The 96,841-nt window shown below is 72.2% G+C and carries 83 protein-coding genes and 1 pseudogene; 49 read left to right on the plus strand and 35 right to left on the minus strand.

Annotated features, from left to right (window positions below; all coding sequences use genetic code 11):
- Window positions 1-2,224, minus strand: a 2,224-nt coding sequence (locus tag ACFWPI_RS18720; RefSeq protein ID WP_380424921.1) for a SpaA isopeptide-forming pilin-related protein, incomplete at its 3' end; no start/stop codon positions are given.
- Between the two features lie 174 nt (window positions 2,225-2,398).
- Window positions 2,399-2,881: a MarR family winged helix-turn-helix transcriptional regulator gene (locus ACFWPI_RS18725; protein ID WP_063348015.1), complete on the minus strand. Its 483-nt coding sequence runs from the start codon at window positions 2,879-2,881 to the stop codon at window positions 2,399-2,401.
- Window positions 2,882-3,003: 122 nt separating this feature from the next.
- Between ACFWPI_RS18725 and ilvA the strand changes: the two genes are divergently transcribed.
- The 3 genes from ilvA (at window position 3,004) to ACFWPI_RS18740 (ending at window position 6,459) form a co-directional block, all read left to right on the plus strand.
- Complete coding sequence (ilvA, locus tag ACFWPI_RS18730; protein WP_063348014.1) at window positions 3,004-4,215, plus strand: threonine ammonia-lyase; 1,212 nt, start codon at window positions 3,004-3,006, stop codon at window positions 4,213-4,215.
- A gap of 278 nt (window positions 4,216-4,493) precedes the next feature.
- A complete protein-coding gene (locus ACFWPI_RS18735) occupies window positions 4,494-5,600 on the plus strand; it encodes an ATP-binding cassette domain-containing protein (protein ID WP_380377407.1) in 1,107 nt (368 codons plus the stop codon).
- Window position 5,601: 1 nt separating this feature from the next.
- Window positions 5,602-6,459: an ABC transporter permease gene (locus tag ACFWPI_RS18740; protein WP_063348013.1), complete on the plus strand. Its 858-nt coding sequence runs from the start codon at window positions 5,602-5,604 to the stop codon at window positions 6,457-6,459.
- A 108-nt stretch (window positions 6,460-6,567) separates the two neighbouring features.
- On the opposite strand, the gene greA is transcribed toward ACFWPI_RS18740, so the two are convergent.
- Both greA and ACFWPI_RS18750 read right to left on the minus strand, forming a co-directional pair.
- Window positions 6,568-7,068: a transcription elongation factor GreA gene (gene greA, locus ACFWPI_RS18745; protein ID WP_063348012.1), complete on the minus strand. Its 501-nt coding sequence runs from the start codon at window positions 7,066-7,068 to the stop codon at window positions 6,568-6,570.
- A gap of 463 nt (window positions 7,069-7,531) precedes the next feature.
- Window positions 7,532-7,948, minus strand: a complete 417-nt coding sequence (locus tag ACFWPI_RS18750; protein ID WP_063348011.1) for a DUF4307 domain-containing protein — start codon at window positions 7,946-7,948, stop codon at window positions 7,532-7,534.
- 240 nt (window positions 7,949-8,188) lie between these two features.
- On the opposite strand from ACFWPI_RS18750, the gene mca reads away from it, so the two are divergent.
- From mca to ACFWPI_RS18770, 4 genes are all read left to right on the plus strand, one after another.
- Window positions 8,189-9,094 carry a mycothiol conjugate amidase Mca gene (gene mca / locus ACFWPI_RS18755; protein WP_063351176.1) on the plus strand — a complete coding sequence of 302 codons (906 nt, stop codon included), beginning with the start codon at window positions 8,189-8,191 and terminating at the stop codon, window positions 9,092-9,094.
- Between the two features lie 49 nt (window positions 9,095-9,143).
- A complete protein-coding gene (locus ACFWPI_RS18760; protein ID WP_063348010.1) occupies window positions 9,144-9,335 on the plus strand; it encodes a hypothetical protein in 192 nt (63 codons plus the stop codon).
- Window positions 9,336-9,412: 77 nt separating this feature from the next.
- Window positions 9,413-11,533, plus strand: coding sequence for a thioredoxin domain-containing protein (locus tag ACFWPI_RS18765; RefSeq protein WP_380377409.1), 2,121 nt, complete (start codon window positions 9,413-9,415; stop codon window positions 11,531-11,533).
- 39 nt (window positions 11,534-11,572) lie between these two features.
- On the plus strand, window positions 11,573-12,448 hold the full coding sequence (locus ACFWPI_RS18770) for a GNAT family N-acetyltransferase (protein ID WP_380377411.1): 876 nt from the start codon (window positions 11,573-11,575) through the stop codon (window positions 12,446-12,448).
- On the opposite strand, the gene ACFWPI_RS18775 is transcribed toward ACFWPI_RS18770, so the two are convergent.
- Window positions 12,439-12,795 (minus strand): hypothetical protein, encoded by a 357-nt coding sequence (locus ACFWPI_RS18775; RefSeq protein ID WP_380377413.1) that lies wholly within the window; start codon window positions 12,793-12,795, stop codon window positions 12,439-12,441. The genes ACFWPI_RS18770 and ACFWPI_RS18775 overlap by 10 nt on opposite strands.
- Window positions 12,796-12,862: 67 nt before the next feature.
- Here ACFWPI_RS18775 and ACFWPI_RS18780 point away from each other — a divergent pair, with 67 nt between their 5' ends.
- Entirely contained in the window at window positions 12,863-14,614 is a 1,752-nt protein-coding gene (locus tag ACFWPI_RS18780; RefSeq protein ID WP_380377415.1) for an alpha/beta hydrolase, read from the plus strand.
- Window positions 14,611-15,231 (plus strand): hypothetical protein, encoded by a 621-nt coding sequence (locus ACFWPI_RS18785; protein WP_380377417.1) that lies wholly within the window; start codon window positions 14,611-14,613, stop codon window positions 15,229-15,231. Before ACFWPI_RS18780 ends, ACFWPI_RS18785 begins: the two co-directional genes overlap by 4 nt.
- A gap of 11 nt (window positions 15,232-15,242) precedes the next feature.
- Here ACFWPI_RS18785 and ACFWPI_RS18790 read toward each other — a convergent pair whose 3' ends face one another.
- Window positions 15,243-16,175, minus strand: a complete 933-nt coding sequence (locus ACFWPI_RS18790) for a hypothetical protein (RefSeq protein ID WP_380377427.1) — start codon at window positions 16,173-16,175, stop codon at window positions 15,243-15,245.
- A gap of 265 nt (window positions 16,176-16,440) precedes the next feature.
- Between ACFWPI_RS18790 and ACFWPI_RS18795 the strand changes: the two genes are divergently transcribed.
- From ACFWPI_RS18795 to ACFWPI_RS18805, 3 genes are all read left to right on the plus strand, one after another.
- Window positions 16,441-17,115, plus strand: coding sequence for a papain-like cysteine protease family protein (locus tag ACFWPI_RS18795; RefSeq protein ID WP_380377419.1), 675 nt, complete (start codon window positions 16,441-16,443; stop codon window positions 17,113-17,115).
- Between the two features lie 8 nt (window positions 17,116-17,123).
- Complete coding sequence (locus ACFWPI_RS18800) at window positions 17,124-17,972, plus strand: hypothetical protein (RefSeq protein ID WP_363372441.1); 849 nt, start codon at window positions 17,124-17,126, stop codon at window positions 17,970-17,972.
- A 362-nt stretch (window positions 17,973-18,334) separates the two neighbouring features.
- The gene (locus ACFWPI_RS18805) at window positions 18,335-18,817 is read left to right on the plus strand and encodes a hypothetical protein (protein WP_380377420.1); all 483 of its coding nucleotides are present in this window, start codon (window positions 18,335-18,337) and stop codon (window positions 18,815-18,817) included.
- Here the strand turns inward: ACFWPI_RS18805 and ACFWPI_RS18810 are convergent.
- Window positions 18,788-19,492, minus strand: a complete 705-nt coding sequence (locus tag ACFWPI_RS18810; protein ID WP_380345602.1) for a hemolysin III family protein — start codon at window positions 19,490-19,492, stop codon at window positions 18,788-18,790. The genes ACFWPI_RS18805 and ACFWPI_RS18810 overlap by 30 nt on opposite strands.
- Window positions 19,493-19,768: 276 nt before the next feature.
- Here ACFWPI_RS18810 and ACFWPI_RS18815 point away from each other — a divergent pair, with 276 nt between their 5' ends.
- On the plus strand, window positions 19,769-21,595 hold the full coding sequence (locus ACFWPI_RS18815; RefSeq protein WP_380377422.1) for a phosphoenolpyruvate carboxykinase (GTP): 1,827 nt from the start codon (window positions 19,769-19,771) through the stop codon (window positions 21,593-21,595).
- A gap of 224 nt (window positions 21,596-21,819) precedes the next feature.
- Here the strand turns inward: ACFWPI_RS18815 and ACFWPI_RS18820 are convergent, their stop codons facing one another.
- Window positions 21,820-23,034, minus strand: a complete 1,215-nt coding sequence (locus ACFWPI_RS18820; protein WP_363372446.1) for a pyridoxal phosphate-dependent aminotransferase — start codon at window positions 23,032-23,034, stop codon at window positions 21,820-21,822.
- 100 nt (window positions 23,035-23,134) lie between these two features.
- Complete coding sequence (locus ACFWPI_RS18825) at window positions 23,135-23,860, minus strand: hypothetical protein (protein WP_380377424.1); 726 nt, start codon at window positions 23,858-23,860, stop codon at window positions 23,135-23,137.
- 99 nt (window positions 23,861-23,959) lie between these two features.
- Between ACFWPI_RS18825 and ACFWPI_RS18830 the strand changes: the two genes are divergently transcribed.
- Entirely contained in the window at window positions 23,960-24,670 is a 711-nt protein-coding gene (locus ACFWPI_RS18830; protein ID WP_380377429.1) for a prepilin peptidase, read from the plus strand.
- Window positions 24,671-24,810: 140 nt separating this feature from the next.
- On the opposite strand, the gene ACFWPI_RS18835 is transcribed toward ACFWPI_RS18830, so the two are convergent.
- Window positions 24,811-26,406, minus strand: a complete 1,596-nt coding sequence (locus ACFWPI_RS18835; protein WP_380377425.1) for a chitinase — start codon at window positions 26,404-26,406, stop codon at window positions 24,811-24,813.
- A gap of 443 nt (window positions 26,407-26,849) precedes the next feature.
- Here ACFWPI_RS18835 and ACFWPI_RS18840 point away from each other — a divergent pair, with 443 nt between their 5' ends.
- The 4 genes from ACFWPI_RS18840 (at window position 26,850) to ACFWPI_RS18855 (ending at window position 32,241) form a co-directional block, all read left to right on the plus strand.
- Window positions 26,850-27,644 (plus strand): isoprenyl transferase, encoded by a 795-nt coding sequence (locus tag ACFWPI_RS18840; RefSeq protein WP_208869076.1) that lies wholly within the window; start codon window positions 26,850-26,852, stop codon window positions 27,642-27,644.
- A gap of 206 nt (window positions 27,645-27,850) precedes the next feature.
- Window positions 27,851-29,185 carry a PhoH family protein gene (locus ACFWPI_RS18845; RefSeq protein WP_063347994.1) on the plus strand — a complete coding sequence of 445 codons (1,335 nt, stop codon included), beginning with the start codon at window positions 27,851-27,853 and terminating at the stop codon, window positions 29,183-29,185.
- 433 nt (window positions 29,186-29,618) lie between these two features.
- Window positions 29,619-30,377, plus strand: a complete 759-nt coding sequence (locus tag ACFWPI_RS18850; protein WP_208869075.1) for a transglycosylase SLT domain-containing protein — start codon at window positions 29,619-29,621, stop codon at window positions 30,375-30,377.
- 472 nt (window positions 30,378-30,849) lie between these two features.
- On the plus strand, window positions 30,850-32,241 hold the full coding sequence (locus tag ACFWPI_RS18855; RefSeq protein ID WP_363372455.1) for an AI-2E family transporter: 1,392 nt from the start codon (window positions 30,850-30,852) through the stop codon (window positions 32,239-32,241).
- Between the two features lie 74 nt (window positions 32,242-32,315).
- Here the strand turns inward: ACFWPI_RS18855 and ACFWPI_RS18860 are convergent, their stop codons facing one another.
- Together ACFWPI_RS18860 and ACFWPI_RS18865 are read right to left on the minus strand one after the other, a co-directional pair.
- Complete coding sequence (locus tag ACFWPI_RS18860) at window positions 32,316-32,858, minus strand: alkyl hydroperoxide reductase (protein ID WP_063347992.1); 543 nt, start codon at window positions 32,856-32,858, stop codon at window positions 32,316-32,318.
- Between the two features lie 3 nt (window positions 32,859-32,861).
- Window positions 32,862-33,413, minus strand: a complete 552-nt coding sequence (locus ACFWPI_RS18865) for a peroxiredoxin (RefSeq protein WP_063347991.1) — start codon at window positions 33,411-33,413, stop codon at window positions 32,862-32,864.
- A gap of 192 nt (window positions 33,414-33,605) precedes the next feature.
- Between ACFWPI_RS18865 and ACFWPI_RS18870 the strand changes: the two genes are divergently transcribed.
- On the plus strand, window positions 33,606-34,556 hold the full coding sequence (locus ACFWPI_RS18870) for a LysR substrate-binding domain-containing protein (RefSeq protein ID WP_063347990.1): 951 nt from the start codon (window positions 33,606-33,608) through the stop codon (window positions 34,554-34,556).
- A 20-nt stretch (window positions 34,557-34,576) separates the two neighbouring features.
- On the opposite strand, the gene ACFWPI_RS18875 is transcribed toward ACFWPI_RS18870, so the two are convergent.
- Complete coding sequence (locus tag ACFWPI_RS18875) at window positions 34,577-35,200, minus strand: TetR family transcriptional regulator (protein ID WP_363372459.1); 624 nt, start codon at window positions 35,198-35,200, stop codon at window positions 34,577-34,579.
- Between the two features lie 155 nt (window positions 35,201-35,355).
- Here ACFWPI_RS18875 and ACFWPI_RS18880 point away from each other — a divergent pair, with 155 nt between their 5' ends.
- Window positions 35,356-37,542, plus strand: coding sequence for an MMPL family transporter (locus ACFWPI_RS18880; protein WP_380374731.1), 2,187 nt, complete (start codon window positions 35,356-35,358; stop codon window positions 37,540-37,542).
- An 84-nt stretch (window positions 37,543-37,626) separates the two neighbouring features.
- On the opposite strand, the gene ACFWPI_RS18885 is transcribed toward ACFWPI_RS18880, so the two are convergent.
- The 3 genes from ACFWPI_RS18885 to ACFWPI_RS18895 form a co-directional block, all read right to left on the minus strand.
- Window positions 37,627-39,504, minus strand: coding sequence for a SpoIIE family protein phosphatase (locus ACFWPI_RS18885; protein ID WP_380374730.1), 1,878 nt, complete (start codon window positions 39,502-39,504; stop codon window positions 37,627-37,629).
- Between the two features lie 80 nt (window positions 39,505-39,584).
- Window positions 39,585-40,349, minus strand: a complete 765-nt coding sequence (locus ACFWPI_RS18890; RefSeq protein ID WP_079135650.1) for a class I SAM-dependent methyltransferase — start codon at window positions 40,347-40,349, stop codon at window positions 39,585-39,587.
- 471 nt (window positions 40,350-40,820) lie between these two features.
- Entirely contained in the window at window positions 40,821-43,796 is a 2,976-nt protein-coding gene (locus tag ACFWPI_RS18895; RefSeq protein ID WP_079135649.1) for a BTAD domain-containing putative transcriptional regulator, read from the minus strand.
- A 215-nt stretch (window positions 43,797-44,011) separates the two neighbouring features.
- Here ACFWPI_RS18895 and ACFWPI_RS18900 point away from each other — a divergent pair, with 215 nt between their 5' ends.
- Window positions 44,012-44,296 carry a hypothetical protein gene (locus ACFWPI_RS18900; protein WP_380342079.1) on the plus strand — a complete coding sequence of 95 codons (285 nt, stop codon included), beginning with the start codon at window positions 44,012-44,014 and terminating at the stop codon, window positions 44,294-44,296.
- A 246-nt stretch (window positions 44,297-44,542) separates the two neighbouring features.
- Here the strand turns inward: ACFWPI_RS18900 and ACFWPI_RS18905 are convergent, their stop codons facing one another.
- Window positions 44,543-44,761, minus strand: a complete 219-nt coding sequence (locus ACFWPI_RS18905) for a hypothetical protein (RefSeq protein WP_063347984.1) — start codon at window positions 44,759-44,761, stop codon at window positions 44,543-44,545.
- A 197-nt stretch (window positions 44,762-44,958) separates the two neighbouring features.
- Here ACFWPI_RS18905 and ACFWPI_RS18910 point away from each other — a divergent pair, with 197 nt between their 5' ends.
- Entirely contained in the window at window positions 44,959-45,717 is a 759-nt protein-coding gene (locus tag ACFWPI_RS18910) for a GntR family transcriptional regulator (RefSeq protein ID WP_063347983.1), read from the plus strand.
- A gap of 57 nt (window positions 45,718-45,774) precedes the next feature.
- On the opposite strand, the gene ACFWPI_RS18915 is transcribed toward ACFWPI_RS18910, so the two are convergent.
- The 3 genes from ACFWPI_RS18915 to ACFWPI_RS18925 all read right to left on the minus strand — a co-directional run bounded on the left by ACFWPI_RS18915 (window position 45,775) and on the right by ACFWPI_RS18925 (window position 48,131).
- Complete coding sequence (locus ACFWPI_RS18915; RefSeq protein WP_380374727.1) at window positions 45,775-46,035, minus strand: Txe/YoeB family addiction module toxin; 261 nt, start codon at window positions 46,033-46,035, stop codon at window positions 45,775-45,777.
- The gene (locus tag ACFWPI_RS18920) at window positions 46,032-46,304 is read right to left on the minus strand and encodes a type II toxin-antitoxin system Phd/YefM family antitoxin (protein ID WP_063351171.1); all 273 of its coding nucleotides are present in this window, start codon (window positions 46,302-46,304) and stop codon (window positions 46,032-46,034) included. The genes ACFWPI_RS18915 and ACFWPI_RS18920 overlap by 4 nt, the downstream gene beginning before the upstream one ends.
- Window positions 46,305-46,463: 159 nt before the next feature.
- The gene (locus ACFWPI_RS18925; RefSeq protein ID WP_380374725.1) at window positions 46,464-48,131 is read right to left on the minus strand and encodes a fumarate hydratase; all 1,668 of its coding nucleotides are present in this window, start codon (window positions 48,129-48,131) and stop codon (window positions 46,464-46,466) included.
- Window positions 48,132-48,276: 145 nt separating this feature from the next.
- On the opposite strand from ACFWPI_RS18925, the gene ACFWPI_RS18930 reads away from it, so the two are divergent.
- Both ACFWPI_RS18930 and ACFWPI_RS18935 read left to right on the plus strand, forming a co-directional pair.
- Window positions 48,277-49,062 carry a DUF1707 domain-containing protein gene (locus tag ACFWPI_RS18930; RefSeq protein ID WP_244293381.1) on the plus strand — a complete coding sequence of 262 codons (786 nt, stop codon included), beginning with the start codon at window positions 48,277-48,279 and terminating at the stop codon, window positions 49,060-49,062.
- A 313-nt stretch (window positions 49,063-49,375) separates the two neighbouring features.
- Window positions 49,376-49,759, plus strand: coding sequence for a WhiB family transcriptional regulator (locus tag ACFWPI_RS18935; protein WP_380342135.1), 384 nt, complete (start codon window positions 49,376-49,378; stop codon window positions 49,757-49,759).
- 87 nt (window positions 49,760-49,846) lie between these two features.
- On the opposite strand, the gene glpX is transcribed toward ACFWPI_RS18935, so the two are convergent.
- Complete coding sequence (gene glpX, locus ACFWPI_RS18940) at window positions 49,847-50,887, minus strand: class II fructose-bisphosphatase (RefSeq protein WP_063347979.1); 1,041 nt, start codon at window positions 50,885-50,887, stop codon at window positions 49,847-49,849.
- Window positions 50,888-51,123: 236 nt separating this feature from the next.
- Here glpX and ACFWPI_RS18945 point away from each other — a divergent pair, with 236 nt between their 5' ends.
- Window positions 51,124-51,639 (plus strand): DUF4245 domain-containing protein, encoded by a 516-nt coding sequence (locus ACFWPI_RS18945; protein ID WP_063347978.1) that lies wholly within the window; start codon window positions 51,124-51,126, stop codon window positions 51,637-51,639.
- A gap of 151 nt (window positions 51,640-51,790) precedes the next feature.
- Here the strand turns inward: ACFWPI_RS18945 and ACFWPI_RS18950 are convergent, their stop codons facing one another.
- Window positions 51,791-52,393 carry a malonic semialdehyde reductase gene (locus ACFWPI_RS18950; protein WP_063347977.1) on the minus strand — a complete coding sequence of 201 codons (603 nt, stop codon included), beginning with the start codon at window positions 52,391-52,393 and terminating at the stop codon, window positions 51,791-51,793.
- Between the two features lie 114 nt (window positions 52,394-52,507).
- Window positions 52,508-52,765, minus strand: a complete 258-nt coding sequence (locus tag ACFWPI_RS18955; protein ID WP_063347976.1) for an exodeoxyribonuclease VII small subunit — start codon at window positions 52,763-52,765, stop codon at window positions 52,508-52,510.
- Between the two features lie 178 nt (window positions 52,766-52,943).
- Here ACFWPI_RS18955 and ACFWPI_RS18960 point away from each other — a divergent pair, with 178 nt between their 5' ends.
- A complete protein-coding gene (locus ACFWPI_RS18960) occupies window positions 52,944-53,438 on the plus strand; it encodes a GNAT family N-acetyltransferase (RefSeq protein ID WP_380374722.1) in 495 nt (164 codons plus the stop codon).
- A gap of 69 nt (window positions 53,439-53,507) precedes the next feature.
- On the opposite strand, the gene xseA is transcribed toward ACFWPI_RS18960, so the two are convergent.
- Both xseA and ACFWPI_RS18970 read right to left on the minus strand, forming a co-directional pair.
- Window positions 53,508-54,728: an exodeoxyribonuclease VII large subunit gene (gene xseA, locus ACFWPI_RS18965; protein ID WP_380374721.1), complete on the minus strand. Its 1,221-nt coding sequence runs from the start codon at window positions 54,726-54,728 to the stop codon at window positions 53,508-53,510.
- A gap of 35 nt (window positions 54,729-54,763) precedes the next feature.
- Window positions 54,764-56,128 (minus strand): APC family permease, encoded by a 1,365-nt coding sequence (locus ACFWPI_RS18970; RefSeq protein WP_380374720.1) that lies wholly within the window; start codon window positions 56,126-56,128, stop codon window positions 54,764-54,766.
- Between the two features lie 87 nt (window positions 56,129-56,215).
- On the opposite strand from ACFWPI_RS18970, the gene ACFWPI_RS18975 reads away from it, so the two are divergent.
- Together ACFWPI_RS18975 and ppgK are read left to right on the plus strand one after the other, a co-directional pair.
- Complete coding sequence (locus tag ACFWPI_RS18975; protein WP_380374718.1) at window positions 56,216-57,190, plus strand: 4-hydroxy-3-methylbut-2-enyl diphosphate reductase; 975 nt, start codon at window positions 56,216-56,218, stop codon at window positions 57,188-57,190.
- Window positions 57,191-57,357: 167 nt separating this feature from the next.
- A complete protein-coding gene (gene ppgK / locus ACFWPI_RS18980) occupies window positions 57,358-58,104 on the plus strand; it encodes a polyphosphate--glucose phosphotransferase (RefSeq protein ID WP_380374716.1) in 747 nt (248 codons plus the stop codon).
- Between the two features lie 22 nt (window positions 58,105-58,126).
- Here the strand turns inward: ppgK and ACFWPI_RS18985 are convergent, their stop codons facing one another.
- Window positions 58,127-58,765: a DUF6542 domain-containing protein gene (locus ACFWPI_RS18985; protein ID WP_380424926.1), complete on the minus strand. Its 639-nt coding sequence runs from the start codon at window positions 58,763-58,765 to the stop codon at window positions 58,127-58,129.
- Window positions 58,766-59,019: 254 nt separating this feature from the next.
- Here ACFWPI_RS18985 and ychF point away from each other — a divergent pair, with 254 nt between their 5' ends.
- Window positions 59,020-60,093 carry a redox-regulated ATPase YchF gene (gene ychF / locus ACFWPI_RS18990; RefSeq protein ID WP_063347971.1) on the plus strand — a complete coding sequence of 358 codons (1,074 nt, stop codon included), beginning with the start codon at window positions 59,020-59,022 and terminating at the stop codon, window positions 60,091-60,093.
- 133 nt (window positions 60,094-60,226) lie between these two features.
- Here the strand turns inward: ychF and ACFWPI_RS18995 are convergent, their stop codons facing one another.
- From ACFWPI_RS18995 to ACFWPI_RS19010, 4 genes and pseudogenes are all read right to left on the minus strand, one after another.
- Entirely contained in the window at window positions 60,227-60,490 is a 264-nt protein-coding gene (locus ACFWPI_RS18995; RefSeq protein WP_371517250.1) for a type II toxin-antitoxin system RelE/ParE family toxin, read from the minus strand.
- On the minus strand, window positions 60,483-60,752 hold the full coding sequence (locus tag ACFWPI_RS19000) for a type II toxin-antitoxin system Phd/YefM family antitoxin (protein ID WP_380374713.1): 270 nt from the start codon (window positions 60,750-60,752) through the stop codon (window positions 60,483-60,485). Before ACFWPI_RS19000 ends, ACFWPI_RS18995 begins: the two co-directional genes overlap by 8 nt.
- 74 nt (window positions 60,753-60,826) lie before the next feature.
- On the minus strand, window positions 60,827-61,492 hold the full coding sequence (locus tag ACFWPI_RS19005; RefSeq protein WP_380374712.1) for an HAD-IA family hydrolase: 666 nt from the start codon (window positions 61,490-61,492) through the stop codon (window positions 60,827-60,829).
- A gap of 55 nt (window positions 61,493-61,547) precedes the next feature.
- Window positions 61,548-62,695 (minus strand): annotated as a pseudogene (locus ACFWPI_RS19010) (dihydrofolate reductase family protein).
- 160 nt (window positions 62,696-62,855) lie between these two features.
- On the opposite strand from ACFWPI_RS19010, the gene ACFWPI_RS19015 reads away from it, so the two are divergent.
- From ACFWPI_RS19015 to ACFWPI_RS19105, 19 genes are all read left to right on the plus strand, one after another.
- Window positions 62,856-63,674 (plus strand): methyltransferase domain-containing protein, encoded by an 819-nt coding sequence (locus ACFWPI_RS19015; protein ID WP_380374710.1) that lies wholly within the window; start codon window positions 62,856-62,858, stop codon window positions 63,672-63,674.
- 213 nt (window positions 63,675-63,887) lie between these two features.
- A complete protein-coding gene (locus tag ACFWPI_RS19020; RefSeq protein ID WP_380374708.1) occupies window positions 63,888-65,252 on the plus strand; it encodes a DUF4190 domain-containing protein in 1,365 nt (454 codons plus the stop codon).
- 162 nt (window positions 65,253-65,414) lie between these two features.
- Window positions 65,415-65,597 carry an SPOR domain-containing protein gene (locus ACFWPI_RS19025; protein WP_380374706.1) on the plus strand — a complete coding sequence of 61 codons (183 nt, stop codon included), beginning with the start codon at window positions 65,415-65,417 and terminating at the stop codon, window positions 65,595-65,597.
- 10 nt (window positions 65,598-65,607) lie between these two features.
- A complete protein-coding gene (locus ACFWPI_RS19030; protein WP_063347964.1) occupies window positions 65,608-66,024 on the plus strand; it encodes an NUDIX domain-containing protein in 417 nt (138 codons plus the stop codon).
- Window positions 66,025-66,203: 179 nt separating this feature from the next.
- Window positions 66,204-68,972 (plus strand): SpoIIE family protein phosphatase, encoded by a 2,769-nt coding sequence (locus ACFWPI_RS19035; RefSeq protein ID WP_380374704.1) that lies wholly within the window; start codon window positions 66,204-66,206, stop codon window positions 68,970-68,972.
- Window positions 68,973-69,226: 254 nt separating this feature from the next.
- Window positions 69,227-71,836 (plus strand): SpoIIE family protein phosphatase, encoded by a 2,610-nt coding sequence (locus tag ACFWPI_RS19040; RefSeq protein ID WP_380374702.1) that lies wholly within the window; start codon window positions 69,227-69,229, stop codon window positions 71,834-71,836.
- A gap of 103 nt (window positions 71,837-71,939) precedes the next feature.
- Window positions 71,940-73,805 carry an ABC transporter family substrate-binding protein gene (locus tag ACFWPI_RS19045; RefSeq protein WP_380374700.1) on the plus strand — a complete coding sequence of 622 codons (1,866 nt, stop codon included), beginning with the start codon at window positions 71,940-71,942 and terminating at the stop codon, window positions 73,803-73,805.
- A 272-nt stretch (window positions 73,806-74,077) separates the two neighbouring features.
- A complete protein-coding gene (typA, locus tag ACFWPI_RS19050) occupies window positions 74,078-75,982 on the plus strand; it encodes a translational GTPase TypA (protein WP_063347962.1) in 1,905 nt (634 codons plus the stop codon).
- Window positions 75,983-76,411: 429 nt separating this feature from the next.
- The gene (locus ACFWPI_RS19055; protein WP_380374698.1) at window positions 76,412-78,049 is read left to right on the plus strand and encodes an ABC transporter substrate-binding protein; all 1,638 of its coding nucleotides are present in this window, start codon (window positions 76,412-76,414) and stop codon (window positions 78,047-78,049) included.
- Window positions 78,050-78,190: 141 nt separating this feature from the next.
- Complete coding sequence (locus ACFWPI_RS19060) at window positions 78,191-79,117, plus strand: ABC transporter permease (protein WP_363372519.1); 927 nt, start codon at window positions 78,191-78,193, stop codon at window positions 79,115-79,117.
- A complete protein-coding gene (locus ACFWPI_RS19065; RefSeq protein ID WP_363621417.1) occupies window positions 79,110-80,054 on the plus strand; it encodes an ABC transporter permease in 945 nt (314 codons plus the stop codon). The genes ACFWPI_RS19060 and ACFWPI_RS19065 overlap by 8 nt, the downstream gene beginning before the upstream one ends.
- Window positions 80,055-80,073: 19 nt before the next feature.
- The gene (locus tag ACFWPI_RS19070) at window positions 80,074-81,126 is read left to right on the plus strand and encodes an ABC transporter ATP-binding protein (protein ID WP_363585425.1); all 1,053 of its coding nucleotides are present in this window, start codon (window positions 80,074-80,076) and stop codon (window positions 81,124-81,126) included.
- Window positions 81,119-82,135, plus strand: a complete 1,017-nt coding sequence (locus ACFWPI_RS19075) for a dipeptide ABC transporter ATP-binding protein (RefSeq protein WP_350879925.1) — start codon at window positions 81,119-81,121, stop codon at window positions 82,133-82,135. Before ACFWPI_RS19070 ends, ACFWPI_RS19075 begins: the two co-directional genes overlap by 8 nt.
- A gap of 172 nt (window positions 82,136-82,307) precedes the next feature.
- Window positions 82,308-83,933, plus strand: a complete 1,626-nt coding sequence (locus ACFWPI_RS19080; protein WP_380374694.1) for an ABC transporter substrate-binding protein — start codon at window positions 82,308-82,310, stop codon at window positions 83,931-83,933.
- Window positions 83,934-84,050: 117 nt separating this feature from the next.
- Window positions 84,051-84,977 carry an ABC transporter permease gene (locus ACFWPI_RS19085; protein ID WP_063347955.1) on the plus strand — a complete coding sequence of 309 codons (927 nt, stop codon included), beginning with the start codon at window positions 84,051-84,053 and terminating at the stop codon, window positions 84,975-84,977.
- A gap of 76 nt (window positions 84,978-85,053) precedes the next feature.
- Complete coding sequence (locus ACFWPI_RS19090; protein WP_380374733.1) at window positions 85,054-85,968, plus strand: ABC transporter permease; 915 nt, start codon at window positions 85,054-85,056, stop codon at window positions 85,966-85,968.
- Window positions 85,969-85,984: 16 nt separating this feature from the next.
- On the plus strand, window positions 85,985-87,037 hold the full coding sequence (locus ACFWPI_RS19095) for an ABC transporter ATP-binding protein (protein WP_063347954.1): 1,053 nt from the start codon (window positions 85,985-85,987) through the stop codon (window positions 87,035-87,037).
- A complete protein-coding gene (locus ACFWPI_RS19100) occupies window positions 87,027-88,184 on the plus strand; it encodes an ABC transporter ATP-binding protein (protein WP_380374692.1) in 1,158 nt (385 codons plus the stop codon). Before ACFWPI_RS19095 ends, ACFWPI_RS19100 begins: the two co-directional genes overlap by 11 nt.
- A gap of 158 nt (window positions 88,185-88,342) precedes the next feature.
- Complete coding sequence (locus ACFWPI_RS19105; protein WP_363372537.1) at window positions 88,343-89,392, plus strand: ABC transporter ATP-binding protein; 1,050 nt, start codon at window positions 88,343-88,345, stop codon at window positions 89,390-89,392.
- Between the two features lie 23 nt (window positions 89,393-89,415).
- Here ACFWPI_RS19105 and ACFWPI_RS19110 read toward each other — a convergent pair whose 3' ends face one another.
- From ACFWPI_RS19110 to ACFWPI_RS19130, 5 genes are all read right to left on the minus strand, one after another.
- The gene (locus tag ACFWPI_RS19110; protein WP_380374691.1) at window positions 89,416-91,128 is read right to left on the minus strand and encodes an ABC transporter family substrate-binding protein; all 1,713 of its coding nucleotides are present in this window, start codon (window positions 91,126-91,128) and stop codon (window positions 89,416-89,418) included.
- Window positions 91,129-91,261: 133 nt separating this feature from the next.
- The gene (locus ACFWPI_RS19115; RefSeq protein WP_380374690.1) at window positions 91,262-93,583 is read right to left on the minus strand and encodes a peptidoglycan binding domain-containing protein; all 2,322 of its coding nucleotides are present in this window, start codon (window positions 93,581-93,583) and stop codon (window positions 91,262-91,264) included.
- Between the two features lie 238 nt (window positions 93,584-93,821).
- Window positions 93,822-94,283 (minus strand): DUF6113 family protein, encoded by a 462-nt coding sequence (locus ACFWPI_RS19120; RefSeq protein ID WP_380374689.1) that lies wholly within the window; start codon window positions 94,281-94,283, stop codon window positions 93,822-93,824.
- Window positions 94,280-95,221, minus strand: coding sequence for an N-acetyl-1-D-myo-inositol-2-amino-2-deoxy-alpha-D-glucopyranoside deacetylase (gene mshB / locus ACFWPI_RS19125; protein ID WP_380374688.1), 942 nt, complete (start codon window positions 95,219-95,221; stop codon window positions 94,280-94,282). Before mshB ends, ACFWPI_RS19120 begins: the two co-directional genes overlap by 4 nt.
- A 31-nt stretch (window positions 95,222-95,252) precedes the next feature.
- The gene (locus ACFWPI_RS19130; protein ID WP_063347949.1) at window positions 95,253-95,447 is read right to left on the minus strand and encodes a DUF2304 family protein; all 195 of its coding nucleotides are present in this window, start codon (window positions 95,445-95,447) and stop codon (window positions 95,253-95,255) included.
- A gap of 312 nt (window positions 95,448-95,759) precedes the next feature.
- Here ACFWPI_RS19130 and ACFWPI_RS19135 point away from each other — a divergent pair.
- A partial coding sequence (locus ACFWPI_RS19135) for a DPP IV N-terminal domain-containing protein (protein WP_380424930.1) occupies window positions 95,760-96,841 on the plus strand: 1,082 nt, incomplete at its 3' end.

Consider the following 96,841-nt stretch of genomic DNA (forward strand, 5'->3'; position numbering starts at 1 on the left):
AGGGGGATCCGACGGGGGTGTCGGGGTTGGTTCCGGTGGTTTGGAGGCCGGGGGTGCCGTTGGTCTCGTGCCAGAGCTGGAAGGTGGCGCCGGCCAGTGGTTGTCCGGTGGCGGAGTCGGCCTTGGTGACCGTGGTGGAGCCGGTCGGGGCGATGGTCTTGGTGTCCTGGACGGTGATCGGGACGTTCTGTCCGTTGGTGTCGAGGACGACGGTGGTGACGTTGAGTTCCGGCAGGTCGTAGCCGTTGGGTGCCGATACTTCTTGCCAGTAGTAGGTGCCCAGCGGGAGGCCGGTTGCGGAGCAGGTGCCGTTCGCTCCGGTGGTGCAGGGGGATCCGACGGGGGTGTCGGGGTTGGTTCCGGTGGTTTGGAGGCCGGGGGTGCCGTTGGTCTCGTGCCAGAGCTGGAAGGTGGCGCCGGCCAGGGGTTGTCCGGTGGCGGAGTCGACCTTGGTCACGCTGGTGGACGCGGTCGGGGCGGTGGCTTTGGTGTCCTGGACGGTGATCGGGACGTTCTGTCCGTTGGTGTTGAGGACGACGGTGGTGACGTTGAGTTCCGGCAGTTCGTAGCCGGGGGGTGCGGCGGTTTCCTGCCAGTAGTAGGTGCCGAGGGGGAGGCCGGCCGTGGAGCAGGTGCCGTTCGCTCCGGTGGTGCAGGGGGAGCCGACGGGGGTGTCGGGGTTGGTTCCGGTGGTTTGGAGGCCGGGGACGCCGTTGGTCTCGTGCCACAGCTGGAAGGTCGCGCCGGCCAGCGGTTGCCCGGTGGCGGAGTCGACCTTGGTCACGCTGGTGGACCCGGTCTCGACGATCGGGGATTTGGTGTCCTGGACGGTGACCGGGACGTTCTGCCCGTTCGTGTCGAGGACCACGGTCGTCACCGCGGGCGGCGGCAGGTCGTAACCGGGGGGTGCGGCGGTCTCCTGCCAGTAGTAGGTGCCGAGCGGGAGGCCGGCCGTGGAGCAGACGCCGTTCGCCCCGGTGGTGCAGGGGGCGCCCACCTCGGTGTCCGGGGTGGCCCCCGAGGTCTGGAGGCCGGGGACGCCGTTGGTCTCACGCCACAGCTGGAAGGTGGCTCCCGCCAGGGGCTGCCCCGTGACGGAGTCGACCTTCGTCACGCTGGTCGAGGCGGTGGGAGTGGGACTTCCGCACGCCGGAAGATCGCCGTTGAAGGGGTAGGCGTGGAACTCGGTCCCGGTCATCCCCGAGCCGGAGTTCTGCAGCAGCGAACCGGTGGTGAAGAACCGTCCGTTCAGACCGGGCAGGCTCATGGTGGCGGTGCTGGCCGGGTTGCCGACCAGCACACTGCCCTGGAACTGCCCCGATCCCTTGAGCGTGACGGACGTCGCGGCGGGGAAGTTCCACAGGAGGCGCTCGCGCAGCCGGTTCCAGGGATCGGTGTCCTGGAGGCTCCCGCTGTAGGTGTTGATGGTGCGGGCGCCGCCCACGAGGTTGACGAGTACCGTCGCGTTCGCGGGGATGCCGGCGAACGCGATGCCCTGGGTGGAGCCTCCGTTCCCGGCGATGTCGAAGTCGACGTTGAAGACCTGGAGTGCGGAGGTGCCGTCACCGGTGAACAGGGTCTGGAACCCCTGGTTGACCGCGGTTCCGGTGGCGGGGCGGGGTGTGCCGACCCCGGCGTAGCACTCGCTCGCCGTCTGCAGCTGGCCGCGCAGTGGCGTGTAGGCGGCTACGGCCTGCGCTTCCTGGACCTTCGTACCGACGATGGTGCCCGTGGCCGTGCCCGCGTAGCGGACGACGCCGCCCTCCGCCAGGAGCCTCTGCCCCGGGGCCACCGTGACGTTGCCTCCGGCGGTGAGGAAGTCGGCGCCGTCCGGCGGGGGGACCCGTGAGCCGACGCCGACGATGCCGATGTTGTAGACGGAGCTGGCTCCCGGGGCTTTGTTCAGGTCGAAGTTGCCGAGGGTCACCACGTGCCCCTCGGCCTCCGCGGCGGAACCGCCGACGTTGAAGTCGCCGCCGACGAAGATGTTGATTCCGGCGTCGCGGCCTGCGAAGGGACCGTTGTTGACCGGGGGGAACGTCGCGGGACAGTCCGCACCCAGGCACGGCCCGAGGCCGCCCGGGAGACCGGCCGCGTACGCGGCCGGTGGTGCGACGAGTGACATGCCGAAGGGCACGAGCGTCAGGGCCAGGACGGAACCCACCGTCCTGCCGAGTCGGCGTCTCCAGGTGACGGTGGTCACCGGGTTCTGACTGGGCTTCACCTCAGTCCTCTCACCATGTGGACCCAATGGGGCCCTCGGAGTGTTCCGGGCTGGAGGGCCGAGCATCGCGACTCACTGGTGTTGTCATCTGAAAATCGTGTTAATGCACCCGTTCGGCTGTGTGTCGACGGCCGATCGGTCCGGGCGCGAGGGACGGCCTCCGGCCGTCGGCGGTCACTGGCCCTGCTGGTCCGCCGTGTACGACTCCATCGCGTGGTTGAAGCGGGCCAGCAGGGCGCAGAACGCCTGCTGCTCCTCGGGCGGCCAGTCGGCCGTCAGGCGGCGGGTCAACTCGGCCCGCCCGTCGCGGACTTCGGCCAGTCGGCCGGAGCCGACCGGGGTCAGCGCGAGGCGTACGGCGCGGCGGTCGGCCGGGTCCTGGACCCGGCCGACCAGCCCGCCCGCGACCAGCGGGGCGACCTGCCGGGTCACCGTGGAGGAGTCGACGCCGAGCGACTCGGCCAGCGCCTTGACGTTGGCGGGCCCGTGCCGCTCCAGGCGGTCGAGCAGCAGGTAGGCGGCCCGGTCCAGCGCGCCGAGACCGCCGCCGGTGGTCCGGACCTGGTCCATCCGGCGGGCGAACACCGCCAGCTGGTACTGGAGTCGGGCGTGCACGGGGTCGGTGCGGTCGGTGGCCTGGGGCGAGGTCGTCGTCATCGCGGCTCACGATCGTCGTGCGGTGAGGGAGGCTCAGAAGCAGCAGCGTACGCGGGCGGAGCGGGCCCGGGAACAGCCCCGACGTCCCGGATTGCCGGTGTCGACCACCGTAGGCTGGCGTTATGCACAACTGGCCGGTCACCCTCGACGACGTCCGCGGCGCCCAGAAGATGCTCGCCGGAATCGCCCGGGTGACGCCGATGGAGGGCAGCCGGTACCTGTCCGGGCTGATCGGCGCGCCGGTCCACCTGAAGTGCGAGAACCTCCAGCGCACCGGTTCGTTCAAGCTGCGCGGCGCGTACGTGCGGATCGCCGGGCTCTCGCCGGTGCAGCGGGCCGGCGGGGTGGTGGCGGCGAGCGCGGGCAACCATGCGCAGGGGGTGGCGCTGGCGGCCGCGCTGCTGGGGGTGCACTCGACCGTGTTCATGCCGGTCGCGGCGCCGCTGCCCAAGGTCGCGGCGACCCGGGAGTACGGCGCGCAGGTGCGGCTGCACGGCGCCACGGTGGACGAGGCGTTGCAGGCCGCGCAGCGGTACTCGGAGGCGACCGGCGCGGTGTTCATCCACCCCTTCGACCACTGGGACGTGGTCACCGGCCAGGCCACCGTCGGACTGGAGATCCTGGAGCAGTGCCCCGAGGTGCGGACCATCCTGGTCGGGGTGGGCGGCGGCGGCCTGCTGGCCGGGATCGCGGCGGCGGTCAAGCCGCTGCGGCCGGACGTCCGGGTGGTGGGGGTGCAGGCGGCGGGCGCGGCCGCGTACCCGCCCTCGCTGGCGGCCGGGCGGCCGGTGTCACTGGAGCACTACGCCACGATGGCCGACGGGATCATGGTCGGCCGGCCCGGGGACATCCCGTTCGAGGTGATCAACTCGCTGGCGGACGGCGTCCGGACGGTCTCCGAGGACGCGCTGTCGCGGGCCCTGCTGCTCGGCCTGGAGCGGCTGAAACTGGTGGTCGAACCGGCCGGGGCGGCCCCGATCGCGGCGCTGCTGGAGCAGCCGGACTCCTTCGAGGGGCCGGTGGTGGCCGTGCTGTCCGGCGGCAACATCGACCCGCAGCTGATGCAGCGGGTGCTGCGGCACGGGCTGGCGGCGGCCGGCCGGTACCTGTCGCTGCGGGTGCGGCTGGCGGACAAGCCGGGCTCGCTGGCCGACCTGCTGGGGGTGCTGACCAGGCTGGACGCCAACGTGCTGGACGTCGCGCACGTGCGGATCGACCCGCGGCTGGGGCTGACCGAGGTCGAGGTGGACCTGCACCTGGAGACCAAGGGGCCGGAGCACTGCGCGGCCGTGGTCGGCGAGCTGCGGGACGCGGGGTACGTCGTTTCCAGCTGAGTTCGGAGGGCGCCTCAGGCGCTTGGGGGGGCCGGGTGTCTCGGGCGCCGGACGGTGCGGGGCGGGCCTCGGTGGATCTCGGCGGATCTCGGTGGATGTCAGTGGTCCCTGTCACGATGGCGGAGCCCTATGCCTTGACGCGATATATCGCGTGCTGCCAGACTCGCGATACATCGCGTTCTGTGCCGTGGTAGGCGAAAACCGAGTCGCCCGCATGCCCGAAAAAGGGGCAGAGTGTGACAGATCGCCCATATTCGTCCGAGGAGATGAGGCAGGCCATGGCGCCAGCCATCCAAGCCGAGAACCTGGTCAAGACCTTCGGCGACGTACGAGCCCTGGACGGCGTCAGCCTCGACGTCCCCGAGGGCACGGTGCTCGGGCTGCTCGGCCCGAACGGCGCCGGCAAGACCACCACCGTGCGGGTCCTCACCACCCTGCTGCGCCCCGACTCGGGCCGCGCGGTGGTCGCCGGCGTCGACGTGCTCAAGCACCCCAACAAGGTCCGCAGCTTGATCGGCCTGTCCGGCCAGTACGCGGCGGTCGACGAGTACCTCACCGGCTTCGAGAACCTCCAGATGGTCGGCGAGCTCTACCAGATGAGCGCCCGTCAGGCGAAGGTGAGGGCGCTGGAGCTGCTGGAGTGGTTCAACCTCACCGAGGCCAAGGACCGCACCGCCAAGACCTACTCCGGCGGCATGCGCCGCCGTCTCGACCTCGCCGCCGCGCTGGTCGTCCGGCCGCCGGTGATGTTCCTCGACGAGCCGACCACCGGCCTCGACCCGCGCAACCGGCTCGCGCTCTGGGAGGTCATCGAGACCCTGGTCGAGCAGGGCACCACGCTGCTGCTCACCACCCAGTACCTGGAGGAGGCCGACCGGCTGGCGCACGACATCGCCGTCGTCGACCACGGCCGGGTGATCGCCCGCGGCACCGCCGACCAGCTCAAGGCCCAGATCGGCGGCGAGCGGATAGAGGTCGTGGTGCACGAGCCGGGCCTGGTCGCCGACGCGGTCGCGGCGCTGTCCGGGTACGCGCTGGGCGAGCCGGCGGTGGAGAAGAACACCCGCCGGATCACCGTGCCGGTCAGCGGCGGCGCCCGGGTGCTCGCCGACGTCATCCGCGAACTCGACGCCCGCGGCATCGAGATCGACGACATCGGCCTGCGCCGCCCGACCCTGGACGACGTGTTCCTCACCCTCACCGGCCACGTCGCCGAGACGGTGGAGGAGGAGAACGGCTCCGGCGGCCGCGGCCGGGGCGGCCGGGGCAAGGGCGGGCCGTCCGCCGAGGGGCCGCCCGCCGAGGGGCCGTCCGCCGAGGGGTCGGACGGCTCCGACGGCCAGGGACCGGACAAGCAGGCCGTCGCGGCCGGAACGGAGCGCTGAGATGAGCACCGCCACCGAGCACGCCATCGGCGAGGCGATGCCCAGGCAGCGCCGCGGCATCGCCGCCACCCTGCACGACTCCTGGGTGGTCGCCAAGCGCAACCTGCGCCGGATGACCAGGATCCCCGAGATCGTGGTCTTCGGGCTGATGCAGCCGGTCATGTTCGTGCTGCTGTTCTCGTACGTGATGGGCGGGGCGATCAAGATCCCCGGGGCGAGCTCCAGCTCCGACTCGTACATCCAGTTCCTGATGGCCGGCATCTTCGCCCAGACCGTCACCTTCGCCGTCGCCGGCGCCTCCGCCGGGATCGCGGAGGACATGACCAAGGGCCTGGTGGACCGCTTCCGCTCGCTGCCGATGGCCCGCTCGGCGGTGCTGGTCGGCCGCACCCTCGCCGACCTGTGCCAGACCGCGTTCACCGTGATCGTGCTGGCCCTGGTCGCGCTGCTGGTCGGCTGGCGGATCCACGACGGCGTGCTCAACGCGCTCGGCGCCTTCGGCCTGCTGCTCCTGCTCGGCTACGCGTTCTCCTGGATCGGCGCGCTGATCGGCCTCTCGGTGCGCAGCCCCGAGGCGGCCACCTCGGCCGGCCTGATCTGGCTGTTCCCGCTGACCTTCGTCTCCAACGCCTTCGTGCCGGTCAGCTCGATGCCGGGCTGGCTGCAGACGGTCGCGTACTGGAACCCGTTCAGCGCCACCGTGCAGGCCTGCCGGGACCTGTTCGGCAACCAGGTCGGCCCGGTGGACGCCACCTGGCCGATGCAGCACGCCGCGCTGGTGTCGGTGCTGTGGTCGGTGCTGATCACCGCGGTGTTCTCCTGGCTGTCGGTGCGCAAGTACCGCTCGGCCGTGGGCTGAACCGCGCCAAGTACGCCGCGAGGGCGGCCGCAGAGTCCGTGGACTCCGCGGCCGCCCTCGTCGGTCGGTCAGGTCTGGTCAGGCCGGATCAGACCGGATCAGGCTTGGTCAGCCGGCGTGCGGCACGACCTTGACGATCTTCACCATGGCGGGCTTGCCGTTCGGCAGCTCGTAGGTCGCCTCGTCGCCGATCTGCTTGCCGTCGATCGCGCGGCCCAGCGGCGACTGCGGCGAGTAGACGTCCATGGTGTCGGAGCCGGCGACCTCGCGCGAGGCGAGCAGGAACTCCATGGTGTCGTCCTCGTCGCCGTCGAAGGCGACCGTGACGACCATGCCCGGGGCCACCACACCCGAGTCGGCCGGCGCCTCGCCGACCTTGGCGCGCTCCAGCAGCTGGGTCAGCTGGCGGATGCGCAGCTCGTACTTGCCCTGCTCCTCCTTGGCCGCGTGATAGCCGGCGTTCTCCTTGAGGTCCCCCTCCTCGCGCGCCGCCTCGATCTTCTGGGCGATCTCGATGCGCCAGGGCCCGGTCAGGTGATCCAGCTCGGCCTTCAGCTGGTCGTAGCCGGCCTGAGTGAGCCAGGTCACGTTCTCACTGGTCTGGGTCACGGGTGCTCCTCGTAGGTGCTGGGGCTGTGCTGCGGGTGTGAGTCGTCAGCAGGGTTGGTGGTGATATCGGTCGTAACTACAAAGCAACGCCCGCTCCCGTACCATCCGGTGCGGAAGGGGCGAAACCACGAGCCTAACAAGTCCTGCCGACAAGCAGAAGGGTCGTTGGCGCGCCATTGACGTCGGCGTTGCGCCACGGTGTACAGCGAATGCGCCACGGTGTACGGCGGTGGTGCGTGCCGGGCCGGGTGCGGGACTTCCTACGGATGCCCGTTCTCCCGATCGGTTATGCGCCGGTGTCCGGCAGAGTACCGGTGGTGCCCGGCAGAGTACCGGTGAGCGGGGCGCGGTGCCGGTGCGACTCGGCGGGCGGGCCTCCTGCGCAGGCGGCCGGACGGACTCCCTGCGGAGGCGGCCGGGCCTACTTCTTCGCGCTTCTTCGCGGGCCTACCTCTTCGCGGGCTTACTTCTTCGCCGGCGTGCAGCCCAGCAGTTCGGCGGTGGTGCCGCGGGCGGTGGTCCGCAGCGTGACCACGGCGTCGTAGCTGGAGCCGCCGGCCGGCACCGGGAAGTCGGCCACCCCGACCACCGAGCCGTCCGACCCCTGCGAGCGGACCGTGCAGCTGCCGGCCGTCCCGCCGCTCTTGCGCACCGCCAGGTGCAGCTCGACCTCGGAGTCCGAGACCGCCTGGAAGGTCGGCACCGAGCCGTTGATCGTGGTCTCGCGCAGCAGGTAGGAGCCGCCCAGCCAGGCCACCAGGCCCAGGCCCAGCACGCCGCAGACCGCGCCGGCCACCTTCAGGCGGCGGTCCGAATCGCGGTCGCCGCGCCGGCCGTAGCGCCCCTCGGGCAGCTGCGGGGTGGTGGTGCTCGCGTTCATTGGACCCAGTCCTCTCCTGACGGGAGGGGCCGCGCGGGTGGTGCGGGGGAATGCGACGCTCCTCCAGTCCGTCACTATAGGAGGGGCACGCCCGCGGCCGGTCCGGCGGGGGCGGGGCTCGACCGGGCCGGGGTACGTCCGCGGCCGGTCCCGCGGCGACGCGGCCCCGACGTGAGCGGCTCGTACGGTGGGCGGACCGGACTTCGCGGAACGCCCGATATGTGGAAGGAACGCAAGGCGTTGACTGAGCAGTTGCGACTGATGGCGGTGCACGCCCACCCGGACGACGAGTCCAGCAAGGGCGCGGCCACCATGGCCATGTACGTCGAGCAGGGAGTGGACGTGCTCGTGGCCACCTGCACCGGGGGCGAACGCGGGTCGGTTCTCAACCCCAAGCTCCAGGGGGACCCGTACATCGAGGAGAACATCCACGAGGTGCGCCGCAAGGAGATGGACGAGGCCCGGGCGATCCTGGGCGTCAAGCAGGCCTGGCTCGGCTTCGTCGACTCCGGCCTGCCCGAGGGCGACCCGCTGCCCCCGCTGCCCGAGGGCTGCTTCGCCCTGGAGGACGTGAAGGAGGCGGCCGAACCGCTGGTCCGGCTGATCCGGGAGTTCAAGCCGCAGGTCATCACGACCTACGACGAGAACGGCGGCTACCCGCACCCCGACCACATCATGACCCACAAGATCACCATGCTGGCCTTCGACGCCGCCGGCGACCCGGACGCCTACCCGGAGGCCGGCGAGCCCTGGCAGCCGCTGAAGGTCTACTACAACCACGGCTTCCCGATGGGCCGCATCCGCGCCCTGCACCAGTACCTCACCGAGCACGGCCACGACTCGCCGTACGGCGAGTGGATCGCGGGCTGGGAGAAGAGCGGCCGCCAGGAGCGCGAGATCACCACCCGGGTGAGCTGCGGCGACTGGTTCGAGACCCGCGACCGCGCCCTGATCGCCCACGCCACCCAGATCGACCCCGACGGGCCGTGGTTCCGCGTCCCGCTGGACGTCCAGCGCGAGGTCTGGCCCACCGAGGACTACGAACTCGCCCGTACCCTGATCGACGTGGACCTGCCGGAGGACGACCTGTTCGCCGGCCTGCGCACCCCCACCCTGGCCGTCGAGGCCGCCGACACGCGCGACTGAACCACCCCCCGATGGCCCGGCTCCCCGTGAGCCGGGCCACCATAGAGATATGAGCGCCCCCGTGAACCTCGTCAACCTCGCCGCCGACCTCGCCGTCGACGACGCCAAGGTCACCCCCGGACTCCTCGGCTTCGTCGTCTTCGCCGCCCTCGGCGTGGCCACCTGGTTCCTGGCCAAGTCCATGAACCGGCAGTTCAAGAAGGTCGACTTCGCGGAGGAGCCGGAAGCCCCCAAGGAGTAGCGCGCGGGCGCGCGCGGGGCCCGGCTCGCCGCAGCCGGCGTCCCGGCGCCCGGCCCCCGATGCGCGAGGATGGGGGCATGCCGAACCGTCTCGCGGACGCGACCTCGCCGTACCTGCTGCAGCATGCCGAGAACCCGGTCGACTGGTGGCCCTGGGGGCCGGAGGCGTTCGCCGAGGCTGAGCGGCGGGGGGTGCCGGTGCTGCTGAGTGTGGGGTACGCGGCGTGCCACTGGTGTCACGTGATGGCCCACGAGAGCTTCGAGGATGCCGGGGTCGCCGGGTACCTGAACGAGCGGTTCGTCGCCGTCAAGGTGGACCGGGAGGAGCGGCCCGACGTCGACGCCGTCTACATGGAGGCCGTGCAGGCCGCCACCGGGCAGGGCGGCTGGCCGATGACGGTGTTCCTCACGCCCGACAAGGAGCCGTTCTACTTCGGCACCTACTTCCCGCCCGAGCCCCGGCACGGGATGCCGTCCTTCCGGCAGGTGCTGGAAGGCGTCGACGCCGCCTGGCGGGGCCGGCGGCAGGAGGTCGCGGAGGTCGCCGGGCGGATCCGGGCCGACCTCGCCGAGCGTGCCGCCGTCTACTCGGCCGGTGCCCACCACCCGCCCGCCGGTGCCGATCTGCACCAGGCGCTGGTCGCCCTCAGTCGGGAGTTCGACGACCGGCACGGCGGCTTCGGGGGCGCGCCCAAGTTCCCGCCGGCCATGGTCGTCGAGTTCCTGCTGCGCCACCACGCCCGCACCGGCTCCGAGGCGGCCCTGGAGATGGCCGTCCGCACCGGCGAGGCGATGGCCCGCGGCGGCATCCACGACCAACTCGGCGGCGGCTTCGCCCGGTACGCGGTCGACGCCGGCTGGGTCGTGCCGCACTTCGAGAAGATGCTGTACGACAACGCCCTGCTGCTGCGCGCCTACCTGCACCTGTGGCGGTCCACCGGCTCCCCGCTGGCCCGCCGGACCGCGCTGACCACCGCCGACTTCCTGCTGCGCGAACTGCGCACCCCCGAAGGCGCGTTCGCATCCGCGCTGGACGCCGACAGCCTCGACGAGGAGACCGGGAAGTCCACCGAAGGCGCCTACTACGTGTGGGAGCCAGGCCAGTTGGTCGACCTGCTCGGCCCCGCCGACGCGGCCACCGCCGCCCGGCTGTTCACCGTCACCGCCGGCGGCACCTTCGAACACGGCGCTTCCGTCCTCCAACTCCTCGCCGATCCCGAGGACTTCGCCGAGTACGAGACCATCCGCGCCCGGCTCTTCGAAGCCCGCACCCGGCGGCCCGCCCCCGCCCGCGACGACAAGGTCGTCGCCGCCTGGAACGGCCTCGCCATCGCCGCCCTCGCCGAGACGGGCGCCCTCCTGGAGCGCCCCGACCTCGTCGAGGCCGCCGAACGTGCCGCCGACCTGCTGCTCGCCGTCCACCTCACCCCCGACGGTCGACTGCTGCGCACCTCCCGCGACGGCCGGGCCGGCACCAACGCGGGCGTCCTGGAGGACTACGCCGACACCGCCGAGGGCTTCCTGGCCCTGTACGCCGTCACCGGCGACGCCGCCTGGCTGCAACTGGCCGGCGGACTCCTCGACACCGTGCTCAAGCACTTCACCGACGAGGCCTCCGGCGCGCTCTACGACACCGCCGACGACGCCGAGGAACTCATCCGGCGCCCCCAGGACCCCACCGACAACGCCACCCCGTCCGGCTGGACCGCCGCCGCCGGCGCCCTGCTCACCTACGCCGCCTACACCGGCTCCGACCGGCACCGGACGGCCGCCGAACGGGCCCTCGGCATCGTCGGCTCGCTCGCGTCCCGGGCCCCCCGGTTCATCGGCTGGGGCCTCGCCGTCGCCGAGGCGCTGCTCGACGGGCCGCGTGAAGTCGCCGTCGTCGGCCCGGCCGACGACCCGGCCACCGCCGCACTGCGCCGGGCCGCGCTGCTCGGCACCGCGCCCGGGGCGGTCGTCGCGGTGGGCTCGCCGGCGGGTCTGGCGGACGGTTCGGCGGCGCGCCCGGCGGCTCGCCCGGCGGATGGTTCGGCGGACGGTTCAGTGGAGGACGGCGGTGCGGAGGTGCCGCTGCTGGCGGACCGGCCGCTGGTCGGCGGAGCGCCCGCCGCCTACGTCTGCCGGCACTTCGCCTGCGAAGCGCCGACCACCGACCCGGCAGTCCTCGGCGAGCGGCTGGGCGTCGTCGTCGAATAATCCGCTGGTGGGAGGGGCGCGGCCGGGCCAGAATGGGCCATGACCTGGACCTTGAGCAGCTCGTTCGACGACTTCCGGCGCCACGCGGAAGAATTCCTCGCCGCCCGCCCGGCCGAGAGCACCGTCCTGCTCACGGTCGTCCACCGGCTGGCCGAACGCGGCCTGGACGTGTTCGGGCAGCGGCCACCGGTCTTCGGCTGGTGGCGCCCGGTGGACGGCGGCCCGGTCGAAGGAGCCTTCCTCCAGACGCCGCCGTTCAGCCCCCGGCTCTCCTGCACACCGGCGGCGGCAGCCGAGCTGGCGGTCGAACTGGCCGCCGCCGGGAGCGAGTTCACCGAGGTGTCCGGCGTCGGCGGAGGTGCGGACGCGGTCCGGGCCTTCGCCGCGGCCTGGACCGCCGCCACCGGCGCCGACCAGTCCGTCCGCTTCAACGAACGGCTCTACCGGCTCGGCGAGTTGACCGACCCGCCCCGTCCGCCCGCCGGCCACCACCGACCGGCCACACCGGCCGACCGCGAACTGGCGATCCGCTGGTACGAGGAGTTCCTCGCCGAAGCCGGGGTCGACCTGCCCAACATCCCCCAGTCCGTCGACGACCGGATCGCCACCGGCGGCCTCCACCTGTGGGAGGACGGCCGCCGCCCCGTCGCCCTGGCCGGCAGCAGCCCGGTGATCGCCGGCATGTCCCGCATCGGCCCCGTCTACACCCCGACCGACCAGCGCGGACGCGGCTACGCCAGCGCCGTCACCGCCGCCGCCTCCGCACACGCCCTCGCCCAAGGGGCGGCCGAGGTCCTGCTCTACACCGACCTCGCCAACCCGACCAGCAACTCCATCTACCAGCAGATCGGCTACCGGCCGGTCGAGGACTGCCTGACCCTGGACTTCACGACGCAGGACGGAAGTCACGCGTAGTCGACCGGACGGCCGCCGACCACCTTCGTGTTGAAGGGGTCGGCGGCCGAAGTCGCGACGGGTGCCGGCAGATGGTCCGCGTTCACATACGTCTGCGCGCAGGTCAGCAGATTGCCGCCGGCCGACTTCATGTCACCGGCCAGGCCGTCCAACAGCGCCTTCCAGGCCGCACCGCACCCCCGCAACGCCGCCCCGCTCTGCCAACCCGCCAGACTCCCGGCCGCCTTGGCGCTCGGCTCGGCCAACTTCGCGGTCTCGTCGGGCACTTTCCCGGCGACGGCCAGCGCGCTGTTCCCGGCCGCGGTCAACTCGCCCGGTTTGACGGTGAATCCTGGGTCGCTCGGCACGATGTCCCCCCGGACGTCCGATGTCGGTCGTGGGCTATGGTAGCGGCGAGTACTGGGGGGTGCACTCATGGTTGACACGGATCGGCAAGCGGGAGAGAACCGCCTCGATCTCGCGAGCCTGAAGAACGCCAAGCCGGAGGACCTGCACACGGCGGCGGACGCCTACGACGCGCTGCACAAGGCGTACACGCAGCACACCGCCGACTGGAAGAGCGGTACCGCCGACCGGGTCCACGGATCCGGCTGGACCGGCCCGGCGGCCGACGCCGCCTTCCGCTCACTGGACGGCACCACCAGCCAACTGCACGCCGCCGAAACCGAACTGGCCGCCATCGGCCAGACCCTACGGGACCACGCGGACCTCTTCGGGCTCGCCCAGTCGAAACTCCGGCAGGCCCTCGTCGACGCCACCGCCAAGGGACTGGCGGTCAGCGACACCGGGACGGTGAGCTGGCCCCCGGCGACCGGCCCCGTGGACGCCACCTGGGAGACGAAACAGAAGACGGCGGCCGAGGACGTCGCCAAGCGGATCAATGCCGCCATCACGGAGGCGAGTGCGGCCGACCAGACCCTGGCGGGGCTGCTCAAGGGCTTCACCCAGCACGCCACCAGCAAGTCGGGGCTGACCCTCGCCGTCGCCGAGGCCGACCAGAAGGCCGCGAACAGCCCGGGCTCCCCCTACCTCAGGGACATGCCCGCCGTGGGGGCGCCCCCGACGGAGGTCAACAACTGGTGGAACGGCCTCGACCCGGCGGGCCGGCAGTGGTACATCGACCACCACCCGGAGAACATCGGAAACCTGGACGGGGTCCCGGTGGAGGTGCGAGATCGGGTCAACCAGACGTACCTGGACAAGCGGATGAGGGAACTCGAAGGCAGGAACCGGACGAAGGAAGAAGAGGCGGAATACCAGAAGCTCAAGCCCATCCAAGAGCGCCTCGCCCAGGATTCCCAGGCGAAGGACGGTCGGCCACCCACCTACCTGATCGGCGTCGGAGCGGAAGGCCAAGGCCGCGCGATCCTGTCCTTCGGAAACCCCGACACCGCCACCGACATCTCCTCCTACGTGCCCGGGATCACGACCACCCCCGATTCGCTCGGCGCGGCGAAGCCAGGCACGACGCCCGGCACCAACGAGTCGGAAAACGCGTTGAACGTCTGGCGAGAGGCCAACAAGAAGATCAAGCCCGGTGGATCGGCGGCCTCCATCATCTGGCTCGGCTACGACCCGCCGGACATCGACATCAAAGCGGCCACGCCCGAGCGGGCGGTCAAGGGTGCACCCGATTACGCGAGGTTCGTCACCGGGCTCCGGGCGACCAATACGAGCGGCCAGGGCCCGCACATCACCTCGATGGGGCACAGTTACGGCTCGCTCCTCGTCGGGCAGGCCACGAAGATGGCCGCCCACCAGGGGAACTACACGCTGCCGGACGACGTGGTGATCATCGGCAGTCCCGGTGTCGGCGTGACACACGCCTCGGACCTGGGGATGCCCGCCGGACATGTGTGGGCGGGAGCGGCCGGCAACGACCCGGTCACCCAAATCCCCTCGGCGAACGCCGCGACGGTGCCCTGGCCCTTCGGCGGCTTGGTCGGTGCCGACCCGCACGACCTCTGGTACGGGAGAGACCCCGCGAGCGAGTCCTTCGGGGCCAAGCGCTTCACCGTCGACGGTTGGAGCAAGTCGTGGAGCTGGGAGGACTTCGGGATGCACACCAAGTACCTGGCCCCGGAGACCGGCGGCCCCTCGCTGGGCAACATCGCCTCGATCGTGACGGGCAAGGCCGACGACGTTCACCTGACGGAGGGCCGATGACGACCCGCTGGAAGGTGATCGGCTCGATCGTGCTGTCGTTCGTCGTCACGGTGGCCCTCGGTGCGGTGCTGTTCGCCAACGGGTACGGGCCATTGGCGTTGGCCGATCGATCGGGCCGGGTGGGGACAGGCGAGGGGAAGGGCCGGATCGACCATGCCCTGCGCGCCACCATGGATGGAGTTTCGCCTTCATTCACCTATGCGGGGGCAGAGTTCGAGGTGCGGAGGGAGGACGATCTCTGGGACGGCGAGCGGAGTATGGGTTCGGCCGTCACCGAGATCGTCACCGTGCGGACCGCGGTCTCGCGGGCAAAACTGCCGACCTTGATGGATCAGGTGACCCAAGCCTGGAAGGCACTTGGGAGCCGGGTGGTCGATCGGTCGGACCCCGCCGATGAGACTCAGGCCCTGCGGGGTATGGGAGACGTGGGTGGGGAGACGTTCCTGACGTTCTACGCGAGGGCCCAGCAAGACTCGAGCTACCTGGTGACGTTCAGGGCAGAGGCCATCGGGGTGCTGTACCAGACCGCCCATGAGTACAAGCCCGTGCCCCCGCTCGTCCGAACATCGCTCGACGCCAAGGTCGATGTGGTCGACGACCCGTACTGGTCGCACTGACGTCGCCCCCGTCACTCCCAGTCCCACCTGATTCCCAGCAGGCACGGTCGCAGTGCCGTTGCGACCAGGTGGACGCAGTGGTGGCCGTCCAGGGTCAGTTCCTCTGTCTCGTAGGGGGCTTCGCCCGGGGAGTGGAGGGCGAAGCGGTGGCAGCGGACGGGGAGGGCGGCGGGGTGGAAGGTGATCTGGAGGACGTACTGGCCGGCGCCGGAGTTGAAGCCGCGGACGTATTCGCAGCTGGGGTCGGGGGAGGGGGTGTCGTCGAAGCCGTAGCCGAGGAGGTGGGTGTCGCCGGCGCGTAGGCGGCGGTCGAGGAGGAGTTCGGCGACGAGCAGGTGGTGGGTCTGGTCGCGGCGGATGCGGCCGGGGCGGCAGTTCTCTTCGGCGCGGACGCCGACGCGGGTGATGTCGCTGCCGGGGTCGCCCTGGTAGAGGGCGAGGTAGCGGTCGATGCCGTCGCGGTGGGCGCGGAGGGCGTGTTGGGAGTCGCGGCGGGCGAGTTGGCGGTCGGGGCCGAGGCGGATGCGTTCGATGTGGGTGATGGTGTGCAGGCCGGTGTCGCGGGGGCCGGCGATGGTGGCGAGCAGGTCGTCGACGGCGGTGGCGGGGGAGATGAGGTCGCGGTAGGGGCGTACGGGTGGGCCAGCGGGGGTGGTGTCGGCGGCGCGGCGGGGGCCGAGCAGGCGGGTGAGGGAGTGTTCGGGGAGGTCGAGGACGTCTTCGAGGGCGGCGACGGCGCGGAGGGATTCGGGGCGTTCGGGGCGGCGGCGGCCTTGTTGCCAGTAGCTGAGGCTGGTGAGGCCGACGTGGACGCCGCGCAGGGCGAGGTGGCGTCGGATGCGGTGGAGGGCGAGGCCGCGGGTGGCGATGGCGGTGCGCAGGGCGAGGTGGAAGGGGCCGGTTCGGAGGGCGGCGGTGAGGTCGGCCTGGTCGGTGCGGTGGATGACGGCCTCCTGGGGGACGGGTGCGGGCAGACCGTGTTTGACCGTGAATATTCACATCAGGGCGGCGGTTTGTCACCGGCCCTGGTGTGCCACGCGGGGGTTTTCGGGGTGGCGTTCACACCTGTGACCGGTCGTTCACACCTGAACTGTGGTGGTCCTTAGGGTCGTTGACCGGCCTCCGAGGGTGGCGGGATGCTCATGGCGCGATCCGGACCGCGCCCCCACACAGCACCTCGCTCCGCTTGTGCAAGGAGGCATTTCCCCCATGCCAGTTCCACGGATACGGCTGCGCCGCGCGGTCTCGCTGCTCGCCCTCGGCGTGCTGGGCCCGGCGCTGACCGCGGTGGCGGCCGCTCCGGCGCTCGCCGCCCCCGCCCAAGGCCTCGCTCCCGTCCAGGACCGCGCCCCGGCGCAGGTTCGCCAGGCTGCCGCGCCCGGCAGCACGGCCGATCTGGCCGGCACGTTCAAGAAACTCAACATCACCATGCAGCAGCAACAGCAGACCAACTGGTGCTGGGCGGCGAGCGGGAACACCATCGCCACCTGGTTCGGCTACAACTACAGCCAGAACCAGTTCTGCAACGCCGCGTTCGGCCGTTCGGCCAACTCCAGCTGCCCCAACAGCCAGGCCTCGCTGGCCGATGTGCAGAACGGGCTGGACTGGGCCGGCATCAACCCGGGTTCGTACGTCACCGGCTACCTGCGCTACAGCACCGTGCAGTCCGAGGTGGACGCGAACCGGCCGATCGAGACCCGGATCCAGTGGAGTTCCGGCGGCGGGCACATGCACGTCGTCTACGGCTACGACACCAGCAGCAACTGGGTGTACTGGGGCGACCCGTGGCCGTCCAACTACCGCTACAACTGGGCGGACTACAACTACTACGTGAACAACAACACGTTCTCGTGGACCCACTCCCTGTACCGGATCGGCGCGTGAGGGTGACCATGACTGACCTCGGAAAGGCCCGTCGGGCCGCCGTCACCGCCCTGCTCGCCGCCGGCCTCGGGCTGGCGCTGGCCCCGGCCGCGCACGCGGACGGGCCGGCCGGCGCCCCGGTGCCGGTGCCCGCCGCGGACCTGGCGAACGCTCGTGGCGTGGTCCAGGACCAGGCCGTCCTCGACAAGGTGGGCCACTTCTTCGCCCGCAAGGGCGTCCCGCCGACCCAGCAGCTGACCATCGGTGCGGCGCAGGAGGCGCAGGCGGCGAGCGCGGCCGCGCCGCGGCTGGCCGGCGACACCGTGCCGGTGTACACCCTGGACGCGGGTTTCGTGGCCGGCGCCCCGGGTGCGCCGGTGGCGAAGGCCGAGTTCACCGCGAGCAAGGTGGTCGCGGCGGACGGGCAGACGGCCTCGGTGTGGACGATCCGGCAGGGCGACTCCTGGCGGGTGGTCAACATCGCCTCTGGTGGTGACGAGAGCGACTACGCGGCGAAGGCGGCCGGCGGCGGTGGCGGTACGGCGTTCCGCGAGCCGCAGGTGAACGCCTGGTACGTGCTGCGCGACGGCCGGGTGCTGCCGCTGGACGACGAGGCCCGGCGCTCGGTGGGCGCGGGCGGGGTGTCGCTGGCCGCGTACCAGAAGCTGGTGCACGAGCGGTACGGGGACAAGCTGCCCGGCTCGGCGTACGACCGGGAGGGCAAGGGCGGCGGCTACCAGCTGGCGGCCGACCAGGAGCGGGCGGCGGGCGGCGGTTCGGCGCTGCCGGCCGTGACGGCGGCCGCGGCCCTGGGCGTCACCGCGCTCGTGGGCGCGGGTGCGGCCGTGCGGCGCAGGGCGGGTGTCCGACGGGGGTAGGGCCTCTCGGGTACGACATGCACGACGTGTGCGACGTGTGCGACGTGCACGACACGTACGCCATGCGAGACATGCGGCGGGGTCCGGCTGATACAGCCGGGCCCCGCCGTGCTGCGTGCGGCCCCGGCGCGTCAACCTGTAGCCGAGCGGGCGCGCTGCGTGGTGTGTCCTGGAAGTAATGCTTCCGCACAAGGAATTGACGCAACGTTGATCTGTCGTTCGCCGCCCGGGGGCAGCTCCGGGTGACGGACGGTAGATACCATGTGGCAATCGGTCAGTGCTGACTGACGCGTGCCGAGAGCGGAGAAGGGGTGGGGCGGCCGGAGCCGACCACGAGCCCGGCGCCGGGAAAGGGGAGTCGAATGGCCGGCAGGGAGTCGAGCGCCCAGGTGTGGGGTGCGGCGGTGGTGGTGGCGTCCGCGCTCGCCGTGGTCGCGGCCTATCTGATCAACGGGGCGATGCTGGTCCTGGTCGTCGCCGGGGTCGAGGTGCTGCTGCTCATGGTCTACGTGGGTCGCCGTTGGCGGGCGCTCCACCGGCCGGCCGCCCCGCGGGGGCACCGGCCGTCGGCCGTCACCCCGGACGCCGCGCACTGCGAGCGCTGCCGCCGGGCCCGCGAGGCGTTGGACGCCCGGCAGGCGCGCGGCCGCACCGCCGGGCCGGCGGTGGAGCCGTGGCCGGAGGCCGGCGCGGCGGACCACCCGCCGTACTCGCGCCGCCCGCAGGGCCGGACGCCGTACGAGCGCCCCTGGACAGCGGAACGGGCGGTCGCCCGGTCCGTGGACCGCGCGGCCGCCCGCCGTGGCGCGCCGGGTTCAGCCGGCCGCGCTGTACGCCACCAGTGAGACCCCGACGTACTGCACGATGAACGCGCCCAGGGTGAAGGCGTGGAACACCTCGTGGAAGCCGAACCAGCGCGGTGACGGATTGGGCCGCTTGAGCCCGTACACCACGCCGCCGATGCTGTAGAGCACTCCGCCGACGATCATCAGCACCAGGACGGCGACACCGCCGGCGTGCAGGAAGTCCGGCAGGAAGAAAGCGGCGGCCCAGCCGAGCGCGATGTACACCGGCGTGTACAGCCAGCGCGGCGCGCCGACCCAGAACACCCGGAACGCTATTCCGGCCAGCGCGCCGCCCCAGGCCACCCAGAGCAGCACCTGCTGGTCGGCGCCCTTGAGCAGCAGGATCGTGAACGGCGTGTAGGTGCCCGCGATGATCAGGAAGATGTTCGCGTGGTCCAGCCGCCGCAGCACGGCGTCCCCGCGCGGGCCCCAGTCGAAGCGGTGGTAGACCGCGCTGACCCCGAACAGCAGCCAGGCGCTGATCGAGTAGATCGCGCAGGCGATCTTGGCGGGGGTGGAGTCGGCCAGGCAGATCAGCACGATCCCGGCGGCGACGGTGGCGGGGAACATCCCGGCGTGCAGCCAGCCGCGCCACTTCGGCTTGCGTCCCGAGGCCTCGTTCTCCGCGCCCTCGTTCTCCGTGCTCTCGACGAGCTCAGCAGTCATGCGCAGCATGCTACCCGCTACCTACGGGGCCGTAGGTTACTGACGCGTAGGAAAGTGGCGATCATCACTCTTGGACGTTTTGGAGTGTTCGAGGTGTCCGCGAGGGTGTCCGGGCCGGGATGTGGGCGACCTATTACTGGCCGGTAATCGTACTTACTGTAGTAAAAGATGAGTCAATTTCGACGCTGTGCCTCAGTTTGGCGTCGAAGCCGGAGCTACGCTGCAAGCACCCTCAGACCCCCGCTACGCCACCTCCTCGCCGAGATGGTGTGAAACGGAGCGATCGTGTCGTACGAGATCTCTGCTCTCAGCGCCTCCGCGCCCACCCGCCACCAGCGCCTGCTCGCGTGGGTGAACGAGATCGCCGAGCTCACCCAGCCGGACCGCGTCGAGTGGTGCGACGGCTCCGACGAGGAGTACCAGCGCCTCGCGGACCTGCTGGTGGCTCAGGGCACCTTCAAGAAGCTCAACGAGGAAAAGCGCCCCAACTCCTACTACGCCGCCTCGGACCCGACGGACGTGGCGCGCGTGGAGGACCGCACCTACATCTGCTCCGAGCAGGAGAAGGACGCCGGTCCGACCAACAACTGGAAGGCCCCGGCCGAGATGCGGGAGGTCTTCCAGGGCGAGAAGGGACTGTTCCGCGGCGCGATGAAGGGCCGCACGATGTACGTCGTGCCCTTCTCGATGGGCCCGGTCGGTTCCCCGCTGGCCGCGTACGGCGTCGAGATCACCGACTCCGCCTACGTCGCCGTGTCGATGCGCGTGATGACCCGCATGGGCAAGGCGGTGCTGGACCAGCTCGGCGAGGACGGCGACTTCGTCAAGGCCGTGCACACCGTCGGCGCCCCGCTGGCCGAGGGCCAGTCGGACGTGCCGTGGCCGTGCAACAGCACCAAGTACATCTCGCACTTCCCGGAGACCCGGGAGATCTGGTCCTTCGGCTCCGGCTACGGCGGCAACGCGCTGCTCGGCAAGAAGTGCTATGCGCTGCGCATCGCCTCGACCATGGCCCGTGACGAGGGCTGGCTGGCCGAGCACATGCTGATCCTGAAGCTCACCCCGCCGTCCGGCGAGGTCAAGTACGTCGCCGCCGCCTTCCCGTCGGCCTGTGGCAAGACCAACCTGGCCATGCTCCAGCCGACCGTCCCGGGCTGGAAGGTCGAGACGATCGGCGACGACATCGCCTGGATGCGCTTCGGCGCCGACGGCCAGCTCTACGCGATCAACCCCGAGGCCGGTTTCTTCGGCGTCGCCCCCGGCACCGGCGTGGACACCAACGCCAACGCCATCGACACCCTGTGGGGCAACACGGTCTTCACCAACGTCGCGCTGACCGACGACGGCGACGTGTGGTGGGAGGGCCTGACCGAGGAGCCCCCGGCGCACCTCACCGACTGGCGCGGCAACGACTGGACCCCCGAGTCCGGCACCCCGGCCGCCCACCCGAACGCCCGCTTCGCCGTCCCGGCCGCGCAGTGCCCGACCATCGCCCCCGAGTGGGAGGACCAGTCGGGCGTGCCGATCTCGGCGATCCTGTTCGGCGGCCGCCGCGCCACCGCCGTCCCGCTGGTGACCGAGTCCTTCACCTGGCAACACGGCGTCTTCCTCGGCGCCAACATCGCGTCCGAGAAGACCGCCGCCGCCGAGGGCACCGTCGGCGAGCTGCGCCGCGACCCGTTCGCGATGCTGCCGTTCTGCGGCTACAACATGGGCGACTACTTCGCCCACTGGCTGAAGGTCGGCGCCCAGGCGGACGCCGCGAAGCTGCCGAAGATCTACTACGTCAACTGGTTCCGCAAGAACGCCGAGGGCGCGTTCGTCTGGCCGGGCTACGGCGAGAACAGCCGCGTCCTCAAGTGGATCGTCGAGCGCCTGGAGGGCACCGGCGAGGGCGTCGAGACCCCGATCGGCGTGCTGCCGACCGTCGACGGCTTCGACCTCGGCGACCTGAAGCTGTCCAAGGAGGACCTCGACCTGCTCTTCACCGTGGACGCCGACATCTGGCGCCAGGAGGCCGCGCTGGTGCCGGCCCACCTGGAGCTGTTCGGCGACCACACCCCGAAGGAGCTGTGGGACGAGTACCGGAGCCTCGTCGCGCGTCTCGGCTGAGCCTGAGCCTCAGCAGAGCGAGAGGCGGTCGCGCGGCACGAACCGCGCGCCCGCCGAGTGACAGGACGGCCGGAGTTCCCCCGGACGGTCTTTCCCCGACCAAGGAGACCGCCCGGGCCGGGACTCCGGCCGTAGTGCTTTCCCCGCGCCCCGTGCCCCGCGCGCCGGGGTCGCGGCGGGGTGCAGCTGTTCCGGCGCTACGGCTGCGTGCAGCTGTTCCGGCGTCACGGCTGGGTGTAGCCGCTCAGGAAGTCGCCGATCCGGGTCACCGCGTCGGTGATCTCCTCGGCCCGGGGCAGCGTGACCAGCCGGAAGTGGTCCGGCTCGGGCCAGTTGAAGCCGGTGCCCTGGACCAGCAGGATGCGCTGGGAGCGCAGCAGGTCCAGCACCATCTGGGCGTCGTCCTTGATCTTGTAGACCTTCGGGTCCAGCCGCGGGAACGCGTACAGCGCGCCCTTGGGCTTGACGCAGCTGACCCCCGGGATCTCGTTGAGCAGCCGGTACGCCGCGTCGCGCGAGGCGAGCAGCCGCCCGCCGGGCAGCACCAGGTCGCGGATCGACTGCCGGCCGCCGAGCGCGGCGGCCACCGCGTGCTGGGCGGGCATGTTGGCGCACAGCCGCATCGAGGCCAGCACGGCCAGGCCCTCGATGTAGCTGTGGGCCCGCTGCCGGTCGCCGGAGAGCACCATCCAGCCGGAGCGGAAGCCCGCGACCCGGTACGCCTTGGACAGGCCGTTGAAGGTGACGCAGAAGAGGTCGGGCGCCAGGGTGGCCAGCGGGATGTGCTCGGCGTCGTCGTAGAGGATCTTGTCGTAGATCTCGTCCGCGTAGACCACCAGCCGGTGCCGGCGGGCGATCTCGACGATGCCCTCCAGCACCTCGCGCGGGTAGACCGCGCCGGTCGGGTTGTTCGGGTTGATCACCACGATGGCCCGGGTCCGGTCGGTGACCTTGGCCTCGATGTCGGCGAGGTCCGGGTACCACTCGGCCTGCTCGTCGCAGCGGTAGTGCACCGCGGTGCCGCCGGCCAGCGAGACCGAGGCCGTCCACAGCGGGTAGTCGGGCGCCGGGACGAGCACCTCGTCGCCGTCGTCCAGCAGGGCGGTCATGGCCAGCTGGATCAGCTCGGAGACGCCGTTGCCGAGGAAGACGTCCTCGACGCTCAGCCCGTGCAGGCCGCGGTCCTCGTAGTGCATGACCACGGCGCGGCGGGCGGCGAGCAGGCCCTTGGAGTCGCCGTACCCGTGCGCGGTCGAGAGGTTGCGCAGGATGTCCTGGAGGATCTCCGGCGGTGCCTCGAAGCCGAAGACGGCGGGGTTGCCGGTGTTGAGCTTGAGGATGCGGTGGCCCTGTTCCTCCAGCCGCATCGCCTCGTCGAGTACCGGGCCGCGGATGTCGTAGCAGACATTGGCGAGCTTGCTGGACTGGATGACCTGCATGCCTGCCTACTTTAGGGGCACCTCCGGGCACTCCGGTGCGCGTCTCGGGACGCGCACCGGACCGCCCGGAGCGGCCTCCTTGGATCGGCAGGCGGGGGTGTCAGCCGACCTTCCAAACCAGGGGCGCGGTGTCCAGGATGTTCCCGTACGTGAGGAAGCTGGGCGGGGCCTCGTTCGGGACGAGATAGACGGCACACAGCTTGACGGACTGCCCGTCCGCGAGCGTGACCAGCGACCGGGTGTCGCACTGCGGGATCGCCTTCTGCAGGGTCGCGGCCGGCAGCGCGCCCGCCGAGTGGTCCTTGGGCTTCACCCAGACCCGCATCATGTAGGCGTCCTCGGCCAGCGGGGCGCCGGTGCGGTTGGTGAAGGAGACGGTGACGTAGTACGGCGTCTTGCCGCTGGTGGTCGTCGACGGGAGGTTGAACGGGGCGATCTCCGCGGCGGTGCCCTTGACGATCGAGACCGCGGCGGCGTCCACCACCGAGCTCTTGCCGACGTAGCGGCCGGCGCTGCCGAGCGGCAGCGGGCGGTCGTAGCTGACCTGGGTGACGTTGTTGCCGCCGGCGGTGACGGACGGCTGCGGTCCGGCCGGGGTGGTCGGGGCCGCCGGGGCGCCCGGGGTGGTGGGGGCCGCGGAGCCGGTCGGGGCGCCGGGAGCCGTGGCGGCGCCGGAGGCGCTGGCGGCGCCGGTGGGCGGCGCGGTCGGGGCGCTCGGGGCGGCTGCCGGGTCGGCGTTGTCCGGCCCGCAGGCCGACAGCGCCAGGACGAGTGCCGCCGCCGGCAGGCCGGCCGCGATTCTCCGGATGGACTGGGTCTTCGTCATGGTCGTTCCCCCGTTGGATGATGTGGTCGGTGCGCCCCGCCCGGTCCCCGGGTGCCGCACGGACGTGCGGGCGTTGATCGAAAAGGGGGTGCGCCGGTGATGGTAGCCGCAGTCGGTGCGGTGCTGGCCGGATTTCTGGTGGCTCCGCTGCTGCGCGGGCTGGTCGCCCGGTTCGCCGTGCCGGAGGGCGAACCCTGGTGCGGTGCCTGCCCGTTGTGCGGGCGCGAGGTGCGGCTGCTGCCGCCCACCGGGCGCTGTCCGGGCTGCCGGGAGCGGTTGGGCGCGGGGGCCTGGTCGGTGGAGCTGGTGGCGGCCGTGGTCGCCGCCGGGCTGGCGTACGCGGCGGACGGGCCGTCGGCCGCGGCGCTGGGCTGGGCGGCCGGGCTCGGCGTGGTGCTCGGCTTCGTCGACGCCAGGGTGCGCCGGCTGCCGTACCGGCTGACCCTGCCGCTGGCCGGCGGGGTGGCCGCCCTGCTGTCGGTGGCGGCGCTGGTGGCGGGGCGCCCGGGGGTGCTGCTGCGCTGCCTGCTGGTGGCCCTCGCGGTCGGGGCGCTGCTCGAACTGGCGGTCTGGATCGGCGCGTTGGGCCCGGGTGACTCCCCGCTGGGGTTCGCGCTGGGCGGGCTGCTCGGCTGGTACGGCTGGCCGGTGGCGGTCGGCGGGCTGTTCGCCGCGGTGGTGCTCGCCGGGCTCTGGGCGATCCTGCGGGCCGCCGTCGCGCTGGCCCGTCGGCGCCCGGTGCGCGGGCTCGACCTCCCGGTCGGACCGTTCCTGCTGCTCGGCGCGCTGCTGGCGGTGCTGGCCCGGTAGCGTCCGGGCCCGGTGGCGCCCGGACCGGCCCGGACGCGGGAGGGCCCGCCGTACCGGGTCGGGTACGGCGGGCCCCGCCGCCGGCGCGCAGGCCCCACCCTCAAGGAGCGGCGCGCCGGTGGGGGATTGGCGGTGGGGGGTTACGGCATCTTGTGGACGAACGGGCCGACCGCGTTGGAGAACGCGTTGCCGTTGTTGGCGTCCCAGTTGGTGGACCAGGTCATCGCGCCGCGGATGGTCGGCCACTTGGCCGGCGGGACGAAGCTGCCGCAGTTGTTGCCGGTGGCCAGGCAGTCCAGCGCGTTGTTCACCACGGTCGGCGAGACGTAGCCGCCGCCGGCCGCCTTGGCGGAGGCGGGGACGCCGATGCCGACCTGGTCGGGCCGCAGGCCGCCCTGGATGTGGGTGCAGACCTGCGAGGTGATGAAGTCGATGGTGCCCTGGTTGTAGACCTTGCCGTCGCAGCCGTTCATGCCGCCCGAGTTGTAGAACTGGGTGTTGACGACGGTGAGGATGTCCTTGGTGTTCAGCGCCAGCTGGAAGTAGGCGCCGGCGGTGCTGTACATTCCGATCGTCTCGGGCGCCATGGTCAGGATGAAGCCGGGGCCGACCTTGGCCTGGAGGGTGTGCAGCGCGTTGCCGAGCGGGCCGGCCTGGACGCCGTTCTCCAGGTCGACGTCGATGCCGTCGAAGCCGTAGTCCTTGATGATCGCGTAGGCGCTGTTGGCGAAGTTGTTGCCGGCGGTGGCGTCGCCGACGGTGATCGCGCCGTTCTGGCCGCCGATGGAGAGGACGACCTTCTTGCCGGCCGCCTGCTTGGCCTTGATGTCGGCGCGGAACTGCGCGTCGCTGTAGCCGCCGAGGGCCTTGGACAGGCCGGGGTCGAGGGTGAAGCTGATCGCGCCGGTCTGGGTGGGCACGGAGTCGGCGAAGGACACCGCGATGATGTCGTAGGCGCTCTGCACGTCGCCGAGGCGCTGCGGGGTCGAGCCGTTGTCGAAGTTCTGCCAGTAGCCGGTGACGGCGTGCGCGGGCAGGCCGGTGGCGGGCGGGGTGGTGGAGGTCGCGGTGGCCGTGGGGGTCGGCGTCGCGGTCTGGGTGGGCGTCGCGGTCTGGGTGGCGGTGGCCGTCGGCGTGCCGGTCGCGGTGGGCGTGGCGGTCGGCGACGGGGTGGCGGTGGCGGTCGGGCTCGGGGTGGACGGGCCGCCGGGGCCGATCAGGCTCACGTCGTCGGCGAGGTAGGCGCTCTGGCCGTACCAGCCGTGCAGGTAGACCGTGACGCTGGTGGCGTTCGCGCCGGTGGTGAAGGTGGAGGACAGCTGGTTCCAGCTGTTCTGGTTCGACCAGCTGGACGGGTCGGTGCCGCCGGTGCCGCGCGCGCCGAGGTAGACGTACGGGCCCTGGACCCAGGCGCTCAGCGTGTAGCTGGTGTTGGGCAGCACGCTGATGGTCTGGGTGCACTCGGCGGTGTCGCCGGCGCCCGGGGTGGCCTGCAGCGCGCCGGTGCCGGAGTGGACCGGGGAGGAGACGGTGGTCGCCGCGCCGGCGCAGTTCCAGCCGCCCAGCCCGCTGTCGAAGCCGCCGTTGGTGACCAGGTTGCCGACGGCCGCGCTGGCGCCGCCGGCGAAGAGGGCCAGGCCGCCGCCGGCCAGGGCGAGGGCGGTGGCGCCGGCCGCGACGGCCGGGAGGGGGCTGCGCCGGCGCTTGTGCGCGGGCTGGTTCAGCGTACGGGCCATGGGGTGACGCTCCTGGGGAGGGAGCGGCCGCCGCGGTGGGGGGCGCGGCGGCCGCGTGTGGGGGAGGGGAGGTCCGTCGTGGTGCGTGGGGTCGTCGTACGTGGGGGTGGGCGACCGCGGTGGTGCATGGTGGTGCACGGTGGTGCGTGGGGGTGGGGCGGGACCGTGGGGTTCGTTCCGCCTTGGATCAAAAGCTGGACTAGACCATTGCCGGTCGTCAAGCATTGGACAGTCGGCTTACGGATTCTTTAAGGATTCGGAGACCGTTCCGTGTCCGCCGTCGGAACCGCCGGGGAAGGCCCGCGACACGCCTGCCGGGACGGACTCCGTACAGGACCGTGACCAGACCGCTACCTGCGGCTTTACCGTGTGCCTGCCCGCCGGAGTAGGCTGCGCCGGGGCGTTGACGCACCAGCTGAACGAGCACGGAGGGGCCGGGAATCATGGGTCTGCGCGATGTCGCCGAACGGACGCCGGGTCTGCGTACCCTGCTGGGCGGGATGTACGGGCTCTACGGCCGTCGGGTCGAGGTCCACCTCGCCCGCACCCCGCACCACATCGGCGTGATCCTGGACGGCAACCGCCGCTGGGCGAAGGCCGCCGGGGGCACCACCGTGTACGGCCACCAGCGCGGCGCCGACAAGATCAGCGAGTTCCTCGGCTGGTGCGACGAGACCCACGTCAAGGTCGTCACCCTCTGGATGCTCTCCACCGACAACCTCGACCGCCCCGCCGACGAGCTCGTCCCGCTGCTGGGCATCATCGAGGACGCCGTCACCGGGCTGGCCGCCGCCCGCCGCTGGAAGGTCCACCCGGTCGGCGCGCTGGACCTGCTCCCGCAGCACACCGCCGACGTGCTCAAGCGGGCCGCCGAGGAGACCGCCGACATCGACGGCATCACGGTCAACGTCGCGGTCGGCTACGGGGGCCGGCACGAGATCGCCGACGCCGTCCGCTCGCTGCTCCAGGAGCACGCCGGGCGCGGCACCTCGATCGAGGAACTGGCCGAGATCCTCGACGTCGAGCACATCGCCGAGCACCTCTACACCCGCAACCAGCCCGACCCGGACCTGATCATCCGCACCTCGGGCGAGCAGCGCCTGTCCGGTTTCCTGCTCTGGCAGAGCGCGCACAGCGAGTTCTACTTCTGCGAGGCGTACTGGCCGGCCTTCCGCAAGGTCGACTTCCTGCGGGCGCTGCGGGCGTTCGAGCAGCGCAACCGGCGACTGGGCCTCTGAACGGGTGAAGTGACCGCCGTAGGGCTGGCCTACCCGGAGCCCTGGTGAGGCCAAACGTTCACCGGCAATGATCCGTCAGTTCGCCGGGGGCGCGAATGCACCGCCCCTCGCCTGGGAATACTCCAGGCAGTCCGGTCCCGAGGCCACCGGGGCAGCGGGGGCCGGCTTGCCGCGGATGACGCAGGGTCATCCGCTCTGGAGGCCTAGTGGTCAGTTCCAAGAGCCGCCGGACGCCAGACCGGCGCACGTACGTTCTCGACACCAGCGTGCTCCTGGCGGACCCGCTCGCCATGACCCGCTTCGAGGAGCACGAGGTCGTCCTGCCGGTGGTGGTCGTCACCGAGCTGGAGGCCAAGCGGCACCACCCGGAGCTGGGCTACTTCGCCCGCCAGGCGCTGCGACTGCTCGACGACTACCGCATCCGCCACGGCCGGCTCGACGAGCCGATCCCGGTCGGCGAGCTCGGCGGCACCATCAGGGTCGAGCTCAACCACTCCGACCTGTCGATACTGCCGGCCGGCTACCGGGTCGGCGGCGGCGAGGCGGACTCGCGGATCCTCGCGGTCGCCCGCAACCTCCAGGCCGAGGGGTACGACGTCACGGTCGTCTCCAAGGACCTGCCGCTGCGGATCAAGGCCAGCTCGGTGGGCCTGCTCGCCGAGGAGTACCGGGCCGAGCTCGCCATCACCTCCGGCTGGACGGGGATGTCCGAGCTGCACGTCCCGGCGGAGCAGGTGGACGCGCTGTTCGCGGCCGGCCACGACGCCGCGGTGGACGTCGAGGGGGCGGACGAGCTGCCGGTGCACACCGGTCTGGTGCTCACCTCGGAGCGCGGCCGGGCGCTCGGCCGGGTGACCGGCGACGGCCGGGTCCGGCTGGTGCGCGGCGAGCGCGAGGCGTTCGGGCTGCGCGGGCGCAGCGCCGAGCAGCGGGTGGCGCTGGACCTGCTGCTCGATCCGGACGTCGGCATCGTCTCGATGGGCGGCCGGGCGGGCACCGGCAAGTCCGCGCTGGCGCTGTGCGCGGGGCTGGAGGCGGTGCTGGAGCGGGGGCAGCACCGCAAGGTGATGGTCTTCCGGCCGCTGTACGCGGTCGGCGGGCAGGAGCTCGGCTACCTGCCGGGCTCAGAGACGGAGAAGATGAGCCCCTGGGCGCAGGCGGTCTTCGACACCCTCTCCGCCGTCACCACTCCGGACGTGATCGAGGAGGTGATCTCCCGCGGGATGCTGGAGGTGCTGCCGCTGACCCACATCCGGGGTCGTTCGCTGCACGACGCCTTCGTGATCGTGGACGAGGCCCAGTCGCTGGAGCGGAACGTCCTGCTGACGGTGCTGTCCCGGATCGGCCAGGGTTCGCGGGTGGTGCTCACCCACGACGTGGCGCAGCGCGACAACCTCCGGGTCGGCCGGTACGACGGCGTGGTGGCGGTGGTGGAGAAGCTGAAGGGGCATCCGCTCTTCGCGCACATCACGCTCACCCGCTCGGAGCGTTCGCCGATCGCGGCGCTGGTCACGGAGATGCTGGAGGACATCCACCCGTGATCCGTCCCTGACCAGGACATAGTCGGACAATACGGTCAACTCTTGATGTGGGGCCCGCTCCTGACGGGGCGGGCCCTCATCCCTTTCATCACATCGAGTGCTTTCCGTCCGAAGAACTCCCGTGCGGTGAATGTGACGTGCGCCACGCGAACGGGAATTGCGTCGACAGCGTCCGGTGCGGCATGGTGAGGGTTCTGTCAGGCCCCGCGTACGGCGTGGCAGGGCTTCCGGACTCCATGAGCCCGGCCCCGGATGGTCCACCAACTCCGGTCGGTGGACGCACAATTGAAGACCGATGAGCCGTACGCCGCCCGATTCCAACGCCCGGTCGCCTCACCTCGGCCGGACGCCGGGCCAGCACCTCCCGTGACCAGAGCACCTGCGGAGGTCAGTGCCAAGGGGCATGTTGCGCCCGCACGGTCACGCGTGGGCGATGCTGGAAGGAATCCATGTGACTCGGATCTCGGTCCGGGGAGTCGCTGTGGCCTCCGCCACCGCCGTCACCGCTGTCGGTGCCGTCGTGGGTGTGGCCTCGGGCAGCGAGGGCAAGACGACGCAGACGGTCGACGTCGCGGGCGCGACCCTGCTTGCCGAAGTCCCCTCTGGCGCCCAGGCGCAGACCATCAGTGACAACATCGGCCAGCAGGCATCCGCCCAGCAGGCCTCCGCCGACGCCGCGGCCAAGGCCGCCGCCGAGCAGAAGGCCGCCGAGGAGGCCGCGCGCCAGAAGGCCGCCGCGGACGCCCAGGCGAAGGCCGACGCCCAGGCCAAGGCCGACGCGGACAAGGCCGCCAAGGCCGCCGAGGACAAGCGCAAGGCCGACGAGGCCGCTGCCAACCGTTCCAAGGCGCGTTCGGCGATGGCCGCCACCGACAACAGCGCCCCGCCGGTCTCGACCAGCCCCGGATCCGTCCAGGACATCGCCCGGCAGGTCGTCGGTGACGACACCCAGTTCCAGTGCTTCAGCCAGATCGTGAAGCGCGAGAGCGGCTGGGACTACACCGCGACCAACCGGAGCTCCGGCGCGTACGGCCTGGTCCAGGCGCTGCCCGGCACCAAGATGGCCTCGGCCGGTGCCGACTGGCGCACCAACCCGGCCACCCAGATCAAGTGGGGCCTGGGCTACATGAACAGCCGCTACGGCAGCCCCTGTGGCGCCTGGTCGTTCTGGCAGTCCCACAACTGGTACTAGGAGCAGCCACCGCCCGGCGGTGGACTCCCGTACGGCCCCCGGCCGCTCGTCTCGCCCGACGAGCGACCGGGGGCCTTCGCGTTCCCGCCCACCGGGAGCCGGGTCGGGCCGCGCCGCCCGGGCTGCGCTGACCAGTGCGCCTGCGGGCGGTGCGGGCCCGGTGCGGACGCGGGGCGCGGGAAGGGGTCCTGGTTGCTTCCCGCGCCGGCCGGTCCGCCGACAGTTGGTCCGTGGCCCGAGGCCTCGCTCTCCCCTGGGGGCCTCGTCCCGACTCCTCCCCAGCGATCTCGGTCCGAAACCATCTGAAACCTGGCGTTTTGCCCCGGTTTGATGGCGAGGTTGTTCGAGCCGAACCCGGCGGGGGCCGGACTGGCCGGGCCGCCGCCGGGTAGCGTCATCCCTGACGGCCGTGGCGGGACCCACGGCGTACCGCCGGGCACGGCGGCTCAGCAGGGGAGCGGTGGTAGCGAGGATGGCGCGGGGCGGAAAGGCCTTCAAGGCCGTGGCCAAGGGCATGGCCGTGGTGGCGAGCGCGGCCGCCGTGATCGAACGGCGCCGGCGCGCCGCGATGGCGGCCGATCCGCACGAGCTCGCCGTCCCCGCACTGGCCGAGGCGCCCGATCCGGTGCCGGCCCCGCGGGTCGAACCCGCCGCGGTGCCGGCCGCCGCCCCGGCGGCCCCCTCGCCGGTGGCACCGCCCGGCCTGGCGCGGGAGTACCACCCCGGCCGGCCCGCCACCCCGGCCGAGGCCGTGCCCTGGGGGCTGCGGGTGGCCGCCGAGTCGACCTGGCGGCTGCTGCTGCTCGGCGGCGCGCTCTACGTCGTCTTCTACATCGTCGACATGCTGCGGCTGGTCGCCTTCGCGGTGCTGGCCTCGCTGCTGATCTCTGCGCTGCTGGAGCCGACGGTCTCCTGGCTGCGCCGGCACGGGGTGCCGCGCTCGCTGGCGGCGGGCGGGGTGTTCCTGAGCGGTCTGGCCGGAATCGGGCTGGTCGGCTGGTTCGTGGTCTGGCAGGTGTCCACCAACCTGTCGACGGTCACCAGCAAGGTGAAGGACGGCGTGGACCAGCTGCGGGACTGGCTGAGCACCGGGCCGCTGCACCTGACCCAGCAGCAGATCAACGACTACGCCGACCAGATCGGCAAGGCGATCACCACCAACACCGACCAGATCACCTCGGCCAGCCTGACCGGCGCGCAGATCGCCGTCGAGGTGCTGACCGCCGTGGCGCTGGCCTTCTTCACCACCTTCTTCTTCCTCTACGACGGCGCGCGGATCTGGAACTGGGCGCTGCGCGGACTGCCCCGGCACTCCCGCTTCGCCATGGCCGGCGCCGGCCCGAAGGCCTGGGCGACGCTCACCGCGTACGTGCGCGGCACCGTCTGCGTGGCCTTCATCGACGCGGTCTGCATCGGCATCGGCATCGACCTGCTGGGCGTGCCGATGGCGATGCCGCTGGCCGTGATCATCTTCCTGGGCGCCTTCGTCCCGCTGGTCGGCGCACTCGTCACCGGCACGGTCGCGATGCTGATCGCCCTGGTCACCGAGGGGCCGTGGACGGCGCTGATGGTGCTGATCGTGCTGGTCGCGGTGATGCAGATAGAGAGCCACATCCTGCAGCCGCTGATCCTCGGCCGGGCCGTCCGGGTGCACCCGCTGGGCGTCGTCCTCGGCGTCGCGGCCGGCGGCATCATCGGCGGCATCGGCGGTGCGGTGGTGGCCGTCCCGCTGATCGCCGTCACCAACACCGTGATCACCCACCTGCGCCGCCGCAACGAGGCCGGCCAGGCCGTCTTCACCGCCATGGAGGCCGCCCGCGAGGCCGCGGGCCGCACCTCCGCCGCCCCGGCGGCGGACGGCTGAGGCCGAAGCGCAACGCCGACGGGCCCTCCCGGACGTGGTGTCCGGGAGGGCCCGTCGGCGTTGTGCGGGGTCCGTCAGGCGCCGGCGGCGGCGAGGGCGGCCTCGGAGTCGAGGACGCCCGCCACGGCCTGGAGGACGGCGGCGATCTTCATCGAGGCCTGGACGACCTCGCGCTCGACACCGGCCTTGCGCAGCACGGCCTCGTGCGAGTCGAGGCACTGGCCGCAGCCGTTGATGGCCGAGACGGCGAAGCACCAGAGCTCGAAGTCGACCTTCTCGACGCCCGGGGTGCCGATGATGTTCATCCGCAGACCGGCCCGCATCGTGCTGTACTCCTTGTCGGAGAGCAGGTGCAGCGTCCGGTAGTAGACGTTGTTCATCCCCATGATCGCGGCCGCGCCCTTGGCGGCGGTGTACGCCTCCGGGGAGAGGTTGGCCTTGGCCTCGGGCTCCAGCTCACGCAGCACGGCGGCGCTGCGGGTGGCCATCGCGCAGGACAGCACGGTGCCCCAGAGCTGCTGGGCGGGGAGGTCGGAGTTGCCGATGACCGAGCCCAGGTTGAGCTTGAGGTCCTTGGCGTAGTCCGGGAGGGCGGCCTTCAGGTCGTCGAGGGCCATGGGTCAGCCCGCCAGCAGGGCCTGGGCGTCGAGGGTGTCCTCGCCCTTGGTCCAGTTGCACGGGCACAGCTCGTCGGTCTGCAGGGCGTCCAGCACCCGCAGGACCTCCTTGGGGTTACGGCCGACGGAGCCGGCGGTCACCATGACGAACTGGATCTCGTTGTTCGGGTCGACGATGAACACCGCGCGCTGGGCGGTGCCGTCGGCGCCCTCGACGCCGCAGGCGCGCATCAGGTCGTGCTTGACGTCGGCCAGCATCGGGAAGGGCAGGTCGCGCAGGTCCTTGTGGTCCTTGCGCCAGGCGTGGTGCACGAACTCGGAGTCGCCGGAGACGCCGAGGATCTGGGCGTCGCGGTCCGCGAACTCGTCGTTCAGCTTGCCGAACGCGGCGATCTCGGTCGGGCAGACGAAGGTGAAGTCCATCGGCCAGAAGAAGACGATCTTCCACTTGCCCTCGTAGGACTTGTGGTTGATCTCGGCGAAGGCGTTCGCGGCGTCCAGGTCGACGCAGGCGTTGAGTTCGAACTCGGGGAACTTGTCACCGATCGTGAGCACGTTCGCTTCTCCTGAAGTGAGACTGAGGGGAGTTTTGTCCGGATTCCGGACACGTCCTACGGTTCCACATCGTGGACTGATCAGGGAAATAGCTACACTTGATGTGTCTGATCGGAGATGGCTATCAGTACCGAACCGCCCACGTCGCGGCCCCGCCCCCGCAGGGGTGTCGCCGCCAAACCCGAGGCCGCTGTGGCGAGCGCCACAGTCCGCAGCCCCCGGGCGCCGACCGTCGCCCAGCTCAAGGCCTTCCTCGCGGTCGCCGAGCACCGGCACTTCCGGGAGGCCGCCGCCGCCACCGGGACCAGCCAGCCGGCGCTGTCCGGGGCGGTCGCGGCACTGGAGGAGTCGCTGGGCGCGCAGCTGGTCGAGCGTACGACGCGCAGGGTGATTATCACCCCCCTGGGTGAGCGCGTGCGCGAGCACGCACGCCGGGTGCTCGCCTCGCTGCAAGCCCTCACCGAGGAGGTCGAGGCCGCCCGCCGCCCGTTCACCGGGCCGCTGCACCTCGGCGTCATCCCGACCGTCGCGCCCTACCTGCTGCCCACCGTGCTGCGGCTGGTCCGCGACCGCTTCCCGGAGCTGGAACTGCACGTCCACGAGGAGCGCACCCCCGCGCTGCTGGAGGGGCTGGCCGCCGGTCGGCTGGACGTCCTGCTGCTCGCGCTCCCGGCCGGCGGCACCTCGCCGACCCGCGACATCCCGCTGTTCGACGAGGACTTCGTCCTGGTCACCCCGCCCGACCACCCGCTCGCCGGGCGGATCGACGTCCCGCGCGACGTGCTGCTCGACCTGGACGTGCTGCTGCTGGAGGAGGGCCACTGCCTGCGCGACCAGGCCCTCGACATCTGCCGTGAGGTCGGCGCCGATCCCGGGGGCTCCACCACCCGCGCGGCCGGCCTGTCCACCCTGGTCCAGCTGGTCGCCGGCGGCCTCGGGGTGACGCTGCTGCCCGCCACCGCGCTGGACGTCGAGGCCGGCCGCACCGACCGGCTGGCCGCCGTCCGCTTCGCCGCCCCGACCCCCGGCCGCCGGATCGGGCTGGCCACCCGCCCGGGCTCGGCCCGCAGCGCCGAGTACGAGCGCTTCGCGGCCGCGCTGCGCGAGGTGCTGGCCGAACTCCCGGTCCGGATCGCCTCCTAGCGGCCTGCGGCCTTACGCGGTTACGGCTTCGCCGGGGCGCCGAGGCAGAGTCCGACCGTGGTGGCCACCAGCAGGTCCAGGGCCCGCAGGGTGCCGTGGTCGGGCTGCTCGCCGGGCGCGCGCAGGGCCAGGTAGCGGTCGGTGAGGCCGTCGAAGCCGGTGAGGAAGTGGACGGCGATCTCCTCGGCGGGCGCGGCCAGTTCGAGGCCGTGCGCCTCGGCGAGGGTGGTGAGCATCTCCGCCGCGGTGCGCTCGATCCCGTGCTGGAGCGCCCGCATGATCTCCTGGAGGTCCGGGTCGCGCATCGCCAGCGCCGCGAACTCGCTCAGCAGCAGGCAGCGCCCGTCCGTGCCGGTCGAGCTCTCCCAGAGCGCGTGGACCAGTGTGGCGACCTGCTCGCCGAAGGAGCCGTCGCCCGGGTAGGCGGCGCGGACGTGGCCGATGAACTCGGCGGTCAGCTGCTCGACGACGGCCCGGTAGAGGTCCTTCTTGGTGCCGAAGGTGTAGTGCACCGTCGCCTGCGCCACGCCCAGCTCGGCCGCGATCGCCCGGGTGCTGCCGGCGGCGACCCCCTCCCGGGTCATCAGGTCGAGGGCGGCCTGGACCAGTTGCGGTCGGCGTTCGGAGGCGGGGACATGAGCCATCCAGCCAGGGTATCGCCATGGTCGGACAACTGCGTCGAGAGATTCTGTCGCTCGATACTGTCGACCAACTTTGTCGCCTGACAAGGTTACGCGTACGGTGGACCGCGACCTGTTCAGGCACCTGCCTGTCCGACGATCTGACCGAGGGGTCACCCATGGCCACGTACCTCTACCGACTGGGCCGCTACTGCTTCCGGAGACGGCGGGCGGTGCTGGCGGTCTGGATCGCCGTGCTGATCGCGGTCGGCGGGGCCGCGGGTGCCTTCGCCGGCAAGACCAGCGACGAGTTCAAGGTGCCGGGCACCGAGGCGCAGACCACCCTGGACCGGATCAAGGACACCTTCCCGGAGCAGGGCCACGGCTCCGCCCAGGTCGTCTTCGCGGCCCCCGCGCCCGGCGGCGCCACCACGCCCGAGGCGGGCAGGGCGGTCAGCGAGACGGTCGCCCGGATCGCCGCCGTCCCCGGCGTGGCTGCCGTGCCCGACCCGTACGCCACCCACGCCGTCTCACCGGACGGCCGGGTCGCGATCGCCCTGGTCTCCTTCGACCACAAGCTCGCCGACGTCACCGACCAGCAGCGCGAGGCCGTCAAGGCCGCCGCCGAACCGGCCCGCGCGGCCGGGTTGGACGTCGCCTTCGGCGGCGACGCGTACAACCGGATGGCGCAGGTCGACGGCGGCGAGGCGATCGGTCTGGCCATCGCCGGGGTGGTCCTGGTGATCACCCTCGGCTCGTTGGTCGCCGCCGGGCTGCCGCTGCTGACCGCCCTGGTCGGGGTCGGCGTGGCGATGGCCGCGATCATGGCGCTGTCCGGCTCGTTCGAGATCATCACCACCGCGCCGGTGCTGGCCCTGATGGTCGGTCTCGCCGTCGGCATCGACTACGCGCTGTTCATCCTCTCCCGGCACCGCCGCCACCTGGACGAGGGCCTGGAGCCGGACGAGGCCGCCGCCCGCGCCACCGCCACCGCCGGCAGCGCCGTCGTCTTCGCCGGCCTCACCGTCGTCGTGGCGCTCGCTGGGCTCGCCGTCGCCGGCGTCCCCTTCCTGACCGTGATGGGCCTGGCCGCCTCCGGCGCCGTCGTGGTGGCCGTCCTGGTCGCGATCACGCTGCTGCCCGCGCTGCTCGGCTTCGCCGGCCGGGCCATCGACCGGCTGCCGGTCTGGAAGCGGGCGCTGCGCACCGGCGGCCGCACCACCCTGGGCGAGCGTTGGGGCCGCTTCGTGGTCCGCCGCCCGCTGGCCGTGCTGCTCGTCGGACTGGCCGGACTGGGCCTGCTCGCGGTGCCCGCCGCCAGCCTCCAGCTCGGCCTGCCGGGCGGCGGTTCGCAGGCCGCCGGCACCGATGCGCGCAAGGCCTACGACCTGGTCGGCGAGAGCTTCGGGCCGGGCTTCAACGCGCCGCTGGTGGTCGTCGTGGACGCCGGGGGCGCGCCGCAGCCGGAGCAGGCGGTGCAGGGGGTGGCGGCCAGGCTGCAGACCCTTCCGGGCGTGCGGACACTGCTGCCCCCGGCCGTCGACCAGGCCGGGCGCACCGCCCTGCTCACCGTCATCCCGCAGACCGGACCGGACGACGCCGGCACCAGGACACTGGTCAACGAGATCCGCGACCAGCGCGCGCCGCTCAAGACCTCGACCGGCGCGGACATCGCCGTCACCGGCACCACCGCCGCCAACATCGACGTCTCCACCAAGCTCGGCCAGGCACTGCCGCCGTTCCTCGCGGTGATCGTCGGCATCGCGGTGGTGCTGCTGGCGCTGGCGTTCCGCTCGGTGCTCGTCCCGCTCAAGGCGGTGGCCGGCTTCCTGCTCAGCATCACCGCCTCGCTCGGCGCGGTGGTCGCGGTCTACCAGTGGGGCTGGCTGGACGGCCTGATCGACGTGCCGAAGGTCGGGCCGGTGGTGAGCTTCGTGCCGATCCTGCTGATCGGCGTGCTGTTCGGGCTGGCGATGGACTACGAGCTGTTCCTGGTCTCCGGGATGAAGGAGCAGTACGTCCACGGGAAGGCGCCGCGGGACGCCGTGGTGGCCGGGGTGCGCGGCGGCGCCCGGGTGGTCACGGCGGCGGCGCTGATCATGGTGTCGGTGTTCGGCTCGTTCGTCTTCGGCCACGACCCGATCGTGCAGCCGATCGGCTTCGCCCTCGCGGTGGGCGTGCTGGTGGACGCCTTCGTGGTGCGGATGGCGCTGGTGCCGGCCGCGATGGCGCTGTTCGGCAAGGCCGCCTGGTGGTTCCCGAAGCGGCTGGAGAAGGTCGTGCCGCGGGTCGACATGGAGGGCGAGCAGCTGATCGCTCGGCTGGAGCCGGCGGAGCAGCCGGCGAAGGAGCCCGCCGGGGTCTGAACCGCTCCCGGGCGCCCGGCGGGCCGCTCCCGTCGGGCGCCCGCGCGCCGCGGCAGTCGCAGCTCGACGGGCGCCCGCGGCCGGTTACGGCAGCCGCGGCTCGACGGGCGGCTGGGGCAGCCGCTGCTCGAACCAGACGACCTTGCCGGTGCCCAGCCGGGTGGCGCCCCAGCGGTCCGCGCACCGGGCCACTATCTGCAGGCCGCGGCCGCGTTCGTCCTCCGGCCCGGTACGGCGCGGCCGCGGCAGCAGCGGGCTGTCGTCACCGACCTCGCAGCGCAGCCGGGTGGTGCGCACCAGGCTCAGGGTGACCGGGCGGGTCGCGTGCTGGACGGCGTTGGTCACCAGCTCGCTGATCATCAGCTCGGTCGCCTCGCTGAGCTCGCCGAGCCCCCAGCGGCGCAGCGTGTGGGCGGCCAGCCGGCGGGCCCGGCCGGGCGTCTCGTTGCGCGGCTGGAGGTACCAGTGCGCGACGTCCCCGGCCGGGATGCCGTCGAAGCACGCGCCCAGCAGGGCGATGTCGTCGCCGCGGTCGCCGGGCGGCAGGATCCGCAGCGCCTCCTGGCACAACTGCTCGGGGGACTGCCAGCGGGCGGCAGCGATCCGGGCGCGGAGCACCTCCAGGCCGTCGCTGATCGGGCGGCTGCGGGTCTCCACCAGGCCGTCGGTGAACAGCAGCAGGGCCGAGCCGGGCGGGGCGGGCAGCTCGACCGAGTTGAAGTCCACCCCGCCGACCCCGATCGGGGCTCCGGAGTCCAGCTCCACCAACTCGGCGGTGCCGTCCGGCCGGACCAGGACGGGCGGGACGTGCCCGGCGTTGGCCAGCACCACCCGGTTGGCGATCGGGTCGTACACCGCGTACACGCAGGTCGCCAGGTGCTGTTCGCGGCCGAGCCGTTGGGCCTGCTCGTCCAGGTGGTAGAGCACCTCGTGCGGGGGCAGGTCGAGGGCGGCCAGGGTCTGGGCGCTGGTGCGCAGTTGGCCCATGATGGCGGCCGAGGTGAGCGAGTGGCCCATCACGTCGCCGACGATCAGGGCGACCCGGTTGCCGGGCAGCGGCACGGCGTCGTACCAGTCGCCGCCGACCTGCGCGCCGCGCTCGCCCGGCAGGTAGCGCTGGGCGAGGCGGACGCCGTGCGGCTGCGGCAGGCGCAACGGCAGCATGCTGCGCTGGAGTTCGTTGGCTATCTCCCACTCGCGGGCGTACCGCAGGGCGGTGTCCACCGCCAGCCCCGCCTGGGTGGCGAGGTGTGCGGCGGTCGCGGTGTCGGCGGCGTCGAAGGCGGGCCGGCCGGTGCGTTCAGGAGGGCGGCGGATCAGCACCAGCAGGCCGAGCACGGCCTTGCGGCCGCGCAGCGGCAGGGCCAGCACCGACGTGCCCGCGGCCAGCCGGGCCAGCCCGCGGGTGCCGTACAGCTCGCGCAGCAGTGCCTCGGTGCGTTCGGCGCCGGGCGAGCCGAGCACCGCGGACTCGGCGGGGCGGCGGCTCAGCAGGGCGTGCGCGAGCGCCCCGCCGCGGGTCACCGGGGTGGCGGGGCCGGTGTCGGCGGTGGAGCGGGAGCCGTACCGGGAGCGGTGCCGGTCGTCTGCTCCGCTGGGCCGGCCGCGCCGTCCGATCCGGGTGCCGGTGCTGTGGTGGATCCGCAGCTCGTCCGGGAAGCCGGGCTCGCGCTCGACGTTGGGCAGCGGATCGCGCAGGTGGACCACGGCGGCGTCGGCCAGCGTGGGGACGAGCACCCGGCCGATGTTGCGCAGTGTCGCGGACAGGTCGAGCGCGCTGTTGATCCGCCGGGTGGCCAGGTCGAGGTAGCCGAGCCGGCCGGCCACGTCCTCGCGCTCCGGGCGCGCGGTCGGTTGGTGTGCCGGTGCCGGCACCGGTGCTGAAGCTGGTGCCAGGGGCAGGCCGCGCTGGCCCGGGACGGCAGGCGGCTGTCCGCCCTCGGTCTTGAGCTGGTCGCGCACGGCTGCCTGTCCTGGATTCGGTGTGGTCTCTGTGGTGGTCTGCGGTGTCCTGCTGGCGGGCCCTGCTGCCGTCCGGTGGGTCAGCCGACGCGTCGACAGCACAGGAACAGCTGTTCCTCCGGCGGCAGCGTGGTGCTGGCCGGCGCGTACGGATGCCCCGAGCACTCCTCGACGGTGAAGCCCGCCGTGACGAGAACCCGCTCCAGATCCTCCCTCAGGTACCCACTGATCCGCAGCTCTCTGCCAAGGAACGGAAGCGGAACGTGATCCAGATCCGCCTCGACCATACCGAGCGCCAGCAGTCCGCCCGGCCGGAGGAGTTCGCGCAGCCGTGCGAGCACGGTCGGGATCTCGTCCTGCGGTAGCAGGATCAGCGAGAAGAACGCGGTGACGGCGGCGAACCCGTCCTTGCCCAGCGGTCCCAGTCCGGGGGCGTTCCAGACCTGCCCGGCGCGCTCGGTGGCCAGATCGAACAGGTCGATCCGATGGAACTCCGGCGGGTGTTCGCCCGGGAACCGGGCCTGCCGGGCCAGCGAGAGCATCACGTCCGAGAGGTCTATCCCGGTCACCCGCAGCCCGCCCGCGACCAGCTGCCGGACCGTCGGGTCCCCGGTGCCGCAGCCCACGTCCAGCACCCGCGCGCCGGGTTCGAGCTCGGCCAGCAGCTGCCGTCCGCAGGCCAGCTGCCCGTCCTTGGCCGGGAACGCCTCGCCGTACCCGGCACCGATGGTGTCGAAGGCGACGGCTTGCAGGGCACGCGCCGCCCGGCGCCGCCGCACGTCGGGCCCGTCGTCTCCCGCGTCCTCGTCGACGGGGAACGAGTCGGATATCTGTCCGGTCGTCACGATTGAGAGGCACCCTTCCACCCGTGGCCTCCGGCCGGCTGCACGCGGCCGCACGGGAGCGGGATGCCGTCCGCCCCGGCGCCCGTCCTGCCTCGCCGGCCCACACGTTGCCGGCAGACACTCGTGTGTGTACTGGCATCTGAGAATATGCGTGATCTCTGCGCCATGGGGTCCCTTTCCAGCCAACTCGTCATGCTTGGGCCGGTGTGGACGGGGTTGCGGAAGCACGACGGTGCGGGCGGGGGTGGTGCGCGCGGGCTCCGCGCGCCGCATGGCGCGCCGTGGTGGAACGGCTGACCTGCGGTTTCGCCGGGCCGAGGGCCGGCCGTCGGGCGTTTATCGAACGTCAATCGCCGGAGTGCAGAGTGGAGTCCAGCGCCGGGGAAGCGTTGAGGGCGCTCCCGCAGCCGGGGGGCTGCGGGGGCGCCGACGCGCACAACGGGGGTAGGGGCTCTGCCGGGGGGCGGAGACCTACGGCGCTGGGGAAGATGGGGGAGGCTCGGTGTGCTGTTGGGAGATGAGGTCCGCCACGGGGGAGGCCTCCGGCACACCGAGCCGCGTGAAGATCGCGTGCGCCTCGCGCAGGCAGGCGAGCGCGCGGGCGGGCTGCGCCAGCGCCAGTAGCGCCTCGCCGAGGGTGGCGTTCGCGAGGCCCTGGCAGTAGGCGGCGTCCAGTTCCTGGGCGATCACGAGCGACTCGCCGGCCGCCTCGGCCGCCTCGGCGTGCTGTCCGGCGGCGAGCAGGGCGGAGGCCAGGCGGGCGAGGGTGTAGCCCTCCCAGAGCGGATTCTGCTGGGCCTGGAACAGCTGGTGGGCCTCTCTCAGGTAGCCCACCGCCGCCCTCGGCTCGTCGGTGGAGGCGAGCACCACACCGGTCTGGTACAGGGTGTCGGCGAGGCAGGGGCCGTTGCTCGACGTCCGGGCCGTCGCCACCGCCTCGATGACCGAGCGGACAGCGGTCTCGGTGTCTCCCAGCTTGAGCTGTGCCCGCGCCATGTTGCCGAGCAGCCGGGCTTCGTTGATCGGAACGCGGACCACCCGGCTGATGCCCAGGGCCTGCTCGAAGAGCGGGATGGCCTCGGCGGGGCGGTTCGTCAGGCTGAGGATGATCCCCAGGTCGTTGCTCGCCGCCGACCGCAGGATCGTCATGTCGTCGGAGCGCTGAAGGCTCAGGCTCTTGCGGAGCGACTGTTCGGCGCCCTGGAAGTCATTGGTGATCGACTGCAGCGTGCCGAAGGCGAAGTGCACCCGGGCCAGGGCGGCAGCGTCTCCGTAGGCGGCGGCGTTGCGCTCGGCGGTCACCAGGAACCGGCGCATCCGCGAGCCGTGCGTGGGATCCGTGACCAGGCTGTTCAGGACGATCAGCAGGTCGACGGCCGGGCGCAGCACGAAGTCCGGTCCTCGCACGGCGGCCTCGACGGCGCTGAGCAGGAAGGTGATCTCCGTCCGCAGCCACTGCCGGGCGTCCTGGCTCGTCGGCAGGTCCAGGCCTGACGAGCCCAAGGGGTTGAGCGGTTCCGGGAGCTGGTCGTCGGGCTCGATCACCTGGGCCGCGTTGCGGACGGTCGGGATCAGCAGGTCGAGCAGGCGCAGCACCGCCCGCTCCTGCTCCGTGGTGTCGCCGATCCGCTCGTTCTGCCGCTGGGCGTAGAGCCGGAGCAGGTCGTGGTAGCGGTAGCGGCCGGGGGTGAAGCACTCCAGCATGTTCGCCTCGACCAGCGCTTCGGCGAGGTCCTCGGCGGTGTACTCGTTCGCGCCGAGCAGCGCCGCGGCGGCGGGCAGCGGGATGTCAGGGGAGTCGATCAGGGCGAGCAGCCGAAAGGCGCGGGCCTCGTCCGCCGAGAGCTGGCCGTAGCCGAGTCCGATGGTGGTTTCCACGGCGAGGTTGCCGAGCTGGAGTTCGTCCAGTCGCCGCCGCTGGTCGGCTAACCGTCTGGCCAGGTCGGAGACGCTCCAACGCGGACGGCTGGCCAGCCGGGCGGCGGCGATGCGGACGGCGAGCGGCAGGAACCCGCAGGCGGTGACCACCTGCATGGCCGCCTCCGGTTCGGCGGCGACCCGCTGCTCGCCGACGATGGCCGAGAACAGCGCCAGCGCTTCGTTCGGGGTCAGCTCCTCGACGTCGAACAACTGCGCACCCGGGATGCCGGCCAGCCGGGAGCGGCTGGTGGCGAGCACGGCGCAGCCGGAGACGCCGGGGATCAGCGGCCGGATCTGCTCGGCGTCGCGCGCGTTGTCGAGCAGGATGAGCATCCGCCGGCTGGCGAGCAGCGACCGGTAGAGGGCGGCGCGCTGTTCGAGGGAGTCGGGGCTGTCGGTGACGCCGAGCGCGTGCAGGAAGTCGCCCAGGACGGCCACCGGGTCGGCCGGCGAGGTGCCGGCGCCGCGCAGGTCGACGTACAGCTGCCCGTCCGGGAACTCGCCGCGGACGCGGTGGGCGACGTGGACGGCGAGGGTGGTCTTCCCGACCCCGCCGATGCCGGCCAGTGAAGTCACCACCACGGCCTGGCCGGTGGCGTTCATCAGGACCGTCGAGAGGTCGCTCACCAGGTCGGTGCGGCCACTGAAGTCCGATACGTCGGCCGGGAGTTGGGCGGGCGCCGGGGGGGCGGCCGGACCGTCCTCGCGGCTCACCGGGGCCGGTACGGCCGGGAGGGCGAGCGTCGGGTCCGCCGCCAGGATGCGGGCGTGCATCGCGGACAGGCCGGCACCGGGTTCGACCCCGAGCTCCTCGATCAGCAGCTTGCGGGTGTCGGTGTAGACGCCGAGCGCCTCGGCCTGGCGCCCGCAGCGGTACAGCGCCAGCATCAGCAGCTCGCTCAGGCGCTCGCGCAGCGGGTGTTCGGCCGTCAGGCTGTTCAGCTCGCCGACGATCTCGGCGTGCAGGCCGATGTCGAGGGCGACGGCGCACAGCTCCTCGGCGGCGGCCACCTGTCGTTCGGCGAGCCGCAGCCGCTGGGTGTCGGCGTAGGGGCCGGGGATGCCGGTGAGCGGCCGGCCGCTGAACAGGTCCAGCGCCCGTGCCAGCAGCCGGTGCGCCTCGTGCTTGTCGCCCGCGGCCCGGGCGGCCGCGGCCTCGGCGGAGAGCCGCTCGAAGACCGTCAGGTCGAGGGCCTCGCCCGGGATGCGCAGCGCGTAGCCGTCGGCGACCGAGATCAGCAGCTCGGAGGGCCGGCGCACCTCCCGCCGGGGCTCGATGACGGAGCGCAGGCGGGAGACGTAGGTGCGCAGCGCCGCCACCGCCTGGGCCGGGTGTCGCTCGCCCCAGAGCGCGTCGACCAGGTCCTGTGTGGTGACCGGGCGTCCGGAATGCAGCAGAAGGGTGGTCAGAACCGCCTGTTGCTGGGGGGATCCGAGGGAAAGGGGCTTGCCGTCGAGCCAGGCCTGGACCGGACCGAGGACTTGGAAGCGCAGCGCAGAGGTCTGCGGCGTCTCCCGAAACTCCATGAAAGTCCCCCGATGGCCTGTGGTGTCGATTCCGTGAAAGGGCGCTCGGCGGTCCGCCGTGGTGCTTCAGCTTAGGCGGACGCCCGACTCTGCCGGACGGCAGCGCAAGCCGCACGGTGTTTATCGGACATTTAATCAACCCTACGATACTGTCCGCACGCCCGTGCCACGGAGGTCGGGCGAGACACATTTGATGACCGAAAGGCGGCCGCCCAATGGCCAACGACCAGAGCGAGACCCCGGTGGCGTCGGCGCCCGAGAACGCGGCGACGACGGATGCCCCGGCCGTCGCTGTGGAGGCGGGCAAGGCTGTCGAGGGCGCGGTGGCCGCGTCCTCGAACACGACCGAGTACACCGCGCCGTCCGACGCGCAGAAGGCGGCGATCGAGAACGACCTGTTCGGGGACGAGGCCGCGCACGTGGTGGAGCCCGTCGCGCCGGCCACGGGCGGGCCGGGCAAGCGGTACGAGCCGGAAGGCATGATCTCCGGCCACCCGTAAGCCGGTCCGGCCGTAGGCCCCGTGCCCCTCGTGTCCCGGTCCGGGCACGGGGGCGCTGTGGGTTTTGGGCGTGCCCCATTCGGCACCGGTGCCCGCCCGGTGGCCGAATCCAGCCCGTGGTGCACTCATGGTGACCGGCGATATCCGTAACGTGCCCGACGGTGGGTGCGGGGCGTTCCGGAATTCCGGATTCACTCGGGGGGATTGCGGGTGGGAATGCTGCTGTTTGCGTGCTTTTTGCCGCAATTAGCGCGGAAGATCGTATTCGGCTGAATCGCGGGGCCCGGGAACGGGCGAGACCCGTCCGGGTTCGGCGGTCCATTCGAGGCCGCCGCCCTCGGGGCGCAGGTAGTGCTCCCCGCCGATGGTGTCCATGTAGATGCCGGTGCGTCCGGTCCTCCGGTCGAGGACGAGTTCACCCACGTGCGGCCGGTAGGCCGCGGAGTCGCGCTGACGGGTGCTCACCGCACTGCTCCTCGCTGTTCTGGTGCGGGTGCGGCGCCGGGTGGGGGCCGCGCCCTGGTCGCTGTCCGTGTGTGTGGTGCTCGGCGACTACCCAGCATCTCTAGAGAAGCTAATATCTCTAGAGATGTCAACAGTCGTAGCCGCTTACCGTCCGCCGCGGTCGCGCCTACGATTTGTCCGAGGGAGAGGGAGCGGCGATGACCGGCAGCAGTGGCGACAAACAGCCCAAGTACCAACGGATCGCCGACACGCTGAAGGCGGCCATCGACGACGGCCGGTACCGCGCGGGTGACCGGCTGCCGGGCGAGAACGACCTCATGGACGAGTACGGCGTGGCCCGGATGACCGCCCGCCAGGCGCTCGGCGTGCTGCAGAGCGAGGGCATCGCCGAGGCGCGCCGGGGAGCCGGGGTCTTCGTCCGGGACTTCCGGCCGCTGCGCCGGCGCGGGATCCAGCGGCTGGCGCAGGGGCAGTGGGGCTCGGGCCGGTCGATATGGTCGGCGGACATCGACAACCGCCTGCTGGTGGTCGACCAGGTGTCCGTCACCGAACGGGGCGCGCCGGAGCACGTCGCCCGGGTGCTGGGAGTGGATCCGGGCGCGTCGATGTGCGTACGGCACCGCCGCTTCGTGCTGGACGGCAAGCCGGTGCTGCTGTCGACCTCCTATCTGCCGGCCGGCCTGGTCGCCGGCACGGCCATCACCCGCGAGGACACCGGCCCGGGCGGCACCTACGCCCGGCTGGCCGAGATCGGCGCGAAGCCCGTCCACTTCCGCGAGGAGGTCCGCTCCCGGATGCCCGGCGCGGAGGAGGCGGCCCGCCTGGAGCTGTCGGCGGGCACCCCGGTCATCCTGATCTGCCGCACCGCCTTCGCCGACGAGGGCCAGGTCGTCGAGCTCAACGAGATGATCCTCGACGCCGCCTCCTACGTCCTGGAGTACGACTTCGACGCGTGAGCACGCGCAACGCGGCCGCCCCGGTCGCGACGAACGCGGCCGGGGCGGGGTGCGTCGCTAGTGGTAGTGGTAGCGGGCCTTGAGGATCATCACTTCCTTCTCGTCGGCCCGGTACACCAGGCGGTGCTCGTCGTCCATCCGGCGTGACCAGTAGCCGGCCAGGTCGCCCTTCAGCGGCTCGGGCTTGCCGATCCCGCTGAAGGGGTCGCGCTGGATCTCGCCGACCAGGCGGGTGATCCGCTGGGCCATCTTCCGGTTCGATCCGAGCCAGAACAGGAAGTCCTCCCAGGCGTCCGGGTCGAAGTGGACACTCCTCACACCTCACCCGCCAGGGCTTCCAACTCCTCCAGGGTCCTGGTGACGCCGGGGTGGCCGGCCTTGTCGCGGGCGACGGCCGCCATGAGCCGCTGGGCGTTGGCGGGAGAGCGCAGGAGATAGATCGTCTCCTGCCACGCGTCGTAGTCCTCGGCCGACATGAGGACCGCGTCCCCGCTTCTGGAGGTGATCCTTATCGGGGCGTGGTCGTCATTGACCTTCTTGATCAACGGGAAGAGCTGGGTGCGTGCCTCGCTCGCACTGATCGCCATCGCCATGCCCTCCATGTTCGTACCGGTTCTCGGTACCGCCATGGTACGAGTTCTGAGTACCACCTGCCAGTGTATTGCGTCCATGCAGAACCGCCCCGGTCGCGACGAACGCGGCCGGGGCGGTTGAGGAGGCGGGGGCGGCCGGGGAGGCCGGGGCGGTTACTCCTTGGAGCGGACCCGGAGGCTGGTGATCAGCGGGCCCTCGGTGGTCTCGCGGAAGAAGTCGTTGCCCTTGTCGTCGACCACGATGAAGGCCGGGAAGTCCTCGACCTCGATGCGCCAGACGGCCTCCATGCCGAGCTCGGCGTACTCCAGGACCTCGACCTTCTTGATGCAGTCCTGGGCGAGGCGGGCGGCCGGGCCGCCGATGGAGCCGAGGTAGAAGCCGCCGTGGGCGGCGCAGGCGTCGGTGACCTGCTTGCTGCGGTTGCCCTTGGCGAGCATGACCATGGAGCCGCCGGCGGCCTGGAACTGGTCGACGTAGGAGTCCATCCGGCCGGCGGTGGTGGGGCCGAAGGAGCCGGAGGCGTAGCCCTCGGGGGTCTTGGCCGGGCCGGCGTAGTAGACGGGGTGGTCCTGGAGGTACTTGGGCATGCCCTCGCCGGCGTCCAGGCGCTCCTTGATCTTGGCGTGGGCGATGTCGCGGGCGACGACCAGGGTGCCGGTGAGCGAGAGCCGGGTCTTGACCGGGTACTTGGACAGCTCGGCGCGGATCGCGGACATCGGCTGGTCGAGGTCGACGCGCACGACGTCGTCGTCCAGGTGCTCGTCGGTGGTGTCCGGCAGGTACTTGGCCGGGTCGGTCTCCAGCTGCTCCAGGAAGACGCCCTCGGCGGTGATCTTGCCGAGCGCCTGGCGGTCGGCGGAGCAGGAGACGGCCATGGCGACCGGCAGCGAGGCGCCGTGGCGCGGCAGGCGGACGACCCGCACGTCGTGGCAGAAGTACTTGCCGCCGAACTGGGCGCCGATGCCGATCTTCTGGGTCAGCTCGGTGACCTTCGCTTCCAGCTCCAGGTCGCGGAAGCCGTGGCCGGTCCTGGCGTCGCCGGAGGTCGGCAGGTTGTCCAGGTAGTGCGCGGAGGCGTACTTGGCGGTCTTGAGCGCGAACTCGGCGCTGGTGCCGCCGATCACGATCGCCAGGTGGTACGGCGGGCAGGCGGCGGTGCCGAGGGAGCGGATCTTCTGCTCCAGGAACGAGAGCATGCTCGCCTCGTTCAGGATGGCCTTGGTCTCCTGGTACAGGTACGACTTGTTGGCGGAGCCGCCGCCCTTGGCCATGAAGAGGAACTTGTACGCGCCGCCGTCGGTGGCGTACAGCTCGATCTGGGCCGGCAGGTTGTTGCCGGTGTTCTTCTCGTCCCACATGGTCACCGGGGCCATCTGGGAGTAGCGCAGGTTGAGCTTGGTGTACGCGTCGAAGACGCCGCGCGCGATGGCCGACTCGTCGCCGCCCTCGGTGAGCACGTTCTGGCCGCGCTTGCCCATGACGACGGCGGTGCCGGTGTCCTGGCACATCGGCAGGATGCCGCCGGCCGAGATGTTGACGTTCTTCAGCAGGTCGAGCGCGACGAAGCGGTCGTTCGGGCTGGCCTCCGGGTCGTCCAGGATGCGGCGCAGCTGGGCGAGGTGGGCGGGGCGCAGGTAGTGCGAGATGTCGTGCATCGCCTCGGCGGTGAGCAGCCGCAGCGCCTCGGGCTCGACCTGGAGGAAGGTGCGACCGCCGGCCTCGAAGGTGGAGACACCCTCGGAGGTCAGCTTGCGGTACGGGGTCGGGTCAGCGCCCAGGGGGAGCAGGTCGCTGTACTCGAAGTCTGGCGTGGGAGCCATGGGGGCGGTCCTTAGGTTTCCAGTGGTCCGGCTGCGTCGGCGAAGCACCCTCAAGGGTAGGACCCGGCTCCGTGTCGCACGCGGACAGGGCAGCCTGCGTGACCGGGCTCACTCGGGCGCACGTGCGAGCGACTAGTCTTGGGCCGTGGACAACTCGCCGTCGCAGGACGATCCGGGGCAGCCGTCCGTGCCGGCGCCCGTACCGATGACCAAGCCCGAGACCCGGCCCGAGCCGCAGCCGCAACTCCGGCCGCTGCCGGAGCAGAAGACCCAGCCGTCGCACGCCCCGGTGGCACAGGCGGAGATGCGGGTGTCGGACGCCGACCGCGAGCGGATCGCGGAGCTGCTGCGGGACGCCTACGCCGAGGGCCGGCTGGACGCGGACGAGCACGCGGACCGGATCGGGGCCGCGTACGCCGCCAAGACCTTCGGCGACCTGGTGCCGCTGACCAGGGACCTGCCGGGCCACCGGCCGCTGTCGTTCGAGAAGCCGCCGCTGGAGGCCCCGGCGCCGCGTGCGGTGACGCCGGCGCTGCCGCCCGCGCGCCAGGAGTCGCCGTCGATGGTGGCGATCTTCGGCGGCTCGTCCCGCAAGGGCCGCTGGCGGGTGGGGTCGCACCTGAAGGCGTTCGCGGCGTTCGGCGGGGTGGAGATCGACCTGACCGACGCCGTGTTCGAGTCGCCCGAGGTGGAGATCGAGGTGACGGCGCTGTTCGGCGGCGTCGAGATCCGGGTGCCGGAGAACGTGAGCCTGCACGGCGGCGGCGTCGGCATCTTCGGCGGATTCGACGTCAAGGAGCAGACGGCGGCGGACCCGTACGCGCCGGTGGTCCGGGTCAAGGGCGTCGCGGTGTTCGGCGGTTGCGAGGCCAAGCCGCGCCGGGGCAAGAAGCTCAAGGAGTGGGTGCGCAAGCAACTCGGCACCGAGTAGCCGGGGTTGGCGGGTCGAACGCCCGGCCGGGGATCAACTCCCGGCCGGGCGTTCTGCGTTGTCTCCGGTGCGCTCCGTAGTCGATTGCGTGCAGTGTGCATGAATCGCGGGCGGGCGGGGTAGTTCCTTCCGCACATCGCTTCTTGTACGGCTGCGCACCGGAGGCGGCCCAGCGGCCGACTCGGGGTTGGACAGCGGGGGCTCGCAGCCGGGCAGGGGAGCGAGCTTCCCCGTGTCCGAGAGTCTCGTCAGGAGTACGGCCGTGCTGCATCCGATCGAGTCCCGCACCGCCTCGCCCGTCGCCGCCGCGCAGTTGCTGGAGCGCAGTCCGCAGCCGCACCCCCCGGGCGGCCAGGGCTCCCGGACCGTCGCCCAGGGCGCGTCCTCGGGCGAGGACAGCCCCTGGCACACCGGCGCGGCCTGCCGGCGGGACGAGGTGGGGCTGTTCTTTGCGCCCTCGAAGGAGCCGACGGCGGCCCGGTTGTCGCGCGAGGAGCAGGCGAAGCAGGTGTGCGCCCGGTGTCCGGTGCTGCTGGAGTGCCGCGAGCACGCGCTGGCGCAGCCGGAGCCGTACGGGGTCTGGGGCGGGCTGACGGCCGCCGAGCGGCGGGTGGTGCTGGCCCGGCGCCGCCGCCGGGAGTCGGAGCTGCGCGAGGCGACCAGGGTGGTCGCGGGGCAGCGGAGGATAGCGGGCTGACGGGGCTCCGGGTGTGCCCCGGGCCGGACGCGCCGCGGCCTCGGCGGAGGGGGATTCCGCCGAGGCCGCGGGTGCGCTTGCCCGGTGTCAGTTGGCGCGGTCGAAGTCGATCGCGCTGTAGGCCCGCAGCTTCGACAGCTTGTGGACGGAGTTGATCTCGCGGATCGTGCCGCTCTTGGAACGCATCACCAGCGAGCTGGTGGTGGCGGTCTCCTGGCGGTAGTGCACGCCGCGCAGCAGCTCGCCGTCGGTGATGCCGGTGGCGACGAAGAACACGTTCTCGCCGCTGACCAGGTCGTCGGTGGTGAGCACCCGGTCCAGGTCGTGGCCGGCGTCGAGGGCCTTCTGCCGCTCGGCGTCGTCCTTGGGCCACAGCCGGCCCTGGATGACGCCGCCCATGCACTTCATGGCGCAGGCCGCGATGATGCCCTCGGGGGTGCCGCCGATGCCCATCAGCAGGTCGACGCCGGTGCCCTCGCGGGCGGCCATGATGGCGCCGGCCACGTCGCCGTCGGAGATGAACTTGATCCGGGCGCCCGCCTCGCGGATCTCCCGGACCAGGCCGTCGTGGCGCGGGCGGTCGAGGACGACGACCGTGACGTCCTCGACGGCGCTGCCCTTGGCCTTGGCGACCCGGCGGATGTTGACGGCCGCGGGGGCGGTGATGTCGACGAACTCGGCGGCCTCGGGGCCGGCCACCAGCTTGTCCATGTAGAACACGGCGCTGGGGTCGAACATGGTGCCGCGGTCGGCGACGGCCAGGACGGCGACGGCGTTGTTCATGCCCTTGGCGGTGAGCGTGGTGCCGTCGACCGGGTCGACCGCGACGTCGCACTCGGCGCCGGTGCCGTCGCCGACCCGCTCGCCGTTGTAGAGCATCGGGGCTTCGTCCTTCTCGCCCTCCCCGATGACGACCACGCCGTTCATCGAGACGGTCGAGACGAGGGTGCGCATCGCCTTGACGGCGGCGCCGTCCGCGCCGTTCTTGTCGCCACGGCCGACCCACCGGCCGGCGGCCATCGCGGCCGCCTCGGTGACCCGGACGAGTTCGAGCGCGAGGTTCCGGTCCGGAGCCTCGGGCGCGACCTCCAGGGCGCTGGGAAGGTGGTTCGGGTACTGCGTGGTCATCGTCGTTACCTCTCTGTACGCGACGGCCAGTAAGCGCCCGACTACTGCCTGGTCGAACGCCGTGGTGAGGGTCCTGCGATCGTATCTGCCTATGGGATGACTGTCTGTGGCGCGGGTCGCCACCCGGCGCCCGACCTGGTCGGTTCGTCCCGCTTCACCCGTACGCGGGCACCCCGGGTGGCCGTACCGCCGTAGGGATGAGTCACCATGTGGGGGTGGCTGGAGAGAGCAAACGCATGAGGGGCCGGGAGACCGTACGGGACATGGTCCTGTCGATGCTGGCGGTCGGCGCCGTGGTCTGGATCGGGTACCTGTTCCTTCCGCACGACGCGAACAGCGACCCGGTGCACGTGGTCGAGTACAAGGTGGCGGCGGCCTCCGCGAAGCGCGGCGCGCCGTACCCGCTGCTCTCCCCGGACGGGCTGTCCGACCAGTGGCGGGCCACCTCGGTCGGCTACCAGCCGGCCGCGATCAGCAAGGGCAAGGGCAACGCCTGGCACCTGGGCTTCGTCACGCCGTCCGGCCAGTACGCGGCGGTCGAGCAGAGCGACGTCCCGCGCGACGCGCTGCTGGCCGACAAGATCGCGGGCGGCAAGCCGGACGGCACCTCCGAGGTCGCCGGGCGCACCTGGGAGCGGGTGCAGGGCGAGAAGTCCCGCGCCCTGACCGTGCAGACCGGCGACGCGACCACCGTGCTCACCGGCACCGCCTCCTACGAGGAACTGGCCGAGCTGGCCCAGGCGCTCAAGTAGCCCGTCCCCCCGGGCCGCCCCCGGGGGAACGGCTCCGTACGCCCCCGCGGACGCCCCGCGGACGCGCCCGTACGACCCCGAACGCCCCCGTGCGCATACGGAAAGGGCCCGCACCGGACGAACCGGTGCGGGCCCTCGCGCGTGCGGCGGATCAGACCGTGGTGACGACCTGGTCGTACGCCAGGCGCGGCGAGCGCGGGAACCACGCCTCGTCGCCCGGCTTGCCGATGTTGACCACGGCCAGCACCGAGTGCTCGCCGTCGCCGAAGAACTCCTTGTTGATGCCCTCGGCGTCGTAGCCGGTCATCGGGCCGGCGGCCAGGCCGGCGGCGCGCACGCCGATGATGAAGTAGGCGGCCTGCAGCGCGCCGTTCAGCGAGGCGGAGCGCTCACGGACGGTGCGCTCGGAGAAGAACACGTCCTTGGCCTGCGGGAAGTGCGGGAACTGGGTCGGCAGCTCCTCGTGGAACTCGTTGTCCGCGGCGAGGATGGCGACCAGCGGGGCGGTGCTGGTCTTGGCCTTGTTGCCGTCCGCCAGGTGCTGGACGAGGCGCTCGCGGCCCTCGGTCGAGCGGACCAGGACGACGCGCAGCGGCTGCTGGTTGAAGGCGGTCGGGCCGTACTTGACCAGCTCGTAGATGGCCTGGACCTGCTCCTCGGTCACCGGCTCGTCGGTGAAGGTGTTCGCGGTGCGGGCCTCGCGGAACAGCAGGTCCTGAGCGGCGGCGTCGAGTACCAGGGCGTCGGTGGTCATGCTTGTCTGCACCTCATGCGGGAGGGGGGTTCGTCGGATTGACCGGCCGTGGCCGGTCACACCATCTCAACATGGGTGAAGATTCAACGATTCCCCGGCCTGCTGTGAGCCGCGTCACTCCCCGCCAGCGGCCCCGTCCTCCTCGGCGGCCAGCGCCGCGTCCAGCCGGGCCCGGGCGCCGTCCAGCCAGCGCTGGCACACCTTCGCCAGCTGCTCGCCGCGCTCCCACAGCGCCAGCGACTCCTCCAGCGACGTCCCGCCGTTCTCCAGCTGCCGGACCACCTCCAGCAGCGCGTCCCGGGCGTGCTCGTAGCCCAGCGCGTCGTCCGGGGTCGGTGCCGCCGCGTCCTGCTGCTCCTGCTGCTCTGCCATGCGTGCCAGCGTAGGGGCTGGAGCCGACAGAGTCGGCGCAGCGCCGACGGAACGGCCGCGGCGGGGCGAAAGCCGGAACGGCCTCGGCGGGGTGAAGGCAGCGAGGCGAAAGCAGCGGGTGAGGCGGCGGGGCGAAATCGGATGCGTCCGGCCGGCCGGCGGCGCTACCCTCCGCCGCATGATCACGGTCCGACCCGCCGCCCCGGCCGACGCCCCCGAGCTCGTCCGGCTGCGCGACCTGATGTTCGAGGCGATGCCCAGCATGGCCGGCCTGACCGGGCCGGGGCCCTGGCAGGCCACCGCCGAGCAGATGCTGCGCGAGCGCCTCGCCGTCCCGGCCGGGGAACTGACCATGCCGTCCTTCGTGGTGGACGATCCGCGACGGCCCGGCCGGCTCGCCGCCTGCGCGGTCGGCACGCTGGAGCACCGGCTGCCCGCGCCGGGAAACCCGAACGGCCGGTTCGGCTTCGTCTTCAACATCTGCACCGACCCCGGCCACCGGCTGCGCGGCTACGCCCGGGCCTGCACCGAGGCGCTTCTGGACTGGTTCGACGACCAGCGGGTCGGCCGGATCGACCTGCACGCCAGCAGTGGCGGCGAGGCGCTCTACCGCAGCCTCGGCTTCGGCGAGCACTCCATCGCGCTCTCCCGGCAGCGCTCCCACGAGGCCTGACCGTCGTCCACCGTGGCGCCGGGCGTTCCTACGAGCCCAGGCCGTCGTCCACCGCGACGCCGGGCGCTCCTACGAGCCCTGACCGTCGTCCACCGCGACGTCGAAGGCCCCGCCCGCGACCCGGGCGTGCAGCCCCTCGCCGGCCGTGACCTGCGCCGGGTCGGTCACCACCGTGCCGTCCGTCCGCTGGAGCACCGCGTAGCCGCGCTCCAGGGTGGCCGCCGGGGACAGCGCGACCACCCGGGCGAGGGTGTGCCCGAGGTCGCTCTGCGCGTGGTCCAGCCGGTGCCGCAGGGTGCGCCGGGCCCGCTCCAGCAGCGCGGTGACCTCCTGGCCGCGCCCGTCCAGCATCCGGTGCGGGGCGGCCAGCGCGGGGCGGCTGCGCACGCCGTCCAGCCCGTGCTGCTCGCGCTCGACCCGGCCGAGGACGTGCCGCCGGGCACGGTCCCGCAGCAGGCGGACCTTGGCCAGCTCCTCGCCGACGTCCGGAACCACCCGTTTGGCGGCATCGGTCGGGGTGGAGGCGCGCAGGTCGGCGACGAAGTCCAGCAGCGGCTGGTCCGGCTCGTGGCCGATCGCGCTGACCACCGGCGTACGGGCGGCCGCGACCAGCCGCACCAGCCCCTCGTCCGAGAACGGCAGCAGGTCCTCGACGCTGCCGCCGCCGCGGGCCACGATGATCACGTCCACCTCGGGGTGCTCGTCCAGCTCCCGGACGGCCGCGCTCACCCGCTCCACCGCGCTGACCCCCTGCACCGGGACGTTGCGCACCTCGAAGCGGACGGCCGGCCAGCGCCGCCGGGCGTTCTCCAGCACGTCCCGCTCGGCCGCCGAGCCGCGCCCGGTGACCAGCCCGACGCACTGCGGCAGGAACGGCAGCGGGCGCTTGCGCTCGGCCGCGAACAGGCCCTCCCCGGCGAGCCGCCGCTTCAGCTGCTCCAGCCGGGCCAGCAGCTCGCCCAGCCCGACCGGCCGGATCTCCGAGGCCCGCAGCGACAGCTGCCCGCGCGCCGCGTACCACTCCGGCTTGGCGTGCACGACGACCCGCGCGCCCTCCTGCACCACGTCCGCGACCTGGTCGAACACCGAGCGGAAGCAGGTCACCGTGAGCGACACGTCCGCCTGCGGGTCGCGCAGGGTCAGGAACACCACGCCCGCCCCCGGCCGGCGGCTGAGCTGGGTGATCTGCCCCTCCACCCAGACCGCGCCGAGCCGGTCGATCCAGCCGCCGATCAGCGCGGAGACCTTGCCGACCGGGATCGGGGCTTCGGGGGAGCTGGTGTTGGCCATGCGTATGAGGCTAGCGGCGCCGGCCGACACCGCCCCTAGCGGCGTCGGCCGACAGGGCCGCCCGGAGCGGGGGAGCCCTGGACGCCCAGCACCACCAGCCCGACCGCCAGCCAGATCAGCCCGACGAGCTGCGCGGTCGTCGAGGCCTCGTAGACCACTGCGGCGATCACCGCGATCCCCAGGGCCGGGACGAGCAGGTGCCGCACCCGGTCCCGGGAGCCGTGCCGCACCGTGTACCAGCCGATCACCGAGGCGTGCAGCAGCGCGAAGGCGGTCAGCGCGCCCACGTTGACCACCGAGGTCAGTTGGTCCAGCCCGTCGTCCCGGTTGGCCGCCCAGACCGCCGCGGCCATCGTGATCACCGCGGCCGCCAGCAGCGCCCGGCGCGGCACCGCGGTGGCCGGGTCGACCGTGCCGAGGACGCGCGGCAGCCGTCCCTCCCGGCCCATCGCGTAGACCAGCCGCCCGGCCGCCGCCTGCCCGGCCAGCGCCGCGAAGGCCGCGCCGATCGCCTTGCTGGCCGCCACCAGGACGTGCAGCCAGTGCCCGACCCCGCTCTCCACCGTGTCGTAGAAGGCCGAGCCCTGCGCCGCCGGGTCGGCCGCCAGCTGCTGCGGGCCCAGCGGCTCCAGCAGTGCCGCCAGGTAGGTCTGGGTGACGAACAGCACCCCGGCCAGTGCCAGGCACCAGAGCACGGCCCGGGCCACCGCCGCCGAGGCGCCGACCGCCTCCTCGACGAAGGTGGCGATCGCGTCGAAGCCCAGGTAGGAGAGCACCGCGACGGACACGGCCGAGATCACCGCGGTCAGCGAGAAGGCGCCGACGGCGGTGAACGGGGTGTCCCAGCCGCGCCGGGCGCCGCCCTGGACCAGGGCCACCACGGCCGCGGCGACGAACACCGCCAGCACCGCGATCTCCAGGGCGAGCACCGCGAAGCCGACCACGGCCGCCGTCCGTACGCCGATCAGGTTGAGCGCGGTGGTCAGCACCACCGCGAGCGCCGTCCAGACCCAGCGGGAGACCCCGGGCACCAGCGAGTTCAGCGCGATCCCGGAGAACAGGTAGGCGACCGCCGGGATCAGCAGGTAGTCGAGCATCGCCATCCAGCCGGCGATGAACCCGGGCCCCTCGCCCAGCCCGGCCCGCGCGTAGGCGAACACCGAGCCGGTCTGCGGCACCGCGCGCACCATCTGGGCGTACGAGAAGGCGGTGAAGCCCATCGCGACGGTCGCGGCCAGGTAGACGGTGGCGACGGCGCCGTGGCTCCTGGCGTCCAGGACGCCGAACACGCCGACCGGTGCCATCGGAGCGATGAACAGCAGGCCGTAGACCATCAGGTCGCGGACGCTCAGGCTGCGGCGCAGGCCGCCCGGTTCCGTTTGCCCGTTCGCAGAGCTCATAGACACCACATTTGAGCACCGACGACCGGGTCTGTCCGGAAAGCGCCTCCCGTCGGCGCGGCTCGGCGCCGCCCGTACGATGGAGCCATGTCCAACACCGCGCCGCGCCGTGTCCTGCTCGCCGCCCCCCGGGGCTACTGCGCGGGTGTCGACCGCGCCGTGATCGCCGTGGAGAAGGCCCTGGAGCAGTACGGGGCGCCCATCTACGTCCGCAAGCAGATCGTCCACAACAAGTACGTGGTACAGACCCTGGAGAAGAAGGGCGCGATCTTCGTCGACGAGACGGAGGAGGTGCCCGAGGGCTCGATCGTGGTCTTCTCCGCGCACGGCGTCGCGCCGGCCGTCCACGACGAGGCGAAGGCCGGCCGGCTGGCCACCATCGACGCCACCTGCCCGCTGGTCACCAAGGTGCACAAGGAGGCCGTGCGCTTCGCCGACGAGGGCTTCGACATCCTGCTGGTGGGCCACGAGGGCCACGAGGAGGTCGTCGGGACGATGGGCGAGGCCCCGGACCGGATCCACCTGGTGGACGGCGCCGAGGACGTCGCCAACGTGCGGGTCCGGGACGAGTCCAGGGTCGTCTGGCTGTCCCAGACCACCCTGTCGGTGGACGAGACCATGGCCACCGTCGGCGAGCTGAAGAAGCGCTTCCCGGCGCTGGTCAGCCCGCCCAGCGACGACATCTGCTACGCCACCCAGAACCGCCAGGTCGCGGTCAAGCAGATGGCCCCCGAGACCGACCTGCTGATCGTGGTCGGCTCCAAGAACTCGTCCAACTCCGTCCGCCTGGTCGAGGTCGGCCTGGAGTACGGCGCCAAGGCCGCCCACCTGGTGGACTTCGCCGAGGAGGTCCAGGAGGTCTGGCTGGAGGGCGTCGGCACGGTCGGTCTGACCAGCGGCGCCTCCGTCCCGGAGATCCTGGTCGAGGGCGTGCTGGAGTGGCTGGCCGCGCGCGGCTACGACACGGTCGAGACGGTCAAGACCGCCGAGGAGCACCTGATCTTCTCGCTGCCCAAGGAACTGCGCCGCGACCTGCGCGCCGAGGCGGCGGGCAAGCTGTAGGGCCGAGCCTGGGACCGCTCCCGGACGGCTCCCAGGCCCTTCGCGCAGAGCCCGGTACCCCCCTCGGGGTTGCCGGGTTTTCTGCTGTGCGTCCGCCCGTGCCCTCTCGTAGTTTTGTGCACAGGCTGTGGACAAGCGGTCCGCGGCCCCGGCGGAGGGTGGACGTGATGACGGCGGTATTCGGCGTGGACATCGGCGGTTCGGGCATCAAGGGCGCCCCGGTCGACCTCGCCCGGGGCGTGCTGGCCCAGGAGCGGTACAAGGTGCTCACCCCGCAGCCGTCCGCCCCCGAGGCCGTGGTCGCCGCCGTCTGCGAGGTGGTCCGCCAGTTCGACCACCAGGGCCCGGTCGGGCTCACCTTCCCCGGCGTGGTGGTCGGTGGCCGGACCAGAACCGCCGCCAACGTGGACAAGGGCTGGATCGGCCTGGACGCCGCGGGCCTGTTCCGCGAGGCGCTCGACCTGCCCGCGACCGTGCTCAACGACGCCGACGCGGCCGGGCTCGCCGAGACCGTGCACGGCGCCGGGCGCGACCAGTCGGGCGTGGCGCTGGTGCTCACCTTCGGTACCGGCATCGGCAGCGCGCTCTTCGTCGACGGCGTGCTGGTGCCCAACACCGAACTGGGCCACCTGGAACTGCGCGGCAAGGACGCCGAGCGCCGGGCCTCCTCGGCCGCCAAGGAACGGCACGGGCTGATCTGGGAGCAGTGGGCCGGGCGGGTCGACGAGTACCTGGACCTGGTCGAGATGCTGTTCTCGCCGCAACTGGTCGTGATCGGCGGCGGGGTGAGCCGCAAGCACGAGAAGTTCCTGCCGCTGCTGCGGGAGCGGGAGGCGCGGGTGGTGCCGGCCGAGCTGCGCAACGACGCGGGCATCGTCGGCGCCGCCATGGCGGCGGCCCGGGCGGCGGGCTGAGGCCGCCCGCCCGAGGCGCCGCTCAGCGGGAGCGCTGGATCCGGCGCTGGGCCACGAACCGGGCGAGCACGATCAGCGCGGCCAGCCCGGTGCCGGAGAACAGCCAGCCGGCCCGCAGCGCCAGCCCGGTCGCCAGCGCCACCACCTGGGCGGTGACGCCCGAGGAGGTGACCGGCCCGAGCAGCAGCAGCGCCAGCGCGAAGGCGATCGGCCCGCTGATCGGTGCGGCCAGCAGGTCGACGTAGCGCACCCGGACGGCCAGCTGGAAGCAGACGGCCAGGTAGCCGAGGCCGAACAGCCAGCCGAGGCCGTCGAACAGCAGCCGGTCCAGGCCCGCGACGGCGAGCGTCGCCAGCACGGCGGCCACACCCGTGCCGATGGCGGTCAGCCGGGTCGGCCGTCCGGTCCGGCGCCGCCCGTACAGCGGGGTCTCGGAGCGTCCGGGCAGCGGCAGCCGCAACCGCAGCCTGGGGGTGGCCGGGCGGGCGGCGGCGGGCGGCCCGGCTACCGGGCGTAGCCGGGCGGCGGGGGCGGCGGCGGGGGCTGCGGGGGCTCCGGCGGTCTCGGGAGCCCGGCCGGGCCCGGGGACGGCGGCCCCGGCCGCGCCGTTCGGCGGTCGGCGTCTGGGCCCTGGCGGCTGGGTACGGATGCTCTGCTCCACCCGCCCAACGTACGGTCCGATCATCGCCACACTGTGTAATGGACCGTTCAGGTCTTGTCCCGTGTCTCCTGGCGGAGTGCTGATGTGATCGTCGTTCAGCGGCCTGACCTGTCCGGCCCAGCCACCCCGGCACCCGGCCGGAGTTCCCGGAGCCCCTCCCGGCGGCGACCGGGGCGTGAGGCGCTGCCCGTAGACTTGGGGGTCGGCCCGCACGGTGCCGACCCAACTCCTCCAAGCCCACGGGACTGCGCTTCATGTCGCTCACGATCGGAATCGTCGGCCTGCCGAACGTCGGCAAGTCGACCCTGTTCAACGCCCTGACCAAGAACGACGTGCTGGCGGCCAACTACCCGTTCGCCACCATCGAGCCGAACGTCGGCGTCGTCGGCGTCCCGGACGCGCGGCTGGCCAAGCTCGCCGAGATCTTCGGCTCCCAGCGGATCCTCCCGGCCACCGTCGACTTCGTCGACATCGCCGGCATCGTGCGCGGCGCCAGCGAGGGCGAGGGACTGGGCAACAAGTTCCTCGCCAACATCCGCGAGTCGGACGCGATCTGCCAGGTCGTGCGCGCCTTCACCGACCCGGACGTGGTGCACGTGGACGGCAAGGTGTCGCCCAAGGACGACATCGAGACCATCCACACCGAACTGATCCTGGCCGACCTCCAGACCGTCGAGAAGGTCCTGCCGCGGCTCCAGAAGGAGGCGCGCCTGAAGAAGGAGACCGCCCCCGTGCTGGCCGCCGCCGAGGCCGCGCAGGCGGTCCTGGAGACCGGCAAGACCCTCTTCGAGGCCGGCTTCGACACCACCCCGATCCGCGACCTCCACCTGCTGACCGCCAAGCCCTTCCTCTACGTCTTCAACGTGGACGAGGCCGAGCTGGCCGACGAGGACTTCAAGAACGTCCAGCGCGAGCTGGTCGCCCCGGCCGAGGCGATCTTCCTCAACGCCAAGATCGAGTCCGAGCTGATCGAGCTCGACGACGACGAGGCCCTGGAGCTGCTCCAGTCGATGGGCCAGGAGGAGCCCGGCCTCGCCACCCTCGCCCGGGTCGGCTTCGACACCCTCGGTCTGCAGACCTACCTCACCGCAGGCCCCAAGGAAACCCGCGCCTGGACCATCAAGAAGGGCGCCACCGCCCCCGAGGCCGCCGGAGTCATCCACACCGACTTCCAGAAGGGCTTCATCAAGGCCGAGGTGATCTCCTTCGCCGACCTGGTCGAGACCGGCTCCATCGCCGAGGCCCGCTCCAAGGGCAAGGCCCGCATCGAGGGCAAGGAATACATCATGCAGGACGGCGACGTGGTGGAGTTCCGCTTCAACGTGTAGCCGCCTGGTTGCTACGAGTTGACTGATTGGTCGAATGTGCAGGTCGGAAGGGGCCGGGCTCTGTCGAGTCCGGCCCCTTCCGCGCCATCGTGCTGGATGGGTGCTGGATGTTCCGACGCCGGGTCCGTGGTCGTCAGGCCTCGTAAACGGTGGACCGATGTCCCACGTGGACGACCCAGATCACCAATTCCCCGTTGTCGATCGTGTAGACGACGCGGTAGTCGCCGACGCGCAGGCGGCGACGCTCGGGCTGGGAGACGAGCGCAGTGGTGTTGAAGCCGAGGGGATCGGTCTCCAGTTCGGTCAGCTTGGCCAGGATGCGCAGCGCCATGTCGCGAGGGATCTTCCGGAGTTCGGCCTGGGCCTCGGGTCGGAAGACCGTCCGGAACTCACTCATTGCGCGCCAGCGTCTCCCTCATGACGTCCTCGATCGGGATACCGACTGCCGGATTCGCCATGCGCTCGTCGATGATCCGGTTGATCTCGCGCTCTTCCCACTTCTGGTACTTCCGAAGTACCTCGATGGACACCACGGCGGCGACTTCTTTGCCTCGGCGCGTGATCACCGTGGGTACGTCGTCCCGGTCGGCGCGCTCCACGACCTCGGCCAGGTGCGCGCGTACGTCGCGGATGGACTCTATGGGCAAGGGCTGCGTCATGCGCTCAAGAGTACCGAGTGTTCCATGTGTACACAATGTATCGAGCGGTCTTGCGGGGCGGGCGGTCGGCTCGGTCAGGGGTGGATGCTGACGGTGATGACGCCGTCCGGTGTGGTGGTCACGGTGATGTTGTCGAGGGTGGCGGCGTGGGCGTCGGGTCGGTGGGCGGTGGCGCGGGGGCCGATGCCGATGACGCGGATGCCGGCGGCGCGGGCGGCCGTGATGCCGGCGTCGGAGTCCTCGAAGGCGAGGCAGTCGGCGGGGGCGAAGCCGAGGGCGGCGGCGCCCTTGAGGAAGCCCTCCGGGTCGGGCTTGCTGGCGCCGACGGACTCGGCGGTGACCAGGACGGGCGGCATCGGCAGGCCGGCGGCGCCCATCCGGACGCGGGCGAGCGGTTCGTCGGCGGAGGTGACCAGGGCGTGCGGCAGGCCGTTCAGGGCGGCGAGGAAGGCGGCGGCGCCGGGGATCGGGACGACGCCGTCGGTGTCGGCGCGCTCGGCGGCGAGCATCCGCCGGTTGTCGGCGAGGTTGAGTTCCACCGGGCGGTCGGGCAGCAGTTCGGCCATCGTCGCGTGGCCCTGGCGGCCGTGGGCGACGGCCAGTACGGCGACGGGGTCGAGGCCGTGCTGCTCGGCCCAGCGGTGCCAGCAGCGCTCGACCACGGCGTCGGAGTTGACCAGGGTGCCGTCCATGTCCAGGAGGAGGGCGCGAGCGGTCAGCTGGAGGGGTGCGGTGGGCATGGGGCTGCTCCTCGGGCAAGGAAGGACGAGCTTTGTTCCCCGATGATACAAAAGATCAGCCGAGCAGGTGGGCGTTGACCGCGCGGGCCGCCTCGGCGAGCTCCGGCAGCTCCACCACCTCGACCCCGGCCGCCGCCAGCAGGGCCGTGCCCTGGCAGTCGGTGACGAACAGGTCCGGTTCGCGCCAGGCCACCACCACCCGCGGCACGCCCGCCGCGATCAGCAGTCGGGCGCACGGTGCCGGCCGCGAGGCGCGCTGTCCGCACGGTTCGAGCGAGCTGTAGACGGTCGCCCCGCGCAGCCGCGGGTCGCCGGCCGGGAGCTTGCCGAGGGCCGCCTCCTCGGCGTGGTCGTGCGCGTCGCCCTCCCGGCTGTGGCCCTCCGCCAGGACCTCGCCGTCGGCGCCGACGATCACCGCGCCGACCGAGAAGGCCGTCGCGGACGGCGGGCAGCGGCGGGAGAGTTCGACGGCCCGGCGCAGGTGGTCGAGGTCGGTGGTCGCGGGACGGGCTCCGGTCACGGGGCGGGCTCCTTCGGGGCGTACCTGAGCAGGACGACGTCGTCCACCGTACGTGCCTCCAGCAGGCGCATCCGCCGGGCCGGGCCACCCGGGAAAGCGGCCGGGCGGACGAACCTCGGCGCCTCGGCCTGGCCGACCAGCAGCGGGGCGACCGCCAGCTGGAGCTCGTCCGCCAGGCCCTGGGCCAGGAACTGGGTGTGCACGCCGCCGCCGCCCTCGACCATCAGGCGGCGCACCCCGCGCGCGCCCAGGTCGTCCAGAACCGCGCCGAGGTCCACCGCGCCGCCGAGCGCGACCACCTCGGCCAGCCCGTCCAGGCGGGGCCGCAGCACGGTCGCGCCGGCGTCCGTGGTGTAGGCGAGCCGGGCGCCGCCGGTGTGCCAGAAGCGCAGGCCGGCGTCGAGCGCGCCGCTCGCGCTGAGCGTCACCTTCAGCGGGTACTCGGCGCGGCCGTCCGCGAGCCGGGCGGCCCGGCGTGCGGGGTCGTTGACCAGCAGGCGCGGATTGTCGGCCCGCAGCGTGTTGCCGCCGACCAGGACGGCGTCGGCGGCCGCGCGCTCGGCGTCGACCCGGTCGAAGTCGGCCCGGTTGGAGAGCAGCAGGCGGTCGGGGGAGGCGTCGTCGAGGTGGCCGTCGAGGGACATCGCGGCGCTCAGCAGGACGAAGGGGCGCTGGCCGGGCATGGGCGGGGGGACCGTTCTCTCGGGTGCGCCCCCACGGTACGGCCGCCGGGGGTGGTGCAGTCGCCGGGTGATCGACAGGTGAGACGAATCTTCTCGGCATCCGGAACGTCCGCTAGCGTCGAAGGCGTCGCGGAAACCGACCACGCCCCAGGGGGACACCATGACCGGACAGCAGCCCGCCACCGTCTACACCCACGGCTACCAGGAGGCCGTGCTGCGCTCGCACCGCTCCCGGACGGCCGCCGACTCGGCCGCCTACCTGCTGCCCGAACTGCGCCCCGGGCAGGCGCTGCTGGACATCGGTTGCGGGCCCGGCACGATCACCGCCGACCTGGCCGAGCTGGTCGGCCCGGGCGGTCGCGTGGTGGCCGTGGACACCTCCGCCGAGGTGCTGGAGCAGGCCGCCGCGTACGTGGCCGGCCGGGGCCTGTCCAATGTCGTGTTCGAGATCGCCGATGTCCACGAACTGCCGTACCGGGAAGGTGAGTTCGACGTGGTGCACGCCCATCAGGTGTTGCAGCACGTGGCCGACCCGGTGGCCGCGCTGCGCGAGATGCGCCGGGTCGCGGCGCCGGGCGGTGTGGTCGCGGCCCGGGACGTCGACTACGCGTCGATGACCTGGTTCCCCGAGGCGCCCGCGCTGGACCGCTGGCTGGAACTGTACGAGCGGATCGCCCGCGCCAACGGCGGCGAGCCGGACGCCGGGCGGCGGCTGCTGTCCTGGGCGCGGGCGGCGGGCTTCACCGACATCGCCGCGACCGCCACCACCTGGACGTACGCGACGCCCGAGCAGCGTGCCTGGTGGGGCGGGATGTGGGCGGACCGGGTGACCGGCTCCGCCATCGGCCGGACGGCGGTGGAGCGGGGCTTCGCGGACCGGGCCGAACTGGCGCGGATCGCGGCCGGCTGGCAGGAGTGGAGTGCCGCCGGGGACGGCTGGTTCTCCATGCTGCACGGCGAGATCCTGGCGCGCGGCTGACCGGGGGCAGGGTCGGGGCCGGCGACGGGTCGAGGGCGGGGCCGGGCGGCGGGGTGGGGAAACGGTCGCGCGGGCGTTCGGAAAGATCGGGTAAAGTCGCGCGTCCGCTCGTACCGGGGCCGTTCGGGCCCGTCCGGCCCGCTGCTGGAGGGGGCGAGCCGACGAGTCGAGCTGCCGAGTCGATGCCCGTACCGGCGGGCCGGGGGAGTCCACGTGTCCAAGCCTGCGTCCGAGCCGCCCGCGGCCGATCCCCGCATACCGGCCCACGAGGCCGCGACGGCGAAGCAGGCCGAGCGGACGGGGCAGTCGGAGCAGGCGGAGCAGCAGGCGCAGCCCGAGCCGCCCGCGCCCGCCGCCCCGCCCGTGCCGACCGCGCCGACCGCGCCCGCCAACCCGTGGGCCGCGCCCCTGCCGTCGCAGTCCCGGTCGCAGGCCCCGCCGCAGCCACCGCCCCCGCCGCTGCCCGCCGGCGGCTGGGCATCGGTGCCGCCCGCCGCGCAGTCCGGCCTCCAGCCCGGCTTCCCCTACCCCCGGCCCGCCCCCGTCACCAACGGTTTCGCGGTCGCCGCCCTGGTGACCGGCCTGGTCGTGGTGGCGCCGGTGGCCCTGGTGTTCGGCATCATCGCGCTGGTCCAGATCAACCGCCGCAAGGAGCGAGGCTTCGGCATGGCGGTGACCGGCCTGGTGCTCGGCGTGGTCGGCACGGTGCTGCTGTCGCTCGCCGTGGCCGGTTCGACCTTCGAGTTCCCCGGGGGCGGCAGGTTCGACCAGTCCACGAAGGCCCCGGCCGGATCCGTCCCGTGGGCCGCGCTGAAGTCCGGGGACTGCTACAACACCCCCGAGAACGGCAGCCGGGCCGACCCCGAGGGCGGCGACGAGACGCTCTACTGGGTCCGCCGGGTGCCGTGCTCGGCCCCGCACCACGGCGAGGTGGCCGGCACCGCCCGGATCCCGGCGAGCGACGGCCCGTCCTACCCGGGCGAGGCGACGGTCCGCCTGCGGGCCGTCGACCTGTGCCGCACGGTGCTCGACGACTACGCCCTCGACCAGTGGGCGATCCCGGACGGCATGGACGACGTCTACCTCTACCCGACCCGGGGCAACTGGAGGTCCGGCGACCGCTACGTCACCTGCGCGTTCGAGGACCGCGACGGCGAGCACCTGGGGACGGTCCGCACCGACCGGGGCAGCCTGAACCCTGCCCAGCTGGCCTACCTGGAGGCCGTCCGGGGCTTCAACGACGCCTACGCGGAGCAGCCGAGCAAGGGCTTCGCGGACGCGTCGTCCGAGTACCGGACGTGGGCCCGGCGGATGTCCACCGCCTCCCACGCGGAGGCCACGGCGCTGAACAAGGCGTCGGCGGCGTGGCCGGCCGAGGTCAAGCCGGCGGTCCGCAAGCTGGCCGCGGCCCAGGAGGCGGCCGCGACCGCCTGGGGCGCGGCGGCCTCCGGCGACGACCTGGAGGGCGACGTCCGACGGGCCCGGGCGCTGGTGACCAAGTCGGTGCCGCTCAGCATCGAGATCCGGCGCGGGCTCGGCCTGTCCACCGGCGAGCAGGTGCCCGACCTCCAGGTCTGAGCCGCCGAGGGGTCTGAGCCGCCGACGGTTCTGAGCCGCCGGGCGTGGCCGGGTTACCCGCCGTTAACCGCGCCCGTACCTGCCGGTAGCGAGCCGTCCGTAGCGTCGTGGGGGCGGATCCCCGGCCCGACCCCCACGCAGGCCGGGGATACGCTCCCCGCCATGAGCGCCTTTCGGGTGATGCGGCAGGACGACAACGGCAACCGCTTCCTGGTCGCGGGCGGGCTCGACCGCCTCGCGGCGGAGCGGCTGGCGGCCGAGTTCGAGGCCCGCGGCCACAAGCAGCTGTACTGGGTCGAGGCCGTGCCCGAGGCTGCGGACGGCGCGGGGGCGGACAGGACCTAAGGTCGGGCCCATGGACAAGGCCAGCGAGAACCCCGTCGAGCCCCGGATCGTCGTCGGCGGCGCCCTCATCCACCGGGGCCGGGTGCTCGCCGCCCGGCGCAGCGCGCCCGCGGCGGTGGCGGGGCGCTGGGAGTTCCCGGGCGGGAAGGCCGAACCCGGCGAGACCGAGGCGCAGGCGCTGGAGCGGGAGCTGCTGGAGGAACTGGGTGTCCGGGCGCGGGCGCTGGAACGGCTGCCGGGCGCGTGGAGCGTCCGGCCGGGTCTGGAGCTGCGCTTCTGGGCGGCCGAGCTGCTGGCCGGCGACCCCCGTCCCCTGGAGGACCACGACGAGCTGCGCTGGCTCGGCCCGGCCGAGCTGGACAGCGTCGACTGGATCGAGCACGACCGCGACGTCCTGCCGCACGTCGCCCGGTTGCTCCATGCATAGGGCGGCCTGAGCCGGTGTGCGACGCGCAGGGTACGGGGTAGGTCAATCAGACAAGACGACCCGGCGGCCGGGATAGCCTGGGTTCTGCTGGGTATGTCACTTTTCGGCACTATTCGTCACCATCGGTGAGCCGCCCCAGCCGGCGACGCCGATCCCGACCAGAGCCGGAGGCCCCGTCGGTGTCGAGTACCGGGAACGGCGGCGGAGGAGCACGGCGGACAGGCGCCGCGGGGAGCGCAGCCGCCCGCGCCCGGCTGCGCCGGGGTGCCCAGCCCGCAGCCCCGCAGCCGCCGGCCGGCCGCCGTCGGCGGGACGCCGCCGATGCCCCTGACGTCCCACGGCCCGACGTCCCGCGGCCCGACCAGCCGGCGCCGGCCCTGGCCGTCCCCGTCTCCGACCCGGGCCCCCGGCCCGGCCTGCGCAGCCGGCCCGCCCGACCGTTCCCCGGCGGGCCGTCCGACGCCCCGTACGGCCCCGGCGTGCCGGGCGAGGGCAGCCTGCTCGACATGCTGAAGGTCGCCATCGCGATCCTGGACACCGCGGGCCGGGTGGTGCTCTGGAGCCCGGCCGCCGAGGAACTGCTCGGCTGGCCGAACGAGCTGCTGGTCGGCCGCCGGATCGACGAGCTGATCCCCGACGAGGAGCAGGTCGGCCGGATCCGGGCCGCGATCCAGGACACCCTGCGCCACGGCCGCTGGGCCGGCAACGCCGAACTGCGCGACCGGGACGGCGTGCCGATCGCGGTGGACGCCCGGATCTCCCTCCTGGTGGACGGCGACGGCACCCCGTTCCTCCAGGTCAACATGGCCGAGGCGGCCGCCGTCCGGGCCGTCGAGCGCGACCTCGCCGTCCGTGACGCGCTGTTCGAGCAGTCCCCGCTGGGCATCGCGATCATGGACACCGAGCTGCGCTACACCGCCGTCAACCAGACCCTGGCCGAGATGAACGGCGTCGCCCTGGAGGACCACGTCGGCCGGACCACCGGCGAGACCCTGCCCGAGCGGGCCGCCGACGAGGTCACCGCGATCCAGCGCCAGGTGCTGGCCACCGGCGAGCCGGTCATCGACGTCACCCTGGCCTCCCCGGTCACCGCCCGCTCCGGCTACCGCTCGATCTCCTACAGCCGGATGACCGACCGCTCCGGCCGGGTGCTCGGCATCTCCGGCACCGTGATGGACGTGACCGAGCGCTACCGCGCCGTCGCCAAGGTCGAGCACGCCCGGCGCCGGCTCTCGCTGCTCAACGAGTTCGGCTCCCGGGTCGGCGACCTGCTCGACGCCGCCCGGATCGCCCAGGAGCTCGCCAGCTCCGTCGTCCCCCGGCTCACCGACCACTCCGCGGTGATCCTGCTGCAGGCCGTCGCGCACGGCGACGACCTGCCCCGGCACGGCCACGACCGCCGCACCTCGCTGCTCCAGCTCGGCACCGCCTCCGTCCAGGACGGCCCCGAGGTCGAGGTGATGCTCCGCCGCGGCGCCCGGATCACCTTCGCCGAGGACTCCGCCTGCGGCCGGGTGTTGCGCACCGGCGTCCCCGAACTGCTCTCCGGCGCGGACCAGCTCGACGACGTGACGTACCCCGGCGACCCGAAGACGCAGGCCGCCCACGACCTGGGCGTGCACTCCATGCTGGTCGTCCCGCTGCGCGCCCGCGGCATCGTGATCGGCCTGCTGCTGGTCAGCCGGGGCGGCTACCGGGAGGGCTTCGACCGGGACGACCTGGCCTTCACCGTCGAGCTGGCGGACCGGGCCGGCAGCTCGCTGGACAACGCCCGGCTGTACGCCCGCGAGCGCACCGCCGCGCTCACCCTCCAGCGCACCCTGCTCCCGCAGCAGGTCCCGCAGCCCACCGGCGTCGAGGTCGCCTACCGGTACGTGCCCGGCAGCAGCGGCGCCGAGGTCGGCGGCGACTGGTTCGACGTCATCCCGCTGCCCGGCGACCGCACCGCGCTGGTGGTCGGCGACGTGATGGGCCACGGACTGCGGGCCGCCGCCACCATGGGCCGGCTGCGCACCGCCGTCCGGGTGCTGGCCGCCCTCGACCTGCCGCCGGACGTCCTGCTGCGGCACGTCCACGAACTGGCCGACGACCTGGCCCAGGGCCCGGACGAGGCGCTGCTCGCCACCTGCGTCTACGCGGTGTTCGACCCGGGGACGGCCAGACTGACCGTCGCCAAGGCCGGGCACATCCCGCCCGTCCTGGTGGTGCCGGGCGAGGAGGGCGGGGAGCCGACCCGGACCGGCGGCCCGCTGCGCGGCGGCGCGGGCCGGATCCTCGACCTCCCCTCCGGCGCCCCGCTCGGCGTCGGCGGCGTCCCGTTCGAATCCGTCGAACTGAAGATCCCCGAGGGCAGCCTGCTCGCCCTCTGCACCGACGGCCTGGTCGAGTCCCGGGACAAGGACCTCGACGTCGGCCTCGGCCGGCTGGTCACCGTGCTCCAGGAGCCGCACGCCTCCATCCAGGCCGCCTGCGAGGCCGTGCTCGGCACCATGGAGCAGGGCCGCGAGCCGGACGACGTCGCGCTGCTGCTGGCCCGGCTCGGCCACGGCCAGGCCGGCACCCCGACGGTCGGCTGGACCCTGCCCGCCGAGCCCACCGCCGTCTCCCGGGCCCGCCGGCTGGTCCGCTCCGCGCTCGCCGAGTGGGGCGTCGAGGAGCTCACCGACACCACGGAGCTGCTGGTCAGCGAGCTGGTCACGAACGCCGTCCGGTACGCCAGCGCCCCCATCGGCGTGCGGCTGACGCTCGGCGAGACGCTGCTGGTCGAGATCTCCGACCCGCTGCCCGACCCGCCCCGGGAGCGGCACGCGGCCGAGGCCGACGAGGGCGGCCGGGGCCTGGAACTGGTCCGCCGCCTGGCACTGCGCTGGGGTGCCCGGGCCGAGGGCATCGGCAAGGTGGTCTGGTTCGAGCAGACGCTGCCGGGTAATGAGCCCGACGAGTCATAGGGAGCGCAGCGGGTCGGGGGCGTGAGCCCGAGCGGGGGCGAGGAGGACGGAACCGCATATGCCAGCAGGTGGCCGGGGGGAGCGCGCAGCCCGGAAGGGGGCGCGGACGTGGCATTGTGGTTGCGCGGGCGGTAGGACAAAAACCTTCGCCCGATCTGATGTTGTGATGTTGAGGGCGTGTGAACGTACCCCTCGATGATGAATACTCGGTCTTCTCGACATCCGGACGGTCGCGGGTTGGAGGGGTCGGTCCGTTGAACAGCACCCCGGCGCGGAACGCGCCGAGCAGCAGCGGTCATGCTGTCGTGCCCGGGCAGGCCGGTTCACCGCACCTGCCCGTACCGGCGGACCCGCCCGGCGCCGGCCCCGTGGGCCTCGGTCACCACCCCGGGGCCGCGGACCACCCGTGGGGCGCGGGCGGCCCCGGGTCGATCTACGACTACATCCGGGTCGCCACCTTCACCATCGGCCCCGACGGCCGGATCAGCCAGTGGAGCGAGCGCGCCGCCGAGTTCTTCGGCGTCCCCGCCCCCGACGCCGTCGGCGCCGACCCGATCACCACCTTCGTCCCCCGCGAACTCTGGCAGCGCGGCCGCGCGCGGCTGGAACGCGCCCTGGCCGGCGAGGAGTGGGTCGGCACCGCCCCCTACCGGGACGCCGCCGGCGGCGAGGGCCTCGCCGAGCTCTACCTGATGCCCGACAGCGCCCTGCCCACCGCCGGCGCCACCTGCCTGGCCGTCGACCTCGGCCGACTGCGCCGGGTCGAGACCGACCTCGCCGCCTCCGAGGCCGTCTTCGGGCAGACGCCCACCGGCTTCATCCTCTTCGACGACCGGCTGCGCCTCCAGCGGGTCAACGACGCCTTCGCCTCCGGCATGGGCCTGGCCCCCACCGACCTCGAAGGCCTCACCCCGCACGACCTCTTCCCGCCGTCCGAGGCCGACCGCCTCACCGCCGCCCTGCGCAAGGTCCTCGCCACCGGCGAGCCCGTCTTCGACCTGCGCTTCCACGGCGCCGTCCCCACCCGCGAGGGCAACCGGCTCTGGGCCGTCTCGCTGTACCGCCTCAACGGCGCGGCCGGACAGCCGATCGGCCTCGCCGGGCAGGTCTCCGACGTCACCAGCCGGCACGTCGCCGAGCGCGAGGCCGACGGCGTCCGCCGCAACCTCGCCCTGCTCAACGAGGCCAGCGCGCACATCGGCTCCACCCTCGACCTGGAGACCACCGCGAAGGAACTGCTCGACGTCGTCGTCCCGCCGTTCTGCGACCTCGCCACCGTCGACCTGTACACCGCGCTGCTCTCCGGCGAGACCGTGCCCAGCGCCGGCCGGCTCGGCGACACCGTGCTCACCGACGGCAGCGGCGAACTGCGCCGGGTCGCCGTCTCCAGCGTCATCGGCGGCGCCTCCTCGGTGCTCGGCTCGGTCACCGGCCTGCCCATCGCCGAGGCCGGCGGCACCCTCTGTTACCCGCGACGCTCCCCGCACGCCCGGGCGCTGCGCACCGGCCGCAGCGTCGTCCCCGAGCCCGGGCCCGACCCGCTGCTGCGCTCCACCCTGATCGTCCCGCTGGTCGCCCGCGACCAGGTGCTCGGCCTCGTCCAGCTCTCCCGCGCGATCGGCAGCGAGCCCTTCGACGCCCGCGACGTCGCCATCGCCGAGGAACTCGTCGCCCGCGCCGCCGTCTGCATCGACAACGCCCGGCTCTACCGCCGCGAGCACGAGCGCGCCCTGATCCTCCAGCGCAGCCTGCTGCCCCCGGGCAACCCGGCCGCCAGCGGCCTGGAGATCGCCTGCCGCTACCTGCCCAGCAACAACAACACCGAGGTCGGCGGCGACTGGTTCGACGTCATCCCGCTGCCCGGCAACCGCACCGCCCTGGTCATCGGCGACGTGATGGGGCGCGGCCTGCGCGCCGCCGTCGCCATGGGCCAGCTGCGCACCGCCGTCCGCACCCTCGCCATGCTCGACCTGGAGCCCGGCGAGGTGCTCACCGCCCTCGACGAGATCGCCCGCGGCCTCGGCGGCGACACCGTGGCGGCAGGCCCGCCCACTCCGTACGGCCGGCTCACCTCCGCCGCCGACGAGGAGGCCCGCGAGGTCTACCTGGCCACCTGCGTCTACGCGGTCTACGACGCCGTCACCCGGCGCTGCTGGATCGCCAACGCCGGCCACCTGCCGCCCGTCCTGCTCAGCCCCGGCGAACCCGCCCGGATGCTCGACGTCCCGCCCGGCCTGCCGCTCGGCGTCGGCGGCGAGCCCTTCGAGGAGGTCGAGCTGACCCTCCCGGACGGGGCCATCCTCGGCCTCTACACCGACGGCCTGGTGGAGAGCCGCAAGCACCAGCTGGACGAGGGCCTGCGCGGCTTCCGCACCGCGCTGTCGGCCAAGGGCAAGGGCCTCGAAGAACTCTGCGAGCACGTCCTCGGCGAGCTCAACCCGCACCACGGCGAGGACGACATCGCCCTGCTGATGGCCAAGGTGCACGCCTTCCCCGAGGACGCCGTCGGCAACTGGTTCCTGCCGCCCGAGCCCACCTCCGTCGCCAAGGCCCGCGAGCTGGCCTGCAGCTGGCTGCTGACCCGCGGCCTGGAGGAGCTCGTGGACACCACCGAGCTGCTGGTCAGCGAACTGGTCACCAACGCGCTCAAGCACGGCCGGGGCGAGATCCGGCTGCGGCTGCTGCGCGACCGCGGCCTGGTCTGCGAGGTCTGGGACGACGGCTACGCCCAGCCCCGGCAGCGGCGCGCCCAGGAGACCGACGAGGGCGGGCGCGGCCTGCAACTGGTCAGCCTGCTGGCCGAGCGCTGGGGCAGCCGGCGGACGCCCAAGGGCAAGATCGTCTGGTTCGAGCTGGGGATCTAGGGCGGCTGGAGGCCCTCGGCGGTTCGGCCGTCCGGGTGCAGTCGGCGGGCGGTCCGCCGTGTCGGCCCGGGCCCGGGCGCCCGGACGGCGTTCCATGGCCGCCATGCGCGTCCGCCAGCTCACCACCGCAGCCGTCGCGCTGCTGCTCGCCGCCGGCCTCGGCGGCTGCTCGTACGGCCCGGATCCGGCCCGTACCCCCGACCCCGCGCCGGCCTCGGCCGACCCCACCTCCGGCACCGGGGACGTCCGGACCGCCGACCGCACCGCCGTCCGGGGCGGCGGCAGGCTGCGCTGGGCCGTGGACGGCGTCCCGGCCACGCTCAACGTCTACCAGGGCGAGGCGACCGCCGACTCGGCACTGCTCGCGCACGCCCTCTACCCCTCGCTGTTCCGGCCCGACGGGCACGGCCGGCTCGTCCCCGACCCGGACTACCTGGTCGGCGCCGAGTCCACCCCGCCCGGGAAGCAGCCGCAGGTCGTCACCTACCGGCTCAACCCGCGCGCGGTCTGGAGCGACGGCACCCCGCTCACGGCCGCCGACCTGACCGCCCAGCGGGCCGCCCTCTCCGGCCTCGACCCGGCCTACCAGGGCGGCCGCCCGGCCGGGTACGACGCCATCGAGGCGATCGCCCAGGGCGCCGACCCGCACGAAGTCCGGGTGACCTTCCGGCGCCCGTACGCCGAATGGCGCTCGCTGTTCGGCCCGCTCTACCCGGCGGCCGAGACGGCCACCCCGGCCGCGTTCAACCGGGCGCTGGCCGGCGGAGAGCACCTGAGCGCCGGGCCGTACACCGTCTCCGGGTACGACGCCGCGGGCGGGCAGGTCGTCCTCGCCCGCAACCCGCGGTGGTGGGGGGACCAGCCGAAGACCGACCGGATCGAGTTCATCGCCACGCCGCCGGAGGGCCGGCTGGACGCGCTCGACCAGAACCGGCTGGACATCGCCCCGCTCACCGCGGCGGTGGACCAGGCGGTGCCCGCGCCCGCTCCGGCCGCCTCCGCAACGCCCACCGCCTCCGCAACGCCCACCGCCTCCGCCACGCCGACCGACACCCCGGCCGCCTCCGGTACGCCGACCGCCGAGGCGGCGCCCCCGGGCGCCGCACCCGAGGCCGCGGCGCTGGCCCTGCGGCGGGCCGAGGGACTGCACGGCGTCATCGTGCACCGGGCCGTCGGCGCCTCGCTCACCCAGCTCACCCTCAACTCCGCCCACGGCCCGCTCGCCGACCCGGCCCTGCGGCTCGCCCTGACCCGCGCCGTCGACCGGCGGCGGATCGCCGACGCCGCGCTCACCCCGCTCGGCCTGCCCGGCGCCCCGCTGGGCAGCCACCTGCTCGCCGGCGACCAGGACGGCTACCGCGACAACAGTGCGGCCGCCGGCCCGGCCGACGCAGCCCGGCTGTTCGACGAGGCGGGCTGGAAGCGGCCCGACACCGGCGGCACCCGCACCAAGGACGACAAGGAGCTCACCCTCACCCTGCTCGTCCCGGCCGGCTCCGCGACCGCCAAGCGGACCGCCGACGCGCTCACCGCCGACCTCGGCGAGTCCGGTGTCGAGGTGAAGGCCGTGACGGCGTCCGCCGACACCTTCGTCCAGGACCAACTGGCCGCCGGGGAGTACGACCTCGCCCTGTTCTCCTGGCCCGCCGGCACCAGCCCGGCGAGCGAGCAGCGGCCCGTCTACGCCAAGCCACGGCCCGACGCCGACGGCACCCTCGACCCTGGCAGCAACTACGCCCGCAGCGGAACCGAGGAGATCGACCGGCTCTTCGACCGCGCCACCGCCGAGCTCGACCCGGCCGCCCGGCTCGGCCTGCTCCAGGAGGCGGACGTGCGGATCTGGCAGCTCGGCCACTCGGTGCCGCTCTACCAGCGGCCCGAGCTGGTCGGCGTCCGGGCGGGCGTCGCGGGCGCCGGGGTCTGGGGGTACGGCTGGCCGCGCTTCCAGGACGTGGGGTGGAGCGGCTGAGCCCGTTCCCCGGGCCCGTCGGAGCCGGTCGGAGAGCGAACACCGGGTGACGAACGGGTGACCTGTCTGTGATCTTGATCCCGCCCGACCTGCCCGTTTCTGCTCACCTGGGCGCTTCCCCGTACGATAGGAGGAAGCCGAGGCATGTCCGTTGCCACGGCGGGTGGACCGGTAGTAGCAGGCGGAACGGGCGGCGGCGATCCAGAGGGATCGCTGGTCGGCGTCTCGCGGCCGGGCGCCGCAACCCACGATTCCAGGAGAATCAGCTAGGCATGCCCACGCGCAACGACATCCGCAACGTCGCTATCGTCGCCCACGTCGACCACGGCAAGACCACTCTGGTCGATGCCATGCTGAAGCAGGCCGGCGCCTTCGCCGCCCACCAGCACCTCGACGACCGGATGATGGACTCGAACGACCTGGAGCGCGAGAAGGGCATCACCATTCTCGCGAAGAACACCGCCGTCAAGTACCACCCGAAGGATGGTGGCGCGCCGATCACCATCAACATCATCGACACCCCGGGCCACGCCGACTTCGGTGGCGAGGTCGAGCGCGGTCTGTCGATGGTGGACGCCGTCGTCCTGCTGGTCGACGCCTCCGAGGGCCCGCTGCCGCAGACGCGCTTCGTGCTCCGCAAGGCGCTCACCGCCCGGCTGCCCGTCATCCTCTGCATCAACAAGACGGACCGCCCGGACTCCCGGATCGACGAGGTCATCAACGAGACCTACGACCTGTTCCTGGACCTGGACGCGGACGAGGACCAGATCGAGTTCCCGATCGTCTACGCCTGTGCCCGTGACGGCGTCGCCTCGCTGACCAAGCCGGAGAACGGCACCGTCCCGGCCGACAGCACCAGCCTGGAGCCGTTCTTCTCCACCCTGCTGGAGCACGTCCCGGCCCCGACGTACGAGGCCGACGCGCCGCTCCAGGCCCACGTCACCAACCTCGACGCCGACAACTTCCTCGGCCGCATCGCGCTGCTGCGCGTCGAGCAGGGCGAGCTGCGCAAGGGCCAGACCGTGGCCTGGATCAAGCGCGACGGCACCATCTCCAGCGTCCGCATCTCGGAGCTGCTGATGACCGAGGCGCTCACCCGCAAGCCGGCCGAGGTGGCGGGCCCGGGTGACATCTGCGCCGTCGCCGGCATCTCCGAGATCATGATCGGCGAGACCCTCGCCGACCCGGAGAACCCGATCGCGCTGCCGCTGATCACGGTGGACGAGCCGGCCATCTCGATGACCATCGGCACCAACACCTCGCCGCTGGTCGGCCGTGGCGGCAGCGGCAAGGGCGCGGACGCGAAGTCCAGCGGCAAGGTGGACCGCAAGGTCACCGCCCGCCAGGTGAAGGACCGCCTGGACCGCGAGCTGATCGGTAACGTCTCGCTGCGCGTCCTGGAGACCGAGCGCCCGGACGCCTGGGAGGTGCAGGGCCGCGGTGAGCTGGCGCTGGCCATCCTGATCGAGACCATGCGCCGCGAGGGCTTCGAGCTGACCGTCGGCAAGCCGCAGGTCGTCACCAAGCAGGTCAACGGCAAGACCCACGAGCCGGTCGAGCGCCTCACGGTGGACGTGCCGGAGGAGCACATGGGCGCGGTCACGCAGCTCATGGGCGTCCGCAAGGGCCGGATGGACAACATGTCCAACCACGGCTCGGGCTGGGTCCGGATGGAGTTCGTCGTCCCGTCCCGCGGTCTGATCGGTTTCCGGACCGAGTTCCTCACCAGCACCCGCGGCACCGGCATCGCGCACTCGATCCACGAGGGCCACGAGCCGTGGTTCGGCACCCTGACGACCCGTAACAACGGTTCGCTGGTCGCCGACCGGTCCGGTGTGGTCACCGCCTTCGCGATGACCAACCTCCAGGAGCGCGGCGTGCTCTTCTGCGAGCCGGGCACCGAGGTGTACGAGGGCATGATCGTCGGCGAGAACTCGCGCGCCGACGACATGGACGTCAACATCACCAAGGAGAAGAAGCTCACCAACATGCGTTCCTCGAACGCAGACGTGGCCGAGTCGATCGTCCCGCCGCGCAAGCTCTCGCTGGAGCAGTCGCTGGAGTTCTGCCGCGAGGACGAGTGCATCGAGGTGACCCCGGAGACGGTTCGCATCCGTAAGGTCGTCCTCGACGCGAAGGACCGCGGCCGCACCGCCTCGCGCGCCAAGAAGGCGTGATCCGGACGGCTTGACCGGCCTTTGGCCGGAATGCTTCGCCCCCCTTTCCCATGGAGAGGGGGGCGAACTTTTTCAACTACTCCAAGTTGTCGACGGGCGTATTAACGGAATAGCGCTCATCACTCCCAGGTGTCCGCTGAGCGAACGTGACAGTTCGTCATTCATGACGACTGTCCGTTTGGTGCCTGTCTGGCTATGTCTCTTATGTCCGGTTTTCGAAACTTACCGACTGTTCATGTGACCTAATTGAGATCGTCACTGGTCACTTTCGTGTCCGTGCGTGACGGATAGTGGGTGCAGTCAGGCTCGGGTCAAGGGTGACGCGCAGGGGTGCGCGCCGAAACCACGAGCGCGGACGGCACAGCGGGCCAGGTAACACCCGTCCGCAGTGCCCTCCTCGTTGCAACGTCGAATTCAGGAGGCACACCGATGCGTGGTGGGAGCCAGGCCAAGTGGGTTGTCGCAGCTGTTGCGGTCGCCCTCGCCGCGACTGCTTGTAGCAGTGGCGGTTCCACCGGTGGGAGCAGCTCCGATGGCGCTGCGGTCAACGCCCAGGGCGTGTTCAGCTACCAGAGCGGCGAGCCGCAGCGTCCGCTGCAGCCGGCCAACGCCATGGAGAACCAGGGCGGCCGCATCGTCAAGCAGCTCTTCCAGGGCCTCGTCGACTACGACCCCGCCACCGGCGCCCTGCGTAACCAGGTGGCCGACAAGATCGAGACCACTGACGCCAAGAACTACACCGTCACGCTGAAGTCCGGTTGGACCTTCCACGACGGCACCCCGGTGACGGCCAAGTCCTTCGTGGACTCCTGGAACTGGTCGGCGAACACCAAGAACAACCAGATCAACTCGGACTGGTTCTCCGACATCGTCGGCTACGACGCCGTTCACCCGGAGAAGGGTGACCCGACCGCCGACACCATGTCCGGTCTGAAGGTCGTCGACGACACGCACTTCACCATCGAGCTGAGCAGCCCGGTCTCGTACTTCACGTACAAGCTCGGCTACTCGGCCTTCTACCCGCTGCCGGCCGGCTTCTTCTCCGACCCGGCGGGCTACGGCCAGAAGCCGGTCGGCAACGGCCCGTACAAGTTCGTGTCGTGGGAGCACAACAAGGCCATCACCCTGGCCGCCTTCGACAAGTACGCGGGCACGAACAAGGCCAAGAACGGCGGCATCGTCTTCCGGAACTACACCGCCGGTGAGGCCGCGTACAAGGACCTGATGTCGGACACCCTCGACGTCCTGGACCAGGTCGACTCGACCGACCTGCCCAAGTACAAGGACGACCTGGGCAAGCGCGCGGTCGACCAGCCGCAGGGCGCCATCCAGAACATCTCCTTCGCGCTGTACAACGCCGACTGGAACGCGCCGGAGAAGGCCAAGGTCCGCCAGGGCCTGTCGATGGCCATCGACCGCGACACCATCACCAAGACCGTGCTGAACGGCACGCGTCAGCCCGCCGACGGCTTCGTGGCGCCCGGCGTCATGGGCTACAAGGCCGGCGCCTGCGGCGACGCCTGCAAGTACGACCCGGCCAAGGCCAAGCAGCTGATCGCCGAGGGCAACGGCGTGCCCGGCAACAAGATCACCATCCTCTACAACTCCGATGGTGGTCACAAGGAGTGGGTCGACGCGGTCTGCAACTCGATCCGCCAGGCCACCGGCGTCGAGTGCCTCGGTGACCCGAAGCCGGACTTCAAGACCTCGCGCGACATCGTGACCAAGCGTCAGGTGTCGAGCATGATGCGTACCGGCTGGGTGCAGGACTACCCGCTGAACGCCAACTTCCTGCGCGACGTCTACGGCACCGGTGCGGCGGCGAACGACGCCGGCTACTCCAGCCCGGAGTTCGACAAGCTCTCGAAGGAGGCCGACGCGGCCACCACGGTGGAGAAGACCACCGAGCTCTACCAGCAGGCCGAGGCCGTCCTGGCCAAGGACATGCCGGCCATCCCGCTCTGGTACTACAAGACCAGCTCCGGCTGGTCCAACAACGTCCAGAACGTGAAGTTCGACTCCTTCGGCAACCCGGTCTACACCGACGTCGAGGTCAAGAAGAAGTAATCGGTCGGCACCGCCTGACCCGGTGACAACGGCCGGTGCCCGTCCCATCCCCACAAGGGCGAGGACTGGCACCGGCCGTTGGCACGCCGACTTATCTCTGGCCGGGATGACGGGCCCGGCAGAGTCATACATGGAGGCACGATGGGGCGCTTTGTCGCAAGGCGACTGCTCCAGATGATCCCGGTCTTCCTCGGAACGACCGCGCTCATCTTTTTCATGGTGCACGCGCTGCCGGGTGACCCGGTGGCCGCGATGTGGGGCGACAAGGCGCCGGACCCGGCCCAGCTCGCCGCTCTGAGGCACCAGATGGGCTTCGACAAGCCGCTGGTCCAGCAGTACCTCGACTACATGGGGAAGCTGCTCACCGGTGACTTCGGAACCACCCTGGACCAGCGGCCGGTGCTCGACGTGATCACCGATGCGCTGCCGGTCACCACCCGGCTGGCGCTGTTCGCGTTCGCCATCGAGATCGTGCTCGGCGTCACCATCGGCCTCTTCGCCGGTCTGCGCCGCGGCAAGGCGTTCGACAAGAGCACCCTGGTCCTGACCCTGCTGCTGATCTCGATCCCGGTTCCGGTGCTGGGCTTCATCTTCCAGACGGTCTTCGGGCAGAACCTGAAGTGGGTCACGCCGACCGTCCAGGACAGCAACGACATCACCCAGCTGGTGTTGCCGGCGTTCGTGCTCGGCTCGCTGTCGCTGGCGTACGTGGCGCGTCTCACCCGTACCTCCATAGCCGAGAACATCAAGGCCGACTACGTCCGCACCGCGGTGGCCAAGGGCCTGCCCCGGCGCAAGGTGATCGGCACCCACCTGCTCCGCAACTCGATGATCCCGGTGGTCACCTTCCTCGGCACCGACCTGGGCGCCCTGATGGGTGGCGCGATCGTGACCGAGGGCATCTTCAACGTCAAGGGCATCGGCAACGCGCTCTACGCGGCGATCAACCATAAGGAGGGCCCGACGGTCGCCGGCTTCGTGGCCTTCCTGGTGCTCGTGTACCTGGCCGCCGGCCTGATCGTCGACCTGCTTTACGCGGTCCTGGACCCGAGGATCCGTTATGCCTGACCTGACCGAGAAGAAGACGGCCGAGGAGATCCCGGCCCAGCGTGGCGCCGACACCCCGGCGGCCAAGCCCGAGAAGGCCCGCAGCCTCGGCTCCGACGCCTGGCACGACCTGCGCCGCAAGCCGATCTTCGTGATCTCCGCGCTGCTGATCCTGCTGCTGATCGTCATCGCGATCGCCCCCGGGCTGTTCACCTCGGCGGACCCGCGCGCCGGCGACCTGCGTCTGCACTACCTGACCAAGCCGAACTACAGCCACTTCTTCCAGGCGGACTGGTTCGGCTACGACCTCCAGGGCCGCAGTATCTACGCCCGGGTGATCTACGGCGCCCGCGCCTCGGTCGTCGTCGGCATCTGCGTCACGGCGGGTGTGACCATCCTCGGTGGCATCACCGGCATGCTGGCCGGCTACTTCGGTGGCTGGGTCGACACGATCATCTCCCGGGTCACCGACATCTTCTTCGGCATCCCGCTGCTGCTCGGCGCCCTGGTCATCCTCAACGCCTTCACCTCGCGCACCATCTGGAGCGTGGTCTTCGCGCTGGTCTCCCTGGGCTGGACCCAGATGACCCGTGTCATGCGCGGTTCGGTCATCACGGTCAAGCAGGCCGACTTCGTGACGGCCGCCAAGGCGCTCGGCGCAGGCACCAGCCGGATCCTGTGGAAGCACATCCTGCCGAACGCGGTCGCCCCGGTGATCGTCGTCGCCACCATCGCGCTCGGCGGCTACATCGCCACCGAGGCGACGCTGAGCTTCCTCGGCATCGGTCTGCAGGACCCGACCATCTCCTGGGGCATCGACATCAACACCGCCCAGAAGGTGATCCGGACCGCCCCGTTCGCCCTGTTCTTCCCCGCCGGAATGCTGAGCCTCACGGTTCTGGCCTTCATCATGCTCGGCGACGCGGTGCGCGACGCCCTCGACCCGAAGCTCCGCTGAGAGAAGAGGTGACGACCCGATGACCACCGTGATCGAGAACAACAACCAGAAGAGCGGCCGACTCGAAGTTGGCACCCCGCTGCTGGAGGTCAAGAACCTCCACGTGGAGTTCCACACCCGGGACGGCATCGCGAAGGCCGTGAACGGCGTCAACTACTCCGTCGCGGCCGGCGAGACGCTCGCCGTGCTCGGAGAGTCCGGCTCCGGCAAGTCCGTGACCGCCCAGACCATCATGGGCATCCTGGACATGCCGCCCGGCAAGGTGACGCAGGGCGAGATCCTGTACCGCGGCCAGGACATGCTCAAGATGGGCAACGAGGAGCGGCGCAGGATCCGCGGCCAGAAGATCGCGATGATCTTCCAGGACGCGCTGTCCTCGCTCAACCCCGTGCTCAGCGTGGGCTACCAGCTCGGCGAGATGTTCCGGGTGCACCAGGGCGCCTCCAAGAAGGACGCCAAGGAGAAGGCCATCGAGCTGATGGACCGGGTGCGCATCCCGGCCGCCAGGCAGCGCGTCGGCGACTACCCGCACCAGTTCTCCGGCGGCATGCGCCAGCGCATCATGATCGCCATGGCGCTCTCGATGCAGCCCGACCTGATCATCGCGGACGAGCCCACCACCGCCCTGGACGTCACCGTCCAGGCCCAGGTGATGGACCTGCTCGCGGAGCTCCAGGCCGAGTACAACATGGGCCTGATCCTGATCACCCACGACCTCGGCGTGGTCGCCGACGTCGCGGACAAGATCGCCGTGATGTACGCCGGCCGGATCGTCGAGACCGCCCCGGTGCACGACCTGTACGCCAACCCGGCGCACCCGTACACCAAGGGCCTGCTCCGCTCGATCCCGCGCCTGGACCAGAAGGGTCAGGAGCTCTACGCGATCCAGGGCCTGCCCCCGAACCTGCTGAAGGTCCCGGCCGGCTGCGCGTTCAACCCCCGCTGTGACGTCGCCACCGACCTGTGCCGCACGGAGATCCCGGCGCTGCACCAGGTGACCGACAAGGACGGCAAGGAGCTCACCGGCCGCCGCAGCGCGTGCCACCTCTGGAAGGAGACCCTCCATGGCTGAGCCCATCCTGGAGGTCAAGGACCTGGTCAAGCACTACCCGCTGAGCCAGGGCATCCTCTTCAAGAAGCAGGTCGGCGCGGTCAAGGCGGTCGACGGCATCTCCTTCGAGCTGGCGAAGGGCGAGACGCTCGGCATCGTCGGCGAGTCCGGCTGTGGCAAGTCCACGCTGGCCAAGGTGCTGATGAACCTGGAGCGGGCGACCTCCGGCCAGGTGCTGTTCAAGGGCGAGGACATCTCCAAGCTGTCCGGCCAGGCCCTCAAGGCCGTCCGCCGCAACATCCAGATGGTGTTCCAGGACCCGTACACCTCGCTGAACCCGCGCATGACGGTCGGCGACATCATCGGGGAGCCGTTCGAGATCCACCCCGAGGTGGCGCCCAAGGGCGACCGCCGCAAGGCCGTCCAGGACCTGCTGGACGTCGTGGGTCTGAACCCGGAGTACATCAACCGGTACCCGCACCAGTTCTCCGGCGGCCAGCGCCAGCGCATCGGCATCGCCCGCGGTCTCGCGCTCAAGCCCGAGATCATCATCTGCGACGAGCCGGTCTCCGCCCTGGACGTGTCCGTCCAGGCGCAGGTGATCAACCTGCTGGAGAAGCTGCAGGGCGACTTCGGCCTGTCGTACATGTTCATCGCGCACGACCTCTCCATCGTCCGGCACATCTCCGACCGCGTCGGCGTGATGTACCTCGGCAAGATGGTCGAGATCGGCACCGACGAGCAGATCTACGACAACGCCACCCACCCGTACACCCAGGCGCTGCTCTCCGCGGTGCCGGTGCCGGACCCGACGGCGCGCGAGAACCGCGACCGGATCATCCTGACCGGTGACATCCCCTCGCCGGCCAACCCGCCGTCCGGCTGCCGCTTCCGCACCCGCTGCTGGAAGGCGGAGGACCGCTGCGCCGAGGAGATCCCGCTGCTCGCGGTGCCCTCGGTGCTGAAGGGCCCGGCCGCGCACGAGTCGGCCTGTCACTTCGCCGAGGTCCGGGAGCCGGCCGCCGCCTGACTCCCCGTGGCATCCCCGGAAGGGCCCGTGGCTTCGCGCCGCGGGCCCTTCCGTCGTTCCGTCAACTCGCGGGGCGCTCAACGCACCCGTCCGGGTGCATTCGACTCGCGCCGTCGACCGGGCGCGCTTCTCATGGGGTGTGATGCGACACACACCACGAGGAGGGACCTCCATGCCCGTAGCCGCCCGTGCTCGCTGGGTCCTCGCCGCTGCGACATCCGTGGCCCTGGTGGCCACCGGGTGCAGCAGCGGCGGCGGCGGAAGCAGCAACAGCTCGTCGGACAGCAGCAAGAGCTTCAGCTACCAGAGCAGTGAGCCGCAGAACCCGCTGCAGCCCGCCAACGCGAACGAGGTCGGCGGTGGTCGCATCATCCAGAACCTCTTCAAGGGGCTGGTCGACTACGACCCCGCCACCGCCAAGATCCGGATGCAGGTCGCCGACAAGATCGACACCAGTGACTCCCAGACCTTCGACGTCACGCTGAAGGACGGCTGGAAGTTCCACGACGGCACGCCGGTGCACGCCAAGAACTTCGTGGACTCCTGGAACTGGAGCGCGACCACCAGCAACAACCAGATCAACAGCTCCTGGTTCTCCGACATCGAGGGCTACCAGAACGTCCACCCCGTCAGCGGCCAGCCGACCGCGACCAAGATGTCCGGCCTGACCGTGGTCGACGACCTGCACTTCACCGTCAAGCTCAGCAACAAGGTCTCGTACTTCGAGTACAAGCTCGGCTACATCGCCTTCTCCCCGCTGCCGGACGCCTTCTTCAACGACCCGACCGGGTACGGGCAGAAGCCGGTGGGCAACGGCCCCTACCAGTTCGTCAGCTGGAACCACAACTCCGAGGTCGTCACCAAGGCCTTCCCGGACTACCAGGGCGTCGACAAGCCGAAGAACGGCGGCATCGTCTTCAAGATGTACACCACGTCCGAGGCCGCCTACGCCGACCTCCAGTCCAGCAACCTGGACGTGATGGACCAGGTGCCGCCGTCCGCGCTGGCGACGTACAAGAGCGACCTCGGCGACCGGGCGATCGACGCCCCGCAGGGCGCCATCCAGAACATCGGCTTCACCCTCTACCAGGCCGACTGGGCCGCGCCCGACAAGGCCAAGGTGCGCCAGGGCCTGTCCATGGCGATCGACCGCGACACCATCACCAAGACGGTGCTGCAGAACTCCCGCAAGCCGGCCACCGCCTGGGTGGCCGAGGGCGTCGAGGGCTACAAGGACGGCGCCTGCGGCGACTTCTGCAAGTTCGACCCGGCCAAGGCCAAGCAGCTGATCAGCGACGGCGGCGGCGTCCCCGGCAACAAGCTGCTGATCACCTACAACTCCGACGGCGGCCACAAGGAGTGGGTCGACGCGGTCTGCAACTCGATCCGGCAGAGCACCGGCGTCGAGTGCCTCGGCGACCCGAAGCCCGACTTCAAGACCGCGCGCGCCGCGATCACCGGGCACCAGGTCAACGGCGCCTTCCGCACCGGCTGGGTGCAGGACTACCCGCTGAACGCCAACTTCCTGTCCGACGTGTACCGCACCGGCGCCGCGTCCAACGACTTCGGCTACAGCAACCCGCAGTTCGACCAGGCGGCCACCAAGGCCGACGAGGCCGCCAGCGTCGCCGACACGGTGACCGGCTACCAGCAGGCCGAGGCGGTGCTGCCGAGCGGGATGCCGGCCATCCCGCTCTGGTACTACCGCACCAACTCGGGTTACTCGACCAAGGTGCAGAACGTGAAGTTCGACTCCTTCGGCAACCCGGCCTGGACCCAGGTCGAGGTCAAGGGCTGATCCCCCGACCCCTCGCGCCGGCCCCGCCCTTCCCGCACGGAGGGCGGGGCCCGGCCCTCCCGGCCGACCGTCCCCGGCCGGCCGTGCACCCAGGGCACGTCTAGGAAGGAGGCTCGGATGGGCAGTTACGTGCTGCGGCGGGTGCTGCAGATGATCCCGGTGTTCTTTGGCACCACGCTGCTGATCTTCCTGATGGTCTACACGCTGCCGGGCGACCCGGTGTCGGCGCTGTTCGGCGAGAAGGCCGCCGACCCGGCCATCGTGGCCAGCATCAAGCACAAGTACTTCCTGGACCAGCCGGTCTGGAAGCAGTACCTGCACTACATGGGGAACCTCTTCCAGGGGGACTTCGGGACGAGCTTCACCGGCCGCCCCGTCTCCGAGATCATGGCCACCGCCTTCCCGGTCACCATCCGGCTCGCGCTGATGGCCTTCGTCTTCGAAGTGGTCCTCGGCCTCGCCCTGGGCATGGCCTCCGGCCTCCGGCGCGGCAGCATCCAGGACACCCTGGTGCTGATCCTCACCCTGGTGGTGATCTCGATCCCGGTCTTCGTGCTGGCCTACATCGCGCAGACGATCTTCGCCACCAACCTCGGCTGGGTCACCCCGACGGTGCAGGACTCCACCGACCTCTCCCAGCTGATCCTGCCCGCGATCGTGCTGGGCTCGCTCTCGCTCGCGTACGTCGCCCGGCTCACCCGGACGTCCATCGGCGAGAACCTGCGGGCCGACTACATCCGCACGGCGGTCGCCAAGGGCCTGCCCCGGCGGACCGTCATCTCCCGCCACCTGCTGCGCAACTCGCTGATCCCGGTGGTCACCTTCCTCGGCACCGACCTCGGCGCCCTGATGGGCGGGGCGATCGTCACCGAGGGCATCTTCAACGTGCAGGGCGTCGGCAACGTCCTGTACCGGGCGATCAACCAGAAGGAAGGCCCCACCGTGGTCGGCATCGTGACCGTCCTGGTGATCGTCTACCTCGTCGCCAGCCTGCTCGTCGACCTGCTCTACGCGGTCCTGGACCCGAGGATCCGCTATGCCTGACATCCACGACGAGAACTCCTACGAGCCGCACCCCAAGCCCGGGGTCTCACACCTCGACTACGCCGGGGAGCAGGGCATGGCGGTCGAGCAGGAGACCCTGGTCGAGCCCGACCCGGCCAAGCGGGAGGAGGCCCGCAGCCTCTGGGGCGACGCCTGGCGGGACCTGCGCCGGCGGCCGATCTTCCTGATCTCCGCCGTGCTGATCCTGCTGCTGGTCGTCATGGCGATCTTCCCCTGGGCGTTCACCGACGCCGACCCGCGCAAGGCCGACCTGATCCACGACTACCTCAGGCGGCCGGACTGGACGGACTTCTTCGGCGCCGGCTGGTTCGGCTACGACGGGCAGGGCCGGTCGATCTACGCCCGGGTGGTGTACGGCGCCCGGGCCTCGATCACCGTCGGCATCTGCGTGACCGTGGCGGTCACCGTGCTCGGCGGACTGGCCGGCATGGTCGCCGGCTACTTCGGCGGCGCCGTCGACGCGGTGATCTCCCGGATCACCGACATCTTCTTCGGCCTCCCGCTGCTGCTCGGCGCCCTGGTGCTGCTGAACGCCTTCACCACCCGCACGGTGTGGAGCGTGGTCATCGCGCTGGCCTTCCTCGGCTGGACCCAGATCGCCCGCGTCATGCGCGGCGCCGTGCTGACCGTCAAACAGTCCGACTACGTGGTGGCCGGCCGGGCGCTCGGCGCCGGGACGGGGCGGCTGATGTTCCGGCACATCCTGCCGAACGCCATCGCCCCCGTGATCGTCGTCGCCACCATCGCGCTCGGTGGCTACATCGCCACCGAGGCGACGCTGAGCTTCCTCGGCATCGGGCTGCAGGACCCGACCATCTCCTGGGGCATCGACATCTCCTCCGCCCAGAAGGTGATCCGGACGGCGCCGTACGTGCTGTTCTTCCCGGCCGTGGCGCTCTCCGTCACCGTGCTGGCCTTCATCATGCTGGGCGACGCGGTGCGCGACGCCCTAGACCCGAAGCTTCGCTGAGCGAGGGGAGCGCAACGTGAGTACAGCCGTGGACGCCACCAGGTCCGAGCGGGCCGCGTCGTACGAGGGGCCGCTGCTCGACGTCCGCGACCTGCACGTCGAGTTCGTCACCCGGGACGGCGTGGCCAAGGCGGTCAACGGGGTCGACTACAGCGTCCGGGCGGGGGAGACGCTCGCGGTGCTCGGCGAGTCCGGCTCGGGCAAGTCGGTGACCGCGCAGGCGATCATGGGCATCCTGGACATGCCGCCGGCCCGGATCCCGCGCGGGGAGATCCGCTTCCGCGGCCGGGACATGCTGAAGATGGGCAACGAGGAGCGGCGCAGGATCCGCGGCCAGAAGATCGCGATGATCTTCCAGGACGCGCTGTCCTCGCTCAACCCGGTGCTGACGGTGGGCTTCCAACTCGGCGAGATGTTCCGCGCCCACCGGGGGGCGTCCCGCAAGGAGGCCAAGGAGAAGGCCGTCGAGCTGATGGAGCGGGTGCGCATCCCGGCGGCCAAGCAGCGGGTGAACGACTACCCGCACCAGTTCTCCGGCGGCATGCGCCAGCGCATCATGATCGCCATGGCGCTGGCCCTGGAACCGGACCTGATCATCGCGGACGAGCCCACCACCGCGCTGGACGTCACCGTGCAGGCCCAGGTGATGGACCTGCTCGCGGAGCTCCAGGCGGAGTTCCACATGGGCCTGATCCTGATCACCCACGACCTCGGCGTGGTCGCCGACGTCGCCGACAAGATCGCCGTGATGTACGCCGGCCGGATCGTCGAGACCGCCCCGGTGCACGACCTGTACGCGCGCCCCGCGCACCCGTACACCCGCGGCCTGCTGGACTCCATCCCGCGGCTGGACCAGAAGGGCCAGGAGCTGTACGCCATCAAGGGCCTGCCGCCCAACCTGCTGCGGATCCCCCAGGGCTGCGCCTTCAACCCGCGCTGCCCGCGGGCGCAGGACCGCTGCCGGGCCGAGGTGCCGGAGCTGTACCCGGTCGCCGAGGACGACGGCGCCCCGCTGGCCGGGCGGGGCAGCGCCTGCTTCTTCTGGAAGGAGACCCTCCATGGCCGCTAACGGGTCCAGCGCACTGGGCGCCGCGGTGCCGGAGGAGGCCGCCTTCGCCCAGGAGGTGCCGCGCGGCGAGCCGATCCTCGAAGTCCGGGACCTGGTCAAGCACTTCCCGCTGACCAAGGGCGTGCTGTTCAGGAAGCAGGTCGGCGCCGTGAAGGCCGTCGACGGGGTCTCCTTCGACCTGAGGCAGGGCGAGACGCTGGGCGTCGTCGGCGAGTCCGGCTGCGGGAAGTCCACGCTGGCCAAGGTGCTGATGAACCTGGAGCCGGCCACCGGGGGATCGGTCCGCTACAAGGGCGAGGAGATCTCCCGGCTGTCCGGGTCGGCGCTGAAGGCCGTCCGCCGCAACATCCAGATGGTGTTCCAGGACCCGTACACCTCGCTGAACCCGCGCATGACGGTCGGCGACATCATCGGGGAGCCGTTCGAGATCCACCCCGAGGTGGCGCCCAAGGGCGACCGCCGCAAGGCCGTCCAGGACCTGCTGGACGTGGTCGGGCTCAACCCCGAGTACATCAACCGCTACCCGCACCAGTTCTCCGGCGGGCAACGCCAACGCATCGGCATCGCCAGAGGGTTGGCGCTCAAGCCGGAGATCATCATCTGCGACGAGCCGGTCTCCGCGCTGGACGTGTCCGTCCAGGCGCAGGTGATCAACCTGCTGGACAAGCTGCAGGGCGAGTTCAACCTCTCGTACATGTTCATCGCGCACGACCTCTCCATCGTCCGGCACATCTCGGACCGGGTCGGCGTGATGTACCTCGGCAAGATGGTCGAGATCGGCAGCGATGCCGAGATCTACGACCACGCCACCCACCCGTACACCCAGGCGCTGCTCTCCGCCGTCCCCGTGCCGGACCCGACGGCCCGGGAGTCGCGGGACCGGATCGTGCTCACCGGGGACGTGCCCTCGCCGGCCAACCCGCCGTCCGGCTGCCGCTTCCGCACCCGCTGCTGGAAGGCGCAGGACCGCTGCGCGGCCGAGATCCCGCTGCTCGCCTCGCCGTCCTGGCTGGGCGGGGCGGCCCGGCACGACTCGGCGTGTCACTTCGCGGCGGAGCGCGAGAGCGGGCAGAGCGCGGCGGAGCGCGAGATTGGGCAGGGCGCGGCGGAGCGCGAGGCTGGGCAGGGGGATGCCGGGCCCGGTTAGCGGCTCGCGGGATCCAGGGCGCGCCCCCGCACCGGGGGTGCGCCCTTTCTTGTGATGGAAAAGAGACGTGCCGCGCAATTCCGCAAGTGGGGTCGGGTCGTTGATAGTTGCTCTGCGCGTATAGGTGCTCGCTGCCGCGCTGGGGGAGGGCTGCTCGGATGGACATGGTGGAGGTGATCGGCGGCGGTCGGGAGAACCTGGTGCCCGGGACCCCGCTGCTGGAGGTCGACGACCTGCACGTCGAGTTCCGTACCCGGGACGGCGTGGCCAGGGCCGTCAACGGGGTGAGCTACTCGGTGTCGGCCGGGGAGACGCTGGCGGTGCTGGGCGAGTCCGGTTCGGGCAAGTCGGTGACCGCGCAGGCGATCATGGGCATCCTGGACGTGCCGCCCGGGCGGATCACCGGCGGGCGGATCCTCTACCGCGGCGAGGACCTGCTGACCATGGGCTCCAAGGCCCGGCGGTTCGTCCGGGGCCAGAAGATCGCGATGATCTTCCAGGACGCGCTGTCCTCGCTCAACCCGGTGCTCAGCGTGGGCTACCAGCTCGGCGAGATGTTCCAGGTGCACCGCGGCGCCAGCCGCAAGGAGGCCAGGGAGAGGGCCATCGAGCTGATGGACCGGGTGCGGATCCCGGCGGCCAGGCAGCGCGTCGGCGACTACCCGCACCAGTTCTCCGGCGGCATGCGCCAGCGCATCATGATCGCCATGGCGCTCTCCATGGAGCCGGACCTGATCATCGCGGACGAGCCCACCACCGCGCTGGACGTCACCGTCCAGGCCCAGGTGATGGACCTGCTGGCCGAGTTGCAGCACGAGTTCCACATGGGGCTGATCCTGATCACCCACGACCTCGGCGTGGTCGCCGACGTCGCGGACACGATCGCGGTGATGTACGCGGGCCGGATCGTCGAGACGGCCCCGGTGCGCGACCTGTACGCGCGCCCCGCCCACCCGTACACCCGGGGCCTGCTCGACTCGATCCCCCGGCTGGACCAGAAGGGGCAGAACCTCCACGCCATCAAGGGCCTGCCGCCCAGCCTCCTGGAGGTCCCGCAGGGCTGCGCGTTCAACCCGCGCTGCAACCGGGTGCAGGACCGCTGCCTGAGCGAACTCCCGCCGCTGGTACCGGTGGTGGACGCCGAGGGCGCCGAACTGCCGGGCCGGCGCAGCGCCTGCCACTTCTGGCGGGAGACCCTGCACGGCTGAGGGCGCCTACGCGTCGCCGCCGCCTACCGCTCGAAGCCGACGTTCTCCCAGACGATGTCGGACAGCCCCTGGGCGCCGATGTTGGCGAGGTTGGCGCGGGCGCCGTACAGCTGCGGGCGCTGGTAGAGCGGCAGCACGCCGGCCACCTTCCACAGCTCGCCGTCGGCCTGGTTGATCGCCTCGGAGGCGGTGGCCGCGTCGGGTGCGGCGGCGGCCCGGTCGAGGGCGGCGTCCACCGCCGGGCTGCCCGCGCCGACGTGGTTGGTGCCGCCGTTCTGGACGAAGTCGGCGCGGTTGCCGCTGGCCGGGAAGGGCGTGCCGAGCAGCGAGTAGGCGGTGATGTCGAAGTCGCCGCGGTTGACGTACTTGTCGAAGAACTCGTTGGCGGCGGCGGTGACCGTGGTGACCTTGATGCCGACGTCCTTGAGCGTCCTGGTGGCGCTGTCGGCCTCGCTCTGCGCCTGGGTGACGCCGGCCGGGATGACCATCCGCAGGTTCAGCTCGCGGCCGTTGCGCTTGCGGACGTCGCCGTCGAGCCGCCAGCCGGCCGCGTCCAGCTTGCGGGCGGCCTCGGCGGGGTCGTAGCGGCTGAGGCCGAGGGAGTTGTCCCGGTAGGCGTTCTGGTTGGCGACCAGCAGGTGGTTGTTGAGCGGGGCGGCGGGCCAGTCCAGGCCGTTCAGGTCGGAGCGGATGACGGCGTCCCGGTTGATGGCCTGGAAGACGGCCTGGCGGACGGTCGCGTCGCTGAGCGCCGGGGTGCGGGCGTTGAGCGTGAGCTGGCGGAAGTCGGGCCCGCCGGCCCGGCGGACGGCGGCGCCCTTGGTGCTCTTGATGGTCTGGTAGCCGGCGACGTCCGGGCCGTTGTTGAAGAGGTCGATCTCGCCCTTGGCGAAGGCGGGGGCCATGGCGTTGGGCAGCATGGCGTGGAAGACGATCCGGTCCAGCATCGGCTTGTCGCCCCACCAGGCGGGGTCGGCGACCAGGGTGATGGTCTGGGAGGCGCGGTCCAGCCGTTCGACCTTGAACGGGCCGGCGGTGACCGGGATCGCGTCCAGGTAGGCGGAGTTGAACAGCTCCGGGGTGGCGAGCCGGCTCGCGGGCAGCAGCGGGGCGTTGGCGGCGCCGTTGAACATCGACTGCCACTCGGAGAACGGCCGGTCGAAGGTCATCACCGCCTGGAAGTCGTCCTTGCCCCGCTCGACCGAGGAGACCTGTTCGAAGCCGGTGTTGCTGGCGGGCCGGTAGGCCGGGTCCTTCCCGTTCAGCGCGCGCCAGTTGGCTTCGAGGTCGCGCCAGGTGATCGGGGTGCCGTCGGACCAGTGGGCCTTCGGGTTGAGCGTCCAGACGACGACCTGCCGGCCGTCCCGCAGCTCCGCGTGGGCGTCTTGCAGGTAGGCCGGGTTGACGGTCTGGGTGCCGGCCGCGTCGGAGCGGAAGAAGGTCGGCAGCAGCGGCTTGCTGACGCTGATCGTCGAGGACTCGCTGCCGTCGGTCTGGATCGGCGACCACTGGCGGGAGAACTGGGCGATCGCCAGGTGCAGGGTGCCGCCCTGGCGCAGCTGGGAGCGCTCGCGCGGGTTGACGTCGATCGAGGTGAGCTTGGGGGCCCCGGTGGCGGACGGCCCGTCCGCGGCGGCGCCGCCCTGGCCGGAGGCGCACGAACAGAGCGTCAGTGAGAGCGACAGGGCGGTGAGACCGGCGAGCAGGGCCGTCCGGTGCTGGAGGCGGCGGCTCATCGGCGTGCTCCCCGAGGTGGCTGTGGCGGAAGGTGTGGCGGAGGGTGTGGCGTCACATCTTGCTGACCGGGAGGGGGAGTTGTCGAGGGGCGGGCCGGATGCCGGCCCGCCCCCCGATCGGTGCGGTCGTTGCTCAGGCGACGGTGAACTTGAAGGTGCGGTCCTTCTCGCCGGTCTTGTCGAGCAGCGAGGTGACGGCGTCCGCGACGTCCTGCGGGGTGATCGCGGCGGTCTGGCCGTTCTTCTTGACCTTCACCTTGTCGAACACGCTGCCCAGCTGGCCGTTCAGCGCGTCGAGGTCCCACTTGGGCACGATCTTGCCGGAGGCGTCCGGGACGAGCGTGAGCGTCTTGGCGGCGACCACCTTGCCGAAGATCCACTTCTTGGTGCCGGCCAGGACGTACACGTTGCCGTTGAGCGCGGACTTGCCGAGGCTGTCCGCGGCGGCTTGCAGGGCCTGCGGGGAGACCTTGGGCTGGGCGGCCGTGACGGCGAGCGCGATCGGCTGGTCGGGCTTGCCGGCGGCGCGGTCGCGGTAGGCCTGCTCGACCACGTCGAGGGCGCTCGCCGAGTCGACGGCCTGGCCGGCCCGGCCGGGCACCACGACCGGGTCGCCGTTCTCGGAGAACTTGACGTAGCCCTCCTGAAGGCCCTGGCCCGAGCCGGAGGCCAGGGTGTCCAGGGCGGCCTTGAGCTTGGCCCGGTCCACCTTGACGTCCGGTGCGACCGCCTTGGTGCCGCCCTTCAGCGACTTGATGACGTCGACCGGGCTGTAGCTGTGCTGGGCGAGGCCGTCCACGGTGCCCGTGGTGTCGAAGCTCAGCCCGGCGACGGTCGGGTCGAGGTTCAGCGCCTGGTCGCCGACCTTCAGCTTGAGCGGCTGCTGGCCGGTCTTGCCGACGGTCTCGTCGAGCTGGTGGATCGCCTGGTCGCGGCTGTTGCCGCCGATGTCGGTGCCGAGCACCACGGTGCCCTTGGGGATGTCGGACTGGTTGAGCATCAGACCGGTGCCGTACGCGGCGGCGCCGAGGAACAGCACGAAGCCGACGCCGTACACGCCCAGCTTGACCAGCTTCTTGCCGGCGCTGGCCTTCGGCTTGGCCTTGCCCTTGCCCTTGCCCTTGGCGGGCGCGGGCGCGGGCGCGGACTCGGTCTTGGCCGGCTGCGGTGCGGGCCGGGGGCCCGGGGCGGGGGTCGGCAGCGGGGTGAGCTCGGTGGCCTCCGGGTCCGGTCCGGGCTGCTGCTGCGGGTGCCCGGGGGCGCCGGGGAAGAGCCCGCCGGGGGCCGGGTGGGCGAAGGCGTCCTGGCCCGGCCCGGCGGGGCGCTGGGCGGCGAACGGGTCGGCACCGGCCGGGGCCGAGGCGAACAGGCCGGGCTGCGGGCGGGCTTCGCCGCCGTGCGCGGCGCCGTTCTGCGGCAGGCCCGGTATGGCGGCGGGCGGCGGGGTGCCCTCGCGGATCGGCTCGAAGCCGTCGACCGAGGTGTCCTCCGGGTCCGTCGCGCCGGCCGCCGGGCCCTGCGGGCGGGCGCCCGGGCGCGGGCCCTGCTGCGGCCGTCCGTCGGGCTGCCGACCGTTGCGCTGCCTGCCGCTCTGCTGGCCGCCGTTCTGCTGGGCGCCCTGCTGCGGGCGGTCGTCGCGCCGGCCGCGGGCTCCGGCCGTGGGCGCCATCGGGGCGAACGGGTCGGCGGTGGGCGGCGCAAAGGGGGAGGCGGCCTCGTACACGCCGGGCTCCTCCGCCGGGGCCTGCGCACCGGGGCCGGCGGGGAACGGCGCGGCGGGCGAGCCGTTCGGGGCCTGGGCGGGCACCGGTCGGCCGTTCGGACGGGCCGCGCCCTGGGCGGGGCGGGCACCGTTCGGGCGGGCGCCGGGGGCCGGGGAGGCCGTCGGCCGGGGCTCGGCGGCGGCGGGCGCGGCCGAGGCCTCCGGCGCGCCCGGGGTGTTCGGGGCACCGGCCGGTACGGCGGTCGGCGCCGGCTCGGCCTTCTTCTGCCGCGGCCGGAACCAGGCGCCGGTGGACTCGGCCTCGGACGTCGCCGGCGGGATCGGCGGGACCTGCCACTCCGGCGGCAGCTCCGGCGGGGTGGCCGTGCGGGCGCCGCCCTCCATCACCCCGAGGACGGGGGAGGAAGGCGCGGACCGGTGCCGCGGGCCGCCCGGCTCGGGGGCGGCCGCCGGGGCCTCCTCGCCCGGGCCGTCCTCGTTCTTGACGGTGCTGCGGACCACGACCGGCGGGATCGGACGCGACCCGGGGATGTTGATCCGGACCCGGGTCGTCAGGGTGGTCTCGGTCTTCGGGCCGTCGTCCTCGCCGCCCGACGCGGCGCCCTGGGCGGCACCGGCCCGGTCGCCGCCCGGGAGTCCCGGTGTGCCGTAGGGCGGGGTGCCCGACGGGTAGGCGTCCGGACCCGTACGCCGGGGCGTCGGGTGGGCGTTGTCAGATTCGCGGCTGCTCAATGCTGCTCTGCTCCGGGTTCGCGGGCGGGCCGTGCGGCGCGACCGCGGTTCGTGGTCGCCGGGCCTGGGCGGGCGGCGGTCGGGTACGGCGTTCTGCGGGACCACCATACTGGGAAGAACAGAGCGACGAACGGCTTCGGACAGATCCTGATACGTCCGGTTCCTCCGGTATGAGAGTACGGCCGTGCGCTCCTGACTGCGCGTCGTGCGCGGTGCCGTACGTGCCCCGCGGGCGGGTTCAGCGCTGCGGGCCGGGCACGCCCGGGAACCAGCCGCTACGGGTCGGCAGGGTGGCGCAGATCACGCCCAGGACCGAGCCGCCGAACAGCCAGCCGAGCGAGGTGGCGTTGGACCACAGCACGTTGTCGCCCTCCGGCCGGGGCACGATCACCAGCAGCATCGCCATGAACCAGCCGGCCGCGGGCAGCGCCGCGCCCAGCCGGGTGCCGGTGACCCGCAGGCCGCCGTAGAAGGTGGCGCCGGTCGCGGCGAGCGCCAGCAGGACCCCCACGGGAGGCCACAAGGCCTGCACAAAGGATCCGCAGACCGACACCGCGACACCCAGCAGGAAGAACAGGGCGTAGGCCGTGATCCGGGCGCCGCGCGGGGGCTGAGGCTCGGCCAGCCGCTCCTCGCGGGTGCCGAGGACGGCCGCCGGGAACGAGCGGCGCGGCGGCCGGGCGGCGGCGGGCTCGGTCATCGGACGCTCTCCTCGGCGGTGGCGGTGGCGGTGGTCGCGGTTGTGGGCAGCGGGTCGGCGGCGGGCGACAGGCCGGCGAACAGGTCGTCCTCGGGCCGCTCCGGCCCGGCCTGGCCGCGTACCAGCTGGTAGTACTCGGTGGTGACCAGCGGCTGGCCGAGGTCGTTGGAGAGCGCGAAGAAGGCGCCGTCCACGGTGATCTGAGTGGCGTGCGCGGCCATCGCGGCGGCCTTGCGCCCGGCGTAGGCGGAGCCGTCCAGGACGGTGGTGACCACCTCGTCGGCCACCACCCCGGGAACGTCGGCCGGCCGGGCCGTCCCGGGGAAGGGCGCCCGGGCGGCGGTCTCGGCGAGCCCGGCCTCGATCACCGAGCGGGGCATCCGGTTCCAGTAGACCTTGGCGATCCGCCAGGCCGGGCCCAGCTCCGGGCGGTGCGTCGGATCGGCCGCCAGCTCGTACGCGCGCATCGCGACCCGGTGCGCCTGGATGTGGTCCGGGTGCCCGTAGCCGCCGTTCTCGTCGTAGGTGACCAGCACCTGCGGCCGGACCTCGCGGACCACCGCGACCAGGTGGCCGGCCGCCTCGTCGACGTCGGCCCGCCAGAAGCAGCCGGGCACGTCGTTGTCGGGCAGGCCCATCATCCCGGAGTCGCGGTAGCGGCCCGGGCCGCCGAGGAAGCGGAGGTCGGTGACGCCGAGCGCGCGCATGGCCGCGGTCAGCTCGCCGATCCGGTACGCGCCGAGGGTTCCTTCCCGATCGGCCGTCAGATGGGCCAGCCCGGGCGGGATCACCTCGCCGCCCTCGCCGAGGGTGCAGGTCACCAGGGTGACCTGGGCGCCCTCGGCGGCGTACCGGGCCATGGTGGCGCCGTTGCCGATCGACTCGTCGTCGGGGTGGGCGTGCACCAGGAGCAGGCGGCGGCCGGTAGTCGCGGTCATGGGAGGAAGCCTAACGACCGCCGTGGCGGGGTCAGAGCTTCAGGCCGTTGATCATCCCGGCGAGGTTGCTGGTGACCTGGCTGATCGACGGCGCGATCGAGCTGGATGCCAGGTAGAAGCCGAGCAGCGCGCAGATGATCGCGTGCGCGAGCTTCAGCCCGGAGCGGCGGATCAGCACCACCACGATGACCAGCATCAGCATGGCTGCGGAGACGGACAAAGCCATGTCGGCTCACACCCCTTCTCGGGTGCGCCACCCCCTGGGGAGGGTGACGGTGGGACCGTACGGGACTTGCGGTCGGGCGACCGGGGCCGGGACGGGCCCGACGATCACCCGCCCGACCAGTCATACCCGATGGGTAAGGGGAGCATTACATTCGGTGAGTCTCCACGCGCCGGGGTACGGGGGCACTCGTGGGGCGCATGGGCCGGTCGGAGGGGGTATGGGCGCCTTTGGGGCGCACTCGGGAACGATGCTCCGAACGAGTGATCACCAGGCGCCCGGCAGCGGGAGTACGGCATCGTAGGGTCTGATGCCATGACCTCCCACACCCCTGCGGACACCTTCCCCCGGCAGTACGCGCGGACCCTGCGCTACACCGTCGGCGCGCCCCGCTCCTTCTCCGTCGCACCGGACGGCTCGCGGGTCGTCTTCCTGCGCTCCCGGTCGGGCGGCGACCGGGCCAACCTGCTCTGGACCCTCGACACCGCCACCGGCGAGGAGCGGATCGCCGCCGACCCGGCCGTGCTGCTCGGCGGCGGCGAGGAGGACCTCTCGCCCGCCGAGAAGGCCCGCCGCGAGCGCAGCCGCGAAGGCTCGGCCGGCATCGTCGGCTACGCCCTGGACGCGGCCGGCCGACTGGCCGCCTTCGCCCTCTCCGGCCGGCTGTTCACCGCCGACCTGGCCACCGGCGTCACCGCCGAACTGCCCGCCCAGGGCCCGCTGCTGGACCCGCGGGTCTCCCCGGACGGCAGCCACGTCGCCTACGCCAACACCGCCGGCGAACTGCGCCTCACCCGCGCCGACGGCACCGCCGACCGGGTGCTCGCCGAGCCCGACGGCCCGAACGTCACCTGGGGGCAGGCCGAGTTCATCGCCCAGGAGGAGATGAGCCGCGACCGGGGCTTCTGGTGGTCCCCCGACGGCGACCGGCTGCTGGTCGAGCGCGCCGACGACACCCCGGTGCGCCGCTGGTGGATCGCCGACCCGGCCAACCCGCAGCGCGAGCCCGCCGAGGTCGCCTACCCGGCCGCCGGCACCGCCGACGCCGAGGTCGGCCTCTGGGTGCTCGACCTGGACGGCGGCCGCACCGAGGTGGTCTGGGACCGCACGGCCTACCCGTACCTCGCCCGGGTGCACTGGTCCGCGGGCGGCGTGCCGCTGCTGCTCGTCCAGGCCCGCGACCAGCGCAGCCAGCTGATCCTCGGCCTCGACGTGGCCACCGGCGCCACCGAGGTGCTGTTCGAGGAGCGCGACGACGTCTGGCTGGAGCTGTTCCAGGGCGTCCCGTCCTGGACCCCGGACGGCAAGCTGGTCCGGATCTCCGACGAGGGCGGCGTGCGGGCGCTGGTGATCGGCGACCAGGCCGTCACCGGGGCCGACCTGCACCTGCGCTCGGT

This window comes from Kitasatospora sp. NPDC058492 (assembly GCF_042720685.1).
Lineage (GTDB): Bacteria > Actinomycetota > Actinomycetes > Streptomycetales > Streptomycetaceae > Kitasatospora.

Bases quoted from the DNA above. Each gene is read 5' to 3' on its own strand.
- ACFWPI_RS18725 (WP_063348015.1), bottom strand. From the start codon at position 2,881: ATGACGACGACCTCGCCCCAGGCCACCGACCGCACCGACCCCGTGCAC.
- ilvA (WP_063348014.1), top strand. From the start codon at position 3,004: ATGCACAACTGGCCGGTCACCCTCGACGACGTCCGCGGCGCCCAGAAG.
- ACFWPI_RS18735 (WP_380377407.1), top strand. From the start codon at position 4,494: ATGGCGCCAGCCATCCAAGCCGAGAACCTGGTCAAGACCTTCGGCGAC.
- ACFWPI_RS18740 (WP_063348013.1), top strand. From the start codon at position 5,602: ATGAGCACCGCCACCGAGCACGCCATCGGCGAGGCGATGCCCAGGCAG.
- ACFWPI_RS18750 (WP_063348011.1), bottom strand. From the start codon at position 7,948: ATGAACGCGAGCACCACCACCCCGCAGCTGCCCGAGGGGCGCTACGGC.
- ACFWPI_RS18760 (WP_063348010.1), top strand. From the start codon at position 9,144: ATGAGCGCCCCCGTGAACCTCGTCAACCTCGCCGCCGACCTCGCCGTC.
- ACFWPI_RS18765 (WP_380377409.1), top strand. From the start codon at position 9,413: ATGCCGAACCGTCTCGCGGACGCGACCTCGCCGTACCTGCTGCAGCAT.
- ACFWPI_RS18770 (WP_380377411.1), top strand. From the start codon at position 11,573: ATGACCTGGACCTTGAGCAGCTCGTTCGACGACTTCCGGCGCCACGCG.
- ACFWPI_RS18780 (WP_380377415.1), top strand. From the start codon at position 12,863: ATGGTTGACACGGATCGGCAAGCGGGAGAGAACCGCCTCGATCTCGCG.
- ACFWPI_RS18785 (WP_380377417.1), top strand. From the start codon at position 14,611: ATGACGACCCGCTGGAAGGTGATCGGCTCGATCGTGCTGTCGTTCGTC.
- ACFWPI_RS18795 (WP_380377419.1), top strand. From the start codon at position 16,441: ATGCCAGTTCCACGGATACGGCTGCGCCGCGCGGTCTCGCTGCTCGCC.
- ACFWPI_RS18800 (WP_363372441.1), top strand. From the start codon at position 17,124: ATGACTGACCTCGGAAAGGCCCGTCGGGCCGCCGTCACCGCCCTGCTC.
- ACFWPI_RS18805 (WP_380377420.1), top strand. From the start codon at position 18,335: ATGGCCGGCAGGGAGTCGAGCGCCCAGGTGTGGGGTGCGGCGGTGGTG.
- ACFWPI_RS18810 (WP_380345602.1), bottom strand. From the start codon at position 19,492: ATGCTGCGCATGACTGCTGAGCTCGTCGAGAGCACGGAGAACGAGGGC.
- ACFWPI_RS18820 (WP_363372446.1), bottom strand. From the start codon at position 23,034: ATGCAGGTCATCCAGTCCAGCAAGCTCGCCAATGTCTGCTACGACATC.
- ACFWPI_RS18825 (WP_380377424.1), bottom strand. From the start codon at position 23,860: ATGACGAAGACCCAGTCCATCCGGAGAATCGCGGCCGGCCTGCCGGCG.
- ACFWPI_RS18830 (WP_380377429.1), top strand. From the start codon at position 23,960: ATGGTAGCCGCAGTCGGTGCGGTGCTGGCCGGATTTCTGGTGGCTCCG.
- ACFWPI_RS18835 (WP_380377425.1), bottom strand. From the start codon at position 26,406: ATGGCCCGTACGCTGAACCAGCCCGCGCACAAGCGCCGGCGCAGCCCC.
- ACFWPI_RS18840 (WP_208869076.1), top strand. From the start codon at position 26,850: ATGGGTCTGCGCGATGTCGCCGAACGGACGCCGGGTCTGCGTACCCTG.
- ACFWPI_RS18850 (WP_208869075.1), top strand. From the start codon at position 29,619: ATGCTGGAAGGAATCCATGTGACTCGGATCTCGGTCCGGGGAGTCGCT.
- ACFWPI_RS18855 (WP_363372455.1), top strand. From the start codon at position 30,850: ATGGCGCGGGGCGGAAAGGCCTTCAAGGCCGTGGCCAAGGGCATGGCC.
- ACFWPI_RS18860 (WP_063347992.1), bottom strand. From the start codon at position 32,858: ATGGCCCTCGACGACCTGAAGGCCGCCCTCCCGGACTACGCCAAGGAC.
- ACFWPI_RS18875 (WP_363372459.1), bottom strand. From the start codon at position 35,200: ATGGCTCATGTCCCCGCCTCCGAACGCCGACCGCAACTGGTCCAGGCC.
- ACFWPI_RS18880 (WP_380374731.1), top strand. From the start codon at position 35,356: ATGGCCACGTACCTCTACCGACTGGGCCGCTACTGCTTCCGGAGACGG.
- ACFWPI_RS18895 (WP_079135649.1), bottom strand. From the start codon at position 43,796: ATGGAGTTTCGGGAGACGCCGCAGACCTCTGCGCTGCGCTTCCAAGTC.
- ACFWPI_RS18900 (WP_380342079.1), top strand. From the start codon at position 44,012: ATGGCCAACGACCAGAGCGAGACCCCGGTGGCGTCGGCGCCCGAGAAC.
- ACFWPI_RS18910 (WP_063347983.1), top strand. From the start codon at position 44,959: ATGACCGGCAGCAGTGGCGACAAACAGCCCAAGTACCAACGGATCGCC.
- ACFWPI_RS18920 (WP_063351171.1), bottom strand. From the start codon at position 46,304: ATGGCGATCAGTGCGAGCGAGGCACGCACCCAGCTCTTCCCGTTGATC.
- ACFWPI_RS18925 (WP_380374725.1), bottom strand. From the start codon at position 48,131: ATGGCTCCCACGCCAGACTTCGAGTACAGCGACCTGCTCCCCCTGGGC.
- glpX (WP_063347979.1), bottom strand. From the start codon at position 50,887: ATGACCACGCAGTACCCGAACCACCTTCCCAGCGCCCTGGAGGTCGCG.
- ACFWPI_RS18945 (WP_063347978.1), top strand. From the start codon at position 51,124: ATGAGGGGCCGGGAGACCGTACGGGACATGGTCCTGTCGATGCTGGCG.
- ACFWPI_RS18950 (WP_063347977.1), bottom strand. From the start codon at position 52,393: ATGACCACCGACGCCCTGGTACTCGACGCCGCCGCTCAGGACCTGCTG.
- ACFWPI_RS18955 (WP_063347976.1), bottom strand. From the start codon at position 52,765: ATGGCAGAGCAGCAGGAGCAGCAGGACGCGGCGGCACCGACCCCGGAC.
- ACFWPI_RS18960 (WP_380374722.1), top strand. From the start codon at position 52,944: ATGATCACGGTCCGACCCGCCGCCCCGGCCGACGCCCCCGAGCTCGTC.
- xseA (WP_380374721.1), bottom strand. From the start codon at position 54,728: ATGGCCAACACCAGCTCCCCCGAAGCCCCGATCCCGGTCGGCAAGGTC.
- ACFWPI_RS18970 (WP_380374720.1), bottom strand. From the start codon at position 56,128: ATGAGCTCTGCGAACGGGCAAACGGAACCGGGCGGCCTGCGCCGCAGC.
- ACFWPI_RS18975 (WP_380374718.1), top strand. From the start codon at position 56,216: ATGTCCAACACCGCGCCGCGCCGTGTCCTGCTCGCCGCCCCCCGGGGC.
- ppgK (WP_380374716.1), top strand. From the start codon at position 57,358: ATGACGGCGGTATTCGGCGTGGACATCGGCGGTTCGGGCATCAAGGGC.
- ychF (WP_063347971.1), top strand. From the start codon at position 59,020: ATGTCGCTCACGATCGGAATCGTCGGCCTGCCGAACGTCGGCAAGTCG.
- ACFWPI_RS18995 (WP_371517250.1), bottom strand. From the start codon at position 60,490: ATGAGTGAGTTCCGGACGGTCTTCCGACCCGAGGCCCAGGCCGAACTC.
- ACFWPI_RS19000 (WP_380374713.1), bottom strand. From the start codon at position 60,752: ATGACGCAGCCCTTGCCCATAGAGTCCATCCGCGACGTACGCGCGCAC.
- ACFWPI_RS19005 (WP_380374712.1), bottom strand. From the start codon at position 61,492: ATGCCCACCGCACCCCTCCAGCTGACCGCTCGCGCCCTCCTCCTGGAC.
- ACFWPI_RS19015 (WP_380374710.1), top strand. From the start codon at position 62,856: ATGACCGGACAGCAGCCCGCCACCGTCTACACCCACGGCTACCAGGAG.
- ACFWPI_RS19025 (WP_380374706.1), top strand. From the start codon at position 65,415: ATGAGCGCCTTTCGGGTGATGCGGCAGGACGACAACGGCAACCGCTTC.
- ACFWPI_RS19030 (WP_063347964.1), top strand. From the start codon at position 65,608: ATGGACAAGGCCAGCGAGAACCCCGTCGAGCCCCGGATCGTCGTCGGC.
- ACFWPI_RS19045 (WP_380374700.1), top strand. From the start codon at position 71,940: ATGCGCGTCCGCCAGCTCACCACCGCAGCCGTCGCGCTGCTGCTCGCC.
- typA (WP_063347962.1), top strand. From the start codon at position 74,078: ATGCCCACGCGCAACGACATCCGCAACGTCGCTATCGTCGCCCACGTC.
- ACFWPI_RS19055 (WP_380374698.1), top strand. From the start codon at position 76,412: ATGCGTGGTGGGAGCCAGGCCAAGTGGGTTGTCGCAGCTGTTGCGGTC.
- ACFWPI_RS19060 (WP_363372519.1), top strand. From the start codon at position 78,191: ATGGGGCGCTTTGTCGCAAGGCGACTGCTCCAGATGATCCCGGTCTTC.
- ACFWPI_RS19065 (WP_363621417.1), top strand. From the start codon at position 79,110: ATGCCTGACCTGACCGAGAAGAAGACGGCCGAGGAGATCCCGGCCCAG.
- ACFWPI_RS19070 (WP_363585425.1), top strand. From the start codon at position 80,074: ATGACCACCGTGATCGAGAACAACAACCAGAAGAGCGGCCGACTCGAA.
- ACFWPI_RS19075 (WP_350879925.1), top strand. From the start codon at position 81,119: ATGGCTGAGCCCATCCTGGAGGTCAAGGACCTGGTCAAGCACTACCCG.
- ACFWPI_RS19080 (WP_380374694.1), top strand. From the start codon at position 82,308: ATGCCCGTAGCCGCCCGTGCTCGCTGGGTCCTCGCCGCTGCGACATCC.
- ACFWPI_RS19085 (WP_063347955.1), top strand. From the start codon at position 84,051: ATGGGCAGTTACGTGCTGCGGCGGGTGCTGCAGATGATCCCGGTGTTC.
- ACFWPI_RS19090 (WP_380374733.1), top strand. From the start codon at position 85,054: ATGGCGGTCGAGCAGGAGACCCTGGTCGAGCCCGACCCGGCCAAGCGG.
- ACFWPI_RS19100 (WP_380374692.1), top strand. From the start codon at position 87,027: ATGGCCGCTAACGGGTCCAGCGCACTGGGCGCCGCGGTGCCGGAGGAG.
- ACFWPI_RS19105 (WP_363372537.1), top strand. From the start codon at position 88,343: ATGGACATGGTGGAGGTGATCGGCGGCGGTCGGGAGAACCTGGTGCCC.
- ACFWPI_RS19110 (WP_380374691.1), bottom strand. From the start codon at position 91,128: ATGAGCCGCCGCCTCCAGCACCGGACGGCCCTGCTCGCCGGTCTCACC.
- ACFWPI_RS19120 (WP_380374689.1), bottom strand. From the start codon at position 94,283: ATGACCGAGCCCGCCGCCGCCCGGCCGCCGCGCCGCTCGTTCCCGGCG.
- mshB (WP_380374688.1), bottom strand. From the start codon at position 95,221: ATGACCGCGACTACCGGCCGCCGCCTGCTCCTGGTGCACGCCCACCCC.
- ACFWPI_RS19130 (WP_063347949.1), bottom strand. From the start codon at position 95,447: ATGGCTTTGTCCGTCTCCGCAGCCATGCTGATGCTGGTCATCGTGGTG.